The sequence below is a fragment of the Hyphococcus sp. genome (assembly GCF_965228385.1).
Classification (GTDB): domain Bacteria; phylum Pseudomonadota; class Alphaproteobacteria; order Caulobacterales; family Parvularculaceae; genus Hyphococcus.
Window position 1 is genome coordinate 1,885,001 of record NZ_OZ245810.1, and the last position, 110,829, is coordinate 1,995,829.

General features: G+C 56.7%; 121 protein-coding genes (2 of these 121 only partly in view). 51 read left to right on the forward strand and 70 right to left on the reverse strand.

Annotation, left to right across the window (positions count from 1 at the left end; all coding sequences use genetic code 11):
- A protein-coding gene (locus tag ACQK2Q_RS08815) for a patatin-like phospholipase family protein (protein ID WP_425409372.1) crosses the window boundary here: on the forward strand, positions 1-885 show its 3' portion. The gene continues 108 nt to the left of window position 1, outside the view; the window shows 885 of its 993 coding nt (coding positions 109-993); its start codon lies beyond the left edge, outside the window; the stop codon is at positions 883-885.
- A 3-nt stretch (positions 886-888) separates the two neighbouring features.
- Here the strand turns inward: ACQK2Q_RS08815 and ACQK2Q_RS08820 are convergent, their stop codons facing one another.
- The 3 genes from ACQK2Q_RS08820 to ACQK2Q_RS08830 form a co-directional block, all read right to left on the reverse strand.
- Entirely contained in the window at positions 889-1,413 is a 525-nt protein-coding gene (locus ACQK2Q_RS08820) for a hypothetical protein (RefSeq protein ID WP_425409373.1), read from the reverse strand.
- Between the two features lie 57 nt (positions 1,414-1,470).
- Positions 1,471-1,899: a CBS domain-containing protein gene (locus ACQK2Q_RS08825; RefSeq protein ID WP_425409374.1), complete on the reverse strand. Its 429-nt coding sequence runs from the start codon at positions 1,897-1,899 to the stop codon at positions 1,471-1,473.
- 82 nt (positions 1,900-1,981) lie between these two features.
- The gene (locus tag ACQK2Q_RS08830) at positions 1,982-2,713 is read right to left on the reverse strand and encodes a rhomboid family intramembrane serine protease (RefSeq protein ID WP_425409375.1); all 732 of its coding nucleotides are present in this window, start codon (positions 2,711-2,713) and stop codon (positions 1,982-1,984) included.
- Positions 2,714-2,909: 196 nt separating this feature from the next.
- Between ACQK2Q_RS08830 and ACQK2Q_RS08835 the strand changes: the two genes are divergently transcribed.
- From ACQK2Q_RS08835 to ACQK2Q_RS08850, 4 genes are all read left to right on the forward strand, one after another.
- A complete protein-coding gene (locus ACQK2Q_RS08835; RefSeq protein ID WP_425409376.1) occupies positions 2,910-3,617 on the forward strand; it encodes a PilZ domain-containing protein in 708 nt (235 codons plus the stop codon).
- A gap of 26 nt (positions 3,618-3,643) precedes the next feature.
- On the forward strand, positions 3,644-4,270 hold the full coding sequence (locus tag ACQK2Q_RS08840) for a hypothetical protein (RefSeq protein WP_425409377.1): 627 nt from the start codon (positions 3,644-3,646) through the stop codon (positions 4,268-4,270).
- A 260-nt stretch (positions 4,271-4,530) separates the two neighbouring features.
- Entirely contained in the window at positions 4,531-5,301 is a 771-nt protein-coding gene (locus tag ACQK2Q_RS08845; protein ID WP_425409378.1) for a PhoH family protein, read from the forward strand.
- Between the two features lie 120 nt (positions 5,302-5,421).
- Positions 5,422-6,180 (forward strand): hypothetical protein, encoded by a 759-nt coding sequence (locus ACQK2Q_RS08850; RefSeq protein WP_425409379.1) that lies wholly within the window; start codon positions 5,422-5,424, stop codon positions 6,178-6,180.
- Between the two features lie 10 nt (positions 6,181-6,190).
- On the opposite strand, the gene ACQK2Q_RS08855 is transcribed toward ACQK2Q_RS08850, so the two are convergent.
- Together ACQK2Q_RS08855 and ACQK2Q_RS08860 are read right to left on the reverse strand one after the other, a co-directional pair.
- The gene (locus tag ACQK2Q_RS08855; RefSeq protein WP_425409380.1) at positions 6,191-7,609 is read right to left on the reverse strand and encodes a hypothetical protein; all 1,419 of its coding nucleotides are present in this window, start codon (positions 7,607-7,609) and stop codon (positions 6,191-6,193) included.
- Between the two features lie 10 nt (positions 7,610-7,619).
- Positions 7,620-7,844 (reverse strand): DUF3126 family protein, encoded by a 225-nt coding sequence (locus tag ACQK2Q_RS08860; protein ID WP_425409381.1) that lies wholly within the window; start codon positions 7,842-7,844, stop codon positions 7,620-7,622.
- A 96-nt stretch (positions 7,845-7,940) separates the two neighbouring features.
- Between ACQK2Q_RS08860 and ACQK2Q_RS08865 the strand changes: the two genes are divergently transcribed.
- Positions 7,941-8,417, forward strand: coding sequence for a copper chaperone PCu(A)C (locus tag ACQK2Q_RS08865; protein WP_425409382.1), 477 nt, complete (start codon positions 7,941-7,943; stop codon positions 8,415-8,417).
- Positions 8,418-8,423: 6 nt separating this feature from the next.
- Here ACQK2Q_RS08865 and ACQK2Q_RS08870 read toward each other — a convergent pair whose 3' ends face one another.
- Complete coding sequence (locus ACQK2Q_RS08870) at positions 8,424-9,623, reverse strand: hypothetical protein (protein WP_425409383.1); 1,200 nt, start codon at positions 9,621-9,623, stop codon at positions 8,424-8,426.
- Between the two features lie 210 nt (positions 9,624-9,833).
- Here ACQK2Q_RS08870 and ACQK2Q_RS08875 point away from each other — a divergent pair, with 210 nt between their 5' ends.
- The 5 genes from ACQK2Q_RS08875 to ACQK2Q_RS08895 all read left to right on the forward strand — a co-directional run bounded on the left by ACQK2Q_RS08875 (position 9,834) and on the right by ACQK2Q_RS08895 (position 15,133).
- Positions 9,834-10,907: a hypothetical protein gene (locus ACQK2Q_RS08875; protein WP_425409384.1), complete on the forward strand. Its 1,074-nt coding sequence runs from the start codon at positions 9,834-9,836 to the stop codon at positions 10,905-10,907.
- 60 nt (positions 10,908-10,967) lie between these two features.
- Positions 10,968-12,854 carry an ABC-F family ATP-binding cassette domain-containing protein gene (locus ACQK2Q_RS08880; RefSeq protein ID WP_425409385.1) on the forward strand — a complete coding sequence of 629 codons (1,887 nt, stop codon included), beginning with the start codon at positions 10,968-10,970 and terminating at the stop codon, positions 12,852-12,854.
- A 100-nt stretch (positions 12,855-12,954) separates the two neighbouring features.
- Positions 12,955-13,248 carry a chorismate mutase gene (locus ACQK2Q_RS08885; RefSeq protein WP_425409386.1) on the forward strand — a complete coding sequence of 98 codons (294 nt, stop codon included), beginning with the start codon at positions 12,955-12,957 and terminating at the stop codon, positions 13,246-13,248.
- Between the two features lie 24 nt (positions 13,249-13,272).
- Entirely contained in the window at positions 13,273-14,106 is an 834-nt protein-coding gene (locus tag ACQK2Q_RS08890; RefSeq protein WP_425409387.1) for a methyltransferase domain-containing protein, read from the forward strand.
- Between the two features lie 73 nt (positions 14,107-14,179).
- Positions 14,180-15,133 (forward strand): calcium/sodium antiporter, encoded by a 954-nt coding sequence (locus ACQK2Q_RS08895; protein WP_425409388.1) that lies wholly within the window; start codon positions 14,180-14,182, stop codon positions 15,131-15,133.
- Here the strand turns inward: ACQK2Q_RS08895 and ACQK2Q_RS08900 are convergent.
- From ACQK2Q_RS08900 to ACQK2Q_RS08920, 5 genes are read right to left on the reverse strand one after another with little or no spacing between them, the layout of a single operon-like run.
- Positions 15,123-15,470, reverse strand: a complete 348-nt coding sequence (locus ACQK2Q_RS08900) for a TraR/DksA family transcriptional regulator (protein ID WP_425409389.1) — start codon at positions 15,468-15,470, stop codon at positions 15,123-15,125. The two genes, ACQK2Q_RS08895 and ACQK2Q_RS08900, sit on opposite strands and share 11 nt — an antisense overlap.
- A 17-nt stretch (positions 15,471-15,487) precedes the next feature.
- On the reverse strand, positions 15,488-15,937 hold the full coding sequence (locus ACQK2Q_RS08905) for a DNA polymerase III subunit chi (protein ID WP_425409390.1): 450 nt from the start codon (positions 15,935-15,937) through the stop codon (positions 15,488-15,490).
- Entirely contained in the window at positions 15,934-16,485 is a 552-nt protein-coding gene (locus tag ACQK2Q_RS08910) for a pyridoxamine 5'-phosphate oxidase family protein (protein ID WP_425409391.1), read from the reverse strand. Before ACQK2Q_RS08910 ends, ACQK2Q_RS08905 begins: the two co-directional genes overlap by 4 nt.
- A 4-nt stretch (positions 16,486-16,489) precedes the next feature.
- Entirely contained in the window at positions 16,490-16,924 is a 435-nt protein-coding gene (locus tag ACQK2Q_RS08915; RefSeq protein WP_425409392.1) for a DUF1499 domain-containing protein, read from the reverse strand.
- Between the two features lie 24 nt (positions 16,925-16,948).
- Entirely contained in the window at positions 16,949-18,439 is a 1,491-nt protein-coding gene (locus tag ACQK2Q_RS08920) for a leucyl aminopeptidase (protein WP_425409393.1), read from the reverse strand.
- Positions 18,440-18,643: 204 nt separating this feature from the next.
- On the opposite strand from ACQK2Q_RS08920, the gene ACQK2Q_RS08925 reads away from it, so the two are divergent.
- The 6 genes from ACQK2Q_RS08925 (at position 18,644) to rsmA (ending at position 26,482) form a co-directional block, all read left to right on the forward strand.
- The gene (locus tag ACQK2Q_RS08925) at positions 18,644-19,732 is read left to right on the forward strand and encodes an LptF/LptG family permease (protein WP_425409394.1); all 1,089 of its coding nucleotides are present in this window, start codon (positions 18,644-18,646) and stop codon (positions 19,730-19,732) included.
- Positions 19,732-20,826 carry an LPS export ABC transporter permease LptG gene (lptG, locus tag ACQK2Q_RS08930; RefSeq protein WP_425409395.1) on the forward strand — a complete coding sequence of 365 codons (1,095 nt, stop codon included), beginning with the start codon at positions 19,732-19,734 and terminating at the stop codon, positions 20,824-20,826. Before ACQK2Q_RS08925 ends, lptG begins: the two co-directional genes overlap by 1 nt.
- Positions 20,827-20,922: 96 nt before the next feature.
- Positions 20,923-23,253 (forward strand): LPS-assembly protein LptD, encoded by a 2,331-nt coding sequence (locus ACQK2Q_RS08935; protein ID WP_425409396.1) that lies wholly within the window; start codon positions 20,923-20,925, stop codon positions 23,251-23,253.
- 78 nt (positions 23,254-23,331) lie between these two features.
- Positions 23,332-24,651: a peptidylprolyl isomerase gene (locus ACQK2Q_RS08940; protein WP_425409397.1), complete on the forward strand. Its 1,320-nt coding sequence runs from the start codon at positions 23,332-23,334 to the stop codon at positions 24,649-24,651.
- 5 nt (positions 24,652-24,656) lie between these two features.
- On the forward strand, positions 24,657-25,658 hold the full coding sequence (pdxA, locus tag ACQK2Q_RS08945) for a 4-hydroxythreonine-4-phosphate dehydrogenase PdxA (RefSeq protein ID WP_425409398.1): 1,002 nt from the start codon (positions 24,657-24,659) through the stop codon (positions 25,656-25,658).
- Positions 25,655-26,482: a 16S rRNA (adenine(1518)-N(6)/adenine(1519)-N(6))-dimethyltransferase RsmA gene (rsmA, locus tag ACQK2Q_RS08950; RefSeq protein ID WP_425409399.1), complete on the forward strand. Its 828-nt coding sequence runs from the start codon at positions 25,655-25,657 to the stop codon at positions 26,480-26,482. Before pdxA ends, rsmA begins: the two co-directional genes overlap by 4 nt.
- A 3-nt stretch (positions 26,483-26,485) precedes the next feature.
- Here rsmA and ACQK2Q_RS08955 read toward each other — a convergent pair whose 3' ends face one another.
- The 5 genes from ACQK2Q_RS08955 to ACQK2Q_RS08975 all read right to left on the reverse strand — a co-directional run bounded on the left by ACQK2Q_RS08955 (position 26,486) and on the right by ACQK2Q_RS08975 (position 30,275).
- Positions 26,486-28,102, reverse strand: coding sequence for a class I adenylate-forming enzyme family protein (locus tag ACQK2Q_RS08955; protein WP_425409400.1), 1,617 nt, complete (start codon positions 28,100-28,102; stop codon positions 26,486-26,488).
- Between the two features lie 9 nt (positions 28,103-28,111).
- Positions 28,112-28,531, reverse strand: coding sequence for a PaaI family thioesterase (locus tag ACQK2Q_RS08960; protein WP_425409401.1), 420 nt, complete (start codon positions 28,529-28,531; stop codon positions 28,112-28,114).
- Positions 28,532-28,540: 9 nt separating this feature from the next.
- The gene (locus ACQK2Q_RS08965; RefSeq protein WP_425409402.1) at positions 28,541-29,128 is read right to left on the reverse strand and encodes a methyltransferase family protein; all 588 of its coding nucleotides are present in this window, start codon (positions 29,126-29,128) and stop codon (positions 28,541-28,543) included.
- A gap of 117 nt (positions 29,129-29,245) precedes the next feature.
- Positions 29,246-29,779, reverse strand: a complete 534-nt coding sequence (locus ACQK2Q_RS08970) for a cupin domain-containing protein (protein WP_425409403.1) — start codon at positions 29,777-29,779, stop codon at positions 29,246-29,248.
- A 4-nt stretch (positions 29,780-29,783) separates the two neighbouring features.
- Entirely contained in the window at positions 29,784-30,275 is a 492-nt protein-coding gene (locus tag ACQK2Q_RS08975) for a CC0125/CC1285 family lipoprotein (RefSeq protein ID WP_425409404.1), read from the reverse strand.
- Positions 30,276-30,420: 145 nt separating this feature from the next.
- Between ACQK2Q_RS08975 and ACQK2Q_RS08980 the strand changes: the two genes are divergently transcribed.
- The gene (locus tag ACQK2Q_RS08980; protein ID WP_425409405.1) at positions 30,421-31,566 is read left to right on the forward strand and encodes an NAD(P)/FAD-dependent oxidoreductase; all 1,146 of its coding nucleotides are present in this window, start codon (positions 30,421-30,423) and stop codon (positions 31,564-31,566) included.
- On the opposite strand, the gene ACQK2Q_RS08985 is transcribed toward ACQK2Q_RS08980, so the two are convergent.
- Positions 31,561-32,598, reverse strand: a complete 1,038-nt coding sequence (locus tag ACQK2Q_RS08985; protein WP_425409406.1) for an NADP-dependent oxidoreductase — start codon at positions 32,596-32,598, stop codon at positions 31,561-31,563. The genes ACQK2Q_RS08980 and ACQK2Q_RS08985 overlap by 6 nt on opposite strands.
- A 228-nt stretch (positions 32,599-32,826) precedes the next feature.
- Between ACQK2Q_RS08985 and ACQK2Q_RS08990 the strand changes: the two genes are divergently transcribed.
- From ACQK2Q_RS08990 to ACQK2Q_RS09000, 3 genes are all read left to right on the forward strand, one after another.
- Complete coding sequence (locus ACQK2Q_RS08990) at positions 32,827-33,195, forward strand: hypothetical protein (RefSeq protein WP_425409407.1); 369 nt, start codon at positions 32,827-32,829, stop codon at positions 33,193-33,195.
- 162 nt (positions 33,196-33,357) lie between these two features.
- Positions 33,358-33,720 carry a glycine zipper domain-containing protein gene (locus ACQK2Q_RS08995; protein WP_425409408.1) on the forward strand — a complete coding sequence of 121 codons (363 nt, stop codon included), beginning with the start codon at positions 33,358-33,360 and terminating at the stop codon, positions 33,718-33,720.
- 154 nt (positions 33,721-33,874) lie between these two features.
- Entirely contained in the window at positions 33,875-35,566 is a 1,692-nt protein-coding gene (locus ACQK2Q_RS09000; protein ID WP_425409409.1) for a serine hydrolase domain-containing protein, read from the forward strand.
- Here the strand turns inward: ACQK2Q_RS09000 and ACQK2Q_RS09005 are convergent.
- The 7 genes from ACQK2Q_RS09005 to ACQK2Q_RS09035 form a co-directional block, all read right to left on the reverse strand.
- Positions 35,563-35,838 carry a hypothetical protein gene (locus ACQK2Q_RS09005; RefSeq protein WP_425409410.1) on the reverse strand — a complete coding sequence of 92 codons (276 nt, stop codon included), beginning with the start codon at positions 35,836-35,838 and terminating at the stop codon, positions 35,563-35,565. The genes ACQK2Q_RS09000 and ACQK2Q_RS09005 overlap by 4 nt on opposite strands.
- A complete protein-coding gene (locus tag ACQK2Q_RS09010; RefSeq protein ID WP_425409411.1) occupies positions 35,835-36,743 on the reverse strand; it encodes an alpha/beta hydrolase in 909 nt (302 codons plus the stop codon). The genes ACQK2Q_RS09005 and ACQK2Q_RS09010 overlap by 4 nt, the downstream gene beginning before the upstream one ends.
- Before the next feature lie 68 nt (positions 36,744-36,811).
- Positions 36,812-38,818, reverse strand: coding sequence for a TonB-dependent receptor (locus ACQK2Q_RS09015; RefSeq protein ID WP_425409412.1), 2,007 nt, complete (start codon positions 38,816-38,818; stop codon positions 36,812-36,814).
- Between the two features lie 40 nt (positions 38,819-38,858).
- A complete protein-coding gene (locus tag ACQK2Q_RS09020; protein ID WP_425411137.1) occupies positions 38,859-39,872 on the reverse strand; it encodes a fumarylacetoacetate hydrolase family protein in 1,014 nt (337 codons plus the stop codon).
- Positions 39,873-40,093: 221 nt separating this feature from the next.
- Positions 40,094-40,444 (reverse strand): hypothetical protein, encoded by a 351-nt coding sequence (locus ACQK2Q_RS09025; protein ID WP_425409413.1) that lies wholly within the window; start codon positions 40,442-40,444, stop codon positions 40,094-40,096.
- 203 nt (positions 40,445-40,647) lie between these two features.
- Complete coding sequence (locus tag ACQK2Q_RS09030) at positions 40,648-40,872, reverse strand: DUF6980 family protein (RefSeq protein WP_425409414.1); 225 nt, start codon at positions 40,870-40,872, stop codon at positions 40,648-40,650.
- Complete coding sequence (locus ACQK2Q_RS09035) at positions 40,872-42,014, reverse strand: homogentisate 1,2-dioxygenase (RefSeq protein ID WP_425409415.1); 1,143 nt, start codon at positions 42,012-42,014, stop codon at positions 40,872-40,874. Before ACQK2Q_RS09035 ends, ACQK2Q_RS09030 begins: the two co-directional genes overlap by 1 nt.
- A gap of 241 nt (positions 42,015-42,255) precedes the next feature.
- On the opposite strand from ACQK2Q_RS09035, the gene trxB reads away from it, so the two are divergent.
- A complete protein-coding gene (gene trxB / locus ACQK2Q_RS09040) occupies positions 42,256-43,218 on the forward strand; it encodes a thioredoxin-disulfide reductase (RefSeq protein WP_425409416.1) in 963 nt (320 codons plus the stop codon).
- A gap of 18 nt (positions 43,219-43,236) precedes the next feature.
- Here the strand turns inward: trxB and ACQK2Q_RS09045 are convergent, their stop codons facing one another.
- From ACQK2Q_RS09045 to ACQK2Q_RS09065, 5 genes are all read right to left on the reverse strand, one after another.
- The gene (locus ACQK2Q_RS09045) at positions 43,237-43,662 is read right to left on the reverse strand and encodes a VOC family protein (RefSeq protein ID WP_425409417.1); all 426 of its coding nucleotides are present in this window, start codon (positions 43,660-43,662) and stop codon (positions 43,237-43,239) included.
- A 16-nt stretch (positions 43,663-43,678) separates the two neighbouring features.
- On the reverse strand, positions 43,679-44,545 hold the full coding sequence (locus tag ACQK2Q_RS09050) for a 3-keto-5-aminohexanoate cleavage protein (RefSeq protein WP_425409418.1): 867 nt from the start codon (positions 44,543-44,545) through the stop codon (positions 43,679-43,681).
- A 3-nt stretch (positions 44,546-44,548) separates the two neighbouring features.
- Complete coding sequence (locus tag ACQK2Q_RS09055; RefSeq protein WP_425409419.1) at positions 44,549-46,507, reverse strand: acetyl/propionyl/methylcrotonyl-CoA carboxylase subunit alpha; 1,959 nt, start codon at positions 46,505-46,507, stop codon at positions 44,549-44,551.
- Positions 46,504-47,685 (reverse strand): acyl-CoA dehydrogenase family protein, encoded by a 1,182-nt coding sequence (locus tag ACQK2Q_RS09060; protein ID WP_425409420.1) that lies wholly within the window; start codon positions 47,683-47,685, stop codon positions 46,504-46,506. Before ACQK2Q_RS09060 ends, ACQK2Q_RS09055 begins: the two co-directional genes overlap by 4 nt.
- Positions 47,686-48,119: 434 nt before the next feature.
- Entirely contained in the window at positions 48,120-49,730 is a 1,611-nt protein-coding gene (locus ACQK2Q_RS09065; RefSeq protein ID WP_425409421.1) for an acyl-CoA carboxylase subunit beta, read from the reverse strand.
- 48 nt (positions 49,731-49,778) lie between these two features.
- On the opposite strand from ACQK2Q_RS09065, the gene ACQK2Q_RS09070 reads away from it, so the two are divergent.
- From ACQK2Q_RS09070 to ACQK2Q_RS09080, 3 genes are read left to right on the forward strand one after another with little or no spacing between them, the layout of a single operon-like run.
- A complete protein-coding gene (locus tag ACQK2Q_RS09070) occupies positions 49,779-50,420 on the forward strand; it encodes a TetR/AcrR family transcriptional regulator (RefSeq protein ID WP_425409422.1) in 642 nt (213 codons plus the stop codon).
- Positions 50,421-50,437: 17 nt separating this feature from the next.
- Positions 50,438-50,857: a PaaI family thioesterase gene (locus ACQK2Q_RS09075; protein WP_425409423.1), complete on the forward strand. Its 420-nt coding sequence runs from the start codon at positions 50,438-50,440 to the stop codon at positions 50,855-50,857.
- A gap of 4 nt (positions 50,858-50,861) precedes the next feature.
- A complete protein-coding gene (locus ACQK2Q_RS09080; RefSeq protein ID WP_425409424.1) occupies positions 50,862-51,347 on the forward strand; it encodes a hypothetical protein in 486 nt (161 codons plus the stop codon).
- A 3-nt stretch (positions 51,348-51,350) separates the two neighbouring features.
- Here the strand turns inward: ACQK2Q_RS09080 and ACQK2Q_RS09085 are convergent, their stop codons facing one another.
- The gene (locus ACQK2Q_RS09085) at positions 51,351-51,956 is read right to left on the reverse strand and encodes a glutathione S-transferase family protein (RefSeq protein WP_425409425.1); all 606 of its coding nucleotides are present in this window, start codon (positions 51,954-51,956) and stop codon (positions 51,351-51,353) included.
- A gap of 151 nt (positions 51,957-52,107) precedes the next feature.
- Between ACQK2Q_RS09085 and ACQK2Q_RS09090 the strand changes: the two genes are divergently transcribed.
- Positions 52,108-53,283: an acyl-CoA dehydrogenase family protein gene (locus tag ACQK2Q_RS09090; protein ID WP_425409426.1), complete on the forward strand. Its 1,176-nt coding sequence runs from the start codon at positions 52,108-52,110 to the stop codon at positions 53,281-53,283.
- Between the two features lie 94 nt (positions 53,284-53,377).
- Here the strand turns inward: ACQK2Q_RS09090 and ACQK2Q_RS09095 are convergent, their stop codons facing one another.
- Complete coding sequence (locus ACQK2Q_RS09095) at positions 53,378-54,139, reverse strand: VPLPA-CTERM sorting domain-containing protein (RefSeq protein ID WP_425409427.1); 762 nt, start codon at positions 54,137-54,139, stop codon at positions 53,378-53,380.
- 215 nt (positions 54,140-54,354) lie between these two features.
- Positions 54,355-55,914, reverse strand: a complete 1,560-nt coding sequence (locus ACQK2Q_RS09100) for a long-chain-fatty-acid--CoA ligase (RefSeq protein ID WP_425409428.1) — start codon at positions 55,912-55,914, stop codon at positions 54,355-54,357.
- Between the two features lie 129 nt (positions 55,915-56,043).
- Between ACQK2Q_RS09100 and ACQK2Q_RS09105 the strand changes: the two genes are divergently transcribed.
- From ACQK2Q_RS09105 to ACQK2Q_RS09140, 8 genes are all read left to right on the forward strand, one after another.
- Positions 56,044-57,009: an NAD(P)H-dependent flavin oxidoreductase gene (locus ACQK2Q_RS09105; protein WP_425409429.1), complete on the forward strand. Its 966-nt coding sequence runs from the start codon at positions 56,044-56,046 to the stop codon at positions 57,007-57,009.
- An 80-nt stretch (positions 57,010-57,089) separates the two neighbouring features.
- Entirely contained in the window at positions 57,090-57,266 is a 177-nt protein-coding gene (locus ACQK2Q_RS09110) for a hypothetical protein (RefSeq protein WP_425409430.1), read from the forward strand.
- A 118-nt stretch (positions 57,267-57,384) separates the two neighbouring features.
- Entirely contained in the window at positions 57,385-57,870 is a 486-nt protein-coding gene (locus tag ACQK2Q_RS09115) for a CreA family protein (protein ID WP_425409431.1), read from the forward strand.
- A gap of 46 nt (positions 57,871-57,916) precedes the next feature.
- Positions 57,917-59,335, forward strand: a complete 1,419-nt coding sequence (gene pyk / locus ACQK2Q_RS09120) for a pyruvate kinase (protein ID WP_425409432.1) — start codon at positions 57,917-57,919, stop codon at positions 59,333-59,335.
- Between the two features lie 68 nt (positions 59,336-59,403).
- Entirely contained in the window at positions 59,404-59,589 is a 186-nt protein-coding gene (locus ACQK2Q_RS09125; protein WP_425409433.1) for a hypothetical protein, read from the forward strand.
- 34 nt (positions 59,590-59,623) lie between these two features.
- The gene (locus tag ACQK2Q_RS09130; protein ID WP_425409434.1) at positions 59,624-59,812 is read left to right on the forward strand and encodes a YqaE/Pmp3 family membrane protein; all 189 of its coding nucleotides are present in this window, start codon (positions 59,624-59,626) and stop codon (positions 59,810-59,812) included.
- 19 nt (positions 59,813-59,831) lie between these two features.
- Positions 59,832-60,005 (forward strand): hypothetical protein, encoded by a 174-nt coding sequence (locus ACQK2Q_RS09135; protein ID WP_425409435.1) that lies wholly within the window; start codon positions 59,832-59,834, stop codon positions 60,003-60,005.
- Positions 60,006-60,053: 48 nt separating this feature from the next.
- Positions 60,054-60,764, forward strand: coding sequence for a dienelactone hydrolase family protein (locus tag ACQK2Q_RS09140; protein WP_425409436.1), 711 nt, complete (start codon positions 60,054-60,056; stop codon positions 60,762-60,764).
- Positions 60,765-60,813: 49 nt separating this feature from the next.
- Here the strand turns inward: ACQK2Q_RS09140 and ACQK2Q_RS09145 are convergent, their stop codons facing one another.
- The 15 genes from ACQK2Q_RS09145 to ACQK2Q_RS09215 form a co-directional block, all read right to left on the reverse strand.
- Positions 60,814-61,194, reverse strand: coding sequence for a TfoX/Sxy family protein (locus ACQK2Q_RS09145; protein ID WP_425409437.1), 381 nt, complete (start codon positions 61,192-61,194; stop codon positions 60,814-60,816).
- 1 nt (position 61,195) lies between these two features.
- Positions 61,196-61,624: a DUF1801 domain-containing protein gene (locus tag ACQK2Q_RS09150; RefSeq protein WP_425409438.1), complete on the reverse strand. Its 429-nt coding sequence runs from the start codon at positions 61,622-61,624 to the stop codon at positions 61,196-61,198.
- A complete protein-coding gene (locus ACQK2Q_RS09155; protein ID WP_425409439.1) occupies positions 61,621-61,986 on the reverse strand; it encodes a HesB/IscA family protein in 366 nt (121 codons plus the stop codon). Before ACQK2Q_RS09155 ends, ACQK2Q_RS09150 begins: the two co-directional genes overlap by 4 nt.
- Entirely contained in the window at positions 61,987-62,391 is a 405-nt protein-coding gene (locus ACQK2Q_RS09160) for an SUF system Fe-S cluster assembly protein (RefSeq protein ID WP_425409440.1), read from the reverse strand.
- Positions 62,392-62,403: 12 nt separating this feature from the next.
- On the reverse strand, positions 62,404-63,657 hold the full coding sequence (locus ACQK2Q_RS09165) for an aminotransferase class V-fold PLP-dependent enzyme (protein WP_425409441.1): 1,254 nt from the start codon (positions 63,655-63,657) through the stop codon (positions 62,404-62,406).
- A complete protein-coding gene (gene sufD, locus ACQK2Q_RS09170) occupies positions 63,650-64,885 on the reverse strand; it encodes a Fe-S cluster assembly protein SufD (protein ID WP_425409442.1) in 1,236 nt (411 codons plus the stop codon). Before sufD ends, ACQK2Q_RS09165 begins: the two co-directional genes overlap by 8 nt.
- Before the next feature lie 7 nt (positions 64,886-64,892).
- Positions 64,893-65,654, reverse strand: coding sequence for a Fe-S cluster assembly ATPase SufC (gene sufC, locus ACQK2Q_RS09175; protein WP_425409443.1), 762 nt, complete (start codon positions 65,652-65,654; stop codon positions 64,893-64,895).
- A complete protein-coding gene (locus ACQK2Q_RS09180; protein ID WP_425409444.1) occupies positions 65,654-66,124 on the reverse strand; it encodes a YybH family protein in 471 nt (156 codons plus the stop codon). The genes sufC and ACQK2Q_RS09180 overlap by 1 nt, the downstream gene beginning before the upstream one ends.
- Before the next feature lie 47 nt (positions 66,125-66,171).
- Positions 66,172-66,405, reverse strand: a complete 234-nt coding sequence (locus tag ACQK2Q_RS09185) for a hypothetical protein (RefSeq protein WP_425409445.1) — start codon at positions 66,403-66,405, stop codon at positions 66,172-66,174.
- Positions 66,406-66,409: 4 nt separating this feature from the next.
- Positions 66,410-66,907 carry a Rid family hydrolase gene (locus ACQK2Q_RS09190; RefSeq protein WP_425409446.1) on the reverse strand — a complete coding sequence of 166 codons (498 nt, stop codon included), beginning with the start codon at positions 66,905-66,907 and terminating at the stop codon, positions 66,410-66,412.
- Complete coding sequence (locus tag ACQK2Q_RS09195) at positions 66,904-67,386, reverse strand: cupin domain-containing protein (RefSeq protein ID WP_425409447.1); 483 nt, start codon at positions 67,384-67,386, stop codon at positions 66,904-66,906. Before ACQK2Q_RS09195 ends, ACQK2Q_RS09190 begins: the two co-directional genes overlap by 4 nt.
- Positions 67,387-67,588: 202 nt before the next feature.
- Entirely contained in the window at positions 67,589-67,894 is a 306-nt protein-coding gene (locus ACQK2Q_RS09200; RefSeq protein ID WP_425409448.1) for a hypothetical protein, read from the reverse strand.
- Between the two features lie 107 nt (positions 67,895-68,001).
- Positions 68,002-69,540 (reverse strand): Fe-S cluster assembly protein SufB, encoded by a 1,539-nt coding sequence (gene sufB, locus ACQK2Q_RS09205; protein ID WP_425409449.1) that lies wholly within the window; start codon positions 69,538-69,540, stop codon positions 68,002-68,004.
- Positions 69,541-69,684: 144 nt separating this feature from the next.
- Positions 69,685-70,836 (reverse strand): cysteine desulfurase family protein, encoded by a 1,152-nt coding sequence (locus ACQK2Q_RS09210; RefSeq protein WP_425411138.1) that lies wholly within the window; start codon positions 70,834-70,836, stop codon positions 69,685-69,687.
- Positions 70,836-71,303: an Rrf2 family transcriptional regulator gene (locus ACQK2Q_RS09215; protein WP_425409450.1), complete on the reverse strand. Its 468-nt coding sequence runs from the start codon at positions 71,301-71,303 to the stop codon at positions 70,836-70,838. The genes ACQK2Q_RS09210 and ACQK2Q_RS09215 overlap by 1 nt, the downstream gene beginning before the upstream one ends.
- A 280-nt stretch (positions 71,304-71,583) precedes the next feature.
- Between ACQK2Q_RS09215 and ACQK2Q_RS09220 the strand changes: the two genes are divergently transcribed.
- The 3 genes from ACQK2Q_RS09220 (at position 71,584) to ACQK2Q_RS09230 (ending at position 72,932) form a co-directional block, all read left to right on the forward strand.
- A complete protein-coding gene (locus ACQK2Q_RS09220) occupies positions 71,584-72,267 on the forward strand; it encodes an alpha/beta hydrolase (RefSeq protein ID WP_425409451.1) in 684 nt (227 codons plus the stop codon).
- Positions 72,268-72,366: 99 nt separating this feature from the next.
- Positions 72,367-72,705, forward strand: coding sequence for a hypothetical protein (locus ACQK2Q_RS09225; RefSeq protein WP_425409452.1), 339 nt, complete (start codon positions 72,367-72,369; stop codon positions 72,703-72,705).
- Positions 72,706-72,791: 86 nt separating this feature from the next.
- On the forward strand, positions 72,792-72,932 hold the full coding sequence (locus ACQK2Q_RS09230) for a hypothetical protein (protein ID WP_425409453.1): 141 nt from the start codon (positions 72,792-72,794) through the stop codon (positions 72,930-72,932).
- 11 nt (positions 72,933-72,943) lie between these two features.
- Here ACQK2Q_RS09230 and ACQK2Q_RS09235 read toward each other — a convergent pair whose 3' ends face one another.
- The 3 genes from ACQK2Q_RS09235 to ACQK2Q_RS09245 form a co-directional block, all read right to left on the reverse strand.
- Positions 72,944-73,915, reverse strand: coding sequence for an acetyl-CoA carboxylase carboxyltransferase subunit alpha (locus tag ACQK2Q_RS09235; RefSeq protein ID WP_425409454.1), 972 nt, complete (start codon positions 73,913-73,915; stop codon positions 72,944-72,946).
- Between the two features lie 77 nt (positions 73,916-73,992).
- On the reverse strand, positions 73,993-74,913 hold the full coding sequence (gene xerD, locus ACQK2Q_RS09240; RefSeq protein WP_425409455.1) for a site-specific tyrosine recombinase XerD: 921 nt from the start codon (positions 74,911-74,913) through the stop codon (positions 73,993-73,995).
- A gap of 44 nt (positions 74,914-74,957) precedes the next feature.
- Complete coding sequence (locus ACQK2Q_RS09245; protein ID WP_425409456.1) at positions 74,958-76,712, reverse strand: hypothetical protein; 1,755 nt, start codon at positions 76,710-76,712, stop codon at positions 74,958-74,960.
- 163 nt (positions 76,713-76,875) lie between these two features.
- Between ACQK2Q_RS09245 and ACQK2Q_RS09250 the strand changes: the two genes are divergently transcribed.
- The 4 genes from ACQK2Q_RS09250 to ACQK2Q_RS09265 are packed head-to-tail and all read left to right on the forward strand — an operon-like array spanning position 76,876 to position 81,232.
- Entirely contained in the window at positions 76,876-77,499 is a 624-nt protein-coding gene (locus tag ACQK2Q_RS09250; RefSeq protein ID WP_425409457.1) for a shikimate kinase, read from the forward strand.
- Positions 77,496-78,605: a 3-dehydroquinate synthase gene (gene aroB / locus ACQK2Q_RS09255; protein WP_425409458.1), complete on the forward strand. Its 1,110-nt coding sequence runs from the start codon at positions 77,496-77,498 to the stop codon at positions 78,603-78,605. The genes ACQK2Q_RS09250 and aroB overlap by 4 nt, the downstream gene beginning before the upstream one ends.
- An 18-nt stretch (positions 78,606-78,623) precedes the next feature.
- Entirely contained in the window at positions 78,624-79,916 is a 1,293-nt protein-coding gene (locus ACQK2Q_RS09260) for an HlyC/CorC family transporter (protein WP_425409459.1), read from the forward strand.
- 14 nt (positions 79,917-79,930) lie between these two features.
- Positions 79,931-81,232 (forward strand): TCR/Tet family MFS transporter, encoded by a 1,302-nt coding sequence (locus tag ACQK2Q_RS09265; RefSeq protein WP_425409460.1) that lies wholly within the window; start codon positions 79,931-79,933, stop codon positions 81,230-81,232.
- Positions 81,233-81,241: 9 nt separating this feature from the next.
- Here the strand turns inward: ACQK2Q_RS09265 and ACQK2Q_RS09270 are convergent, their stop codons facing one another.
- The 5 genes from ACQK2Q_RS09270 to ACQK2Q_RS09290 form a co-directional block, all read right to left on the reverse strand.
- On the reverse strand, positions 81,242-81,691 hold the full coding sequence (locus tag ACQK2Q_RS09270) for an ion channel (protein ID WP_425409461.1): 450 nt from the start codon (positions 81,689-81,691) through the stop codon (positions 81,242-81,244).
- A gap of 75 nt (positions 81,692-81,766) precedes the next feature.
- Positions 81,767-82,063: a hypothetical protein gene (locus tag ACQK2Q_RS09275; RefSeq protein WP_425409462.1), complete on the reverse strand. Its 297-nt coding sequence runs from the start codon at positions 82,061-82,063 to the stop codon at positions 81,767-81,769.
- Positions 82,064-82,236: 173 nt separating this feature from the next.
- A complete protein-coding gene (infC, locus tag ACQK2Q_RS09280; RefSeq protein WP_425411139.1) occupies positions 82,237-82,776 on the reverse strand; it encodes a translation initiation factor IF-3 in 540 nt (179 codons plus the stop codon).
- A gap of 119 nt (positions 82,777-82,895) precedes the next feature.
- Positions 82,896-83,882, reverse strand: a complete 987-nt coding sequence (locus ACQK2Q_RS09285; RefSeq protein ID WP_425409463.1) for a glycosyltransferase family 9 protein — start codon at positions 83,880-83,882, stop codon at positions 82,896-82,898.
- 9 nt (positions 83,883-83,891) lie between these two features.
- Complete coding sequence (locus ACQK2Q_RS09290) at positions 83,892-85,223, reverse strand: glycosyltransferase family 4 protein (RefSeq protein WP_425409464.1); 1,332 nt, start codon at positions 85,221-85,223, stop codon at positions 83,892-83,894.
- Between the two features lie 20 nt (positions 85,224-85,243).
- On the opposite strand from ACQK2Q_RS09290, the gene ACQK2Q_RS09295 reads away from it, so the two are divergent.
- Complete coding sequence (locus ACQK2Q_RS09295) at positions 85,244-86,215, forward strand: NAD-dependent epimerase/dehydratase family protein (RefSeq protein ID WP_425409465.1); 972 nt, start codon at positions 85,244-85,246, stop codon at positions 86,213-86,215.
- 3 nt (positions 86,216-86,218) lie between these two features.
- Here ACQK2Q_RS09295 and ACQK2Q_RS09300 read toward each other — a convergent pair whose 3' ends face one another.
- Together ACQK2Q_RS09300 and ACQK2Q_RS09305 are read right to left on the reverse strand one after the other, a co-directional pair.
- Complete coding sequence (locus tag ACQK2Q_RS09300) at positions 86,219-87,838, reverse strand: phytoene desaturase family protein (protein ID WP_425409466.1); 1,620 nt, start codon at positions 87,836-87,838, stop codon at positions 86,219-86,221.
- A 21-nt stretch (positions 87,839-87,859) separates the two neighbouring features.
- On the reverse strand, positions 87,860-90,025 hold the full coding sequence (locus ACQK2Q_RS09305) for a malate synthase G (RefSeq protein WP_425409467.1): 2,166 nt from the start codon (positions 90,023-90,025) through the stop codon (positions 87,860-87,862).
- A 181-nt stretch (positions 90,026-90,206) separates the two neighbouring features.
- Between ACQK2Q_RS09305 and modA the strand changes: the two genes are divergently transcribed.
- The 4 genes from modA (at position 90,207) to ACQK2Q_RS09325 (ending at position 93,800) form a co-directional block, all read left to right on the forward strand.
- The gene (gene modA, locus ACQK2Q_RS09310; protein WP_425409468.1) at positions 90,207-90,983 is read left to right on the forward strand and encodes a molybdate ABC transporter substrate-binding protein; all 777 of its coding nucleotides are present in this window, start codon (positions 90,207-90,209) and stop codon (positions 90,981-90,983) included.
- Position 90,984: 1 nt separating this feature from the next.
- Positions 90,985-91,656 (forward strand): molybdate ABC transporter permease subunit, encoded by a 672-nt coding sequence (gene modB / locus ACQK2Q_RS09315; RefSeq protein ID WP_425409469.1) that lies wholly within the window; start codon positions 90,985-90,987, stop codon positions 91,654-91,656.
- A complete protein-coding gene (gene modC, locus ACQK2Q_RS09320; RefSeq protein WP_425409470.1) occupies positions 91,646-92,743 on the forward strand; it encodes a molybdenum ABC transporter ATP-binding protein in 1,098 nt (365 codons plus the stop codon). The genes modB and modC overlap by 11 nt, the downstream gene beginning before the upstream one ends.
- A gap of 283 nt (positions 92,744-93,026) precedes the next feature.
- The gene (locus tag ACQK2Q_RS09325; protein ID WP_425409471.1) at positions 93,027-93,800 is read left to right on the forward strand and encodes a response regulator; all 774 of its coding nucleotides are present in this window, start codon (positions 93,027-93,029) and stop codon (positions 93,798-93,800) included.
- A gap of 44 nt (positions 93,801-93,844) precedes the next feature.
- On the opposite strand, the gene ACQK2Q_RS09330 is transcribed toward ACQK2Q_RS09325, so the two are convergent.
- The 7 genes from ACQK2Q_RS09330 to ACQK2Q_RS09360 all read right to left on the reverse strand — a co-directional run bounded on the left by ACQK2Q_RS09330 (position 93,845) and on the right by ACQK2Q_RS09360 (position 99,190).
- The gene (locus tag ACQK2Q_RS09330; protein WP_425409472.1) at positions 93,845-94,603 is read right to left on the reverse strand and encodes a Phenylacetic acid catabolic protein; all 759 of its coding nucleotides are present in this window, start codon (positions 94,601-94,603) and stop codon (positions 93,845-93,847) included.
- 9 nt (positions 94,604-94,612) lie between these two features.
- Positions 94,613-95,689, reverse strand: coding sequence for a 1,2-phenylacetyl-CoA epoxidase subunit PaaE (paaE, locus tag ACQK2Q_RS09335; RefSeq protein WP_425409473.1), 1,077 nt, complete (start codon positions 95,687-95,689; stop codon positions 94,613-94,615).
- A complete protein-coding gene (gene paaD / locus ACQK2Q_RS09340; RefSeq protein ID WP_425409474.1) occupies positions 95,690-96,199 on the reverse strand; it encodes a 1,2-phenylacetyl-CoA epoxidase subunit PaaD in 510 nt (169 codons plus the stop codon). It abuts the gene before it with no gap.
- Positions 96,196-96,972 carry a 1,2-phenylacetyl-CoA epoxidase subunit PaaC gene (gene paaC / locus ACQK2Q_RS09345; RefSeq protein WP_425409475.1) on the reverse strand — a complete coding sequence of 259 codons (777 nt, stop codon included), beginning with the start codon at positions 96,970-96,972 and terminating at the stop codon, positions 96,196-96,198. Before paaC ends, paaD begins: the two co-directional genes overlap by 4 nt.
- Entirely contained in the window at positions 96,972-97,256 is a 285-nt protein-coding gene (paaB, locus tag ACQK2Q_RS09350; protein WP_425409476.1) for a 1,2-phenylacetyl-CoA epoxidase subunit PaaB, read from the reverse strand. Before paaB ends, paaC begins: the two co-directional genes overlap by 1 nt.
- 155 nt (positions 97,257-97,411) lie before the next feature.
- Complete coding sequence (gene paaA / locus ACQK2Q_RS09355) at positions 97,412-98,404, reverse strand: 1,2-phenylacetyl-CoA epoxidase subunit PaaA (protein WP_425409477.1); 993 nt, start codon at positions 98,402-98,404, stop codon at positions 97,412-97,414.
- A 204-nt stretch (positions 98,405-98,608) separates the two neighbouring features.
- Positions 98,609-99,190, reverse strand: coding sequence for a YdeI/OmpD-associated family protein (locus tag ACQK2Q_RS09360; RefSeq protein ID WP_425409478.1), 582 nt, complete (start codon positions 99,188-99,190; stop codon positions 98,609-98,611).
- A 340-nt stretch (positions 99,191-99,530) separates the two neighbouring features.
- Here ACQK2Q_RS09360 and katG point away from each other — a divergent pair, with 340 nt between their 5' ends.
- Positions 99,531-101,885, forward strand: coding sequence for a catalase/peroxidase HPI (katG, locus tag ACQK2Q_RS09365; RefSeq protein WP_425409479.1), 2,355 nt, complete (start codon positions 99,531-99,533; stop codon positions 101,883-101,885).
- 123 nt (positions 101,886-102,008) lie between these two features.
- On the opposite strand, the gene xrtE is transcribed toward katG, so the two are convergent.
- The 4 genes from xrtE to ACQK2Q_RS09385 all read right to left on the reverse strand — a co-directional run bounded on the left by xrtE (position 102,009) and on the right by ACQK2Q_RS09385 (position 104,317).
- Positions 102,009-103,661 (reverse strand): exosortase E/protease, VPEID-CTERM system, encoded by a 1,653-nt coding sequence (xrtE, locus tag ACQK2Q_RS09370; RefSeq protein ID WP_425409480.1) that lies wholly within the window; start codon positions 103,659-103,661, stop codon positions 102,009-102,011.
- Between the two features lie 128 nt (positions 103,662-103,789).
- The gene (locus ACQK2Q_RS09375; protein ID WP_425409481.1) at positions 103,790-103,957 is read right to left on the reverse strand and encodes a hypothetical protein; all 168 of its coding nucleotides are present in this window, start codon (positions 103,955-103,957) and stop codon (positions 103,790-103,792) included.
- Between the two features lie 10 nt (positions 103,958-103,967).
- Positions 103,968-104,129 (reverse strand): hypothetical protein, encoded by a 162-nt coding sequence (locus ACQK2Q_RS09380; protein WP_425409482.1) that lies wholly within the window; start codon positions 104,127-104,129, stop codon positions 103,968-103,970.
- A gap of 26 nt (positions 104,130-104,155) precedes the next feature.
- Positions 104,156-104,317: a hypothetical protein gene (locus ACQK2Q_RS09385; RefSeq protein ID WP_425409483.1), complete on the reverse strand. Its 162-nt coding sequence runs from the start codon at positions 104,315-104,317 to the stop codon at positions 104,156-104,158.
- Positions 104,318-104,567: 250 nt separating this feature from the next.
- Here ACQK2Q_RS09385 and ACQK2Q_RS09390 point away from each other — a divergent pair, with 250 nt between their 5' ends.
- A complete protein-coding gene (locus ACQK2Q_RS09390) occupies positions 104,568-105,431 on the forward strand; it encodes a sterol desaturase family protein (RefSeq protein WP_425409484.1) in 864 nt (287 codons plus the stop codon).
- Between the two features lie 14 nt (positions 105,432-105,445).
- On the opposite strand, the gene pcaF is transcribed toward ACQK2Q_RS09390, so the two are convergent.
- Both pcaF and paaI read right to left on the reverse strand, forming a co-directional pair.
- On the reverse strand, positions 105,446-106,648 hold the full coding sequence (pcaF, locus tag ACQK2Q_RS09395) for a 3-oxoadipyl-CoA thiolase (protein WP_425409485.1): 1,203 nt from the start codon (positions 106,646-106,648) through the stop codon (positions 105,446-105,448).
- On the reverse strand, positions 106,645-107,094 hold the full coding sequence (paaI, locus tag ACQK2Q_RS09400) for a hydroxyphenylacetyl-CoA thioesterase PaaI (RefSeq protein ID WP_425409486.1): 450 nt from the start codon (positions 107,092-107,094) through the stop codon (positions 106,645-106,647). Before paaI ends, pcaF begins: the two co-directional genes overlap by 4 nt.
- Before the next feature lie 120 nt (positions 107,095-107,214).
- On the opposite strand from paaI, the gene paaG reads away from it, so the two are divergent.
- From paaG to paaK, 3 genes are all read left to right on the forward strand, one after another.
- Complete coding sequence (gene paaG, locus ACQK2Q_RS09405) at positions 107,215-108,006, forward strand: 2-(1,2-epoxy-1,2-dihydrophenyl)acetyl-CoA isomerase PaaG (protein WP_425409487.1); 792 nt, start codon at positions 107,215-107,217, stop codon at positions 108,004-108,006.
- Between the two features lie 94 nt (positions 108,007-108,100).
- Positions 108,101-110,131 (forward strand): phenylacetic acid degradation bifunctional protein PaaZ, encoded by a 2,031-nt coding sequence (gene paaZ / locus ACQK2Q_RS09410; RefSeq protein WP_425409488.1) that lies wholly within the window; start codon positions 108,101-108,103, stop codon positions 110,129-110,131.
- Positions 110,132-110,135: 4 nt separating this feature from the next.
- Positions 110,136-110,829, forward strand: partial view of a phenylacetate--CoA ligase PaaK gene (gene paaK, locus ACQK2Q_RS09415; protein ID WP_425411140.1) — the 5' portion only. 605 nt of this gene lie beyond the right edge of the window; 694 of the gene's 1,299 nt are visible here — the first part of the coding sequence; the start codon lies at positions 110,136-110,138; the stop codon falls past the right edge of the window.

The window sequence follows — 110,829 nt, forward strand, 5'->3', positions numbered from 1 at the left end:
GGCGGCGGGGTCGCGCGCGGCTGGGCGCATATCGGCGCCGTGCGCCGTCTCGACGAGCTGGGCTTCCAGCCGGACATCATCGCCGGCACCTCCGTCGGCGCGCTCGTTGGCGCGTTCTGGCGCGCCGGCCATCTCGATGCGCTGGAGGCCTGGGCGCTCAGCCTCACCAAAACCCGTATGCTGAGTTATTTCGACGTCGTATTGAACGGTTCCGGCTTGATGGGCGGCAAGCGCCTTGAAAAAACCATGGATCGATATCTTCCGCGTACTGATATAAAAGATCTTCCCGGAAAATTTATCGCCGTAACGGCCGAGCTTGCGACCGGCCATGAAGTCTGGCTGACACAAGGCGATCTCGGTGAAGCCGTGCAGGCCGCCTATGCGCTGCCCGGAGTCTTTCCGCCAAAAGCGATCGGCGGGCGCTGGCTGATCGACGGCGCCCTCGTCAATCCCCTGCCCGTTTCCGCCTGCCGTGCGTTCGGCGCGCGCACCGTCATTGCAATTGGTCTGCATGCGGACGCATTCAATATGGGCGTGGCGCAACGCAAAGCCCGTTTCAGTCAGCTTGAAAAAGACGGCGGCGCCGAACTGGAAGAAGCGTCCAAAGGCAATTTGACTGAAAAGCTGATGCTGCGTCGTTTGTTTCATGCGGGCGATAACGCACCCGGCGTCGGCTCGGTAATGCTGGCGTCGTTCAATATACTGATGGACCGCATCACGCGGTCGCGGCTGGCGGGCGATCCGCCGGATGTGCTGATCACGCCGCAAGTCGGACATGTCCCGCTTCTCGATTTCGACCAGGCGGAAGAGCTGATCCGGCTTGGGCGCGAAGCAATTGACGGTGCGGCCGATCAGATCGAGGCGGCGGCGAAGTATCTCGCCTGAAGGCTATTCGGCGTTCAACGCATACAGCGGCTTTTCCGCCGCCGGATATATAACGCCGCCGCCGTCGTCCGCCATATGGAAATGAAAGCGTAGCATCCACTCGCCCCTGCCGAATCGATCCTTTGATAATTGATATTCCCGTGCTGTAATATCCATCCACTTTGTCTGGCGGCGCCCGTTGACCTCTTCCATGCCGTTCGGCCCCGGCGTATTCGCCCACCAGCCTTCAACACGCCACCACAAATCGCTTGAAGATGTTTTTGGTTGCGCGGCGGGTTCATCCAGCGGCCATTCCCCCAATTGCGCCGACGCGTGCAAGTTCAATCCGTTGGCGTAATTGGGCGAAAACAATTCGATATCGTCCCAGCTCATCCCGGCCGAGGGTGTGGTATGGCAAAGCCAGACGTAATGATCGTCCTGAAATATATAAAGATCGGTTTCAGAAGACACCTCTACCTGTTCTGCATTGAGGGCCTCGTATTCCTGACATCGCCCATCCATGAGCGGATAGGCTCCTGACGTCAGCATGGCGAAAACAGTTTCCAGCAATGAATTCCTCGCATAACGGCTTTAAAAAAACGCCCATCAAGTCGCGATGTATTCTTTCAGCGCCGCCGCTTCCTGTTCCGCCTCCTCGATTTTGCGCTTGACGACATCGCCGATGGAGACGACGCCGACAATTTTTCCGTCGTCGGTGACGGGCAAGTGCCGAATTCGCTGTTCAGTCATCTTCGTCATTAATTCGTCTACAGAAGCATCAAGCGAACAGGTGTGCATTTTACTGGTCATGCAGTCGCTGACGGTCATGGAAAGCGCATCCGCTCCCTTGTCGCCCAGCCGCCGCACAATATCGCGCTCAGACAAGATGCCGACGGCGTCGCCATTGTCCGAAAGAACGATCACGGCCCCGATATTTTTTTCGTTCAGGATAGTAATGGCTTCGCGAATACTGGCCCCGGGGCTAACGGAAAAAATATCCGCGCCTTTCGCTTGAAGGATTTTTTCGACTTTCATTGACAGCCTCCTTCCCTTCCACACTCTATTGTGCCTTTGAATGGGATGAGCGGCAAGTCTGCGCCGGCAATCGCTTTGCCGTTCAACGCATGGAAATCGCCAGTTTTTCAAAAAACGGGTAGGCCAGCAAGCCGAACAGGTAGCCGCCGACATGCGCTTCCCAGGCGATCATGGCGCCCCCGGTCAGCAAACCGCCAAAAAGGCCGATGCCAGCGTTCATGGCGATAATAAAAAACGACCACACAATTACGCTTTGAGACGTCAGCGGGCTGATAGCTGCGTATTCCGGTCCGAACAGGGTCGACCGGTTGAAAGCAAAACGGACAAGCCCGCCCAGTAATCCGGAAACGGCCCCGGATGCGCCGACCATGGGGATCAGATCCTTCGGATGCATGTAAATGAACAGCAAAGCGCCGGCGACGCCGCATAAAAGATAAAACGTCATAAAAAGACTGGCGCGGGAAAATGCTGAAAATGATTTCAGCGCGTCGCCCGCTCGCATCCGGCGCGCCACCGGCGCGCCAAACGCCAGCAGCCACAAAAGATTGAGCGCGATATGCATCAACCCCGCATGCAGAAACATGTGGGATATCAAAGGCGACAACATACTCAGCCAGCCGCCGTTCGCCTCCGCGCCTGCAAGAAACCAACGCGGCGTAACGGAAGCGATATTAACGAGCGTATTGGCCGCCCGGACAGGCAAGACGACGATGGTCGCGAAAACGAGCAGGTTCAATGCGGCGATGAGCAGAACGACGCCCGGTACGTTCAACAGCCTTTTTTGATCAATTTCGCCCCCCGGCCTGCGCAGCACAAAGGGAGCCTTCCCGGAAAAACCAACCATAAACGCGTATCGCCTTATGTGCCATTTTGGCTCGCTCAAGCCCGATTGCGGAAAAATTCCTTGCGGAATTGGCGAAATGTAAACATCGCGCCTCTCCGGCGCAAACCTTTGTTCACTAAACGCGATTAAAGTTCTCATAAGGTCTCAAAAAGCGACAGAGCCCCGCATGGTTGAAAACCCGACAAAAACCGGCGCGCAAACGCCAAAACGTGAACAGACGCCGGAAAACCATGAGGACCGGCGCCAGTTTCAGCGCGTCGATCTTCCGCTGAAAGCCCGGTTTCTGACCGACAGCGGCACGGAATGGTCAGGCGAGGTCACAAACATGTCCGCCGGCGGCGCTTTGATCAGGGCGAAATTTCCCCCGGCTTTCGGACAGAGCGTCGTTCTCTATATCGATCAGGTCGGGCGAATCGAGGGCAAGGTCGTACGGTCTGAAAAAGACAACTTCGCCGTCACTTACAGGAAAAAGCGCGCAAAGCACGCCAAACTGGCGGACCGGCTGACGACGGCGATGAATTCGAAACGCCGCGGCGGCGCGGACAGACGGGGCGATCCGCGCATCGCCCATGACGCCCCCGCGACCGTTTACCTTGAAGACGGGCGCGTCATCCAGTGCGCCATACTCGATATTTCGTTGACCGGCGCATCCATCGAGATCACGCCGCGACCGCCGCTCGGCATGCAACTCATATTGGGACGCATGACCGCGAAAGTGATACGCCGGCACGAAAAGGGCGTTGGCGTCGTCTTTACCGGGGCTGCGGACCGAATGGACAAAATTATTGAAGAAACTGTGGAAGAGCCTGAGCCGCCGGAAACGTCTGGTCCGGATTTTGCTCCTTCTTTCGGAAAAAAGGGCGTCCGCGATTAAGCGGACCGGTGCGAAAGAGGTCATAAATGCTCGCTGCCGAAAACTGGTGTTTAAAAGTTAAGAACAAGGTTTACGGGCCTTACACGACCGAACAGATGCGCAAGTTCGCGCATGAAGGCCGGCTTGCGGCATGGTCAATGGTGGCGCCGGCGGGCGGGCGCGCCTGGCGCGAAGCGCGTTCGGAACTCGTATTCGCCAATTTTTTCGGCGGCGAGAAGCCAGTAGCAAAAAAAGTTTACGGTAAAACTTTTGGCAAACGCTCCGATTGGGATGACGACCCCTCGCTCGAACCAAAGGCGAAGACATCGCCAAAAACCGTTCAGCAAAATGCAAAGCCTTCGGCTGTTGCCGACGACCCGTCGATACACACCGCGAATTTCATTATTATCTTTGACGTTGTCAGCGCCGCAGCGAGCCGCGTTGAAGCGGCTGTCATGAGCCTCGGCCATGCGTTCCGGATCGCAGACAACGTATGGAACGTCAATTGCGAATTGACAGCCGTCGGCGTGCGCAACGCCATTGCTCCGTATCTGCGCGGCAGCGAGTCAATTTTTGTCGTGGACGCAACGCGCGGTCGCACCTCATGGCGCAATTATGCTCCCGAAACGCAATCAAAAATTTCCGCCGCATATATGCGTTCTAAGGTCGCCTGAGCCGCACTTGCAGTCGTTAAGACTTGCGAATTTTTTCTGACAGTACTCGGCGCACGCCAGCAAACATAGTATAGTTGCTACGGTGATTGATTCGCGGATTGCCTCTTTGCGAGGAGCGTCTGAAGCCAGAATGAATTGTTGCGGCTCTGTTTCAAATCGAGTGAGCGTTTTCAGCGCCCTTGCCGCTTCATTCCTTAAATTCAATCTGCACCCTGCGTCATCAACGCCAGAAATCTTTATTTTTTGTTTTGGAGGCGTAGATGACCAAACGTTCAGCGCGTCGCGCGGCCCGGCGCATGCAGGAACATGCAAGTTACGGCGACGACTCAAATATACGGCAGCTCTTTGAAGAGTCTCAATGGTCGCCGTTCGACACCCCGAAACACAAAAGCGATAACTGCGAGCAGAAATATCGTAAAAATATCCGTGCACAGAATGCATCGCAGCAGCAAATGCTGGACGCCATAGATGAAGCGCCGCTGGTTTTTTCCATAGGCGCAGCTGGAACGGGCAAAACCTATCTTGCGATCGCCAAGGCGGTGGAAGCGCTGGATTCAGGGTCGGTCCGGCGCATTATCCTGTCCCGCCCCGCCGTTGAGGCGGGAGAAAGCCTTGGGTTTCTGCCCGGCGATATGGAGGAAAAACTTTCTCCTTATCTTCGCCCCCTCTATGACGCGCTGTGCGACCGGCTGTCTTCAAAACGTCTGAAAGCGCTGATGGCGGAAGGCGTTATTGAAATTGCGCCGATCGCATTCATGCGCGGGCGCACTTTAAACAATGCCTATGTGGTGATCGACGAAGCGCAAAACTGCACCTACGGACAGTTGAAAATGCTGTTGACGCGGCTTGGCTGGAATTCATCCATGGTGGTGACGGGCGATCCGGGACAAAGCGACCTCCTCCCCGGTTTATCGGGCTTGTCCGATGTGGTGGAAAAACTTGAAAATCTGGAAAATGTAAGGGCGATCAGCTTCTCCCGGCAGGATGTCGTGCGCCATCCGCTCGTCGCGGAGATGATTGAAGCGCTCTGATAATAACCGTCCCGGTTTCAGCCGCGAGCCACGCCAAAGGTTTGCGCCTTTTGGCGCTGGCGTGATAATGAGCTTTCGCGCATAGTAAAGATTGTGGGCGGGGCGACGCGAGGTTGGCGAATGAGTAACGGTTTCGGCGGCGAAGAAATAAAACAGGAATCGAGCTGGCGGTATCCACTCGGTATTTTCATGGCGACGCTCGTTCTGTGCGCCATATTCCTCTATTACTATGTGGGTCCGAGCGTCGATGATTTCAGCGGCAATACGCCGAGCCCCGCCATCACGGAAGAACCTGTGCGCGTTGAAATCGGCGGGATCACCTTCAGCCCGGCTGCAAATTATACAGTCTTTCCCCGCGCGCGGCGCGGCGGCGCCAGAGATGAAGTCGTGCTTTACGCCCTATGGCCAACCATGAACGGGTACACCCCGGCCCAGCGGCGGGAATTTATCGAAAATGAGCCGGATTCGCGGCGCATCGATATCGTAATCTCGAAAAGCTCTTCCATGTTCAGTGAAAGAGATCGCTTTGAACGCCTCTACCTGCCTGAAACACTGGACCAGAGCGGCGTCAGAACACCCTATCAACTGACAAAGTTCAATTTTCGCGAGCAACGCAGCAATGTACCGACAAACGGCTACTCCGATACGGAGCTTTTTGTCGGAACGGACGCCGATGAAAATCTCGCCGCGATTTTCTGTTTCAAGGAACTTGATGAGGTTAAAAGTCCGGAATGCTGGCGTGAATATGAATATGGCGAGACAATAGAAGTGAGCTACCGGTTTAAACGGCCCTACTTGCCGGAATGGCAAGCATTGGACGCCGCCGTTCGCAAATTCGTAGAAGGCTTGGACCAAACGTCGGTGACCGCCGGTCAATAGGACGCGATATCTAATAATCCTGCGTGCGTGCGCTTAACGCAATCATGAACGCGGGCGACAGCAACAGCCCGATACTGCAGATAATGATGAGATAGGCCGCCGTCACGCCGCCTTCGCTCCACATAAACGCTGCAGAAGACGCAACGAGCGCGGCAGAGCCGGCGCCCAGCGAAACAAGAAAGCGGCGCAATCCATCACACATGGCGTTCTGCGCGACGTCGCGCGCATTGCGCCAGATATCGCCGGCGTTTCGCCAGCTGACTGTAATCTGCGAAAACGCGATCGCGGCCAGCGCCAGCGCGGCGAAACGCGCCGGCGCGTCAGGTTTGGGAAGGCTGAATATCTCGTAGAGATAATGCGCAAACAGCGTACTCAACAACAGCAATACTGCGATCAGCAGGCTTGTGCGGATCGACACAAACGCAAGCCCCGAAACGCAAAGGACAACAACGATAAAAGCCAGCAAGCTGCCTGGCGTCTCAACGCCGACTTCAAATCCTGCAATGACAACCATGATCGCCGCGATGGCGCTGACCGCGAACGCAGTCGTCGACGGCAGCAATTTGCGAACCGGTTTCCAGCTTTCAACGAAACGCTGCCGGCGCCTGTTTTCGTCCACTGCTGTCTGTTCGCCCGCGCCCCTCAGTGCGAGCGCGCTCGTTGTGCCCACAAGCGCCATCAATGAAGCAAGCAAAACCACCGACCCGGCGCTGGCGACATCCATGATATTTATTCGGCCAAAATTCGCATGGAAGCTTGTCAACGCAGCGTACGCCGCCGCCACGAGCACGCAAAACGCCGCCGGCGCCACGCCGCCGTGACCGGCCGCCGCCGCCGCCTTGCGCGGCGTCATACCCTTGGCGAAATATTGCGCGAAATCAGCCCCGATACCCGCTCCGATCGTAACGCCGCCCGCCAGCGCGATGGCCACGGACGCCGCCGATAAGGGCGATGTTAAAATATCCTGTATCGCGAAGACGCCAAGTCCCCCGACAGCGCCGATCAACGCCGCAAACGGTGCCGCCACGCCCAGCCTGACCGCATTGCGTGTCAGCGGCGCCAGGACAATCAAAAACATAAAAAGCCCAAAACCGCTCAATGCAATCAGGGGGGCGAAGTAGACGCCGGGAATTTCGAATGCGCCGAGCGCAGCGGCGCTTAGCCCGGCGCCGGCGATGATCGTCACGCACAAAAACGCGAAACGCAGGATCGGGCGTTCCGGCGCAAAAGCGGCGAGCATGATTGGCGCACATAATACGAACAATCCGGCGAACACCAGATTGCTAAGGACGCTGTAGCTTTCCGCCGAATCCGCTTCGCGCAAGCCGACCAGACATAAAACCAGCGCGCCAAGCAATAGCACGCCGGTTACAAGAATCGGCCGTTCAGCCGACAGCTTTCCCAGTAGACCGGTTGGCGCGCCCGGCAATGCTCACCCCTTAGCTGGCCGGAGAGTCCGGCAGATCGATTTCAAGAATCGCCATGTTAAAGTCGTAGGAGACGTCGCCTTCTTCATCATCACGGAAAATGACGCCAATAAACTCATCACCGAGATAGACTTCCGCCGAATCATCCTTATTCGCCCGGCCGCGTATGGTCAGGTTCGGCACAGAGAATTTACCTTGCAGGTATTGTTGCAAACGGGCGATCTCGTTTGAATCCATAACGATTGTCCTTTACTTTTGCCCGTCTTAACCGTATCCGCCTCGGGCGCCAACCTTGTCCGGCTGTAGAAGGCGCCAAATCAGATGGATAATGCGATGCGATTTTTTATGCCATTCTCCGTTTTAGCTGTTTTAGGGGCCGCCGGCTGCGCCAATGAAGCGCAATCAGACTGCGCCGGCGACGGCGTTGTCGTCAGCGACGCGTGGACGCGCGCGACGACACCCGCTCAAAAAATGAGCGCCGCCTATGTACAACTCTGCAACGGCGCAGACGTGGCTGATAAGCTGGTTTCCGTTACTTTCGACGGCGCCGATGCAGCTGAATTGCACACGACCCGCATGAATGAAGCCGGTGTCGCCAGCATGGCGCCGTTGACGGACGGACTGCCGCTCCCTTCAGGCGAAGCTGTGTCTATGGCGCCTGGCGGCGCGCATATTATGCTCATCGGGTTGTCGAACGCATTTGAAGACGGCGACGACCCTTCGCTGACCCTGAATTTTGAAAATGCGCCGCCGCAAACTATCATATTCGAAGTGCGCGCCGACGCCGGCGAGGATCACAACGCACATTAATTTCGGTTATTCAAACCGGTTGCGATCCCTGAACGTCACGATCTGCAATTTGTCTTCGCCCACATGATCGCGAATAGCCGCGTCGAGATCGACGATATGAAACCGGCTCCATTCGTTGGATTCGAGGACGTCGAACATGACGGCGGTCGCCCGGCGCATGATCGCCCCCGCAAGCAACAAATACGCGGCGGACGCAGCCGAAAATGCAACCAGTACTGACCACGGCGCGTTTTGGTAAATCATCGCGGCCAGAAAGACCGAATAGCACACGCCCGTCGCCAGCAATCCGCCAACCCAGTACAATGCAGTATTGCGGCGAACCTGATAAAATTTATTTCTCAACGCCAGTTCGCACAACATAAGGCGCATCGCGAACCAATGATACGCAAGCGTCCAGGATCCCGCCTCTTCCTTTAATTCTTCGCGCTGTCCCATGCGTTTATCGCGTTCAACATTCAGCGCACGCCGTTTCGCCACCTGAAAGTTGTTGTTGATGCGCGCAAATTTGGAGGTGATATAATTATCGAGGTTCATGAGATTGCGCTGCTGTACAACCTTGTACGGCCAGCTGAATATAAAAAATGCGAGCACAAGGCTCGCAAACGCTGCGCCGCCATAAAATAGCGCGGGCGCACCGCCATATTTCGCCGCAAAGCCGTACATCGTATCGTATCTTCCGGACTGCACAGCCCAATAGGCCGCGCCAAGCGCGATCAGATAGAGCGCCGGCGCCCAGTAAAGCAGCATTTTGCGTGTGTTGGCGTTCAATGTTTTGCGAAACAGCGTTGTGACTTCCAGAAAGCGCCGGTCGATGCTGTTTCGTTCAAAGCCAAGCGACGCATTCAGATAATCCTGTTCAACCTCTTCATAGAAAAAATCGCCCCGCGTGAATAACGGAAACGCAAAGCGGTAAAAGCCGCTGGCGTTTCGCGCATATTCCTGAGCCTGCTCCAATGACAGATCCGAAGCGGCGCGTTCGGTGAGGCGCGGGCGCGGCAATTGCCGAAACAATAGCGTTTCCACGCCGGTTGGCGGCTCTTCTCTGTACTCTTCCTGCAAAATATCTGCATGCGCTGCGCGCCCTATTGCAGCCCCGCCGGCGCTCGCCGTTGTCTTTGATGATGTTTTTGCATCTCGCGCCAGCGACCGGAAAGCCCGGCTGAGCAATCGAAATGGCAATAAAAACATGCTGAAAAATTTCCCCAAGATCTCACCCTCCTCTCTCGATTTAAAGATGGTGACGATTGGGCAAGCGTTCAATGTCCGTACAAAAACTTTCACATTTCAATATACTGATAAACTGGAAAAATATCGTGTGAATATATCATATAATATTCATTGCCCGGCCGCCCCTTTCGCAATCGGGACACCTTTTTAGGTCTTGCGCGGCCTTGGACAAAATCGGATAGTCATATTATGATTATGCGCGTCAGACATGTATTTTTGGGCTTGGCCGTGACGGCGGCGGCCCCGTCTCTCGCATTTGCGAACAACGCCTGTACGGCGCCTGCGATCATAACGTCAGCGCAGGTGACGACGTCCGACGGTCAGCAATACGACGTAGACACTTTTTATCGTTCGCCGGAAGAACTGGGCGTACTTTTCTCAAGCGACGGCAAAACCGAATTTGTCATAGAAGGCGGCCTCGCCTGGACGCGCGCTGTCAGTGAGGAAGCAACGAGAGAAACGCTGGCGGGCGACAGGGAAAGGCGCTTCGCCATTGGCCATCAATTCCATGCACTCGCGCTGAACTTTGAAACGATCGCAACCAACATTGTAGAGGTCCGGGACACGCCTTTTGCCGGCGGTGTCTTTGGCGGCCTTGAAGGCGACTATCCTTTCGGTGGAAAAATCACATTGTTGCAGGAAAACGCCGGCAGGCCGCACGGATTGATTCTATCGCTACCGGAAGAAGCGGACATTCATGTTGAATTCGGCGCCTGGCGCGCCGGCTCAGGCGCGCCTGATGTGCCTTACGCCCTCACCATCACCCATGAGGAGCGCGTGTTTAATTATGAATATACGGAGGTCTCCGTACTGAACCGGGACCACGGCAAGGATTCAATCGATTTTCACGAATTATTTGCTGCGCCGTCTATTGACGAACTGCACATTCTTCGTCTGCACCGGGCGTTGCTTACCGCCCACTGCCGCGGCGACGCCGACATGATGGCGGCGCTGACCGCGCCGGAAACAATTGTCGCCAATCGGGGCGAGCTGACGCCAGTAACAAGCGATGAAACCCGATCCAGATTTCAATCGGTGTTTTCCCGCGTTGATTACACCGCCTATCACGATCTGAAAGATCCCGTCATTCAGGCTGCCCAATCCGGGGATATCGGCTGGATTGCGGTCAATCCCCTGGCGGAAGGACAAAGCATCGAAACCGGCGAGACATTCTCATCGCAATGGGCCTGGGTCATGATGGCGCGCAAAATTGACGGCGTTTGGCTTAACGCAGGCAACGCATCCAACATCAATGCCGAATGAATAAAAATCATCCCGGACGGCTTTCGCGATACCGATTGGCCCGTTAAAAGCGCGGCCGTCATGCTGCACATAAACGACCTCACTTACCGGATCGAGGGCCGTCTTCTGTTCGATCAGGCGACGGCGGCGATTGCCGATGGCTGGAAAGTCGGATTTGTCGGCGCGAATGGTTCCGGCAAATCGACGCTTCTGAAAATCATCAAGGGCGAGATTTATACAGGCGGCGATGAAATCTCAATTCGAAAAAACCGGCGCATGGGCTCCGTGGAACAGGAGGCTCCATCGTCGAACGCCAGCTTGATCGAGACCGTGATGGCGGAGGATAAGGAACGGGCTCGTCTGATTGCAGAAGCCGAAACAGCGACGGAACCAAATCGGATCGCCGAAATTCAAACGCGCCTCGCCGACATCGACGCCCATTCAGCCGAAGCGCGCGCCGGTTCCATACTCGCCGGGCTTGGTTTTTCAGCCGATGAACAAAAACGCCCCTGCTCGGAATTTTCAGGCGGCTGGCGAATGCGCGTCGCCCTGGCCGGCGTTCTTTTCGCCGCGCCGGACCTGCTGATCCTGGACGAGCCGACAAACTATCTCGATCTGGAAGGTACAATCTGGCTTGAGAATTATTTACGCCGTTATCCCTATACGACCCTGATTGTGAGCCATGATCGCGCGCTTCTGAACAACGCGGTGACGCACATCATGGCGCTGGAAGACGGCAAGCTGACAGTGCATGCGGGCGGTTACGATCTCTACGAAAAAAAGCGGGCCGAAATGCGCGCACAGGCGGAATCTTTTCGCGCCCGGCAAGACGCCCGGCGAAAACACATGCAGGCCTTTGTTGACCGGTTTCGCGCCAAGGCCTCAAAAGCGAAACAGGCGCAAAGCCGCATCAAAATGCTTGAAAAAATGGAAACCACCGCCGCGCCAATTTCAGCGAAAACGGCCCCGTTCCATTTTCCCAATCCCAGGCCGATGGCGCCGCCCATCATCCGTGTTGTGGAAGCAGACCTCGGCTATGAAGAAGGCCGTCCGGTTTTAAAAAAAGTCAATCTCAGGCTCGACAACGATGATCGCATAGCGATCCTGGGCCCGAACGGCGAAGGGAAATCAACGCTTGTCAAGTCGCTGTCAGGGCGTCTGCCAGCGCTTTCCGGCAAAGTCTACAAACACAAAAAACTTGCAATCGCATATTTTGCGCAGCACCAGCTTGATGAACTGAACCCCAAAAACTCCGCCTACGATCATGTTCGCGCGCTTGTGCCTGATGCGACTGAAGCACAAACCCGTTCCTTCACAGCACGGCTCGGCTTCGGACCGGAAAAGGCGGACACGAAAGTGGAGAAACTGTCCGGCGGCGAAAAAGCGCGCCTGCTTTTGGGACTGATCACCTTTCACGGCGCGCATTTGCTGATTCTCGATGAGCCGACAAACCATCTCGATATGGCGTCCAGAGAAGCGCTCGTTGAAGCGCTGAACGCGTTTGAGGGCGCCGTATTGCTGATCACACATGACGCCCACCTCGCCTCCTCAGTCGCCGACAGGCTCTGGCTGGTCAATCAGGGCGCGGCGACGCCGTATGACGGAGACCTTGCAGAGTATCGCGATCTGATTATCGCAGCGAATAAAACCGCCGCCCAGAACTCGGACGGCGCAAAGCCGTCAACCAATTTTAAAGAGACAGCCCGCAAGGCTGCGGCTGACGCGCGCATTTCTATTCAACCCTTGAAGAAATCGGCTGACGGGCTTGAGGCGAGGTTTGAAAAGCTGAACGAAACGCTGCAGCGGCTTGATGACGCTCTCGCAGAACCTGATCTTTATACAAAAGACCTTGCGCGTGCGACGAAACTACAAAAAGAACGCGCGGCGCTTGTCGCCGCGATCAATCAGACAGAAGCAGATTGGCTTGCAGCGCTCGAAGCCTACGAAACCGCAAAACACAGTCTTTAGAGGCGCATGGATGCTCGCGAAAACGCCATGCATCGTGCTAATCTTAAGAAGGGCTCGGTTCTTTGTACGCTGAACGGACGAAATAAATGGGAACAATGGCATGAAAAAAGCGGCTGATTGCGAAACCATGGCGGATGTGCGCGCGGAAATCGACCGCGTCGATAGCAAGTTGGTCGACATGCTTGCCGAGCGCTGGACCTATGTTGATCGCGCCTGGGTCTTTAAACGCACTGCGGCGGAAGCATCCGTGCCATGGCGCAATCGCGAGGTTATAGAAAAAGTTCGCGAACGCGCCAGCGTCGCCGGCATGCCCCCGGAAATGGCGGAGGCGCTCTGGCGGCTTATTATTGGATGGGGCATTCAGTACGAAGAGGAACGGTTGCGCGACCGTTGACGCAAACGGCAAAGGAAACAGGAAATGACAAAAATTCAAACGTTTCTGGCCGGCCGTACGCCCGCACAATTGTATGAAGAATATCTTGTGCCCGGTTTTTTCAAACCTTGGGCTGAGCGGTTGGCTGAACATGCTCAAGCCGGACACAAATGTCTGGATCTTGCCTGCGGCACCGGCATTGTCTCGCGAGCGCTCGCTGAACGCTTCGGCGACAATATCTCAGTCCAGGCGATTGACGTGGCGCCTCCCATGATCGAAGAAGCGGGCAAACGTACGTCGTCGAACGCCATTGAATTTCAGCTTGGCTCTGCAGTAAATTTACCGTTCGATAATGGTTGCTTCGATGACGCCTTTTGCCAGCAAGGCGTGCAGTTTTTTCCCGAAAAAGAAAAGGCCTTTGCGGAAGTTCATCGCGTGCTGAAACCGGGCGGCAAATTCTTTGTGTCTGTCTGGCCGTCCGCCGAAGAAGCGAACCCTGTGTTCAAAAGCTTTGAAAAGGCGGTCGAGCGGCATCTGGGCGCAGACCTTGTTCCTCTTGGTCCATTTTCTTTTGGCGGCGAAGACAGGCTTCGCGCACTGGCGGAGGAAAGCGGGTTTAAAGTTAGAACGCTTGAAAAACAGACTTTAAACTCGGTGCTTCCGTCAATTCGGCGCCTCGTGCTGTTCGATGTCCTGTTTCTCGGCCGGCCCGACAGTGATGGCGCTTTGCAGCCGGTGCTCGCGCCGGACGATCCTGCCGGCGACCAGATTGTGGAAGCGATGATCGCAGACATACAACACGACCTAACTGCTTTTATCGGCGAAGACGAAAAGCTGTATTCGCCAGCAACCGCCATGTTCCTTATAGCGGAAAAATAAATCTCACGCGCCTACTGGCGCAACGGCGCAGGGCCTTCAATCTATCTTCTTTGTTACTTTCTAGGATTTTCCGATGGCGTGGCTGTCAATTCTTTCTGGACTAGTTCTGCTGACTGTCGGCGCCGAAGCGCTCATTCGCGGCGCCACAGGCCTTGCCCGGCGGCTGGGCTTGTCAGAATTGTTGATAGGATTGACGCTGGTGGGGTTCGGCACGTCCACCCCTGAACTGGTTTCAAGTATCGAGGCGGCGCTGTCAGGCGCGCCGGGTATTGCCGTCGGCAATGTTGTGGGCTCCAACATTGCAAATATCCTGCTGATTTTGGGATTGTCGGCCTTCATCTCACCTATCGCTGTCGAACCGAAAAGTTTCCGCCGGGACATGCCTGCACTTGTTGCGGCGACATTGGTTGTGATTGTGGTGATCCTGACCGGTTCAGTCGGCCGTTACGCCGGGGCGGCGTTTCTGGCGGCAATCGGCGCATATATAATTTATGCTTACCGCACGGAACGCCGCGCGCCGTTGCAGCCTGAAGCGGTCCGGCATGAGGCGGAGGCGGCGCAAACGCCAAGCGCATCGGCTCCGGCGAAGGCGCTGTTGCTTACAGTCTTTGGATTGGCGCTTTTAATTGCCGGCGCTAAACTGCTGGTCACAGGGTCGATTGAGGTCGCACTGTCGCTCGGCGTTTCTGATGCGGTCATCGGGCTAACGATTGTCGCCATCGGCACGTCCCTGCCCGAACTCGTCACTTCGGTCGCAGCGGCGGCGCGCGGTAAAAGCGATCTGGCCCTTGGCAATGTCGTCGGGTCAAATCTCTATAATTTGCTCGGCATTCTTGGCGCGACAGCGCTCGTACAGCCAATCGCCGTTCCGTCCGAGATTATTCGGACCGATATCTGGATCCTGTTGCTCGCAACTGCCGCAATGGCGCTGTTCGCCTGGACCCGGGGCAAAGTGGAGCGCTGGGAAGGCGCGCTGTTTACCGCCGCCTATATCGCCTATCTCGGCTGGATTGGCGTTAGCGCTTAGCAGTACCGGCGCAAGGCGCGCAAAGCGCGGCGGTAAGATCAATATCCAGCCGTTTTGAGGCAATGGCTTCCCCGCATTCGGCGCACCATCCGTATTCGCCTGTTTCCAGCCTGTGTAGCGCCGCTGCAATTTTGCGCAGCTCGCCGGCCCTGCGCGCCTCTTGTGCTTTCGCCATGGCCTGCTGCTGCAATGCATCCTGCCGGGAAAGGCGGCCGACCGATTGCTGGTCCAGTTCAACCGGCTTTCGCGAGTCGCTGGCGCCTGATGACAAAGACTTCAGCTCTTCGCGTCTTGCTTCCAGACGCTTACGGTAATCGGCATGATGTAGATCGCTCACGATAATAGACTTTTCCGTCAGGCCTGTTTTTCCCACCTGCCCTGTGACGATTGCTTCCAATACGTCACAGCGTGGCCTTCGTCCTTCGCCTGTTTCCAGAACGTCCTGGCGTCGCTGACAGCCTCGTCGTCGCGCCCGTCAAAAATCGTGACGCAGCGGACGAAATCGCTCAGCGTATTCGCTTGCGCGGCGGCGCCGTCCACAAGAAAAAGCAGATCCGCGTTATTCGGCACATCAGTTTCCGACGTGATCCAGACCGGCTGTTCACCGCCTTCGCCCGCGCTGGCATGCGGGAGAAACGATTCATCCCTGTATGTCCAAAGATACTGGTCCAGCGTATTTACACGTTCCCTGGAACCGGCCCGGACAACGGCCTTCCATCCGCGTTCCAGCGTTTTTTCAAGAAGACCGGGAAGAACATCCTCCAATACGCCGCGCTCCAGATGATAGAATAACACTTCCGTCATTGCCCCTCCGGCGCCATCCCTGTCTCAAACCCGTCAATACTCTTCGCATTGCGTTCCGCCCAGTAGTCGCGCAAGCCCTCCTCTCCCTTGGCCAGCGACCATTTTGTCAATATGTCACGCTCGGAAACAAGCTGCATTTCCGGCACGGCGAATCCGCAACTCGTCTGAACAGATTGAATGTCGATCAAAATGATTTGTCGCGCGCCGGGCGTTTCAGGAAATTTGTCCGCATGCGCTTCAAATTCCGCCGATCCTTTGGCGGCGACCCGGCCGCGTCCGTAAAGACGCAAAATCAGCGGCTTTTTGTCGAAGCTGTTGAACATGAAGGTGATGCGCCCGTCGCGTTTAAGGTGCGCCGCCGTTTCGTTGCCGCTGCCCGTCAGATCCAGATACCCGCCGATAGCCGGGTCGATCACCCGGAACGTATCCCGCCCTTTTGGAGAAAGGTTGATCCGCCCGTCCGCCGCCGCCGTCGCCACAAAAAACATCGGCTGGCGATGGATAAAAGCGATGTGATCATCTTGCAGCCTGTCAAAAAAATCCGCCATATCCCTACCGCTCGATCGCTGTTCTAATTGCTTCAATCCGCTTTTTATTTGCGCCCATATCGCCGTGACCGACACGCGACGCTGAACGAACATGCACCGCATTCTCGCCTAGTCGAAATTCTACATCGTCGATGAATTTCAGCAATGGCGAGGCGAATTCCGCAGCCAGATACGTCTCGTCAATCATGACGATAACGCCTCCAAGCTCGCCGATGGCATTCGGAAGCGCCTCCCAAACGCCGAGTGGGAATGGCGCAATACTGTGGGAAGTATCAGCGCAGGTTTCGCTTGAGACGCAATTGGGCGTGGACGGGCACGCCGCCAGCTTTCCGTCAATCAATCCCGGCGCAGAGCCCGTATTCGATTTTCGTGCAAGAACATAAAGTCCGGCGAGCAATGCAACGGCGAGGGCCGCGATGATGGTCAGAACTATATTCATAACGGCCCTGTTTTCATTGCCGCCCTAGTTTTCCCAATTGACGCGAACATATTCATCAAGAAGGCGCACGCCAAATCCGGACGCCCCTTTTGGACAGGTCGCGTTGTCTTTTGGATTCCAGGCCATGCCGGCGATGTCGAGATGCGCCCACGAAACGCCGTCCTGAATGAACCGGCCCAGAAACGCCGCCGCTGATGATGATCCCCCGCCCTTGCCGCCGATATTCTGCATGTCGGCGATGTCCGATTTGATCATTTCGTCATGCGCTTTCGTTAACGGCATGCGCCAGATTTTGTCGCCGCTCGTCTCTCCCGCCGCATCGAGCTGTTTGGCCAGCTTGTCATCTGTTGTGAAACAACCCGCGAATTCGTGCGCCAGGGCGATGATGATCGCGCCTGTAAGCGTCGCCAGGTCAATAACAGCTTTGGGTTTGTAGGTTTCCTGCGCCCACCAGAGCGCATCGGCAAGCGCCAGGCGGCCCTCGGCGTCTGTGTTCAAAACCTCGATCGTCTGACCGGACATGGATGTGACGACATCGCCCGGCCGTTGCGCCGCACCGTCCGGCATGTTCTCCACCAGCGCGACGACGCCGATAACATTGGCTTTAGCTTTTCTGCCGGCAATCGCCGCCATGGCGCCCGTCACGGCGCCGGCGCCCCCCATATCCCATTTCATTTCATCCATGTTCGGCGCCGGCTTCAGCGAAATGCCGCCGGTATCGAATGTGACGCCTTTTCCGACAAATGCGACCGGCGCCTCGCCTTTTTTGCCGCCTGTCCATTCCATGGCGACGAGTTTGGTTTCACGAACAGATCCCTGACCGACGCCGAGCAGCGAGCCCATGCCGAGCTTTTTCATTTCAGCTTCGCCAAGGACTTTGACCTTGACGCCAAGTTTTGAAAGCTCCTGACACCGTTTGGCGAAAGACTCCGGATACAGAATATTGGCGGGCTCTGAAACAAGGTCGCGAGTAAGAAACACGCCATCGTTAACGGCGTCATAGACTGCAAACAGTTCTTTTGCTTTGCTCGCCGACGTCTGTACGGTGATTTTCGCGAGCACCGGCTTGTCGTCTTTATCTTCCTTGGTGCGATATTTATCGAAACGGTAGGATTTCATTTTGGCGCCGGTGGCGATGCGCGCCGCGAACTCGTCATTGGCAAGCTTTTTGACCGTCAGCCCGTTCAGCGCAAATGTTGCACTCTTGTCTCGCCCTTTGAGAAGGTGTCCTGCGGCCGCGCCGCCCAGCGCTTCAGCAGCCAACCGGTCAAACCCTTTCGACGGGCCCGCCCCGATCAACACGATGCGGCTGGCGCCAACCCCCGCCGGCGCGGCGATTTCGAGGATCTTTCCTTTTTTCGCTTTAAAGGCCGACGTCTTGACCGCGCGCTCAAGCGCGCCATCCGTCGCCTTGTCGAGTTCCTCATACGCCTTGGGTTTGCCGCCGTCCTCGAATATGGGAATGACGATGGCGCCGGTTTTCGGCAAGGCGGCGGCGGAGAAGGTAATCTGCATGAAAGTCCTCTTTTTCGATGTTTCTCATTATGACCGTTTCAACTTGCGCCCCGGCCAACATCATGAACCCTTGAGGCGGCGCTTCCTGACGGGGTGATGTTTGTGCTAGGCCGGAGCCGGTTTCAAGGGCGCCCGCGCCGGAAACTATCAGGGATAACAGGAAAGAGCCGCCAAATTTTCGCCAATAGCCTCGATAAGTACCTGTTGCGCCAATGCGCGACGCCGCTTGTCCTGATCCTTCTGGTCACGACAGCCATCGTCTGGATGACTCAGAGCCTGCAACGGGTCGAGATTATCGTGGAATACGGTCAGGGATTATGGGTGTTTCTCTATCTCAGCCTGATGATCATTCCGAGCCTTCTGGCGATCATCATCCCTTTCGCGCTTTTCGGGGCGATTATTTACGCGCTTTATCGCCTTCATTCCGACAGTGAAATCGCCGTCATGTTTGCGGCGGGCGTGAGCCGTTGGCGTATCTCACGGCCGCTGCTGATCATCACGCTGGCGGCAGGGATCGCGACTTTATACGTCAATATTGACCTGATGCCCCGGACATATCGGATTTTGAAAACGACGGTGGCGGAAATCCGGGCGGACTTCGCCAACTCGCTCATTCGCAGCGGCGAGTTCGTCAGCGTCTCCAACGGGCTTACAGTTTATGTCGAGGATACGCGCGGCGAAGGACAATATGTCGGCTTGCTGATTAATGATTATCGCGACAGGAAAAACCGCGAAACCTATATGGCGCAGCGCGCAATTTTAACGGACACCGACGCCGGCGTGATGCTGTTGTTAAAAAACGGCAACATCCAGCGAGAAGCAAGTTACTCGGGCAAAATCGACATCATCCGCTTTGAAGACTGGGCCGTGAATTTGTCCGCCTTCGGCGACGGTCCCGGCGAGTTGCAACTGGAAATGACCGAACGCTATCTTGGGGAACTGCTCAATCCGGATATGTCAAAGCCATATGACCGCGCCTATGCTGATAAACTGATTGCTGAAGGCCACGCGCGGCTGGCGGCGCCGCTATACGCATTGGCTTACGCACTCATCGCGCTTTATACTTTAATTGGCGGCGCCTATACGCGCCGCAGCTATTTTCTCAGGGTCGCCGCTGCAGCAGCGCTGGTTTTCGCCTTGCGCGTCGCAGGATTTCTTACGCAAGGCGCGGCGGGATCAAGCGGCGTCATGTGGATACAATACGCATTGCCGCTCGCCGCAATTCTCGTGGTTGGCTTTTTGCTGTACGGGCCGCGGCTTGCGCCGCGATCTGTACTGAAAGGGGCGGCCTGATGCCTCCGGCCACGCTTTTTAACTATATCGCCTCGCGCACATTGCTGGCCCTTGGCGGATTGTTCGCCGTATTTGCCTGTCTCATTCTGCTGGTGGACCTGATTGAAAATTTACGCTTCGCCGGCAAGTTCGCCGAAGGAAGTTTTGGACTTGCGGCCAGCCTGACGTTGTTGCGCACTCCTTCCCTGACGCAAATGCTGACGCCTTTTGTTTTTCTCTTCGGCTCCATCTGGATGTTTCATGAACTGAACAGACGCTCGGAAATTTCAGTGATGCGATCCGCCGGACTGTCCGTCTGGCGGTTAATCGGACCGGCGGCGCTCATCGCCGCCGTGGCCGGACTTGTGCTTATCACAATCATCGATCCGCTTTCCGCCAACTTGCGCGCGCAAGCGGAGTCCCTGAAAAATCGCGAGCAAGGGCTGGACCGAAATCTCGTACAGGTATTTGGCGACGGTATCTGGTTGCGACAGCAGGACGCCAACAAAAAACTTATCATCAATGCTGAAAATTTCGATGAACAACGTTCAGCGCTTGAGCGCGTTACGATCTGGCGGTTTGACACAAACAACGCTTTCGAAGAACGCATCGATGCGGACGAAGCGTTTTTGTCGGGAAAAACGCTAGAGCTTCATGATGCGCGGCTTCGCTCACCGGTTTCACAAGGCGCGCGCTACACGCCGATTTTCGCAGTGGAAACGCCGTTGAGCGCTGTTAATCTTCGAGAACGTGTGGCGCCGCCCGAAACCATGTCGATCTGGCGGCTGCCGGAATTTATCCTGCTGGCGGAAGCCGCCGGCCTGCCGACCATAAGGTATAATATCCGTTTTCACGATTTGTGCTCTACGCCGCTGAAACTTCTGGCGATGGTGCTGATCGCCGCGGCTTTTTCCATGCGCCCCGCCAGGGCCGGCGGCGCCATTCAACTGGTGCTGTTCTCGATCCTTGCCGGGTTTATTCTCTACATCGTCTCGGAAATATCCACCGCCCTTGGCGAATCCGGAATGGTTCCGCCAGCGCTTGCGGCGTGGACGCCGGCGATTCTCGCCAGTCTGGCGGCGGTTACGACATTGCTGCATCTTGAAGACGGCTAGACAAATACAAACGAGATCGCTGGACCTATTCCGGGCCCTCATATAACTCTAATGATTGACTGTTTTAGTGATTCGCGCCGCAGGGGCCCTCTTTCAGTGACGACCGGAAACCGCCAAATAGCGCGTCTTTTAGCGTCTACGATTCTGGCAGGCGCCAGCGCTGTGCTGGGTGCGCCGGCGGCGGCCTTTCAAGCTGAAGGCGAAAGCGTTCCGGACGAAGCCGGCCGCGTTCTTTTTGAAGCCGACAGCGTTTACAGAGACGAAGAAAACGGCCCGATCTTCGCTGAAGGCGACGTACGCGCCTATTTTGGCGATCGCTACCTGCGCGCCGACAAGCTGATCTATAATCCTGACACCGATATCGTCATCGCTGAAGGCAATGTTTCGATCACAGACGCCAATCTTGAAACCGCTTTTGCGGGCCGTGTTGAACTGTCCGGTGATTTGCGCGACGGCATCGCCGAAAACTTCAGCGCGCTCCTGGAAGACAACGCCCGCCTGGCCGCGGACAGCGTCATCCGCGAGCAAGGCGCCAGAACGCGACTAAGCCGGGCTGTCTACACATCATGCAATGTCTGCAACGATGAGGGCGAAGGAAAAACGCCGACATGGCGGATCAAATCCCTGCGCGTCACCCGTGATGAGGAACGCAAGGTTTTAAGGTTTCACCATGCCTTTCTGGAGATTAAGGGCGTACCGATATTATATGCGCCTTATCTCCAGACGCCTGACCCGTCGGTTGAACGCCAATCCGGTTTTCTGCCGCCGAATATCGGCGCCTCCAGCCGTCTGGGTTTCAACATCGAGCTGCCCTATTATCTTGCGATCTCAAATCATCAGGACGCGACATTTTTTCCAAAATATACGGCGGCTGACGGCGTTTTGTGGCAGGGCGAATGGAGACGGCGCGGAACGCAGGGCTACCACGTTCTTTCCGGCGGCGTGATAGATTCGCCAAATGAGCCCGAGCCCGCGCCGCAGCCCAATACAATAACGCCGGAAAGCACGCCGGGCGTGCGTTGGCATATATTCGGCCGCGGCTATCGCGATTTTGGCGTCAACTGGCGCGCCAGTTACGATTTTGAACGCGTCTCCGACAAGGAATATCTGCGGCAATATGATATTGAACGCCGCGGCGACCTTCGCCAGGAGCTTGATCGCGGTCAAACACGTCAATTGCGCAGTAATGCGCGCCTGGAATGGCAAAGAGCCCGCACACGCCTGGCGATAGACACATATTTATTTCAGGGGCTGCGAACGGAGCAATCAGCGGCGGAAATCGCCGCACAGGGTCTCGGGCGCATCGACGACTCGAATACGACGCCATACGTCTTGCCGTTGATTGATTTTAAACACGATTTCAGACCGAAATTCGCCGGCGGTTCGACGTCGGTAACGGCCAATCTCGCCTCACTTTATCGCGTGGAGGGAATTGATAGTCAGCGGTTGACAACTGCGGTTTCATGGAACCGTGACGCCATTACCAGGAGCGGTCACAGATTTAACGTTTTCGCAGAACTTCGGGGAGACTTGTTCGCCTATCAGGATCTCGACCTTGGCACGGAAACCTGTTTCGACGCGAGCGCTCCTTGCGCCGTCGATTTCGCCGGCTATTCCACCACAGACACCACCGATGTCGTCGCGCGTTTTGCGCCAAGCGTCGGCGTCGAATGGTCCTACCCATTAACCCGGGAACTGGGCGGCGCGCGCCTATTTCTGGAGCCGCGCGTGCAGCTTGTGGCCAGCCCGTCGAGCCGCAATTCCTCGGACATTATCAACGAAGATTCGCAAAGTATTGAATTCGATTACGCCGGCTTGTTCGACTACAACAAAGCGACAGGTTATGACGCATTCGAAGACGGGCAGCGCATTAACATCGGCGTTTCAGCGTCCGCCATTTTACCGATCGGGGTCACCGTTGAAGGCGCCGTCGGACAGCAGTTCCGGGCGCAGGACACAAATGCGTTCCAGGCGTCATCCGGCCTTGGTGAAGAATCTTCCGACATCGTCGGCACGTTGAACTTGCGTTATAAAAATGTCGTCGGCGTCGAAAATCGCTTTCGCATTGAAAATAAATCAGGCGATATCCAGCGCGCGGAATCCATGGCGTATTTCCGTTCCAAGCGTTTCCGGGCCAATTTGAGCTATGTTCGGCTGAACGAAGAAAACGTCGCGAACAATTTGCGCCGGCGGGAAGAATTAACCGCGCGCGGTACGGTTCAGGTTACAGACCACTGGACGGTCGGCGGCGCATGGCGGCTCGACCTTGAAAGCGACCGGACAATCCGTCAGGATTTTACCGTCGGGTATGAAGATGAATGCTCGACATTTGGCGTGACATACCGCCGGGACCGCACGCGCAGCGCCAATCTTGAGCCGGACAATGCGGTTTTGCTAACTTTCACTTTGAAATCACTGGTCGATTGAGCGCTTGCACCGGCGCTAATTCAGACTATTTTCGCCCCGTTGGCTGCGGGGCCCAAAATAAAGGACGAAGACAGCGAAATGCGATTTTTTTCTTTAACTACAGTAGCTTGTAGCATTTTTGCGATTCTGGGTCCGGCTTTCGCGCAATCACCTGATCAGGGTCAGCAACCGACGAGCGACGAAGTTATCGCAAGATCCGGCGTTCCGGCGAATGCGGTCGCCGCCGTTGTCAACGATAGCGTGGTGACAACTTTCGACGTGCGCCAGCGCATGCGCTTGATGCTCATTTCCAGCGGCGGCCAGGTTCCGCCCGACGCCCTGCCGCAATTGCAGGCGCAGGCTTTGCGCGACCTCGTCGAGGAAAAATTAAAACTGCAGGAAACGGCGAAATTTGAACTTGAGGTGACGGATAAGGAAATTTCCGAAGAACTGGCGATCATGGCCGGACAGTCGAATTTGACCGCGGAACAGTTACAGCAGTTCCTTGAGCAGGCGGGCGTTTCCATGAAGTCGCTGAGAGAGCAGGTCAGGTCGCAAATCGGATGGCCGCAACTGGTGCAGGGCCGATATCAGGATCGCGTGCGCGTCAGCGACGATGAAATCGAACGCACCCTCGACCGTATGCGTGAGGACGCCAGCAAAGAGCAATTCCTGCTGTCTGAGATATGTATTCCGGTAGGCAATCCTTCAGAAGCGCAACAATATTATGAAGGCTCGCTGCAACTCATCGATCAGATGCGAAGAGGCGTGCCTTTCGCGGTGGTGGCGCAGCAGTTTTCCGCCTGCACGACGGCCGCTGTCGGCGGCGATCTCGGTTGGGTGCGCGCAGGCGAATTGCCTGTAGAACTGGACAACGCCGTTCGCGAGTTGGCGGTCGGTTCGGTGACTAATCCCATACCCTCCGAGGGCGCATTTATGATCCTCGCCGTCAGAGACAAACGCGAGGCCGCGGAACCCGGCGAGCCAAGCTTTACACTCGCATACGCCGCCGCTTCCGAATCCCTTGGCGATGTGCCGGCGCGAGCCGCGCTCGAAAAAATTCAGACCGCAGAGATATGTTCCGGCGGCGCTTTGCGGATCGATCTCGGCAAAGGCGTTGGATACAGTTTTCTGGAAAATGTAACGCTCGATCAAATCGACGACCGTTTCAGGCCGTTCGTGGAAGATCTGAACCGCACCGATCAAAGCGCGGTCATCAAGGCCGACGGCGCCTATCATTCCGTCTATGTCTGCGACAAGGATGAGGGCCTGGGTCTGCCTTCACGCGACGCGATCGAAAACAGGATTTACGGGCGTCAACTCTCGCGCATAGGTCAACAATATCTGCGCGATCTTGAACGCGATTCCATGGTCGATATTCGTGAGGAAAACCTCGCACTTCAGCAACCAAATGGATAATTAAAATGGCGGCGCCGCTTGCGCTGACAATGGGCGAACCGGGAGGCGTTGGACCGGAGATTACCGTCAAGGCCTGGGCTGCGCTGCGCGACGCCCCATTGGCTTTTTTCGCCCTTGCGGACCCGTCCCTGTTCGCTGCGCTCGATTGCGAAATAGAAATTATTAGCGCCCCCCGGGAAGCCACGTCCGCTTTTCGCGACGCCATTCCCGTTTTACCACTTAAATCATCTGTCCGCGCCACGCCCGGTCTGGCGGATTCGCAAAACGCCGCGGCCGTTATTGAAAGTATTAAAACGGCCGTTTCTTATTGTCTCGATGGCGCAGCCGCAGGCGTCGTCACGAACCCTATTCAGAAGTCATCGCTGATCAAAAGCGGATTTGAATTTCCAGGTCATACTGAGTATCTCGCGGATCTGACGGGCGACAGAGCAATGCCGGCTAACCGCACTCGGGGTCCGGTCATGATGATCGCGGCCCCGCAACTGAAAACCGTTCCCGTCACCATTCACCAATCGGTCACAGACGCATCGGCCTCGCTCAACGCCGCCCTTGTTGAGAAAACCTGCACTATTGTTGCTGAAGCGCTGACCCACGATTTTGGGTTCAAGGAACCCCGCTTAGCGGTGTCCGGTTTTAATCCCCATGCAGGCGAAGACGGCGCGCTTGGCAAAGAGGACAAAGACATCATCGCGCCGGCGATTCAGGCCCTGAAAAATAGAGGATTTCATGTCGCCGGACCGTTGCCGGCCGACACCATGTTCCATCAGGAGGCGCGCGCGCGTTACGACGCCGCGATATGCATGCTGCATGACCAAGCGCTCATCCCCGCAAAGACGCTCGCCTTCCACGACGCCGTAAACGTAACGCTCGGTCTGCCGATTGTGCGCACGTCTCCGGATCACGGGACAGCGCTTGATATCGCCGGGAAAGGAACGGCGCGCGCGGATAGTCTCATCGCCGCAATACGTCTCGGCGCCCTTATGGCGTCAAAACGGACCGCCTTGTGAACGAACCGCTTCCGCCGCTGCGCGAAGTTATCGAGCGCTATGAATTAGGCGCAAGGAAATCGCTTGGGCAGCACTTCCTCTTGGATTTGAATATGACGCGAAAGATCGCGCGGGCCGCGGACGTTTGCGAGAGAGACTTTGTTCTTGAAATCGGTCCCGGCCCCGGCGGCCTCACACGCGCTCTGCTAGAAACCGGCGCGGCGGTATTCGCGATTGAGCGGGACGGGCGTTGCGTTGACGCGCTGTCGGAAGTGCAAACGGCGTTTGACGGCAAGCTTCACATTCATGAAGGCGACGCCTTGAGCGCAAATGAAAGAATACTCCTTGCGGAGAAGCTTCCGGTGAAAATCGTCGCCAACCTGCCCTACAATATTTCAACGGAACTTCTCTTGAAGTGGCTTAAAGCCGGACCAGCGCTTTGGTCGGTTATGGCGTTGATGTTTCAAAAAGAAGTCGCGGACCGGATACTCGCGGCGCCCGGCGGGAAAACATACGGGCGTCTTTCTGTTATCGCGCAAGCGCTTTCTATTCCTGCGCGCGCTTTCAACCTGCCCGCACGCGCATTTACACCGCCGCCGAAAGTCGCTTCAAGCGTTGTTATATTTCATCCCGCAAAAGAACCCTTCGCCCAAATCGAAGCCCTTGAGAAAGTAACCCAGGCCGCGTTCTCACAGCGCCGAAAAATGCTGCGTTCTTCCCTCAAATCGCTTTTCGGCGAGACGCTAAACGATCGGCTCGAAGCATCAGGCGTTTTGGAAACGCAGCGCGCCGAAGAACTCACTGTCGAACAGTTTAAAACGCTCGCGCGCACGCTGCAGCGCTGACATTCAAGCCGTCAGCACGTCAAATTCTCCGCGTGCGAACGCTTCGGCGAGTTTAAATTTGCGGATCTTGCCGGAGCCTGTCAGCGGCCATTCATCGACATAAATCCAGAAAACCGGCGTCTTCTGCGGCGACAATCGTTCACGTATAAACGTTTTTAGAGAAGCAGCATCGGGACGCGCATCGCCGCGGGCGCGCATAAAACACGCAACCTGCTCGCCCCATTTCTCGTCCGGCACGCCGACGACCGCGGCTTCCGCCAGTGCTGAGTGTTCAAGAATGGCGTTTTCGATTTCTGCAGGGAAAAGATTCTCACCGCCGCGAATGATCATCTCTTTCACCCGCCCTGTAATCGTCACATAGCCGCGCTCGTCCATCCGCCCGAGGTCGCCCGTATGCAGCCAACCCTCATCATCAATAGCGGCCCTGGTTGCCTCCGGATTGTCATTGTAGCCGGTCATGACAAGATAACCGCGCGTGCAAATCTCGCCTTGAGCGCCGCAAGGCGTCACCATATTCGTGGAAGGGTCGCGTATCGAAACTTCCACATGCGGCAGCGGCTGGCCAATGGTTTGCGTCAAATCTTTCAGACTGTCGTCCTTCCAGGCTTGCGTAATCACCGGCGACGATTCCGTCTGGCCATAGATGATCTGGATAACTGAACCGAAGACTTTTTCCGCCTTGCGAATCAACTCCGGCGCCACCATCGCGCCGCCTGACATCATTCGTTCAATCGACGAAACGTCGCCCCCGTTTTTTTGCACCTCATCGAGAAGCGCCACAATCATGGTCGGCACGCCCAGCAAGAATCGCGGCCGGTCGCGTTCGATAACGCGCGCAATCATCGGCGGATCGAAAATTGGCGCCAGCAGCATGGTTGCGCCGAGACCTATTCCTCCAACAGCAAGAATAGCGCAGCCTGTCGTATGAAACAGCGGCATGTGGTGAATGAAAGAATCGCCAGGTTTTACGCCGCCGCGCTCCATCGTATCCATCGCGTTCTGCACCAGTCCGTGATGGTGCAACAGGGCGCCTTTGGGAAACCCCGTCGTGCCTGACGTATATTGAATTTGCGTTTCATGATGGGGTTCAACCTGCGGCAGCGCCGCCGCCTCGCTTTCTCCCGCAAACAACGCCTTATGGTCTGTCAACAAAACCCGGTGTGCAATAGCGGATATGCCGTCACAGACTTCATCGGCGATTTTTTGCATGGGATTGCCGCGAAACTCGGCGACATAATAGATAGCTTCAGCCCGGGACTGTTCGAGCACGTACTTTAATTCACGCGCCTGATAGGAGGGATTGACGGTCACCAGCGTCAGCCCGGCCATGGCGCTTGCATATTCGAGCATAATCCATTCCGGACAGTTTGGCGCCCAGACTGCGATGCGCGCGCCTTGCGCGTGACGAAGCGCGAGCGCCCGTGCAAGTTTTTCGCAGACTGTATAGAATTCCCGGTAAGACCATTTTCGCGCATGCTCGCCTGCAAAGGTCAATTCTATAATCGCCGGAGCATCGCCATAGCGCTCCGCAGAACGACGCAATAAATCACCAAGCGTCATCGCAGGCGGCGCCACACCCTGCGCCGGAAAATATGATTCTTCGAGTGTAACTTTATACACGGGCTTCGCTCATTTTTCTGAAGTCAGTTTTATAATCTGGGTTTGGATGACAATGGCTGCAGGTTTACCGTCTTCGCGGAAGATTTCAGTTTTCCAGACCTGAAGCGTACGCCCGATATTGACCGAGGTCGTCACCGCTCGCGCCGTCTGGCCAAGAGGAATAGCGCGCAAAAAATTAGTTTTGCTTTCAATTGTTGCGGTTGAGGCGCCGGACGGCATGTTCAGGAACGCGCCGATCCCGCCCATATTATCCGCAAACGCCATAATTGCGCCGCCGTGCAGTATATCCGGAATTGTACAGTGATCTTTCGTGACGGCGAGTTCACCCTCAATTCTTTCCTTTGAAACAAAGGTCATGTTTACGCCCATCATTTTTGCAAATGGCGCGTTATTCTCATTGAACGCATCGGCAAGATTGTCGTCCGTCATCTTCCGCCCTTAAATCCAGCGCCGCACGCGCTTTTTGTATGTACGGTACTGCTCGGCAAACCGTTCTTCTAGATAATGTTCCTCCTGGCGAATGATGATTGTCAATCCGAGAAAGCTGATTAAGACGGCGAATAGCGTGAACGGCCCCGGCGCCGCCGCCAACGCGCCAGTCAGAAAAACCATAATACCCAGATAAACCGGATTTCGCGAAAATTGATGCAGGCCTTTCACGACAAGCTTATCCACATGATTTTTCTGATGAGGCACGCCGACACGCCAGGACTCGCCCATGCCGGACTGGCTGAAAATGATGATGGCGCCGCCAACGCCCAGTAACGCGAGCGCCAATAACGGCGCCGGCGAAGATTGCGCTGCAACAATTTTGTCCATCTGCGGGAAAGGCGCGCGCAAGATCAAATAGAAATCGAGTATGCCGGCCCCGAAGATCAACAATTTCTGCCGGTAGTTCGCCCCAGCTTCAGCAATGGCGTTGGCCTCTATGCCCCGCGCTTTCAAAAGCAGCCCAAAGCCAATCATCCAGAGCATCAACAGGATGACCACGCCCGCCACGGCGAACCGTAATGTTTCCTGATCCATCCCGCACCTGATAATACTGCCGGTGCACAATTATCAATAACAAGGCGGCAAAACAATAAATTTTCTGTATAAGGACTAATGTTATATCAGGTGAACGTTATAGGATCGCAACGTCACTCAATTCGTATGAATTAATACGGCGACCAGCAAGGCTGTTTCATTAGTTTTATTGACCCAGGCGTGATTGGTCGCACGCTGGATAACGACATCGCCCGGTTTTAGCGCTCTCTGATCATCATCAAGCAGCAAATCGACCTCGCCTTTGACGAGAATAATAACGTCAAGCGACGCGGTCTTGTGCATCATCGGGTGACGCGCCGTATCGACCCGGCAATGGCTCGCCCCGACGGCGCCGAAGGCGAAAGCCGCAGCACTTTCAAGTTCTTCCTTTGATTTGGACTTGTCATCCGGCGCAACGGTAAACCAGCGCACTTTGACCGAACCGGATTCCGGCTCCAATTTCAGATCCTTATCGGCGAGTTGATCGGTCGCATCGAGAAGACCGCCGCCGTCAATGTCCGCGGCCCAAATCTCCGCCAACCCGGCCTCTTCAACCGCAATCAGTTTTGCGGCTTCGCCATCGATCAGTATACGCGAGCGTCCCTCGGCGTCATTTTCCGTAACAATGCGCCTTAAGGATTGCCAATCCATTGACTTAGCCGCCCGCTCTGGCGCCGATGGTTCCTTGAATTTCGCGGGCGTCATAATACTGCCCGTCATCCGGCGGCGCCCCGCGGCCAAGAAGAACTTCCATCCGCACCGTGAAATAATTCCGTCCGCCGATGGTGCCAAGATCTCCGCCGACGCCGACGCCCACACTGCTGCGCCGTCCGTAAGAGCCGGTGCCGAACCCGGCGCCCACGCCGACGCCGCCGCGCTGCTCTCCCGCAACGTCGCGTCCGACAATGCGGAACCAGTCATAGCCGTTTGCCAGCGCTAATTCCGAAGCACGCAACAGCGCATAGTCTTCGACCAGTTCAGGCGGCATATCGCCAGAGCCTGCGTAAGTGATCCGATAACGATCGGATTCGATACGGGTCTCTTCATAACCGAAACCGTCTTTGTCAGCGGGACCATAAGCGGAAGGGCCAACCGTTGCACAGGCGCCAAGCGACATAGCAATAAAGATCATCAGTAACTTGTTCATGGGCGCGCCTCCAAAATTCACTGCTATCCTAGCACTTGCCGCCTGTCGGCGCAAAAACCGGCGCGTTCGCCAATTCTCCCTAATCTCGCCCGGCGACAGCCGTATTTTCCGGTCAATACGGTTTCAGTCACCGGAGAGAAACTGGATGGATCAACAACACGCAACTGCAGATTATGATCTCGCCATCATCGGCGCGAGCTTTGCCGGTCTGGTTGCGGCCAGAACCGCCGCCCATCGCGGGCTTAAAGTCGCCGTCATCGACGCAAAGAACGAGCCCGGCGCGCGCGTACGCACAACCGGCGTTCTGGTGAAAGAAGCAGTTGATGAGTGCGATGTTCCCGCCGCCCTCACCCGGAAAATACCCGGCGTCAGGCTTTATGCGCCCAATGGCAAGCACACGGATTTAACAGCGCCAGGTTATTATTTTCTGGCGACCGACACGGCCGCGATCATGCGATGGCTTGCGCATGAAGCGTCCCGCGCAGGCGCGCATATGCTTTTTGGCGCGCGTTTCACTGGTGCGACGCGGCATGAAACATACATCTCGCTGCACGGGCTTGGTATCTCCACGCGCTATATGCTGGGCGCCGACGGCGCGAAATCGAGCGTCGCGAAAGCATTCAACCTTGGGCGCAATACTGAATTCATGATCGGTCTTGAAACAGAATATGAAGAAACGCCGAGCGTCGACCCCGACTATCTCCACTGTTTTATCGACACGCAACTTGCGCCGGGTTATCTCGGCTGGGTCGTGCCCGGCGTCGGCATGACGCAAGTGGGGCTCGCCGTATCAAACGGATTATTCGGCGAGACGCGAAAGCCCGATTACCAGGCCTTTCTCAATCATATCGATACGCGTTTTGCTTTCTGGAATTGCGAGGTTCTCCGCAAACGGTCGGGCCCGATTCCGTGCGGCGGTCTCGTCTCGCCGCTTTCAGGATATCGCGTGCTGCTGACGGGGGATGCGGCGGGCCTCGTCTCGCCGCTGACAGCTGGCGGCATTCGCCTCGCCTTTCAGTATGGACGGCGCGCCGGCGGCGCCATTGCAAATTATCTGCTAGACGACGGGCCGGACCCCGGCCTTGTCATGGCACGCGACTATCCGCGCTTTGGCGTTAAAACATGGATGCGCCGGCTGTGGTCGGCGGCGCCGCCTAACGCGCTATTAAACGCGACGCTCTTCACGCCGCCAATGCGCGCGCTGGCCAAACGGATATATTTTGAAAAAAGGCGGACAGCGAGGGGACGTTTCCCACAAACGCCGTCAGAATGTAAAAACTATGCCCTATAACCGATCAGGCCCCACGCGGATAACCGCCTTGCCCTTGTTTTCACCTTTGAAAAGACCAATGAAAGCTTCCGGCGCCTTGTCGATCCCTTCGTATACGGACTCCTGAAATTTTATTTTTCCCTGCGACAGCAAAGGCGCCACTTCCATTGCGAATTCCATCGCCTTGTCCATATATTCTGAAACAATGAAACCCCGCGCCATCACGCCTCGTCCAACGAGATTGATCAGGTTTGGCGGGCCGGGCTCCGGTTCATTATTATTGTAAACCGAGATCATGCCGCACAGCGCGATGCGTCCGCCAAGCGCGATACAGTTCAAGGCGGCTTCCAGATGCATGCCGCCGACATTTTCAAAATAACAATTAACGCCTTTCGGCGCAGCCTCCGCGAGCGCTTTCGTCAGTTCGCCAGCGTTCTTGTAGTCCTTGTAATTCAGCGCAACGTCAACGCCCGCTTCCTTCTCGAGCCAATCGCATTTTTCCTTGGACCCGGCAGAGCCGATCACCCGGCAGCCTTTGATCTTTCCCAACTGGCAAACGACAGACCCGACAGCGCCGGCGGCGCCGGACACAAAAAGCGTTTCTCCTTCTTTTGGTTTCAGGATCTGGGTGACGCCAGCCCAGGCGGTAAGGCCAGGCATGCCCAGCACGCCAAGATAGGCTGACAATGGCGCAAGATTTGGGTCAACCTTTTGCGTGCGCTCTCCGTTTGAAACGTAGTAATTTTTCCAGCCCCCGGAGAAATCGACGACGTAATCGCCGGGCGAAAATCCGTCTATGTTGGACTCAACGACTTCAGAAACAGCCCCCCCTTCCAGCGGCGCGTCAAGCGAGAAAGGCGGGATATAGCTTTTCACATCGGGCCGCATGCGCCCGCGCATATAAGGATCAACCGACATCCAGACTGTGCGGCACAGCATTTCGCCTTTGCCAGGCGAAGGTATATCGGTTTGGCGCACATCAAAGTTTTCCGTCGCCGGCATGCCTTTCGGATATTCTTTCAGATAGACGGCCTTGGCTTGCTGGGCGCTCATGGCGATTCTCCTTTTTCCGGCGTTCACCGCGGCGCGGTTGCCGGTCCACCCTAGGGGATAACGTCTTACTCGCAAGAGCGTGATGCAGTCGGCGCAATTCAGCCTTCTGTCCGCCTCATTCTCGCCTTGGGACACCGGCAAGTTGGCTTCAACAAGGCGGCAGGGACCGCATGTGGTTGAGTACCGGACGAAATTTATCGCAAATCCCCCATGCGAAGGAGCTTGGATATGAAGAATTTGATTTTAGCGTCTGGCGCAATGCTGCTCGCCGCAACGGGTTGCCAGTCCACAGGCGAAGGCGCCTTCACCGGCGCCGCATTGGGCGCCGCCGGCGGCGCCGTCGCAGGCGAGATCTTCGCCGGACGCCCTGGACGCGGCGCAGCCTATGGCGCGCTAATCGGCGCAGCTGTCGGCGCTTATGAGGGCTGTTCGCGCGCCGGCACCTGCTGGGGCCGCGCCCGAGATCACGGACACAGGCGCTATGACCGCTATTCCGGACGATATTATTATGAAGATCCGCAATATGGCGACACCTACTGGGACGACGGCTCATTCCGTGATTATGGCCGCACGCCGCCCCGCCGACGCCGCTACTAGCCACAAATTCAATTGCAAAATCAGCCGCCTGTCCGAATATTCGGGCAGGCGGTTTCTTGTCGGAATGTCTGTTTCGTAACCTTGCGGAACAACCTTAATACGGCGGTGTTGATTAACACAGGGCCCTTTTAGGGGCGGTATTTACTATCAAAGGAGACGCCCATGAAATTTCTTGTTCCAACCGCAATCAGCAGTCTGATGTTAGTTGGCGCGTGCACGCAATCGGGCACGGCTGAACGCAACGCTCTGTATGGCTCCGCCGCAGGCGCCGCAGCCGGCGCCGTCGCAGGCGAAGTCATCGCCGGCAGGCCAGGCAGAGGCGCCGCATATGGCGCTGCAATCGGCGCCGTCGGCGGCGCGATTGTCGGATGCGAGCGCTCCAACGAATGTTGGGGCCGCGCACGCAACCATGACGATCGCCGCTATGACCGGCGCGCCAACCGTTACTATTATACGGACCCGCAATATGGCGACACTTGGTGGGAGAACGGAGAATTCCGTTCATACGGCCGCGGCCGTCCATAACGGCTCACGACAATAACGATGACTGATTCGCCCCGCTTCGGACACTGTCCGAGCGGGGCGCGTTTTTTCTGATTTACAACAGAGTCTGCACGCACTTGCCGGCCGGCGAAGCTTGGCTCACACTGGGCAGGGTTTCAATTCGACGGGGAGCGACATGCAGATCAATCGGCGGACAGTGCTGGGCGGCGGCGCTATATTTACGGGCGTTTCCGCTTCGGCGAGCGCGACAGTCACAGCCAAAGGCGGAGAAAAAAAGCACACAAAAGCGCTATCCGCGCTCGCCGGATATGTTGATCAACACCGCACCGATTGGGGACTGCCGGGCATGACGGTTAGCGTCGTCGATGATTCGGGATTTTCAGGTTTTGTAATGTCAGGCCTGGCCGATATCGATCGAAACATCGCAGTTGGACCTGACCACCTTTTTCAAGTCGGATCTATTACAAAGATGATGACGGCGCTCGCCGCATGGTCGCTGATTGATGAAGGGAAACTATCGCCTGACACGCGCCTGTCGGATCTGTTGCCTGAATTGTCCGTGCGCGGCGGCGAGACAATTACCGTCAAACACCTTCTCGATCATACTTCCGGTTTGCCGCGCGGCGCGCCGATTATTCTCGACGGCGGATTGTGGACCGGTTCTGAACCCGGCGCGCACTGGGCGTATTGCAATCTCGGCTATAAGCTCGCCGGCATGATCGTGGCGAAAGCCGATGGGCGTTTATTTCCCGAAGCGGTAGAAGCGCGCGTGTTGCGCCCGCTGGGCATGAATAATTCCATCGGTGCATTGCGCGCCGTCGACCGCAATCGTTACGCACAAGGATACCAGCCCGCCCTCCTCGACCGCCCGGCGATGCGGCCGGGTGAGCGGCGCGAAGCGCCCTGGGTGGATTATGACGGCGCGTCCGGTTGCGTCGGCGCGACAGCGTCGGACATGGCTTTGTTTCTGAAATTTCTGATCGGCGTGTCAAAAGGCAAAGGCGGCCCTGTATTTTCCGATGAGGCGGCTGCGCGCTTTCTGGCGGACCCGGCGGATGCGCCCGGCTGGGCGAGCGATGCAAAATACGGCAACGGCGTCGCCCAGATTACAGCCGATGACCGCGCCTATTTGCATCATACAGGCGGCATGGTTTCATTTTCATCGTCATTGCATCTTGATCGCGAGGCCGGCGTCGCCGCGTTCGCATCCGCAAATGTTCATTACGCCACAAATTACCGGCCGCGCGATGTAACGCTGCACGCCTGTCAGCTTTTGCAGGCCGCACAGGATAATGCGCCGGCCCCGGCGCCGGCACCGGCGCCAACGCGGCCAATCGTGAATCAGCCCGCCCGCTATAACAGCACATTCACGTCTCAACAGGGAGATAGATTCGACATTATTTCTGACGGCGATCAGTTAAAACTGCAGCGCCAGGAAACAACAACGAAAATGCAAATGATTGGCGACGAGCACTTCGCCTGTGAGGATGAAAAATTTCACATTACCGGATTACAGTTTGAGTTTGAAAACGACAAGCCGATCCGCGCCTGGGCCGGCGGTGTCGAATATCTTACCGATCCGGCAACAGGCTACATGCCGCCGCCTGAGCCTGAATTGCGCGCGCTAGAAGGGCGTTATGATCGCGACGACCGCTGGGCGCTGCCGATCCGGATTTTCGCGCGCGGCGACAAGCTCGTCATGAAGAATGCGAACTACGTCAGTACGCTGACGCAACTTGACAATGGCGACTGGCGCGCCAGCGAACATGAGTGGTGGCCTGACTGGGTGCGTTTCGACGGTCTCATTAACGGCAAAACGGAACGCTTGCTGATTTCCGGCGTGCCTTACTTGAGACGCTTCAGCTAAAGTTGACGCCCCTCGGGGTGATCGTTTGTCCACTTGCCCTTTCCCATCTGGCTCAGGGCGATCAACGTCATGGTCGGCGCAAAACCGTCGATCTGCCCCGTCGGGTCCGCAAGTTCCCAGAAGGCGAACAGTCCCGGCCAACCCCACATGGCGACAGCCGCAACGCCTAACGCAATATCCACGACAATTTCGAATCCCGGTATTCGCCCAAGCGTGAAATCAACAATATCAAGAATGACGGCGATAACGAGTTTCGCCATAGCGGCGTTCATATTGATTCTCCATGCGGCGTCAGTGTCCGGATAAATTCCGCCGTGCGCCGTATGTCCTCTAACGCTTCGGGAAAGCGTCCTGCGAAAATCGGCCATACATGAATCAAGCCGTCTTTCAGGATCAGGTCAACTGAAACGCCGGCTTCTTGCAACCGTTCGTATAGCCGGATGGAATCGTCCCGTAGAACTTCGGCGTTACTCGCAAATATCAATATTGGCGGCGACTCTGCAAAATTTCCGAACAGCGGCGATGCAAGCGGGCTGTTAGGGTCTGCGTCCCCGAGATAACGCCCGGCCCCGGCGGTAATATAAACAGACTTGAACATTGCATCGCTGGATTCGTTCTCCAGTATTGATGCGCCCGATCCTGTTAAATCGGTCCACGGAGAATAGAGAAAAGCGCCGGCCGGCATGGGGAGTCCGTGCTCCCTGATCGATAACAGCAGGGCGAGCGCAAGCCCCCCGCCCGCGGAATCACCGCCAATGACCAGTCGTCTTGGTTCAACGCCGTTTTCAAGCAGCCATTGATAACCCGCGACCGCGTCGTTGACGGCGGCGGGGAAAAGATGCTCCGGCGCCATGCGATAGTCCAGCGAGAATACACGCGCCGCCGCTTCTCGCGCCAGCGCAAACGTCGCCGCGCGGTGAGATTTCGGCGAACCGAATACGTAACCGCCGCCATGCAGATAATATATGGTCCTTTCCGGGGCGTGTTGTGCGGGGCTATGCCATTCGCCTTTTACAAACCCGGCGACTTTTTCCAGTTTTATATCTTTTGGCGGATCATCCGGCGCAACGGCCTCGGCGCCGTCGCGCAGCGTTTTTGGGTCCAGCAAATGAATTGGTTTCGATTTGAAAATTGATTTCATGTACCAGTTAAACATTCGCGCACGCAAACTGATCATAAGGCGGCCTCCGCTAAATTGTGGGAACGCTAGTGGTTTTATGATTTTGTGAAAAGCCAAAAAGGCGCCTATGGCCGATAGCGCAGCCCAAATCCGTATGTGCGTTCTTCACCCGGGAAGTAGCGGTCCTGCCCGAACGCAAAATCCGCACGTTCAGCGTAGAGCGTATTTGTGAGATTTCGAATCGACCCGAAGATCGAAAGATTTTCGGTCAAATCCGCTTCCGCACGCAAATGAAATAAGTCGTGACCGTTATATTCGTTATCATTGGCGGCGTCGGTAAAGTAAGAACCCATCGACACCCATTCCGCATTGAACTGTAACCGGTCAATCGGCCGCCAGGTTAGCCGGGTGTTCGCCATAATGCGCGGCGCCGTATCCACATCATCGCCGCGCGTAATGGTTTCCGCGGCGTTTCCTGTCACCCGGTTAAACCGATAGGTATGAACGGCGTAAGAAATGGCGCTGTCGAGCGTCAGCGTTTCATGCAGGCTGATCGTCAGATCGGCTTCCACGCCGATATGACGCGTTTTACCGTCCGGCACATTGAATCCGTCAGCGTCGCGAAAAAAGAAATTGTCTTTTTGCATCCAGAAACCCGCAAGGTCGACTGTGACGCGGTCATAGAATGATGCGCGGGCGCCAAGCTCGAACGCGTCAATCGTCTCGGGCTGCGCCGGGTTTGAAATCTGGTTGCTTTGCAGGCGATACAAGTCTGTCGTTTGCGGCGGCCGCGCCCCGCGCGCGTAGCTAGCAAAAATTGTCGTCTCCTCAGTCAAATCGTGACGTAGCGAGACTTTTGGCGACGCCGTAACAAACCGGTCCTGTTGATCCGCCGGGCGAAAAAATCGCCCATCAACGCCGCTGGCCGTATTGTTTTCATAGTCGTAAATCGTGCCGTCAATGCGCAACGCCGCTGTCGCGGTCGTGCGTTCTCCCAGTGCATATTCGCCTTGCACGAAACCGGAAGCGTTCAACGCCTTGACGTCATAGTCATAATGCAGCCCTTGCGTGAAAGAAAAGACTGTGGGTTCTTCCTGAAATTCCCGCAACGACCCTTCCGTATACTCAGCATCAATGCCCGTGATCAGTGAAAATCGCCCCGTTTCATAATAGTATGCGGACTGAGCGCCAATGCTCCAGTGGCTGTTTTCCTCAAGCGCGTTACCGGGCAAAAAATGCTGGACGAACGCCATCTGGTTCCAGCGGGCATAGGGCGTGATCCGGAACGTCCCGTTTTCACCCGCGCGTGTTGAAATCGTGGTCTGAAGCCTCGCCGCCTTGGCGTCGCGCCGCGCCTGCGGGAATTCATTCTTTCTGCGCAGCACGCGATCATTCAGGGCTGCCTCGCCAAAAATAAAACCGGCCGTTTCCTGTTCCAGATTATCAAACGAAAATATCGTATCTGTTGTAAAATTCTCGCCGGAATAAACATGCCGCAGGGTCGCTTTTTGCTGATCCAGTCCCGCGTCTTCCCGATAGCCGGCTTCCGAAACAACCGAGGCCGCTGCAAAGAAGCCGTTTTTTTCAAGCGTATCGGAAAGCGACGCTTTCCATTTATATCGATCCTGCGTGTCTCCAAACGCTTCTGCGAAAAGACTGAGCTCTTCCGCCGGCAAGGGCGTTATGACATTGACGACCCCGTGAATAGCGTTTGCGCCGTATAGGGCGCCGGAAGGACCGCGAATAACTTCAATGCGGTCGGCAATTTCGAAATGCGCGTCAAACAGGCCGTTAATGTTGGCGAAACCAGCAGAGCGGATCGGTGTTCCGTTCTCCAGAAAAAGGAAAGAGCCTGCCCCGGCGCCGCCGGTCAATACCGGTGAGCGTATGGCGGTTAAATGTTCTGCGCCTGAACCGCGGTGCAAGTTCACGCCGGGCGCCCGCGCCAGCGCTTCCGCTATGTGATCGGCATCGATAGAGATGAGCTCATCCCTGTTAATAACGCTTATGCTTTTCGGGACATCGTTCAGGTTTTGCGCACGCCGCTCAGCGCTAACGACAATCGAATCGGCGGCGTATGCCGACGGGCCTGAAATCAAGCCAATAACTGCTACAATGCAAACGCTTTTCAATGTAAAACTCACTTAGCGACGGCCAACCATCGCTCAATTTCTACCGGGTGTATTTTTCTACGCGCTGATCTATCGATCCGAAGATAGAGCGCCCATCCCGGTCTTTCATCTTGATTTCAACCGTATCGCCGAACTTCATGAAAGGCGTTTTGGCTTCTCCGTCCTGGATGGTTTCGATCATCCGGATTTCCGCGATGCACGAATAACCGTCCCCGCCATTTTCGATAGATTTCCCCGGTGCGCCATCCAGTTTGTTCGAAACAGTGCCGGAACCGATGATCGCGCCAGCGCATAAGGGACGCGATTTCGCGGCGTGGGCGATGAGTTGAGGGAAATTGAATGTGAGGTCGACGCCGGCGTTTGCCTGGCCGAACGGCTTGCCGTTGTAGCGCACCAGCAGCGGCAGATGCACGGCGCCGCCGTCCCATGCATCGCCAAGTTCATCCGGCGTAATCGCAACCGGACTGAACGCCGATGACGGTTTGGACTGGAAAAAGCCGAATCCTTTCGCCAGCTCGCCCGGTATGAGGCCTCGCAGTGAAACATCGTTCACGAGCATGATGAGTTTAATGTAGTCGCCCGCTTCTTCCGCCGTGACGCCCATGGGCACGTCGCCGGTGATAACCGCAACCTCGCCCTCCATATCGATGCCCCAGCCTTCATCAGTCGGCATCACAATCGCATCCCGAGGCCCCAGAAAACAATCCGAACCGCCCTGATACATTAACGGGTCTTCATAGAAGCTTTCAGGCACCTCGGCGCCGCGGGCTTTTCGAACCAGTTCTACGTGATTGATATAGGCGGAACCATCCGCCCACTGATAGGCGCGCGGCAGCGGCGACGCACATTCGCGCTCATGAAACCTTTCCGCCGGTACAGAACCCGACTCCAGCCCTTGCGCCAGCTCATCCAACGCCGGCGCCGCCGTCTCCCAATCGTCAAGCGCCGCCTGCAAAGTCGGCGCGACGCGCGCCGCATCCGTGTAACGCGTCAGATCTTTTGAAACAACGACAAGCCTGCCGTCGCGGCCGGATTTCAGGGAAGCAAGTTTCATTTTGTGATCCTCGATCAGTTCAGTCTTTGGCGCGGCGCGGGTCGCCTTTTGCATATCGCTTGAAACGATCCTGCGACTTCCCGCTATTCCTGACGCCTTTACGGGTATCGGTCAATGTCCCTGCGCAATCGCGCGCTGACAAATCGCCAAATAGCGCTTTGCGTAAAAAACCCGCCGGATTGCTCCAGCGGGTTTCTGACTCTTGTATGGTTTAAGGTCTGCTATCGCACGCGTACAACCGTGCGTGTGCGCTCGACCTCATAGCGGCGATCATTGTCGTCAAAACACCAATAGGCTTCATACCGGGCGCGATAATCATTTTCCCATGTATATTTGAACCCTTTGTGGCAATCATACCCGCCATATGAATCGTAGTAACGCCCACGGCGATCATAATCGTCGTAATACCACCGGCCGGAATTGTATCCACGATACGTATATGGGTCACCGACCCTTACATCGACGCCAAGATCGACGTCTGCGCCTACGCCAAGATTAACCTGTGCGCCAGCGGGCGCGCTCACCAACATTGCCCCTGATGCGAGCAGTGCGAACGAAACTTTCTTTAACATACTTCACTCTCCTGTGCCGTAATGCCTCACATACACTTGCGATTTCGACAGGTTCCATCGCCCCGCACAGGTATCGCTTTCATATGGTGAATTGATGCAAAAACCCCCGCTATAGCTGGCTTTCAGCGCGTTACAATGGCGTAAGGGATTTTCGAATTATCAAGAAAAACGCGCGAGTTTACACTTTATCCGCATCGAGAGTTTCACGGATTCAGCGTTGCGCCGCACCATGGACAATGGCGAATCAGCACGACGTTACGCCCGCCGTCATGCACAATCAGTCCGAACTGATTTAAGCCTTCATTATAGGCAATGAGACTATCCGGACATTCGAAAGGATCGTCATGCGTGTCACAATTCACTTCCAGCGCCGCTTGCATAGACTCGCAGCAAAGCGCTTCAGGATTTGGGTGCTGCGTACGGGCCATTAATCGATATCGCCCTGCGTTTGCCACGAATTTACGTAATCCCGGTTTTCCACTTCGCCCACGCCGTCGCCAACCTCCAGCGGGTCGCGCGTATCGATCATTACTGCGTATTCGTTAGTCGCAGGGCTTTTTTGTTCCAGCATGTTTTTCAGGGCCTTTGGATGCGGTCCATGGGTAAAGCCCGACGGATGAAACGTCATCATGCCGGCGTCGATATTGTCGCGGCTGAAGAAATCCCCGGCGTGGTAAAAAAGGACTTCGTCGTAATCATCATTATTGTGAAAAAACGGCACTTTCAGCGCGCCGGGATCTGTTTCAAACGGCCGCGGCGCAAACGTGCATACGACAAACCGGTCCGACAGAAACGTCGTATGCGCCGACGGCGGAATATGATAGCGGTGCGACATGACCGGGCGAATATCGCGCACGTTCAATCGCACCGGCGAAAGCTCTCCATGCCATCCCACAACATCCAGCGGATTATATGGGTATGTCGCGACGGAAATCTTTCCGCGCTTTTTGATGTCCACGCGCGTCTCGCCATCGTCTTGCTGATGCGTTTTAAACTGGTCGTTGATTTTCGGCGCGTCCAGCATCGCCGGATCGAAAATCGCATGGGGACCGAGTAGCCCTTTGTCAGGCAAGGTGTAATGGCTGTTCGTCGCCTCAATCATCAGTATGCAAAGCGGAGTTGACGGCGCCAGCCGCCACATGGTCCCGCGCGGCAGCATCAGATAGTCGCCCGCCTCGAAGGCCAGATGGCCATAGTCGCAAAACAAATCACCCTCACCTTTGTGAATAAACAGGATCTGATCGCCGTCTGCGTTGCGGGCTAGCGCCGGCATTGCCTGATCGAGTTTCCAGAAGCGGATTTCCGTCGCCTGGTTGTGCAGAATTCGCGTCGCATGCCACGGACAAGGATTGGCGCCGTCAAGCGCGGCAAGGTCAAAAGCGCGCGGCCGCAAGGGTCCCTCGAAATACACCCACCCGGTCGGCGGGCGCTTGTGATGCATAAAGGCGGCGGGCCCGAAAAAACCCTCTTTGGAAATCTCCCGCTCATAAGTGCCGGCCGGCATGTCCGCATGCGCCTGACGCGAGGCCTCGCCTTCCACTCGGGACGGAGTGATCCATTTTCGCGCCATCGGCTGTATCCTCTTAACGACTGAAATCGGCAAAATTAGTAACATTTGTTACCATTATGCGCATCTCAGGACAATAGCTGGAAACGCACACCGAAGCCGTCCCCCCGTGGAAAAGCCAGCCTTCCCCTTATTCCCCGGTTTTGGTAACGCCTTCGCGAGGGGCGGGCGACGCGCTTGCCATAAGAGGCGCGGCGAACCATCTCCGCATTTGTATTCGGTCCATGATGACGAGGATTAAGTTGTGAAGAAGACGAAACTGCTGATTTTGGGCTCCGGGCCCGCTGGCCTGACGGCGGCGATTTATGCTGCGCGCGCCGGGCTGAAACCCGTCCTCGTGCATGGCATTCAACCGGGCGGCCAGATGACCATTACCACGGACGTCGAAAATTATCCGGGCTTCGCCGACGTTATCCAGGGGCCCTGGCTGATGGAGCAGATGCAAAAACAGGCGGAACATATGGGCACGGAATTCATCAACGACATCATCACGGATGTTGATATCTCCAGGCGCCCCTTCATGCTGACCGGCGACAGCGGCGAGAGCTATGAGGCGCAGGCGCTGGTGATTGCAACAGGCGCACAGGCGAAATGGCTGGGCTTGCCGTCGGAAGAAAAATTCCAGGGCTTTGGCGTATCCGCTTGCGCCACCTGCGACGGTTTTTTCTATCGCAACAAGAATGTTCTCGTCGTGGGCGGCGGCAACACAGCGGTTGAAGAAGCGCTTTATTTATCAGGCCTCGCCGCCAAGGTTACGCTCGTTCATCGCCGCAATGAGTTACGCGCTGAAAAGATTCTGCAAACACGCCTTTTCAACAAGGAAAATGTCGAGATTATCTGGGATCACCAGCTCGATGAAATTTTAGGCGATGAAAATCCGCTGGGCGTGACGGGCGCCCGTCTGAAACATGCAAGCACCGGCGCAACGCACGACATTGCGGTCGACGGCGTGTTCATCGCCATCGGTCATAAACCGTCGACGGAACTGTTCGAGGGCAAGCTGACGATGAAAGATCACGGCTATCTCGTGACCGCGCCGGATTCGACGACCACGCAGATTCCCGGCGTATACGCCGCCGGGGATGTCACCGACGATATCTATCGCCAGGCGGTGACCGCGGCCGGCATGGGATGTATGGCCGCGCTGGAAGCAGAAAAGTTTCTCGCCGCTGAAGAAACGACGCATGCCGCCGAGGCGGCGGAGTAAGCGTTTCGCAACGACCGCTTAAGACGCGTTACCCGTATCGAGATTGAGCATCCAGCGGACGCCGAACCTGTCGACGCACATTCCGAAATAAGAGCCCCAGAAAACATCCTGCATGGGCATGATTTCCATGCCGCCGCCAGCAAGCTTGGCAAATTTCTCATCTGCGTCCGCTTTGGAGTCCGGCGCATGAGAAATTGAAATGTTCGTGCCTTGAACATATGGCCCGCTTGAGTCGCCGGCTGTGTCAGACCCCATCAAGACATTACCGCCGATTGGCAGCGATACGTGCATGATGCGGTCTTTGAACTCATCGCCGACGCCCATGTCGGGCGGGCCTTCGGCGAAAGTCGATCGCATCATGAAATCGCCGCCAAAGACTGATTTGTAAAAATCGAAAGCTTCACCGCAATTACCGTCAAATGTCAGATACGGATTCAGGGACATCGGTCTCTCCCGTTTTTCATGATAATGAAATTCCGAGCATAGCCCTCGTTTCGTGCGCTGTCGTCACATCTCGTCCCGTTTCACGGGCAAGTGACGAGAGCGCCTCAATCATCTGTCCATTTGACGACGCTTTTTCGCCATTCGGCAGGTAAAAACAGTCTTCAAGACCAGTGCGCAAATTGCCGCCAAGTTCCGCCGCGCGTTTGTGCACAGTCCAAACGTCCTGGCGGCCGATAACCGTCGCCTGCCACGGCATGCCTTCTTTCTTGTATCTGATAAGCAACGGCAACAGCTCAGGGTCCGCCGGCATGCCGCTCGCAACGCCCATAACGAAATTATAATCCGCATGATCGGTCATGCCGTTTTCCATATAGAGCCCGACAGAACGCACAATGCCGATATCGAAACATTCGAATTCGGGCAGAATCCCGCATTCGTTCATCACCTCGATATGGTCTTTGACTTTCGACGCCGGGTTGTCGAACACCATGGGCGGCCACGCCCATGAACCGTCTTTACGTGTTTTGAGATAATTCAGCGTACCGGCGTTGCACGCCGCCATTTCCGGCTTGCACGCACGCAGATATTCGAGAACGTAATCATAATCAGTTCCGACAACGCCGGTTGTCATGTTGATGACGACGTCAGGACAGGCGGCGCGGATCGCATCGTTAATCTCGTTGCAAATCGACGGGTCCCAGCTGGGAAGATGTCCCTTGCCTTTCTCCTGCTGACGGTAATGCACATGCATTATCGTTGCGCCGGCGTCATAAGCGCGTTTTGCTTCAGCCGCCATTTGTTCGGGCGTCACCGGCACGGGATGCTGTTCGGGGTTGGTGAGAACGCCTGTCAGCGCGCATGTGATGATGGCTTTGTCCGGCATGGCTTACTCCTCCGCCTCAAGAACAATCAGTTTTGATCGAATCGCGACCTGATCTCCCTCTTTCGCCAGCACCTCCGCGATGACGCCGTCGCGCGGGCTTTTGAGCTGATGTTCCATTTTCATCGCTTCAACAGTGGCGACGACTGTCCCTTTTGAAACCGGATCACCGCAGCCGACTTTGACGCTTGTAATGAGGCCCGCCATCGGCGCTTTTACAACATCATCGCCTGCGCCTTCCTCAATTGCCGGGGCCAGCGTAAAATCAAGATACCGCTCCCACGCGCCATCAGCGTCTATTTCGATGTGATAGCCGTGTCGGTGGAAATGCGCCGTGGAAATCCGGCCTTCATGACGATAGCGGATGCTCGTTTCCGACTTCTCGATCACCTCTATGCTGGTTTTCATTTCGCCGCACGCCGCCGTGACGCGTGGCCCTTCAAGCTCAATCGCGGCGCTGATAATTTCCTGTGCCGTATTCGCCAACTGGAGCGGAAAACCCGGCGCCCCGCGCGAGTCCCACCCGGTCAGATGATCATCGAATGACTGCTCCACCACAGCGGCGCCCACCAATGCAATCGCTGCTTCGCCGCCCGGCGCCTTGCGTTTCGATAGCAGCGCTAAATTCCGTTCAATATACCCGGTATCCGCCTCGCCTTTTGTAAAAGTTTCATCTTCCAGCAGGGAAACCAGAAAATCACGATTATGCGCGAAGCCCAGCAATCGCGTTTCGCGGAGCGCCGCGCTGAGTTTCTCACGGGCTTCATCACGATTTCCGCCGCAAGCGATGATCTTCGCTATCATGGGATCGTAAAACGTCGTGACGCGGCCGCCCTGCTCAACGCCGGTATCGACACGCACCCCTTCCATATCAGGCCATTCAAGAATGGCCGCGTCGCCGGAATGGGGCATGAAGTCTTGCGCTGGATCCTCGGCGTAGAGCCGCGCCTCAATCGCATGCCCGCTAAGCAACACATCACTTTGCAGGAAGGGCAACGGCGCGCCTGCGGCAATATCGAGTTGCAGCGAGACGAGATCCAGCCCGGTCACCATCTCCGTTACCGGGTGCTCCACCTGCAGCCTCGTATTCATCTCCAGAAAATAGAACTCATCGCGCGCGGGATCATAGAGAAACTCAACCGTGCCGGCGCCGACATAGCCAACGGCCGTTGCCGCCTTTACCGCCGCTGCGCCCATTTCCTCGCGCTTTTCCGGTGTGATTACCGGCGACGGCGCTTCTTCAATAACTTTCTGGTTGCGCCGCTGCAGGGAACAATCGCGTTCTCCCATATGAACGCAAGCCCCGCTGCTGTCTGCAAAGACCTGAATTTCGACATGACGCGCGCCGGCGACCGCGCGTTCGAGTAAAAGCGTTCCGTCGCCGAAAGCGTTTTCCGCTTCCTTGCGCGCGGATTTTATTGCATCCGCCAGCATTTCTTTATTCTCAACAATCCGCATGCCGCGCCCGCCGCCGCCGGCTGAGGCTTTCACCATCACGGGAAAACCGATTTTCTCCGCTTCTGCGACCAGCACAGCGTCAGACTGATCGTCTCCCTGATATCCGGGAATGCAGGGCACGCCTGCATCGATCATGCGGCGCTTGGCTTCGCGCTTGTCGCCCATGGCGGCGATAGCGCTCGCCGGCGGCCCGATGAAGATGACCCCCGCATCGGCGCACGCTTTTGCGAAATCGGCGCGCTCGGACAAAAATCCGTAGCCCGGATGAATGGCGTCTGCGCCGGACGCTTTCGCAGCGGCGATAATGGCGTCAATATTCAGATAGCTTTGCGCCGGTTCCGCGCGACCGATATGATACGCTTCATTGGCCATTCGAACGTGGAGCGCATTAGCGTCCGCATCGGAATAAACCGCAACGCACCTGATCCCGCGCATCTTCGCAGTGCGCATGATGCGGCAGGCGATTTCGCCGCGATTGGCGACGAGGAGTTTTCGGATGCGCATCATGCCTTGTTCGACTTGCCGGGCAGCGTGCCGAGATATTTGCAGATGATCGACAGCATCACCTCGTCGGCGCCGCCGCCGATGGAGGCGAGGCGCCCGTCGCGATAGGCGCGCGTGACATTGGTTTCTTCCATGAAGCCCATGCCGCCCCAATATTGCAGGCAGGAGTCGTTGACCTCGCGCGCCAGTCGGCCGACTTTCAGCTTCGCCATGGAGGCGAGCATGGTGGCGTCTTCGCCTTCCATCATTTTTTCGACCGCATCCCAGGTGAGCGAGCGCAGCGCCTGCACGTCGGTTTTCAGTTCCGCGAGCCGGAAATGCACAACCTGATTGTCAAGGATCGACTGGCCGAACGCCTTGCGCTGGCGGGCGTATTCCGTCGTCTCGTCAATGGTGGCGTCGAGACTGACTAGGCTCGACAGCGCCGCCCACAGGCGTTCTTCCTGAAACTGCAGCATTTGATACATGAACCCTGCGCCCTCCTCGCCGATCAGATATCGCTGCGGGACGCGCACATCCTCGAAATAAAACTCCGCCGTGTCGGATGAACGCATGCCGAGTTTTTTGAGCTTGCGTGCGACGGTGATGCCTTTGCGATGTTTGCCGTTGTCGTCTTTCAGCGGCAAGCAGATCAGCGACTTGTTTTCATGCGCGCGGCCGTCGCCTGTATTCGCCAGAAGGCACATCCAGTCAGCCTGTGTGCCGCTGGTGGTCCACATCTTACCGCCATTGATGATGTAATCGTCGCCGTCTTTTTTGGCCGTGGTCTTGATAGACGCGACGTCGGAGCCGGAGCCGACCTCCGACACCCCAAGACAGGATACATAATCGCCGGAAATCGACGGGCGCAGGAAGTCTTCCTTGGCGGCGTCGGAACCGAACCGCGCCAACGCGGGCGTCGCCATGTCGGTCTGGACGCCGATCGCCATGGGTACGCCGCCGCATTTAATATGGCCCAGCGTTTCCGCCACCACAGCGCCATAGGACCAGTCGAGCCCCATGCCGCCATATTGTTCCGTCTTGGTGACGCCCAACAGCCCCAGATCGCCCAATCCTTTGAACACCTGATGGGCGGGAAAAATCTCCGCCTCTTCCCATTCATCTACATACGGATTGACTTCCGTATCGATGAATTTCTTCAGAGTCGCGCGGATCTGTTCGTGTTCGGTTGTGAGTTTCACGTGTTTATTCCTTGCAGTCCCTCGAAGAAGCTTTGTTCAAAAAAATATTCATTAGACCTCCAGCGACACCAGATATAACAGCCGCACCACTTGATATTATAAAGAAAAAAATCGGATCGTTTTTACTGCCGAGCAACCATAGTAGCCAGAAAAATGGCACAAGAATGAAAACTACACCTAAGAATGTCTGGATAAAACCGGGATTCTTTTTGTGCTTGGGCATCATTTCATTCCGTAAATTGATGACTCATCAAACTAGGTCTTTCAATCGCAAACAAGTATCGTACCTCTCCCCTCTCCCGCTGGCGGGAGAGGGGTCAAAAGCATGCTTTTGACGGGTGAGGGTAGTCAATTTCGACATCAGTATTCCTTCCCCCTCACCCCAGCCCTTTCCCCCAAGGGGGAGAGGGAGTGAAGTGAGTGCGTTTGTCTCATCACATCCTGCCCACACCAAAAGCGTTTGGCCGTAATTCCCGCCGCGCCGCCTCCGCGAGCGTATCGAGGCAGAACGCCAGCATCTTTCGGCTGTCACGCGGGTCGATGAGACCATCGTCCCACATCCGCGCCGTCGCAAACAGCGCCGTCGACTCTGCGTCATAGGTATCAACAATGTGCTTCGCCATGCCGTCGAGGAATTGCGCGTTCGGCTCCTCGCCTTTCTTGCGCGCGCCTTCCTCGGCGACGATGCGCATGGTTTTCGCCGCCTGCTCGCCGCCCATCACGGCGATGCGATTATTCGGCCAGGCGAAAATAAAGCGCGGATCGAAGGCGCGCCCGCACATGCCGTAATTCCCGGCGCCGAAAGACGCGCCGATATGCAGGGTCAGTTTCGGCACGCGCATATTCGTCACCGCCTGGATCATCTTGGACCCATGCTTGACGATGCCGTTCTGCTCCGCGTCCGTGCCGACAAGATAGCCGGTAGTGTTCTGTAGAAAGATCACCGGCGTTCCCGCCTGATCCATCAGTTGGATGAATTGCGCGACCTTCGCGGCGCCGTTGGCGTCAATCGGGCCGTTGTTTGAAATGATCCCCACTTCGTGACCGGCGATGGCGGCGTGCGTGCAGACTGTCGCCGCGCCATAGCCGTCCTTGAAACCAAGGAGATCAGAACCATCGACAATACGCGCAACAACTTCGCGCGAGTCATAGGGCTGGCGATAATCGACGGGTACGACGCCAAGCAATTCCTCCGCGCCGTAAAGCGGTTCCTCAAACCGTTTTTGCCCGCTGGCTTTATTCCAGCCGAGTTTACAGACGATTTCCCGCGCGACCCGTACGCCGTCGCCGTCATTCTCCGCCATATATTCCGCCGTGCCCGAAACGTGATAATGCATTTCCGCGCCGCCAAGGTCTTCGTCCGTTGCAATCTCTCCCGTCGCCGCTTTCAGCAAGGGCGGACCTGCCAGAAACACTTTCGATTTACCGCGCACAGCCACCACATAATCGGACAAGCCCGTCTGATAGGCGCCGCCCGCCGTAGACGATCCGTGCACGACGGAAATCACCGGACAGCCGGCGGCGGAAAGCCGGGCGAGATTGGCGAAGGTGCGACCGCCGGGCACGAACATTTCCGACTGGCGCATGAGGTTGGCGCCGGCGCTTTCGATGAGTTGCACGAAAGGCAGTTTGTTTTCCAGCGCCAGCGCCTGCGCGCGCAGCGCCTTGTGGACGCCCATGGGCGTCGCGGCGCCGCCCTTGATGCCGCTGTCGGAGGCGGAAACAACGCAGCGCACGCCCGAGATAAACCCGACACCGGAAATCCCGCCGCCGCCGGAGATCGTCTTGTCGCCGTCGTCGTCATGCATCTTGTAGCCGCACAGCGTAGATAGCTGGATGAAGGGCGCGCCGCGATCGAGGATCAGCGCCAGGCGTTCGCGCGGAAGGAGTTGTCCCCGCTTTTCAAATTTCGGTTTCGCCCGCGCGGAATTATCCGCCACCTTTGCTTCAAGCGCGCGAAATTCCTCGATCAGTTTCAGATGATCGGCGCGGTTCTTCGCAAAAGTTTCTGTGCGCGGATCGATCTCGGATTCAAATACGGGCATCGCCAAACGGGTCTTGACAAAACAATATGATCGTATTGTTTTATTGCAATGACCGTCGCACGTCAAGATCAGGAAACAACCCCACCCAGCCGCAGGCCCACGCGCCGTCAGGAAGAAAAATCCGCCGTCATGCGCCAGCGGATCTGCGAAGGGGCTGTCTATTGTCTCTCTGCGCGCGGCTATCATGGAACGTCGATTAAACAGGTTGTCGACGCCGCCGGGGTCAGCCTCGGCGCGCTGCAGCATCACTTCCCGGCAAAGGATGATCTCGTCGAGGCGACAGCGGAATTTCTGCTGAGCCGCTCCATCAAATGGTTCCAGCGCGCCAAACTGAACATAGACAAGGACAAAAACGCGTTCAGCAATATGATCCACCGATCCTGGCGCGAACAGTTCACGACTGACGAATATGGCGCGCTTCTGGAAATTCTCGTCGCGGCGCGGACGAACGAGGCTTTACGCGAACGCATTGCGCCCCGGCTTGAAACCTGGCGCCGCGGCATCGAGATTGAGCTACGCGATCTGTTGCCTTCAAGTGATGAAAACGCCGATGAACTCGAAGCCATACTCACCATCGGCCGTTGCATGATGACCGGTTTGCTGGTGCATGACGGTCTCATCGGTGATGATAAACGCATGCATAACGTTATTGACGCATGGGTTAGTATAGCCACAGAATCATCGCGCTAATTATCGCGAGCGCACTTATGGCTGATCTGAACCAAAGCAACTTAAACAGTTACGGCGCGGATTATTTGCCAGGCCTGCTCGGCCTCCATTTCACCGGCATTGGCGAGGGATGGGCCGAAGCGGAGCTGGAAGTTCGACAGGCGGTGATGGCGCCCAACGGTTTCCTGCACGCCGGAACGATCGTGACGCTGGCGGACAGCGCCTGCGGATACGGTTGCGTTCGATCCCTGCCCGAAGGCGCCAGCGGCTTTACGACCATTGAACTCAAATCGAATTTCCTCGGCACGGCGCGCGAGGGCGTGATTGAATGCCGCGCGGAAGCCGCGCATCTCGGCCGCACCACGCAGTTATGGGACGCGACTGTCAAACATCGAGACACAGGAAAGTCGATTGCGCTGTTTAGATGTACGCAGATGGTGTTGTGGCCTCTAAGATAGACCTATGTATAATGAGATTATGCCTATTAGCTCGCGATCAACTATCGACGAAGTAACTCTTTCAAAATCGGTATGGATTGTTTTTGCGTCGTTTTTTGGAGCCTTACTTATTAGCGCCATCGCTATTTTTTACGACGGGAAGTTTTTTAATTGGCTGATACTCTTTAGCATGATCATTTCAGCGATTGCTTTTGGTTGTTGCTCATTTGTTTTTTACCTCGCAGTTACAAAAAAATATAAAATTTCGGTCGATAAGATTGGCATGCATAAGATATGTATATTCGAGGAAGGTTCAATTCAATGGGCTGAAATTGAGTTAGCGGAAAATACTGGCCACCACATTAGATTTTGGAAAAGAAGGCCTAGGGCTGTAAAATGGTGGATAGGAAATTCCGATTTCACAATTCCCTTAACCGCGGCATGGATAAAAGCTGATGATGTGATGGCTATAATCCACCGATACAGACCTGATATTAAAGTCAAAGAATAAACCTTAATGCATAATAGCGCATTTATACCCTTCCCTGGCGGTCAACCTCTCCCACCATTTCTCCACATTCGGCGTCATGGCCTCTTCGATGCCGAGCGTATTGGCGAAATTCAGCGCATAGCCGACGCAGATATCCGCCATGGTAAACCGGTCAGCACACAGATAGTCCCGGGTTTCAAGCGCCTCTTCGACAGCGCGCCATCGTCCCAAAAACCACTTTCTATAATCCTCGACAATTTGCGGCTGGCGACGCTCTTCAGGCTCCAGCGCCGAATAACGAAAGACCAGCGTCTGCGGAAAGGTCAGCGTAGCATCCGACCGGTGCAGCCAGTTGAGATAGGCGCCGTATTCCGGCTCGTCCGGCGTCACGGCAAGCGGCGTCGGCCCGTATTTGACGCCGAAATATTCGCAGATCCCGGCGCTTTCCGTCATTTTGACATCGCCGTCGATCAGGCACGGCACGGTGCCAAGCGGGTTCACCGTCTTGTAGCTCTTGTCGAATACGCGCGGCGGGAACTGAAGCGTCACCAGTTCGTAATCGAGGCCCATTTCCTCCAGCGCCCATACGCAACGCAAGGACCGGGCGCCCTGACAGTGATAGAGTTTCATAAAATTGAGTTATCCCATCATGCCTGTTTTTGGGCCGGGCCCCATTTTCCATATAGCAAAGATGGCCCCGGATCGCGGATCAAGTCCGGCAGGACCGATATCGCTGATATAATCTCTTGACGCAAACCAGCGGGCGCAGAACTCTGTTCTTATGACCAGCCCGCTCTCCTTTGACGCAACGCGCCTTCCCTCGCCGCATCTCACCGACAGTCATGAGGCGTGGCGAAAAACGGTGCGCGGTTTTGTCGAGCGGGAAATCATGCCCTACGTCAACGAATGGGACGAGACCGGCGCTTTCCCCCGGGAACTGCACAAAAAAGCAGCCGATATCGGTCTGATCGGTTTGGGCTTTCCGGAGCGCTATGGTGGTCACAGCGAAGACGTCGATATTTTTCATTCGCTGATCGCCAATGAAGAACTCGCGCGCGCCGGCGCTGGCGGGCTTTGCGCCGGGCTGATGACACACGGCATCGGCCTGCCGCCGATTATCACGCTTGGCTCGGACGCTTTGAAAACCCGCATCGCGCCCGGCGTGCTGTCGGGCGAAAAACTCATCGCGCTGTGCATTACCGAACCCTCCGGCGGCTCCGATGTCGCCAACCTGAAAGCGAAAGCGGTTCGCAAGAGCGGCGATTATATCGTCAATGGCGAGAAGACGTTTATCACAACCGGTTGCCGCGCCGACTATTTGACCGTGGCCGTACGCACAGGCGGCGAAGGGGCCGGCGGTCTTTCCTTCCTGCTGATCGAGGCCGACAGGCCGGGAGTCTCGCGTGCGCCTTTGAAAAAAATGGGATGGTGGATGTCTGACACCGCAAGCATTCATTTCGATAATGTCTCGGTTCCTGCGGATAATCTGATTGGTCAGGAAAACGCCGGGTTCGCCGGCATCGTCGCCAATTTCAACATGGAAAGGCTTGCCATGGCGGCGCAGGCGATCGCGTTCGCGCGCGTGTGCATCGAGGACGCCGCCGACTGGGCGCGTGACCGGCAAACTTTTGCAAAAGCGCTTTCGAAGCACCAGGTCATCCGCCACAAATTCGCTGAAATGCTGCGCATGACCAACGCTTCGCAAGCGTATCTCAATCATTGCGCATGGCTGGTAAAAACCGGCGAATCGCCAATTGCCGATTTATCGCTTCTAAAAGTCCAGGCGACGCGGACCATGGAGTTCTGCGCGCGCGAGGCGATGCAAATCCTCGGCGGCGCGGGCTTTATGCGCGGATGCCGCGTTGAGCGTATCTACCGGGAGGTGCGCGTCATGGCGATTGGCGGCGGCTCCGAGGAGATCATGAATGATCTCGCTGCACGCCAACTGGATTTGTAGCCCGCACTATCATGAATAGCATCACCAACAGCCAAAGCCCGCTGCGGGGGAACACAGCGGGCCCTGGTCGTTTCAGAATTGAACCGGCTTGAAATTAAGCGGCGTTTTTCTTCTTGCGGCGGCCGGCGAAACCAAGACCGGAAAGTCCCGCAATAAAGAGCCAGGCGGCAGCCGGAAGCGGCACTTCAGGCGTCGGCGTCATGCCGAAATTCGTACCAACGACAGCTGCAATATCCGGCGTGCCCTGATCCCTGCCGACAAAAAGCGGATTGTTGGCGGCTTCGCCAGCCAAGACGCCAAGCAGCGCAAGATCGAAACCCCAGATTGTGACATTCTCGTTGATACCGATATCGCCGTCGCCGTCGACGTCAAACTCACCTGAGAAAAGCAGAACGCCAAGAATTGTGTCTGGCGGCTGCGGCTGCGGGTCGAGTTGGGCGGCCATCAAGGTCAGCGCAGTCGTCGGGCTGTCCGACTGATTGAGCGCTTCGAAAATAAGCAGGTCGCAACCAGCGTAATCGGCGGCGGACGCGGGGCCGGTATCTTCGTCAGCAGATGCGATACAGCTGCCTGCGCCATTCACAATCGATTCCGCGAACAGCAGAGACAGTACGTCATCATCGCTCGTGCCGTTGTTTCGGAGCTGATAGGAAGTGTCGAGATCAAATCCTTCGACTTCATCAATGTCGTCGCCGACGCTGAAACCGGAAGCTGGCGATCCGCCGGCGGCCAGTTTTGCTTCCTGAACGCCATTGCTGTCGTCGAAATTAACGCCGCCAATGGTCATCGGCGCCGCGTGTGCGCTGGCGGCAAGACCGAAGCCCAACCCCAGCATGGAAATAGCTAATTTTTTCATGGTTCCCCCAATAAAGTACAAGTTTCCACGTCCCTTGTATCAATTTCGGCGCCGAACCGGAAGCGAATAAACAACAAATTCGATAAAAATCGAGGTTAATTTTCCAAATATGCCGGGTTGTCGCTACCGAAAGGCGAATTCTGCGAAATCCGTCGCTTTTTGAGGGTGAAAAATGACTGGGAAGAGTAGAAACATTCCTCCCGGACCGCCCGCGGTCATGCCGATTCGGCCGAGTCGGTGTCCCTGAGGGCCGTTTTGAGAATTTTCCCTGACGGGTTTCGGGGCAGCATGTCCAAAAACGTTACATATTTGGGCAATTTGAAATCTGCGATTTTATCGCGAAGGAAGTCCACAATACCGTCCGCGCTGATGTCCGCCCCGTCTTTTTTAACCGCGACGACTTTCACAACCTCGCCCCATTTTTCATCAGGGGCGCCGATAACGGCGACATCTTTTATGGCCGGATGCCCCAGGAGAACCGTTTCAATTTCCGCGGGATAGATGTTCTCGCCGCCGGAAATAATCATGTCTTTGATACGGTCCACCACATACAAAAAACCGTTCTCATCGAAATAACCCGCGTCGCCCGAGTAGTACCAGCCATCCTTGATCGTTTCAGAAGTCGCCTCAAGATTATTCCAGTAGCCGTCCATCAGGAATTTCGATTTAACAAGCACCTCGCCGGTTTCGCCTTGCTGCAGATCGGCGCCGCTCGCCGGATCACAAATCCTGACCTCGCAATCCGGAAGCGCTTTTCCAGCCGAGACGCGCTGTCTTTTGCCGTGGGCGTGGTCTTCATGCTGCAGGACGGTCACGCCGCCAGTCGTTTCCGTCATGCCGTAAAATTGCGTAAAACGTGCGTTCGGCATTGCGGCCATGGCCGCGTTGAGCAGCGGTTCGGGCATAGGCGCAGCGCCATAGCTGACATGAACAAAATTATCCAGCGGCGCGTTCATGGTCTTCGCCGCTTCCAAAATCATCATAATCATGGCCGGCACAAAAAACGAATTCAGCGGCTTGCCGTTTTGCGCCTCTTTGACGATCGCACAGGGGTCGAATTGGCGGTGCTGAATGATGGGCATGCTTCTCGCAATGGCCATCAATCCAAAATTTACACCCGCAACATGAAAATGCGGCAGCGCATGCAAGGCAGTTTCATCCTCAGACTGCGGAACAACCAGACTGGCCTTTCGTCCCGCTTCGCCGACTTCATAATAACATCTGTTCGGTAAAACGACGCCTTTGGGCAGTCCTGTCGTACCGCTTGTGTATAACTGAACAAGAACATCGCCGCTTGTCGGCGCGTAGTCGGGCTCTATCGCGTCATGCTTATCGATGAGCGTGTCAAAACAGCCGTCGCCGCCTTCATGGAGCACCATTGTCGTCGCTTCAGGCCGGCCTTCAATGCCGTCCAGCGCATCCAGAAAGGCCCGTTCGGAAACAAAAAGTGCGGGATCGGCGTCGTCAAGAATCCGTTCGACTTCCACGGGCGCCAGACGCCAGTTTATGGGCGTTATCACGGCGCCGATTTTCGCAGCGCCAAAAAGCGTATCCCAGAATGTGGCGACGTTTCGCGCCAGCCAGCAAATGCGGTCGCCCGGCTTGACCCCGATATCCAAAAGCGCTTGCGCCGCTCTGTTGGCGCGCTCATTCATCTGGGCGTAAGTGTATTGCGCGCCTTCAAAAATAAGTCCGGTCTGCTGGGGACGGGCCTTGGCCTGCTCCCAGATGAGGTCCGCTGTAAGGGCCGGATTTAAAATATCTGTTTGCTTCATATGAACTGGCGCGTTTCCCTATTGCGGAAAGTATGCCCTGCGCCGGGCTTTGTGCAAAGCGCTGCGCTCAAGTGTTGCAGGCGCAAGCGGCTTGCTTATAGCTGTTTCCGGAACAATTTGGAGAAGTTTATGCCTTCGGTCAGCGAGATAAAGTCAAAATTGCGTCTTCCCGTGATCGGGGCCCCGATGTTTATCGTTTCGACCCCAGAGCTTGTCCTCGCCCAGTGCCGGGCGGGCGTTGTCGGGTCGTTCCCGGCGCTGAACGCGCGCCCCGCCGAAAAGCTTGACGAATGGCTGTCGGAAATAAACGAGACGATCGCCGAGCATGATGCGGCCCATCCCGAAAGCCCAATGGCGCCTTACGCCGTCAACCAGATCGTGCACCGGTCCAATGACCGGCTGATGCACGATGTTGAAGCGTGCGTGAAACACAAAGCGCCGATTGTCATCACCTCGCTTGGCGCGCGGGAGGAAGTTTACGAAGCGATCCATTCCTATGGCGGCATTGTTCTTCACGACGTCATCAACAACACATTTGCGCGCAAGGCGATTGAAAAAGGCGCTGACGGTCTGATCTGCGTCGCCGCAGGCGCAGGCGGGCACGCCGGCGTACAGTCTCCGTTTGCGCTGGTGCAGGAAATACGCGAGTGGTTCGACGGTCCGCTCGCGCTTTCGGGATGCATTGCGCGCGGTCAATCGGTGCTGGCGGCGGAAGCCATGGGCGCGGATTTTGCGTATATCGGCTCGGCGTTTATCGCGACCGAGGAAGCAAACGCAGACGAGGCCTACAAAAACGGTGTTGTCGAAGGCGCCGCCGATGACATTGTCTATACGAACTATTTTTCCGGCGTTCATGGCAACTATCTCAAACCATCGATCAGCAAGGCAGGGCTCGATCCCGACAATTTGCCGGAAAGCGATCCTTCCAAGATGAACTTCAAATCCAGCGGTGAAAACGCAAAAAAGGTCTGGAAGGATATATGGGGGTGCGGGCAAGGCATCGGCGCGGTCAAGGAGATCGCCAGCACAGCTGCGCTGGTCAGGCGACTGGCGGATGAATATGACGGGGCAAAGGCGCAGGTTTGCGGCGCCTGAGCGTCGCTGCACGGCCCCGGGAACAAAACCATAATACGCCCTGTTTCCTTCCCTGAACCGTCCGGTGAAGGAGGAAACTCATGTCTGCTTTTACAGCGTATCTGCTTGGCGCGATCGTGCTGGCCATTGGCCTTGGCGTTGCTGCGCACCTGCTGGGCGTTCCGCCAATATGGATTGGCGTCGGCGCTTTGGTCATCCTGGGCGCAGGCATCATGAGCGCCGCAGCCAAAACGAAACGGAAAGACGCGCCCGAGTAATCCCGCGAATAAACCACCCCTCCCCGCATAAACCATTGCAATTGCGCTTAACATTGCCGCGGTCAGTTGCTATTGAGCCGGAAATATTGTCTCCGGCTCAATTTTTATCTGGATTGTGATGAACAAGATATTTGCTCTTCTGGCGGGGGTGCTGCTTTTGTCCGGTTGCGGCCGCGGTGAAAACGAGGTCGGCGAGTTCAAAAACGATTTTATCGGCAATGAAATAAAGGTGCAGGCGCTGAAAGACCCGGACGTCGATGGCGTCACCTGTCATCTCAGCCATTTCGACCGGGGCTTCTGGGACCGGGCGACCAAGGGAAACTGGTTTGAAGACCCATCCAACGCTTCCATCGCCTGCCGTCAGACCGGCCCCATCAATATCGGCGAGATCGACATGGGCAAAGACGGCGAGGAAGTTTTTTCGCAGCGCATGAGCCTGGTGTTTAAATCCATCGCAGTCAGGCGAATTTTCGACGCCGAAAACAACACGTTGATTTATGTCGTCTATTCGCGAAGACCCGTCGAGGGGTCGGCGAAAATGGCCTTGTCCACCATCTCGCTCTACGATCAGAAGACAAATCCGCCATCCGCGACCGCTGAGTGAGTTTTTCCGGTTCTCAGCGTGTCCGAAACAGCCTAGCCTGACGTCCATGCGAAACCGTTTATGCAAGATTGTGGCGACCATCGGACCGGCGAGCGCCTCGCCGTCCATGCTTCAGCTTATTCACAACGCCGGCGTTGACGTATTCCGGCTGAATATGAGCCACGGCGAACACGACAAGCTGGAGAAAGTCGCGAGCGCCATCCGTGAAATTGAAAAGACGTCAAACACGCCTTTAGCAATTTTCGCCGATTTGCAGGGGCCGAAAATCCGGACCGGCGCCTTTGCCGGCGGCTCGATCACGCTGCGCTACGGCGCTGAGTATAAACTGGTGCATTCGGCGGAATCGAACGATGAAAATATTATTCCTATTCCGCACGCAGAATTGCTCGATATTTTAGAGCCAGGCGATGTATTAAAACTGGACGACGGCAAACTTCAGGTCACCGTCTCTGAACGCAATTCGCGTCATATCATCGCCAAGGCTGATACGCCCGGCGAACTTAAAAACCGGAAGGGCATTAATGTGCCGGGCCGGCGGCTGCCCATCTCCGCGCTGACAGAAAAAGACCGCGCTGATCTGAAATTCGCGCTCGATCTCGGCGTTGATTATATCGCACTTTCATTTGTTCAGCAGCCGGACGATGTCCGCGAGGCGCTGGCGCTTATTGACGGGCGTGCGGGCGTTATCTCAAAGATTGAAAAGCCTTCCGCCGTGGATCAGCTCGACGAAATCATCGAACTTTCCGACGCGATCATGGTCGCCCGCGGCGATCTGGGTGTTGAATGCGCCGCAGAGGAAGTGCCGATCCTGCAACGCCAGATCATCCGCAATTGCCGGCGCGCGGGCAAGCCGGTGATCGTCGCGACGCATATGCTGGAATCCATGGTAGAATCAATTTCTCCGACGCGCGCAGAGGCCTCTGATGTTTCAACAGCCGTTTATCAGGGCGCCGACGCCGTCATGCTCTCCGCTGAAACCGCCGTCGGGCGCCATCCGCCGACAGCCGTTGCGATTATGGACCGCATCATCGCGGCAACGGAAAAGGATGAAGATTCTGAAAGTTTCAATAATGTTTCGCGGGAAGAGGAAGGCTACAAGACTGCGGACGCTATAACGCTCTCCGCGCGCCGTATCGCCGAAGTGCTCGATTGCAAATTCGCCGTCGCCTATACAAAAACCGGCTCCACGGCCAGGCGTCTTTCGCGCGATCGGCCTCATTGTCCGGTCATTGCCTCCACGCCCGATGTAGACGTCGCAAGGCAACTGGCGCTGTATTGGGGCGTTCGTCCCGTTGTCACGGAAGACATTTCGCATTTCCACGAAATGATCGAAAACGCCGACGCTATCGCCAAGGCGAACGGCGGCGCAGACGGCGACCGAATCATTATTATCGCCGGTTATCCCTTTGGACGTCCGGGAAAGACAAATACGCTGAAAATCAGCCGTATAGGCGCCCTCGATTAATTCATCGACGCACAGGAACCATTTTTTCGCCTTGATGTTTCCCGTTCGTGGTTTCAGTCGAGGGTAAGATGGATAAATTCTACACCAAGAGCGGACTTTTCTACGTGATCATGTCCGACAACCAGGCGCAAAAGCCTGAAGATTCGATGAAGCCTGAACCGGCGGCAGCGCCGGCGGCGTCAATAACACAGGCGGCGCAGCCGTTTATGCAGTCTGTCGCCACGACAGTCACAAAATTACTGGCGCGTTCATAACACGAACATAACGATTTAGAGAAAGGAACACCTCATGGCGTCTCCTACACAAGATTCAGCAGGCGGAGATCTTCTCCGCGTCATTCTCTCCGTCATCCTGCCGCCGGTAGGCGTTGCCATGGAAGTCGGCTTTTCAGCCCAGTTCTGGATCAACGTAATACTGACGTTGCTCGGTTATATTCCTGGCGTCATTCACGCTCTGTGGATCATCTTGCGCCGATAAAGGAAGGTTTGCTGACAAGATGAAACTTGAAGAATCCCGATACCCGAATGACTCTTCGCTTTCCCGGTTACGCAAGTTCGTAACGCGAACCCTCTTCGGGAAAAAATCGCATGACGACCCTGACACGCAATCTTACGGCCCTGCGCAATCAGATGCGGAGAAACAAAAAGACGGGACTGACAGCGTCAATTAAAAATGGCAGACTCCTCTTAGCAGCAACGCATCAGGAGGACCGGCTTTTATGTCTGTAGAAACGCGCACATTCACCTATTCCATCGACGGCAAAGAGTTTGAAGCGTTTCTCGCCGCGCCGGGTAAATCGCCCGCGCCGGCTGTTCTGATCGCGCATGCCTGGGCGGGCCGTTCCGATTTTGAAAATAATAAAGCGAAAGCCCTCGCCGAACTTGGCTATACCGGGGTCGCCATTGATCTTTTCGGCAAGGGCGTGCTCGGTCAGAGCAAGGAAGAAAATCAAAAGCTGATTGAACCCTTTGTCGAAGACAGACCGTTTTTGCAAAAGCGGCTGACCGAAAATATCGATATCGTCAAAGAACAGCCGGAAACCGACGCTTCCAAACTGGCGGCGATCGGTTTTTGCTTCGGCGGCCTTTGTGTTCTCGATATTGCCCGTATGGGCGCGGATGTCGCGGGCGTCGTCAGTTTTCACGGCCTGTTGGGCGCGCCCGGCAATACCTCTGATAAAGTAAAGGCGAAAGTGCTGGCCCTGCATGGCTGGGACGACCCGATGGCGCCGCCGTCAGATGTAGTCGCGCTGGGCGAAGAGCTGACCAAAGCCAAAGCGGATTGGCAGTTGCATGGCTATGGCGGGACTATGCACGCTTTCACAAATCCGCAAGCCAACGATCCCGATTTCGGCACCGTTTATGACAAGGACGCCGACCGCCGCTCATGGGAAGCCATGAAAAATTTTCTGGCTGAACTTTTCGGCTAAAATAGAGCCCGCCCTTGCGGGCGATGAATGCATTGAAGGTTTCGGCGGATTATTTGCCGGCCGATTTCTTTCGCGGCGCTTTTTTCTTTTTGGGTTTTGGCTTTTTGCCGCGCGCTGACGCTTCCAGGGCGAGCGCCGCCCAGCGGCGAAGCGCATCATTGTCGTCGTAAATTTCTTCCGGCGCGCAATAATAGGACATGGTCCCTTTCTTGCCCTTCATTTCCACTTCGAAGGGATAGAGCCCGGCGCCCTCAAACTCGGCGCGCGTCACATCGTCAACCTTCAGCCAGAGATCGTCGTCGCCGATAATGGCGAAGAATGCGCCGTCGCAATAAACCCCTGCCCCGCCGAACATCTTGCGGATGGAAATGACGCCAAAAGGCGAAAAGAGATCTTTGATGTATTCGGAATATGACGCAGAGACAGGCATGTTATCTTCGCCGCTTGTTCAAGTGATAAGTCAGCGCTTCAGCGAAACATGCCGACAATTCCTTTTCCGGAACTTCGCTAATCACAGACAGCAGGATCGCGCGATTGTTCTCGAACGAAAGCGTTTCGCCGAACATCTCGCGAAAACTATCGACGAGTGTCGTATTGCAGTTGAAGTAAACACCTAACATATCAGGTTTAGCGGATTTCCACGCCAGCCTTATCGTGCTGCCGCTTTTGGTCTGAGATGTAAGATAAGACGGCTCGCCCCATTTCAGGGTTTCATCAATTTCCCCGATATTCTCATCCTCATCCGCTGCACGAAATATCATGTCACGGATATGCAGCAGCTTTTTTCGTACAACGTCAGGGTACGTATTCAATACGCCCGCGACTTCCGGAGCAATCGTAAACTTGCGCTGCGCGCTCACGCATCCGCCTTTTGCGGGATGATGGTCACGCTTTCGCCGCAGCCGCAGGCGTCGGTCTGGTTCGGGTTTTTGAACACGAACCGCTGGGACAGTTTTTCAGTGACGAAGTCGATCTCGGTGCCGATCAGAAAGAGAATTGCTTTCGGATCGATCAATACCTTGATCCCGTTTTCCTCAACGACTTCATCGAGCGCGCCCGCCTCTGTCGCATAGTCCATCGTGTATTCCATGCCGGCGCAGCCGCCGTTTTTCACGCCGATCTTGACGCCAATGAAATTCTCATCGGCGCCCGACATGATCTCCGTCATGCGCGCGGCGGCTTCATCGGTCAGTGTGACAACTTTGGGTCTTGGTCTAGCCATTTAAAGCCATCCTAATTCCAGCTTCGCCTCGTCGGACATTTTCTCCGGCGTCCAGGGCGGATCGAACGTCATGTTCACCTTCACATCGTCAACGCCGTCGGTGCCGCGCACTGCGCCTTCGACCCAACCCGGCATTTCGCCAGCCACCGGACATCCCGGCGCGGTCAGCGTCATATCAATCGTCAAAAGCCTGTCGTCATCAAGATCGACTTTATAAATGAGGCCCAATTCATAAATATCAACCGGGATTTCCGGATCATAGACCGTTTTGAGGCTGCGGATCACATCGCCTGTGATACGGGTCAGCTCATCCTCAGGGATTGAAGACGCGCCAGATGTCTCAGCTTGCGGCGGCGTTTCCGGCTCGGGCGGATTGATATCGATAATATCGCGTTGATCTTCCATAATCGTTTCTTTTTAACCCAACATGTCATGTGTTTTGTGCAGGCCTTTTATCAAGGCCTCCACGTCATCGTGCGTATTATAAACCCCGAAAGACGCGCGCGCCGTCGCGGATACGTCCAGCCGTTTCATCAGCGGCTGCGCGCAGTGGTGACCCGCCCGCACCGCAACGCCTGTACGATCGAGGATCGCCGAAATGTCGTGCGGGTGCGCGCCCTCGACGGTAAAGGCGATAATCGGCGCCTTCCCGGCCGCGCGGCCAAAAACCCGGACGAAATTCAGTTTCGCCAATTCTTCCAGCACATGATCGCGCAATCGCGCCTCATGCGCGGCGATGGCGGCGACGCCTTTTTCCTGCATCCATTTCAGCGCGGCGCCAAGACCGATCGCCTCGAGGATCGGGGGCGTGCCAGCCTCAAAACGATGGGGCGGTTCGTTGTAGGTGACGTTATCCGTCGTCACCATATCGATCATCTCGCCGCCGCCCTTGAACGGCGGTAAATCGCGCAGCGCCTCCATCTTTCCGTAAAGCACGCCGACGCCGGACGGCCCGTAAAGCTTGTGGCCCGTCATCACATAAAAATCGCAATCAATGGCGCGAACATCAACGGGCCCGTGCACACCCGCCTGACAGCCGTCGAACAGAATTTTCACGCCATGTTCGTGTGCGATGCGCGTCATTTCCTTCGCTGGCGTCAACGCTCCCAATACGTTCGACATATGCGAGACGGCGACAAATTTTGTCCTGTCCGTAAAAAGCGCGCGGAAGGCTTCAAGATCAATCTCGCCGTCATCGGAAATATCGAGCCACTTAAGCACGGCGCCTTTACGCTCCCGCAGGAAATGCCAGGGCACGATATTTGAATGATGCTCCGCAAGCGAAAGGATGATTTCATCGCCCTCGCGAATTTCCGAACCGCCTCCAGACGCGCTAAGGGCATAAGATACGAGATTGAACGCGTCCGTGCCGCCGGAAGTAAACACAATCTCATCCGGCGAACCCGCATTCAGGAATTGCGCAACGGTTTGGCGCGCCTCCTCATAAGCGGCCGTCGTTTCGTTGGACAGCAAATGCAGTCCGCGATGAACATTTGCGTAGGAATATTCCATCGCATTTTTCATTGTATCGATGACAGCTTGCGGTTTTTGCGCAGACGCTGCGCTGTCCAGATAGACAAGCTGCTTGCCATAGGCGTCGCGAGACAGGATCGGGAATTCCGATTTCACCGCATCGACATCAAGCGTATTGATCGGCGCTCCGTCACTCATCGAGCCAGTCCTTTACGCTCAGCGCGAAAGCATCGCGAATGCCGTCTTCCTCAATGCGTTCGACGATTTCCCCGATGAAGGCCTCGACCAGCAGCGCTTTCGCCGCCGCCTCATCCAGTCCCCGCTGGCGGAGATAAAAAAGCGCGTCATCGTCGAGCGCGCCAACCGTGCTGCCGTGCGCGCATTCCACATCGTCGGCGTATATTTCAAGCTCCGGCTTGTGATTCGCTTCAGCCTGGCCGGAAAGCAACAGCGCATTCGCCGTCATTTTTGCATCGGTTTTCTGCGCATTGCGCTGTACAAAGAATTTGCCCTGAAAAACGTTCCGGCCGGAGTCGCTGGCGACGCCTTTATGCAACTGCCGGGCCTGGCAAGATTCCGCCAGATGACGCACGTCGCTTGTAAAATCCGCGTGGCGTTCGCCGGATAAAAAGCTGGCGCTGTTGAGAACCGCCGAAGAGCTCGGAGACCAGAAATGCAGATGCGTTTCATGACGCGCGAGCCGCCCGCCGGTGGAAAAAGCGGTTTGTTCAAATCGGGCTTTTTCGTCCATTTTCACAGCACAGATGGAATGCGTGAGCGCATCGCCGGCGTCGTCATGCAGGACAAAGCGCTTCACCGCGGCGCCGTCACGCACAACCGTGTGGAAAAGATGCGAATAAAATCCTGCGCCCTCGCCCTCGTAAGTTTCAATCAATGTTGCGCGGGCATTCTCGGAGAACCGCATCATGGTTTGCGCGAAACAAAAACCAGCGCCGGTATTGATATGCCGAACCAGAATAGGCCGCTCCAGCGTCACGCCTTCGCGCACTTCCAGACCGAGCGCTTTTCGCGACAGCGAAACGTTGAGCGCCGCAATCGCGTGGTTTTCAAGCTCCGGGATCGTCGCCACGGTGTCCATCACGCCAAAACGCAGCCCCTCAGGCATGTCTTCGTCGGGAAGTTCGATGCGCCCGTCGATAATGCGAAATTCCAACGGATCGACACCCGCAAAGGCGGACGGCGCAATCGTTTTCGCCGAAGGCTCGGCGCGCGATGGTTCGAATTTGCGCAGCGCCATATTGAAATCGGACCATTTCCAGCCCTCGACCTTGCGGTTGGGCAGGCGCAGCTTTTCATAACGATCGAACGCAGCCAGCTGCGTCTCGTTCGTTTTCGACCGGCTCTTGAATGCGTCGTTCACAGCCGTTTCAAAAGCGGTTGGGATATGACGTTGGGGTTCACTCATACGCTGTTCAGGCCGCCTCGATAAATTGATCGTATCCGGATTTTTCAAGCTCCTGCGCCAGTTCAGCGCCGCCCGATTTCACGATTCGCCCGCCCGCAAGCACATGCACCGCATCCGGCTTGATGTAATCGAGCAGCCGCTGATAGTGCGTGATGACGAGAAAGCCGCGCTCCTCTTTGCTGTTTTTTGGCGCGCGCAAAGAATTCACTACATCGCCGACCATTTTGAGCGCATCGATATCCAGCCCGGAATCGGTTTCATCCATGATCGCAAAGCGCGGTTCGAACATCGCCAGTTGCAGCATTTCCATGCGCTTTTTCTCGCCGCCGGAAAAACCGACATTGAATTGCCGTTTCAGTTTCGCATCATCAAGACCGACGATCTTCGCTTTTTCGCGGATCTGCTTGATAAAATCCGCCGCCGAAATTTCATCTTCGCCGCGCGCCTTGCGCTGGGCGTTCAGCGCGGTGCGGATGAAATTCATGGTCTGTACGCCGGGAATTTCCATCGGGTGCTGAAAGGACAAAAACAGTCCCTTCGCCGCGCGTTGGTCCGGGTCGAGCTCGAGAATATTCTCGCCGTCAAGCGTGACGTCGCCGGCGGTTGGCGCATAGTCATCCCGGCCCGCGAGCGCATATGAAAGCGTCGACTTGCCTGAACCGTTCGGCCCCATGATGGCGTGCACCTCGCCCGCCGGAACCTCGAGGTTCAACCCTTTCAGAATTTCGTTGCCGCCAACGGCGACGTGAAGGTCATTAATTTTCAACATTATCCGTTTTCTGTGTTCTGCGTGATTCGCGTGTTTTGATCGTGAATGAGGCGCCATTCCCCCTTTTCCAACTGAAACAGGAGCAGGAGCCAGGAAGAACGCGGCGCGCCGTCCGGCGCATCGCGATAGTCATATTTCATCAACGCGGCGGCCATGTCCTCGCCCTCCATGAGCTTTACAATGTCGCCGTCCCAGCGCCATTCAGAATCCTGAAACCATTGCTCATGAAACCCGATGACGCCGTCCGTCGTTTCTATAATCTCGCCGCCCGGGAAAATAAGGGTAAGGTCGTCCCGCGTGGTGACGGTCGGTCTGTACGCCTCCAGATCCTTAGCCTCGATGGCCGCAAGATGGGCTTCCAGCGCGGCGCGAAAATCAGGGCGCGCAGAAGCGGCGTCGCCGCCCGCGCCGCATCCGGCGATAATGAGCCCGCAGGCGAACGCAAGCGCAATTTTCAATCGTCGTTCCATATCTTTCCCGCGCTCCTTCAGCAAAGCGCACCAGGTTGGATGTTGTTTCAATTCACATTGTTTTCAATGAAGGCGTGCACTCTTTCACGCGCCTTCAGGAAACGTTCATGGGCGCGCTGTTCTTTTACGAAGCCGTTCTGATCGAGCGTGCCGCGATCATAATGCCGCGAAAGCTCCGAGAACGTTCCGCGCAGATTGTCGTGCGCGGCTTCATATTCCTGACGCGCTTTTTCATACTCTTCGTGGAGCTTTTCCCATTCGTCCCAATCCTGTTTTTTCATTGTGTTACTCGCTTTCTGTTTGGCCCCGAGAACCGGTCACCGCCAGACATTCGATTTCGAGCGCAGCCCCGAGCGCCAGCCCGTCTACGCCGAATGTGGACCGCGCCGGCTTCGGTCCCGGAAAGGCTTCCGCATAGGCCGTATTCATCTCGGCGAACGCCGCCATGTCGTCGAGAAAAACGGTGCATTTCACGATATCGCCGAGGCCGGAGCCGAGGCTTTCGAGGGTCGCCTGATAGTTTTTGAATATCTGGCGCGTTTCCGGCCCGACGCCGCCTTGGACCAGTTCGAAAGATTCATAATCAACACCGATTTCACCGGAAAGATAGATCGTATCGCCAACGACGACCGCCGCAGAGAACGGAAAGGTTTCCGGCAGGTCGGGGTTGCGGTGAAACGTGCGCTCGCCCGCCTGCGCCGCCGCCGCAAGACAAAGATATGTCGCGAGCGCGGCTGCGCCGCTCAATTGACGGGCGCTATGTGTTAATCGTTCCGTCTTCATTCGCCTGGCGCTCCTTTCGGCTCGACGATGATGTAAACCGTCGTCGTATCGCCGATGTTCAGCGCTTCATGCCAGTCAACGCCATCCGAAACCCAGGTCGCGCCGGCGGGCGTTTCCTGTTCGCGGGTTCCGCTGACGTCGGTGATCTGCATGGTCCCGCCCTCGAGGATGTAACCGAAATGCGGCGCATGAAAGTGACGTTCATGCCCGACGCCCGGCGCAAACGTGCAGCGCAGCGCGCGCACATCGTCCGTCTCCTGAAGAAGCGCGCAGACCTGCTCGTCTTGCCATCCGGCTTTCAGGGGATCGGGCAATTCGTCGCTCGCCGCCGCCACTTCTGCTGAAGCCTGTGGGGCCGCGAGGCGGAACATGACCGCGATCACCGCCGCAACCACAACGACAGCGATGATGCGCTGCAGCCACGCCATGGGGCTGTTGGTCTTGAAATCGAGCGGACCGCCTTCACGACGCCAGAACATTAGCTGAGCCTTTCGTTGAACAGGGGCGAAACGTTGTTTTTGTCATCCCGGACGCGCTGCAACATGTAGTGTTGCTGCGCAGATCCGAGACCTATATTGAGGTTGGCGCCATGGGTCCCGTGTCTGCAAAGCAGGGTTACACGCTGCATTCCGCACGGGATGACAGCGGAGATATCTACAGACTTCGTCTTTTGAAACATAATCAAAATGACCATAATCCAGGAAAATAGCCGCCTATTGCCGAACGCAAATTATCATTTTGATCGTAATGAATTCTAATAGCCAATAGCGGCGTACCGGATTCCAATAACGATCTGGCCTCACGTACGTAGTATTCATCCGCGTCGCCCCACCCCTCCAACGCTGTTCTCAATCCAGATTTTTCATCCGGCCAACGATCAAATCCCGCTTTGCGCAATTTAGAAGCGACCGAATGCCTGCTTTCAGCTGACGCAAAACTCCGACCAAGCAGGTCAACATCTCGTAGTTCATTCTGCCTATCGCTCATTACAGCCCCGGAAATCGGATCCGCCAGCAGGTCAAATCGCCAATGATACTGCGCAAGACCAGCAGCGCTCGAGACGAGCAGAACGACTAGTAGAAGAATTGCGACCCTCACCCCACGCTCCCCTCTAGACTCACGCTGACGAGCTTCTGCGCTTCGACGGCGAATTCCATAGGCAGTTCCTGCAACACTTCCTTGCAGAAGCCGTTGACGAGAAGCGCCACGGATTCTTCTTCCGACAGGCCGCGCTGCTGGCAATAAAAGAGTTGATCTTCCGAAAGCCGCGAGGTCGTCGCCTCGTGCTCGAGGATCGCTTTCGGATTTTTCGATTCTACATAGGGCACCGTATGCGCGCCGCAGTCATTGCCGATCAGCAGCGAGTCGCATTGCGTGAAGTTGCGCGCGCCCTCGGCCTTGCGGTGAATGCTGACGAGCCCGCGATAGGTGGAGTCGGACTTGCCGGCGGAAATACCCTTGGCGATGATCCGCGACTTCGTATTCTTGCCGAGATGAATCATCTTGGTGCCGGTGTCCGCCTGCTGGTGATTGTTGGTGATGGCGATGGAGTAAAACTCGCCCTGACTGTTGTCGCCTTTCAGTATGCAGGAAGGATATTTCCACGTCACGGCGGAGCCGGTCTCGACCTGCGTCCACGAAACTTTTGAATTCACGCCCCGGCAGTCGGCACGCTTGGTGACGAAATTATAGATGCCGCCTTTCCCGTCCTTGTCGCCGGGATACCAGTTCTGCACCGTTGAATATTTGATTTCAGCATCGTCTTCCGCGACGAGTTCAACAACGGCGGCGTGCAACTGGTTTTCATCGCGCATGGGCGCGGTGCAGCCTTCGAGATAGGAAACGTAGCTGCCCGGCGCAGCGACGATCAGCGTACGCTCGAACTGGCCCGTGTTCGCCTCATTGATCCGGAAATAGGTGGATAGCTCCATAGGGCATCTGACGCCCTCCGGCACGTAAACGAAGGTGCCGTCCGAAAAGACCGCGGAATTCAGCGTCGCGAAAAAATTGTCCGAGGTCGGCACGACGGTGCCCAGATATTTGCGCACCAGATCGGGGTGCTTGGCGACAGCCTCGGAAATCGACATGAAGATGACGCCGGCTTTTTCCAGCTCTTTTTTAAACGTCGTCGCGACGGATACGGAATCGAATACCGCATCCACGGCGACCTTATTGCCGCCGGCGCCGTTCGCGCCGTCCGGATGCGTGCGCGCCTCGCCCGGCGTTGCATCCGCGCCCTCGACGCCGAGCAGGACTTCCGCCTCTTTCAAGGGGATGCCGAGCTTTTCGAAATCTTCGAGGATTTCCTTCGGCACGTCGTCGATGGATTCGTATTTCGCGCCCGTCGTCGGCTCGGAATAATAATAGGCGTCCTGATAATCGATGGGCGGGTACTTCACCATCGCCCAGTCAGGCTCTTCCATGGTCAGCCACCGGCGAAACGCTTCAAGGCGCCATTCAAGCAGCCATTCCGGCTCTTCTTTCTTGGCGGAGATAAAACGCACCGTGTCCTCGTTGAGACCCTTCGGCGCTTTCACGGACTCAATGTCGGTCGTGAAGCCGTATTTATAGGTCTCCAGCGATTTCGCTGTCTCAACGGTTTGTTTACTGATCGATTCTTTAACTTCGGACACTTATATCGCTCCTGTCCTCACCCTGAAGTGAACGGCGCGATTGCGCCGGGCCTCGCTGGATGTGACCATATTTTGATGTCAGCCGCACATCCTTTAAGGCCGCTTCGCGGCGCCTCTGGATGAGGGTATGATTCTTCTGGACCATTACGCCGCCCCTTCCAGCTGCGAACGCGCCTTTATGCGGTCGTAAGCCTTCGGCCATTCACGGATGAAGGCGTCTGCGTCTTTAGTCGTTGAATTCCACCCCAACGACACGCGGATCGCGGAGGTCGCGTCATCTCCGCTGGCGCCCATGGCGGTCAAGACATGGCTCGGTTTCGTTTTGCCGGAGGAACACGCGCTGCCCGCAGAAATCGCTATCCCAGCGAGGTCCATGGTCATCAACTGCGTCTCGCCGGAAAATCCGGGCGCGGAAAGGCATAAGGTCCCCGGCAGTCGCTCCTGATCGCCGCCCCAGATCTTCGCGCCGGCGCTGATCGCCGCGTCCTGCATGCGGTCGCGCAGCGCGGCGATTTCTCCCGCCCGCGCAAGACTTTGTTTCGCCATTTCGCTGGCGAGGCCCAATCCTGCGATTGCGGGAACATTATGCGTGCCGGCCCGGCGATTGCTCTCATGCCCGCCGCCGCGCATGACGGGCTCGAGCGGCAGATTGGGCCCGGCGATGAGCGCGCCGACGCCCGCCGGCCCGCCATATTTGTGTCCCGTCAGGCTCATCATGTCGGCGCCGGACATAACAAAATTCACCGGAACCTTGCCCGCAGCCTGCGCTGCATCGCAGAACAACAGTCCGCCCGCGTCATGCGCGATATCCGCCGCTTCGTGCACCGGCTGCAGGACGCCCGTTTCGTTATTAGCGAACATGAGACAGACGAGGAAACCGCCTTCGCGCGTCACGTCGTACTCTTTTAAGCGATCCTTCAACCAGTCGAGATCAACAACGCCGGACGCCCGCGCCGGAATGATTTCCACTTCCGTGCCCGTCGATGCCGCATTGGCGCTAACCGCAGAATGCTCAATCGCGCTCACAAGAATTCGTTTGATATTGTGGGGGCGCAAGCACCCATGCAGCGCGTAATGGATCGACTCCGTGCCGCCGCTGGTGAAGATGACGCTGTTCACCGGCGCATTGACGAGCGCGCGCACCTGCTCGCGCGCATCCTCTACAATCTTGTGCGCATGACGGCCTTCTTCGTGTACGGATAATGAATTGCCGTCATGGCGCATCGTTTCCGCAATGATGTCGATCACTTCCGGACGCAGGGGCGCGGTGGCGTTATGGTCGAGATAATGACGCATCACTCAGCCGCCTCTATCCGTTCCATCTTTGGCGCGTTCACCGCCGCCATGCCCGCAATGCGCTTTTCGAGAATGTCATCCAAGGTCACCGCGTTCAGAAAAATTTCGATTTGCCGGCCAAGTTCATCCCAAAGATCGTGCGTCAGGCATCGCGCGCTTGTGCCCTGACAGCCGGTAAGCGAGCCTGGCGCGCACGCCGTTGTTCTGATTTCCTCGTCGACAGCGGCGACAATATCGGCGACGCGAATATCCGACGCCGGCGCCGTCAGCTGATAACCGCCGGAAACGCCGCGCGCGCTGGAAACGAGTCCCGCTTTTCTCAGTTTCGCAAACAACTGCTCAAGGTAAGACAGCGAAATGCCCTGACGCAGCGCCACATCGGAAAGCGCAACCGGACCCGCGCCGCCAGACGCCGCAATATCGGCGAGCGCAGAAACCGCATATCGGCCCTTTGTCGTCAGCTTCACAATATCAGTCCTGTACGTTACATCCCGGCGTAATCAGGCCGGCAAATCAGGCTCGGTGAGACAGTCTGGCTGGCGCCGCCGCGCAAACGTGCTATACGCGCCTGCTGACCTGCCCTTTCACAACGTTGAGATAAGAATTCCGACTAATTCAGTCAACATTGGTGCCGCGCAAAAACCGGTGAAAGCCCTTGTTTTGAAGGAAATCGAAGCGATTTAGGGTGAATTAAACAGTAAAATGCTGGGATTTTCGATTCCGGCGACAGAATTCGAGAAGGTGACGATGCCAGAAGTGATTTTCGCCGGTCCGGAAGGACGCCTTGAGGGCCGCTATCAAAAAGGAAAAGGCGACAATCCGCCGGTCGCGCTGGTGCTGCATCCCCATCCCCTGTTCGGCGGGACCATGAACAACCGGGCGACGTATGAACTCTACCAGATGTTCGTGCGCCGCGGCTTTTCGACCATGCGGTTCAATTTTCGCGGCGTTGGGCGCAGTCAGGGCGAATACGATCAGGGCCAGGGCGAACTGGCCGACGCCGCCACCGCGCTCGACTATATGCAGCAGATGAACCCCAATGCGCCTTTTTCATGGGTTGGCGGCTTTTCCTTCGGGTCATGGATCGCGATGCAACTGTTGATGCGCCGCCCCGAGATTGTGGGTTTCATCGCGGGATCGACGCCGGCGAATCTGTATGATTTTTCGTTTCTGGCGCCCTGCCCCTCATCCGGCATCGTTATACACGGCGAAAACGACAAAATTTGCGCGCCTGAGGAAACCAACGGCATGGTCGAACGCACACGCACGCAAAAAGGCCGCAAGATCAAGTTTCAGGTCGTGCCCGGCGCCGATCATTTCTTCGAGACGCACATTGACGATTTCATCGCGGCTTCCGAGGCGTATCTCGACATGCGCCTCGAACACGAAAGCCCCGAAGGCGAATATCACGGCGAGAAACCGGCAAATTAACCATAGCGCTTTGTTTTTTCGGACATTTCCTCTAGATTAACAATTCTCCATCACAATCTGCTATTGTCGATGTGATTGAGGAGGGTTTCGGGGGAAGTCGTGCTCCAGTCCGTTATCAACCCGGTATTGGGCCGGCGCCGCGGCCTTAAAGCGGCGCTCAGCGGCGTCAACGGTTACACCGGCGCCGGCGAGATCTTTTACGCTGTTTCTTTATTGGGCGCAGAATCAATCGCCATACGTCTGCGCGGGATCGCAGGACGCAAGGCGGAAATATTTTCCGACGAAAAAGTCATTGTCACCGTACCCGTCGAAAACGGGCGCGCCGGCAAGCGCTTCACTGTCAAAGGCGGCGCGCTGCCGGACTTTGAGGCGGGGGCGAATGTCGAAGTCCGCCAGAACGGCCATGTCATTCTCAGCGGCGTTTTTTCGCGCGGATAAAGTTTCGCAGGTTGATGCTGAAACTTTCGTAGAATTTTTTTCCAGCTTTGGTAGTGTCGGCCGCAAGTCGGTATGGAGTTTACGGCATGGCGTTTGAAGAAATAGATGAAATCCCCAATGAGCTTACCGCCGCGCCTCTGAGCAAGCCCGCAAAACGCCCTGTTATGATTTACGCTCTTGCCGCGGGACTGGGCTTTCTAATCGTGCTCTTGTTTCTCGCATATTAGCTGAGGCCGATTTAGCTGAGGCCGATGCGGCCAATATTGAGAAACTTTTCACGGCGTTGCTTTTTCAACTCTGTCGGCGAAAGCACTTCCAGCTCGCCAATCGCCGATTCAACGGCGTCGCCCAGGCGCTCTATCGCCAGACCGATATCCCTGTGGGCGCCGCCGACGGGCTCGGGAATAATCCCGTCAATGACGCCCAGTTCCAGGAGGTCCTGAGCTGATACTTTCATTGCTTCGGCGGCGTCCGGCGCCTTGTTATCGCCCTTGCCGGCGGCGTCTTTCCACAAAATGGAGGCGCAGCCTTCCGGTGAAATGACAGAATAAACGGAATGCTCCAGCATCAGCACCTTGTTGGCGGCGGCGAGCGCCACCGCCCCGCCGGAACCGCCCTCGCCGACAATGACCGATACGAGCGGCGCCGACAGGCTGAGACATTTCTCTGTACACGACGCAATCGCCTCCGCCTGCCCGCGCTCTTCCGCGCCGCGGCCCGGATACGCGCCCGGCGTATCCACCAGCGTCACCACAGGCAGGTTGAAACGCTCGGCCATATCCATGAGCCGCATGGCCTTTCGATAGCCTTCGGGACGCGCCATGCCGAAATTGTGTTTAACCCGTCCAGCCGTGTCAGAGCCTTTTTCATGACCGATCAAAATGATCGAGCGCCCGCGCAAGCGCGCAGGGCCGCCCAGCACCGCCGCATCTTCGCCGAATGCGCGGTCGCCGGCGAGCGGCGTAAAATCGTCCACGAGCTGGCCGACATAGTCTGAAAAATGCGGGCGTCCCGCATGGCGGGCGACCTGCGCTTTTTGCCAGCGCGTCAGCTTTCCGTAAGCGTCAGCCAGCAACGTGTCGGCCTTGCCTTGCAGCTTTTCTATTTCCTCTGCGACATTGACGCCTGTCTCGCCGTCCATATGACGCAGATCCGCTATTTTGCCCTCAAGCTCAGCAATCGGTTTTTCAAAGTCGAGATAGGTGCGCATGGACATCTTTCTATGGCTCGGCGCAGGACACTAACGGGCCGGCATGACAAATTCAAATTGCAATCCAGTTGTATTTTTTATGATTTTTCCTGCTTTTTTGCTAATGGATGTTTCGAAAAAACAAGCTCTTTCAGCCGGTCCTGCGCTACATGCGTATAAATCTGGGTCGTCGTGATGTCCGCATGGCCGAGCATCTGCTGCACACTGCGCAAATCGGCGCCGCCTTCCAGCAGGTGCGTTGCAAAGGCGTGCCGCAATACGTGGGGTGAAACCTTTGACGGCGGCACGCCCGCCTCCACCGCCAGATCTTTCAGCATCTGCGCAAAACGCGCCGCCGTTATATGTCCGGACTTGCCGCGCGATGGAAAAAGCCAGGGCGACGCCTCTTTGCGCCCCGCCGTCGTTTCCAGAAATTCATTCCGGCGGCTCAAATAGGATTCGCTGGCGTCGAGGGCGCGCTGCGTCAGCGGCGCCATTCGCTCCTTTTCGCCTTTGCCGCGCACGACAAGCATACGCTCGCCCTTGCGCAAAGCCGTCAGCGGCAGGCTGACAAGTTCTGAAACGCGCAGTCCCGCTGCGTAAAGGATCTCCAGCATCGCCGTCAGGCGCAGGCCTTTCGGTCCCTCGATGCTTTCCGCAGCGCTGAACAGCGCTGAAATTTCGTCGCTCGTTAGAATTTTCGGCAGGGGACGGCGGGTTTTAGGGCGATCGATAGCGGCCGAAGGATTATCGGCGCGATAGCCTTCCGAATACAAGAATTGATAAAACTGCCGTAACGCCGAAATTTTAAGCGCCGCGGTCGAGGCGGCGATCCCCTGCTTTTCCATCGCCGCAAGCCACGCCGCGATATCGTCCGCACCGGCAGTTTCGAGATTTTCGTTTCTGGCGATGGTGAACGCCGCAAAACGCTCCAGGTCGCGGCCATAATTTTTAAGCGTATTGGCGGCGGCGGCGCGCTCAACCGCCATCATCTCAAGAAAGGCTTCGATCAAACGCATATTTATCGCCCCTGCAGAATTTGCAGATGCGTTGTTCGCGGCCATTACTCTTCCATGTCAGGTTTCAGACGCGGCGTCAGGCCGCCTTCGGCGGTTTGCGTCTCAATGTCTGAACCGTCATTTGCAGCCGAGTTATTATTGTCCATACCGGCAGGCGTTTGCGGGTTTGCCGAAGAGGCGAATTGCGACGCCCAGGCGCGTTCGAATAAATGCCGGCGCGTCAATTCGGGCATGCCGGCGGCGCTCAATCCTTCACTAACAATCACCGATTCGATTTCTCCGCCTGTCACTACAGGACCTGAGGACGCCGCAAGCGCGGCAAGCCCTGCCTGTCCGGTTTTGTCCTGCGCAATCGCATCGAACGCAGCCCTTAAAACGCGAGAGGTCACCGCCGGATCCTGATGCGCCGGCTGGGATATTTGAAACGCGGTATTTTCATTCAATGTTGAAACCCCGGCGCGGCGCGCAATTTGCGCGGCGGTCTGCGGGTCGAGCGTCGCAAGCAAATTCACCTGGTCGATAAATTCCAGTCCCAGATCTTCCGGCAGCGCCGCCACGGAACTGTTGGCGCCGATCATGACCGAAAGCCATCCGGCCGCGCCGACGCTATCGCCGACCGCCATGCGCGCTGCAGCAAAGCGCGAGGCCTCTTCCGGCGCGACAATGACGCCTTCGAGATTCTCAATTTCGTTTGCGTAAAGAACATTCAGCGCATAGGCGCGATGAAAACTGTCGCCGAGCGATAAGGCTTCCGATATGCGCGCCGCCTTGTCGCGAATGAACTCCGGCGCCGTCATCGCTTCGACGGACTGAAAAAGCAGCGCATCGCTGAGCGGCGAACCCGGTTCCGCAGCCGCCATGTCGCCTGCGTTCGCGATATCGGTGACGTCAAACTCAACGCCGTTCAACAACCGCACAAGGTCGCCTCTGTTCATGACGCCCATGGCGACGGCGCTCATCGCCGCTTCCAGACGCAAAGCCGTATCAGTTTCGTCATCATTGGCGATACTGGCGATCACGCCGCCATCCCCGACACTCAGCGTCCCAGGATTAATCGATACGCCGGCAATGTGCGCGGCGGCGTAATGCAGGGCTGTTTCGGCCGCCGGCAACATATCGTCGGGCGCGCGCCCGTTGGCGCCGGACAAGGCCGCCATGATATAGGCTTCGTCAACCGATGAAAAAGCGCCGCGCTCGCGCAGCAAATTGACTGTGAGATCAAACGCATCCAACTCGCCCGCCCGCGCATAGCAAAGCGCGCGCAACTTGACCCAGAAAAGCGCTTCGCGACCTGTGGCCAGATTGGCGCCGCGCCGGCATGCGGCGTCATAATTGCCGCTCAAAAGCGCGCCGACGGCGTCCGCTTCCGCATGATAAACATTGTTTCGCCCGCTGGTGGCGAGGCTGGAAATCGTTTGCGCTTCATCGATGAAACCGGCGCGGGTCAGCGCCAGTAATTTCTTGCCGCCGAGAGACGCGTCCGCCCCTGCCGGCTTGTCGCCGGGCGACAACAAGATCCGCCGCATCGCTGCGCCGAGGCTTGGCGTCGCCGGACGAGTTGGCGCGTAAGACAGAAGAAAGTCCAGCGTCTGCGGTTCGCTACCCGCCCACAATTCACGCGGCAGCGGCTGTTCGCCCGGTCGCAACGCGCCGATGGCGAAAGCGTCGCTCGCCAGTTGCGCCGTTTCTACCGTTTCAGGAGGCGCGATCTGTGCGAGCGACAAGGGCGCGAAAGCAGCAGCGCCAATGAGCGCTCCCACAGCGGTTTTTCCCCGGCTGATTTTACTGAACAGCTTCATTGGCTTCCACTTCTATTGTCCGTGTCTCCGGTTCCAGCATTTGGCCGTATATAAACAGCCCCACAAGCCCGGCCAGCGCCGCCAGGATGATAATCGCCACAAAACGCACTTTATTGCCGCTCCTGAGATGGTTTCGCCCCTCACGACCGGGAGTTAAGCCGATTTGGCGGCTAGCATCGCCGGGCGCGCTCCCCTACATCTAGCCGCCATGAGCCGGACGCGCAAATATCCATTGTTTCGCAGCACCCGATCAATCGTTTTGGTCGGCATGATGGGCGCCGGCAAGACAACGGTTGGGCGCCGCCTGGCGCCGCTGCTCGATTTGCCTTTTTTCGACGCCGACGCTGAAATCGAAAAAGCCGCCGGCATGAGCGTTTCTGATCTGTTCCAGTTGCATGGCGAGGAAAGTTTTCGCGACGGCGAGGTCAAAGTCATAAAACGCCTGCTTGAAGGGCCGTCCCACGTCCTGGCGACCGGCGGCGGCGCGGTGATCAGGCCTGAAACTCGTAAACTGATCGAGGAAAATGCAGTTTCCATCTGGATTAAGGCGGATATAGACACGGTCTTGCGCCGGGCGTCGCGCCGCGGCGCAAGGCCGCTGTTGAAAACTGACGATCCGCGCCGCACGATCGAGCGTTTGCTGGAAGAGCGCAACAATTTATACGCCAAAGCGGATATCCATGTGGAAAGTCAGCCGGGACCTCATGCCAATACCGTTTCGCTTATTGTCGAGAAGCTTGAAGGCGTCTCTGGCCTGCTGCTGCCGCCTGAGGACCCGATAAGATGAAAAACGAGACGATCCGCGTCCCGTTAGGCCAGCGCGCTTACGAAATTCATATTGGCGACGGATTGCTGGCTGAGGCCGGCTCCCTGCTGGCGCCCGTATTGCGCCGCCCGCGCATAATTATAGTCACAGATGAGAACGTATTGAAGGCTCAAGGGGAGCGATTGAAATCGGGCCTGAACGCGCGAAACATATCTTCGGAATTTATTGCTCTTGCGCCCGGCGAGAACGCAAAGTCTTTCGCAGAGTTGGAAAGGCTCACATCCAGACTGCTCGACCTGGGTGTCGAGCGTGACGATACGGTGGCGGCGTTTGGCGGCGGCGTTGTGGGCGATCTGACGGGTTTTGCATGTTCGATGCTGCGGCGCGGTTGTGGATTTGTTCAAATTCCAACGAGCTTACTCGCCCAGGTCGACAGCGCGGTCGGCGGAAAGACCGCTATCAACATGCCGCAAGGCAAGAATCTTATCGGCGCATTCTACCAGCCAGAAATTGTCATCGCCGATGTGGGAGCGCTAGAGACGCTGCCTATTCGCGAGCTGCGCGCCGGATACGCAGAAATCGTTAAATACGGCCTGATTTCGAATGCTGATTTTTTTGAATGGCTCGAAGATCATGGAAGCGCGCTGATCGGGGGCGACGCAAAAGCGCGTATACATGCAGTGAAAACTTCCTGCGCCGCAAAAGCAGCCATCGTCGCCGATGACGAGCGGGAAAAGGGAAAACGCGCCCTTCTCAACCTCGGCCATACTTTCGGTCATGCCTTCGAAGCGGCGTTCGGATATTCCGACAAACTGCTGCACGGCGAGGCGGTGGCGCTCGGCATGACGCTGGCGTTTGATTATTCAGCGCGTCTTGGACGATGCCGGCCTGAAGACGCTGAGCGTGTTAAACGCCATCTCAAAACGGCTGGTCTGCCTTGCGCCATTCGCGATCTTCCTCAAGATCTGAAAGCGGCGAGCATTCTCGATTATATGATGCAGGACAAGAAAATCGAACAAGGCGCCCTGACTTTGGTGCTGGCGGAAAAAATTGGCTCAGCCATGATTGTCAAAAACGCCGACAGCGCCGATATCCTCGAATTTTTAAAAGAAAAGACCGGCGCCTGAGCCGGGCAGAGAACTGTTATGGAAATCACCGATCCAGCTATCTTCCTCTCTATAGGGATTATTTTCCTGTTATTGTTGTTGTCTGCGTTTTTTTCAGGATCTGAAACAGCGCTCACCGCGACGTCGAACGCGCGCATTCACAAGCTGGAAGCGGACGGCAATATGAATGCGCGGCGGGTGAATATTCTCATACGCGACCGGGAGCGCCTGATCGGCGCTATTCTTCTCGGTAACAACCTTGTGAATATTCTTGCAACCTCGATAGCGACATCCCTGCTAATCTCGATTTTCGGCGAGGCTGGCGTCGCCAACATTATTGCGACGGTGGTCATGACGGCTCTTGTGCTTGTTTGTTCTGAAGTCACGCCGAAAACGCTCGCGATTTCGCGACCGGATTCGTTCGCCATGGCGGTGGCGCCGATCATGCGGTGGGTGGTTTTTATCTTCGCACCCATCACGCGCATTGTGCAGCTCATCGTGAGAGGCTTTCTGCACCTGTTCGGCGTTGACGTTTCCAAAGACAGCGCCGTGTTTTCAGCCGCTGAGGAAATCCGCGGCGCCATCGACCTGCATCATTCTGAAGGCCGCGTGGATAAAGAAGCGCGCGATCTCATTCGCGGCGCGCTTGATCTGAACGAGATCCGCACCGAAGAGATCATGATCCACCGCAAATCCATTGAAATGCTGGATATTGATCGCCCCAAAGACGCGATTATCCGGCAGGCCCTGAAAAGCGCGCATACCCGCCTGCCGCTTTATCGCGAATATCCGGACAATATAATCGGAGTGCTGCACGCCAAGGACTTATTGCGCGCCCTGTGGGACGCCGAAGGCAACGCCGACGCCATCGATTTTGAGGCTCTGGCGCGAGAGCCCTACTTTGCGCCCGAAACTACAACGCTTCAGGAACAGCTCGACGCGTTCAAGCTGAAGCAGGAACATTTCGCCCTGATTGTTGATGAATACGGCGCGCTGATGGGCCTCGTCACGCTGGAGGACATTCTTGAAGAAATTGTCGGCGAAATCGAAGACGAGCACGACAGCCCGGTCCAGGGTGTCAGACCGCAAGGCGACGGTTCCTTGAATGTCGATGGCGACGTGACGATCCGCGACGTCAATCGCGCCATGGACTGGAACCTGCCCGACGAGGAAGCCGTAACGCTTGCCGGTCTCGTGATTCACGAAGCACAGTCCATTCCCGATGTAGGCCAGACATTTTCATTCCACGGCTTTCGCTTCAAAATCCTCCGCCGCCGCCGAAACCAGATCACGGCGCTAAAAATAACCCCAATTGCAGAGACCGCCTTTTAACCGGAAGAGCATTCATGGCGAAATCGCCAGGCCGCAGCGCCTTTTTCTTCATTTTCATAACAGTTCTTCTGAACATGATCGGCTTTGGCGTGATCATGCCGGTCATGCCGCAGCTTATCATGGAAGTGACAGGCGAAGATGTTTCTCATGCGGCGAAATGGGGCGGCTACCTCACGGTGGTTTATGCGTTGATGCAATTCATCATGATGCCGATTATCGGCGGCTTGTCTGATCGTTTCGGACGGCGGCCCGTATTGCTGACGTCTCTGGCCGCTTATTCGTTTGACTTTCTCATCATGGCGCTGGCGCCGGTGATCGGCGTCATTCTGGTCGCGCGCGTTTTGGCGGGCGCTTTCGCCGCCACTTTTTCTACGGCGAACGCCTACATCGCCGATATTTCTCCTCCTGAAAAACGCGCCGCCAATTTTGGTCTTATCGGCGCCGCTTTCGGCCTCGGCTTTATCATCGGACCGGCGATCGGCGGGTTTCTTGGCGATCAATATGGTCCCCGCGCGCCGTTCTTTTTTGTCGCCGCCATGGGGGCCTTGAATTTTATGTTCGGCCTCTTTGTGTTGCCGGAAACGCTAAAGCCGGAAAATAAACGCAAGTTCGAATGGAAACGGGCGAACGCGCTTGGAAGCTTCAAACAGTTCGCGCAGTACCCCATCATGCTGCCGGTCGCCGGCGTTCTCTTCCTGTCGCAAATCGCGCACTGGACCTATCCATCCGTATGGGCTTATTACGCCACTGAAAAATATGCATGGTCGGAAATCGCCATCGCCGCGTCGCTCAGTTATGTGGGATTGACCGCGGCCATCGTTCAGGGCGGTTTGACGCGCATTATCATTCCAAAAATCGGCGAACGCGCTTCTGCGTTGTTTGCAATGTCGGTGACGGCTGTTGCGTATTGCCTCTTTGCCTTCGCTTCGAGCGGCTGGATGATTTACGCCATTATTACTTTTTCTGCGCTCGGCGGTCTCGCACAACCGGCGCTGCAAGGCATTATGTCCCGTACAATTCCCGCCAATGCGCAGGGCGAACTGCAAGGCGCAATCGCCGCCGTCATGAGCATATCCATGGTGATCGGCCCGTTCGTCATGACCCAGCTTTTCTCGGCGTTCTCCGCCCCGGGCGAAGCTTTCGAACTGTTCGGCGCCACGTTATTGCCGGACGGCGCGCCCTTCTATTTTCCGGGAACGCCGTTCATATTCGCAATGGTTCTGGAAATCTTTGCAATCGCGATGCTGTTTCTCGCATTCCGTCAAATTCAGCGTCCGCGCGACGACACAGACACCGTGGCGGCCCCTGCGGAATAACGCTCGCGATCACTCTTCTCTTTTTCCCCCGCCGAGGTGCAAACGCCCGGCGACGTCAAAGAGAAACGCGGCGGACAGACCAAACAAGAGCAACCCGTTCGCCGCCGTTGCGCCCGACAGGAGGCGCCACGCATCCGGCAACAGAACATCGCCGAACCCAAGCGTCGTATAACTGGCGCCGGCAAAGTAAAGCGCCGGCTCCAGCGTTTCGAACAGATCGAAATACAGATAGGTCTGCGCCCAGATGGCGATCTCAATTGCATGCGCGATAATCAGCCAGAGGCCGATCAGCACAAGCACCGCGCTGTCCCGCAAAAAGCGCAATACGCCCGATGCGTTACTTTTCGAGGCGCGGAAAACAGCCGCGGCCGCCGCTACAAAAACACCGTGCACGAAAGTCGTCATAGCGATGACAATCGCCGAAACAACAAGCTGCATCTGAATGTCGGGTTGTTCCATATCGCGCGCCTCTCAGGGCGAAACATTTCATCGCAGGAAAGTGCGCAATGCAATCCACGCGACATGCGCGTTTAGTTATTTTCCGCGCTTGATCGCTTTCGTAATCAGCTTCAGGCGCCCGTTTGCGCGTTTGACTGCTTCATCGAGATTTTTCAGCGCCTCTTCGTTTGCGGCGTCCTCTTCGTGTTCAGCCTCAAGCATTTCCTTTGCGGCGCGGATCTCGGACTGCAGCGCCGAAAGCACGTCTTCGCCGGGTTTCAGCTTTAACCTGGGCGCTGAACCCTTGCGCGCGCGCGCAAAAATTTCATTGGCCAATACGCCGATAAAAAACCCCGCAAGCGCAAGCGGCCAGCCATTTGCGAGCATAGTCATGACGTCGTCCATAACCGTTCAGACCCTAAATACCCCGCGCGCCCTCAAGCGCTGCACATGGCAAGGTTAAAGCAAAGGCCGGGCCAGTCGATAGAAATACGTCCTGAAACGGGAAAGCCGCCGGCAATTTTTATTGCAGGCGGCTTCGCGTTCACTGGTTAACGCCAGCCGGTCTAGCGCGGCGCCATCACCATCATGATCTGGCGGCCTTCCATTTTGGGAAATTGCTCAACCTTGGCAATTTCTTCGAAATCATCCTGCACGCGCTTTAACAGATCGGCGCCGCGATCCTGGTGCGCCATTTCACGGCCTCGAAACCTCAGTGTCACCTTGACCTTGTCGCCTTCTTCAAAAAAGCGCTTCATCGCCTTGACCTTCACTTCATAGTCATGGTCGTCGATGTTCGGCCGCATCTTGATCTCTTTGATCTCAACGACTTTCTGCTTCTTTTTCGCTTCGGCTTTCTTCTTCTGCTGTTGATATTTGTATTTGCCGTAATCAAGGATCTTGCAAACGGGCGGTTTCGTATTCGGGGACACCTCGACAAGATCAAGGCCCGCCTCAACGGCGATCGCAATCGCGTCGTCTATGGACACGACCCCGCGTTTCTCGCCCTTATCGTCAATCAACAGGACTTGCGCGACATTGATGTCTTCATTGACGCGCGGTCCGTCGTTCTTTGGCTGCGGGGCTGCAAATGGTCTGCGTGCTATGGACTTCTCTCCATTGGTTGCTATCGGACAGGTTTCTGCATGCGTTTTGGTGAAAAACGATTAACGGCTTTCCCAAAATGCGACAGAGGCGTGGATATATAAGGCTTTCGGCCCATCAATCAACGGGCATGAGCGGTCAAAGGCGAAGGAACCGGCGCGCCGTCGCGATCAGGGATAAGTCCCATATTCGCCAGCGTGCGCCAGACGAAAACCGGGTCGACCGATCCGGCGCCGGCGGGGGCCGTCATCGTGACAATATGCCGTCCGGGCGCAGAAAACGGCGCCGTTGCAGGCGATATGACAACGCCTTCGCAGCCGACGCTGAGCGCAAGCTGCATCTCATCAGCGTGATCGCTGACAAAAAACGCCGCCTCCTGAGCCAGCGCGGCCAGTTGAAGATGATCGGTCTTGCCGCTCAAATCGACAAGCTGCGGCGCATCTTGCGCAATTTCATCGCCGAAACTGTGAAGCGATTTCGAGCCCGCCAGCACCGGCATGATGTTCTCGCGCGCCATTTGTTCGGCAAGACCCGCATACCCTTCCGCGGTCCAGCGCCGCTCAGGGCTCGCCGCCGGAAGCAGCAGACCGAAGGCGCCGGATATACCGTACCAGGAGGGCTGCATATTCGCGCTGTCCTTGCGCGCCGTGATCGCCCAGCGCAGATCCGGCAGGCGCGGATGCACATCGAGGCTGGCCGTATCGGCGAGTTTTTCAAGGCCGGGCAGCGTCGCCTCCCCGCCCTTGCCGGTTCGTTTCGGCGCCGCTTCTGCGGAAAACCATTTCGGTCCGAACGGGCCCATTGCGCCGCGCAGGCGCCGCGCCTCGTCATCATTGGAAAGATCGTAAACCTGTTCGAATTTCGACGATTTGACCTGACGTACAAACTCCCGGCGCGCGTCCCGGTCGCGCAAATTCGGCATCGCGGCAACTTGATCAAAATAGGGAGAAGCGCGCGCAATGCGCTGCAGACCCTGCGTCGTCAACAAACTGATTTTGGCCTTGCGATGCGCCTTCCGGATTGCCTCAAAAACCGGGTCCGCCGCGACGAAACCGGAAAGGCTGTCTGTCTTTATAACAAGAATATTACTCTGTTTACGCCCTAACATGCCGCCCCGTTACGCCAGAAGTTCGCGATAGACATTTAGCGTCGCATCGCACATAGCGGCGGACGAATATACGCTCGCCGCCCGCGCGCGCGCAATTTCGCCCATCATCATGCGCGCTTCATGTGTCTGGTTTTGTATCCGGATGATCGCATCGCACAGATCGCGGCCGTCGCCGGGCTGCACCAGAAAGCCTGTTTCGCCGTCAATCACGGTTTCTCTGGCGCCGCCATGGTCTGAGGCGATCACAGGCTTGCCCATGGCGCCGGCCTCCACGACGACGCGCCCGAAAGCTTCCGGCCTCGTCGATGGCGCCAGGACGGCGTCCGCCCAGGCATACGCCGCCGGCATGTCAGCGCATTCGCCAACAATATGAACCATACTGCGAACCCCACGTTCGTCGGTCATCGCGCGCAATCGCCGCTCGTAATCCTGCTTCCCTTGCACGCCCCCGCAAAAAACTAGCGTTAAAGGGGGAGTTTGGCCAGTGGCCCTGTCCGCCGCAAAGCGATCTTTTAGCATTGAAATCGCGTCTATAGCCGTCGGATGGCCTTTCCATTCTGTGAGCCTTGCAGGCAGGAGAAGCTTTAACCCTGATTTTTCCCCAACGCCCCACACCTCCTGAATTCGTCCAACCCTGTCGGCGGAAACCTTTTGCGGATCAAAGAGATCGATATCCACACCGCGCGGGATGACCCGCAAACGGCCGGCGGTTTCCGCGGCTTCCGCCAGGATACGGTCTGCAGTGAATTGCGAATTCGCGATAACCCTGTCGGCGCGCAACATGGACGAATTGTAAAGACGCTTGAAGGCGCCCGCCGCAGAATACGCGCCATGATAGGTTGTAACGAAGGGTATGCCTGCCCGTCTCGCCGCTATGAGAGCGCTCCAGGCGGGCGCTCGGGAACGCGCGTGCACGAGATCGACTTTTTTCTCCGTGATTAGGTTCGCCAGTTTGAAGCTGTTCGCCGCCATGACGGCAGGGTTTTTTGAATGCACGGGCGCGATAATGACCTCTCCGCCAGCGTTTTCTATATCGCGGGCAAGGCGACCGCCTGCGGACACCACGATTGCGCGCCCGCCCGCCCGGGCGAGCGCTGCGGCGATCTCCAGCGATGTCCGCTCCGCCCCGCCTGAATCAAGGCGCGGCACAATTTGCAATACGGTATGTTCAAGGCGAATCATGCGCGGGATATCATAGGCCTGTTCACCGGCCCGCAAAGTATAAAACAGGTCATGATTAGCGAGTGCCGACGGCGGAAGGTTGGCCGCCGCCTCGGATTGCGCCATATGCTCTTCGCGGCCTGATTCTTGAAGGCGGTGCAGCACTGTGTTTTTGACCATACAGAAAGACGTTTCGCAGGATGAAAGCGCTCATCACGGGAATTGCCGGCTTTATCGGCTTTCACACAGCCGCACGCCTGTCGAAAGCCGGCTGGACCGTCGCCGGCGTCGATAATCTGAATGATTATTACGATCCCGGCCTGAAGCGGGCGCGGTTGGCGGCGCTGGGCGATGCGGTTTCATTCCATGAACTCGATATTGCCGCGGCGGTGGCCTTTGCAAAGCTGATCGACGATGAGCAGCCGGACGTGATCATCCACCTGGCGGCGCAGGCGGGCGTCAGATATTCCATTGAAAATCCGTTCGCCTATGCGCGCTCCAACCTGCTTGGCCATTTGTCCGTACTTGAAGCGTGTCGCCATGCGAAAAATTTCTCGCACCTCATCTACGCCTCTTCCAGTTCGGTTTACGGCGGCAACAAGAAAACGCCGTTCAGCGAAACCGATCCTGTTGACGCGCCAGTATCGCTCTACGCCGCAACAAAAAAAAGCGACGAACTGATGAGCGCGACATACGCGCATCTTTATGGCGTGCAACAGATAGGTCTGCGGTTTTTCACCGTCTACGGCCCCTGGGGCAGGCCCGACATGGCCTATTGGACGTTTACGGATAAAATGCTCAGGGGCGACCCGATCCCCGTTTTCAATCACGGCAGGATGCGCCGGGATTTTACCTATATCGACGATGTCGTCGACTGCATCGCGGCGATCGCCGACAAGCCGCCGTCATTCGCCGGCGAGGACCGGCCGCACCGTATCTATAATATCGGCAATCACACGCCTGTCCCCCTGCTTGACATGATCGGCGCGCTGGAAAACGCCACGGGCCGTAAAGCGCAGATGGACATGAAAGACATGCAGCCCGGCGATGTGTGCGAGACATACGCCGATGTCGACCGGCTCGCCGCGGATTACGGGTTCAATCCGGCAACGCCCATCGACAAGGGACTGAAGCAGTTTGTCGACTGGTATCGCGCCTATTTTAACGTCTGATCCTTATCCGGAGCCTGAAAATTTCATGCCCGCATCGCGCAATATTTCGCGTGCGGCGTTGCGTCCGGGCAATCCGGTAACGCCTCCGCCCGGATGCGCCCCTGCGCCGCAATGATAAAGGCGCTTCAATGCGCCGCGATAATCGCCATAGCCGAGCGCGGGACGCGCCGCCCATAGCTGATCAAGGCCCATGGCGCCGTGAAAAATATCGCCGCCCACAAGCCCGAACTTATCTTCGAGATCCTTTGGCGACAGCGCCGTCCGGCCGAGTACGGATTTTTTGAAATTCGGCGCATACTGGTCAACCGTATCGATGATAAGGTCTGCGGCTTTTTCCCGCTCCTGGTCCCACGACCGTCCTTCCGGCAAATCCGGCGCGAAATGCTGGCAAAACAAACTGGCCACATGCGCGCCTTCCGGCGCAAGGCTATCATCCACCGTGGAGGGAATCAGCATTTCAACAACGGGTTTAGATGACCAGCCGTCGCGTTTTGCGTCTGTGAAGGCTCGGTCCATATAATCCAGGCTGGGCGCGATAATTATTCCCGCCTGATGGTGCTCTGCTATTTCTTTTCCGGGCAGACAGGTAAAATCCGGCAGCTCTGACAAGGCGACATTCATCCGGAACGTACCCGATTGACAGCGCCAGTTTTGCATTTTCCGGCGGAAATCCGGATCAAGCGCATCGGCGGGAGTCATCTTTCCGTATAGCAATTTTGGATTCACATTCGAAATCACGCGCGCGGCGGCGATGTCTTCACCGCTTTCAAGAACGACGCCCCTCGCCTCGCCGTTTTCAAGATCGAGCGTGTGCACAGGCGCATCAAGAGAAATCTCGACGCCGGCGGCTTCACAAGCCTGGCGCATTGTCTCTGTAATGGCGCCCATCCCGCCGACCGCATGCGCCCAGGCGCCCTTTACCCCGTCCACTTCGCCGAAGACATGATGCAATAGAACATATGCGGAGCCCGGCGTATCCGGACTAGCGTAATTGCCGACAATCGCATCGAAACCAAACAGCGCCTTGACAGGCTCCGACGCGAACCATTCATCGAGAAAACCGCGCGCGCTTTTGGTGAAAAGATCGAGCAAGTCCTGATGCAACTCAGCGCCGCCCTTCACGGCGGGCCAGAGCTGAGACGCAGCGGAGAACGCCGCTTTCACGCCCTTGCGGGGATTGGGCGGCGTCTTGAGAGAAAGGCCACGCAAGATATCGGCGACTTTTTCAAGACGATCATAATAAGCCGGCAGGCGCGCTGCATCCGCGTCCGAGAATTTGCGGAACTCTTCTTGCGTACGCGCGAGGCCGCCCTCGGCTTTCAGATATCGGCCGTCGCTTGTGGGCAGGAAGTTTGCAATCGGACGGTGAAGAAAGCGAAGGCCAAAGTCTTTCAATTTCATATCCGCAATGACGCGCGGATTTAACAGACTGACCGTATAACTCGCGGCCGAATTGCGAAAACCGGGATGAAACTCTTCCGTCACCGCCGCGCCGCCGACAACCGAACGGCGCTCGCAGATACGCACGGACATGCCGGCGCGCGCCAGGTAAAAAGCGCATACCAAGCCATTATGCCCGCCGCCGATGATAACGGCGTCGTATTTTTTACCAGATGTTGTCAACGCCAGCACGTCATCTCGGGCTCAGGCGTCCGCTGCGGCGTTTTTCGCCTGCCGTCGGCGATCATGCAGAATAAATTCCGTATACCCATTAGGTTGCGACGCACCCTCAAAAACCAGATCGCATGCGGCTTTGAATGCGACGCCGTCAAAATCCGGCGCCATCGGCGTATAGGCGGGATCGCCTGCGTTCTGGCGATCGACGACTTCCGCCATCTGTTTCAGTATTGCGAGCACATCCTCGCGCGTCGTAACGCCGTGACGCAGCCAGTTGGCGATATGCTGGGATGAAATGCGCAACGTCGCGCGATCTTCCATAAGCCCGACATCGTGAATATCCGGCACTTTGGAACAACCCACGCCATGATCGATCCACCGCACGACATAACCGAGGATGCCTTGTGCGTTGTTCTCAAGTTCCTGCCTGATCTCTTCGGGACTGAAATTTTTTCCGCTGGCGAGGGGCGGCGTCAGGAGACGCTCAAGGTCGCCTGTGTTTTCGCCTTCCAGCTCTTTCTGGCGCGCAAAGACATCAACTTCATGATAATGCATGGCGTGCAACGTCGCCGCTGTGGGTGACGGCGTCCATGCGGTCGTGGCCCCCGATTTCGGATGGCCGATTTTCTGTTCAAGCATCTCCGCCATACGATCCGGCGCCGCCCACATGCCTTTGCCGATCTGCGCCTTGCCGGAAAGACCGCAGGCAAGCCCGATCCCAACATTGCGGGCTTCATAGGCGGCGATCCAGCCTTCGTTTTTGATATCATTCTTGCGGAGCATCGGTCCGCCTTCCATCGCCGTATGAATTTCATCGCCGGTGCGGTCGAGAAAGCCGGTATTGATAAAGACGACACGTTCGCGCGCGGCGTGAATACAGGCGGCGAGGTTCGCCGACGTGCGCCGCTCTTCGTCCATGATGCCGACTTTCAGCGTATTTTTATCGAGCCCGAGCATCTGTTCGACGCGCTCAAACAGTTCAACCGTGAAGGCGACTTCTTCCGGTCCGTGCATTTTCGGCTTGACGATATAGACAGAGCCGGCGCGGCTGTTTTTGAGCGTTCCGCCGCCTTTTAGATCGTGCATTGCGATCAGCGATGTCACGGCCGCGTCGAGAAACCCTTCGGGAATTTCATCACCGCTGGAATCAAGCACAGCGTCCGTATACATATGATGCCCGACATTGCGCACCAGCATCAGCGATCGCCCCGGCAGCGTTAATGCGCCGCCGTCGGGCGCCGTGTATCTTCTGTCCTGCGCAAGGGTGCGATCCAGCGTTTCCCCGTTTTTCTGGAAACTTGTTTTCAGATCGCCTTTCATCAGGCCCAGCCAGTTCCTGTAGACTAGCGTTTTGTCTTCAGCGTCCACTGCCGCGACCGAATCTTCGCAATCGATGATTGTGCTGACCGCCGCCTCGACGATAACGTCAGCCACGCCAGCAGCGTCAGTTTTGCCGATGGGGTTTTGCGGATCGATCAGGATTTCCAGATGAAGGCCGTTATTTTTCAGTAGCACTGCTTCAGGCGAATCGGCTGCGCCGCGAAACCCGGCAAATTTTTGCGGCTGCGCCAATGTGGTTTCGCCATCATTTACCGTAACGATCAGCGCTCCGTCTTTCACGCCATAGGCTGTTGCATCGGCGTGCGAGCCTTTCTGCAGCGGCGCGGCGAGATCGAGAAACGCTCTGGCCCGGGCGATCACTTTCTCGCCGCGTTTTGGATTATAACCGCCGCCGCGTTCAGCGCCCTCGTCTTCGGAAATCGCATCCGTGCCGTAGAGTGCGTCGTATAAACTTCCCCAGCGCGCATTGGCCGCGTTCAGCGCATAGCGTGCGTTGGACGCAGGCACCACAAGCTGCGCCCCGGCGGTTTCAGAAAATTCCGGATCGACATTTGACGTCGTTATCGAAAACGGCGCGGGTTCATCGACGAGATAGCCAATTTCGCGCAAGAATTTCTCATGCGCCGCAACATCGAACTGTTTGTCGGCATGTTCGCGGTGCCAGGCGTCAAGCTGCAACTGTAATTCATCGCGCCGTTTCAGGAGCGCGTCATTTTTCGGGCCGAGGTCGGAAACGATCGACGAAAGCCCTTGCCAGAAGCTGTCAACGCTGACGCCCGCGCCGGGAGCGGCTTCGTTTTCAATACAGTGCGCCAGTTTTTCGGAAATTTTGAGACCAGAATGCTCGATCATTAAATTCTATCCGCTCCTTCAGCGATGAAAAAAGTCAACCGGGCCGTTTATGCACGCAATCGCCAGTTCAACAACAGTTTACGCTGCATCTGCGAATTATCCAGAGACTTTGACAAGAGGAGCCGCCACGCTATCTAATCTCATGGGGTCATCTTTGATTAGTTTTTTGTATCAAAATCAAATGTTTAAAAATTCCAGGCGCTGGCTGCGCCGCTTTCTGGAAGCCATTTCAGCGGTTCTGGTATTCATGTCGCCGGCGCGCGCCGCCGACGCGCTTGTCGCCGTCGCAGCGAATTTTAAAGAAGCCGCCGATGTTCTCGCAGCCGATTTTGAAATGCGGACAGACCATACGATCACGCTCGCTTCCGGCTCGACCGGAAAACTTTACGCCCAGAGCATTAACGGCGCGCCGTTTCATGTGTTTCTCGCCGCGGACCAGGAACGCCCGGCGCTTCTGGTGGAAAATGGCTCGGCGGTTGCGGGATCACAGTTCACATACGCCGCTGGCCGGCTGGCGCTGTGGAGCGCTGAGCCGGCGCGGCTTGCCAATGGCGACGGCGAAGACGCCTTGCGCGCCGGCCGATTTCGCCGGCTTGCAATCGCAAATCCAGACCTTGCCCCTTATGGCGCGGCGGCGAAACAGGTGCTGCAGAAATTAGAGATATGGGACGATGTGCAATCCAAAATCATCATGGGTGAAAACGTCGTGCATAGTTTTACTTACGCCGCCACCGGCAATGCGGAATTCGGTTTTGTCGCGCTTTCCAGCATTATCAGCCTCAACGCGACATCGGCGATATATTGGGAACCGCCGTCCGATCTTTACACAGCGATTAAACAGGATGCGGTTTTACTGAAAGCCGGCGCAGCAAACGAGGCCGCTGCAGCGTTCATCGATTATCTGAAAGGCGATGACGCGCGCGCGATCATCGCACGCCTCGGCTACGGGACCGACTGAGATGCCCGACCTTGCGCCATTGTGGCTGTCCCTAGCGCTGGCTTTTGTCACGACAATCATTTTGCTGATCATCGGGACGCCTTTCGCCTGGTGGCTGTCCAGAACCCGCTCGCCGTTAAAACCCTGGCTGGAAGCGGTTACCGCCCTGCCGCTGGTGCTCCCGCCGACTGTCATCGGATTTTATCTTCTGATAGCGCTCAACCCCGAGGCGCCGATCGGCGCTTTCTGGGTGTCGCTTACCGGCGATACGCTGACATTTTCTTTCGCCGGACTGGTCATTGCGTCAATATTCTATTCCCTGCCCTTCATGGTGCAGCCATTGCAAAGCGCGTTTGAATCGCTTGGGCGCGAACCGATGGAGACCGCCGCCAGTCTGCGGGCGCGGCCCCTCGACGCGTTTTTTTCGGTTGCCGCGCCGCTCTCGGCGCGCGGTTTTCTGACGGCCTGCGTTCTCACCTTCGCGCATACTATCGGCGAGTTCGGTGTCGTTCTTATGGTCGGGGGCAATATTCCGGGCCGGACGAAAGTTGTTTCCATCGCGATCTACGAACATGTTGAAACATTGCGCTACGCGGAAGCGCACATTTTCTCCGCGTTGCTGCTCGGTTTTTCGTTTGCAGTTCTGTTGGTCGTTTACACAGCTAACAAACGGCGTCCCGTCAATGTCGGCTGAAGAATTAACCCTTCAAATCGAGACCAGAGATCGCGAATTCGCGGTGAATATCTCTCAGACAATGCCGCTCGCCGGCGTCACCGCCGTGTTCGGGCCGAGCGGCGCCGGCAAGACCACATTGATGCGTATGATCGCCGGGTTCGATACGCCGGATGCAGGACGCATAGCGCTGGACGGCGACGTCTGGTTTGACGCCGATAAAAACATCAAGCGCGCCGCCTGGTCGCGCCCGGTTGGCTATATGTTTCAGGATGGACGGCTTTTTCCGCACCTCACGGTTCGCGGAAACCTACAATATGCGGACAAACGCAGCGCAGCCGGAAACACAAACTACACATTTGAGGAAATCGTCAACGGATTTGATTTGTCGCCTTTGCTGGACCGGCGGATACAGTCGCTTTCCGGCGGCGAACGTCAGCGCGCCGCGCTCGCGCGCACGCTGCTGGTCCGGCCGCAATTACTCTTGCTGGATGAACCGCTCGCCGCCCTCGACCGTAAACGAAAGACAGAGATACTTCCCTACATAAAGCGCCTGTCATCCGATTTCGGCGCGCCCACGATATTTATCAGCCATGACATAGAAGAGGTCAGTCATCTTGCGGACAGGGTGATGGTGCTGGCGAATGGCGGCGTACAACAATACGGAACCGCACCCGATATCGTCAGCGGTCTCGACCTGGAACCGCTCACCGGACGCCATGAAAACGTGACGCTGCTGGAAGCGACAATCGCCGCCCACGATACGCGTTTGCGTCTGACGCGTGTAAGCGTCGGCGAAGCCTTGGTTTCACTTCCCATGACGAGCGCGTTGGCGGTGGGCTCAAACATCCGCCTGCGCATTCGCGCACAGGACGTGGCCATCGCCACCGCCGAACCCCAACATGTCAGCATCCGAAATGTTATCCCCGGAAAAATCACGGAGATCAGCACAACCGGCGCATCTCCATATGCAGATGTGCTGATCGACATAAAATCCGCGCAACTGCGCGCGCAAATCACGCGCTCTGCGATGGAGGCATTAATGCTGGAAGTCGGAAAGCCCGTGTTCGCGCTTGTGAAAAGCGTCAGTATTGACGGCGGCCTGTAATCTTGCGCTGGCGCGGGCCTGATTCGCTGCCGTTGCTCCTCCGCCGCTGGTCCTCTACCGCTGGCGCCGTTGACTGCAATGGCTTAAAATTGGCCTCTCACGAGAAGGTTAATGCGTGAATTTTCCGGCGATTCCTTAGCACCCGCCGCCCGGCCAGAAATATCCAGAACGCCTGAAAAATGAAGAGATTTGCGGAACCAAACGGCAATCTATACGTTCTCGTAATGCATACGTTAGATTTAGTTGGGTCTCGAGAATGTAAATGTTACTGTCTAATGGAGCGATGCTGCGTCAGTTCACGCGTGCGGTCACAACCGACCATATCCTCGGAGATGAGTTGTGCCGCGCCATCATTAACCATATTGGCGGGCGCTTTACCGAAAAAATTGATCGCGCACTCGCCTTCAAGAATTTTCTGAATTGCTGGAACGACATTACCAGAAGCGCCAAACGCCCGGCGCTTTTTACCGATGATTCGCTGATTTACGGTTTTGGCCCCCCGCCGGAAACCAATCATTTGCTGCTCATGCTGAAAGATATTGTCGAATTGGAAGAGCGCGAAATTTGCGACATTCTGGATCTGCCTTTGGACGAATTGCGCCAGCGTCTGGAGGCCATTCGGGGCGCCATGTATGTCGCCGGCGTCAAAAAGGTTCTGATTATTGAAGACCAGCCTATTGTCACGCGGGACTTGCAGGAAAATTTGAATTCGATCGGCGACATCCGGGTTCGCTCCGCATCGACGGCGCAGTCCGCAGCCGACATCGCCGCTGAAATGCGTCCCGATCTGATCCTTGCCGATTACATGCTCGAAGAAGAGTCAACCGGAATGGACGCCGTCACTGAAATCAGACATCATCTGGATTGTCCGGTCATTTTCATCACGGCCTATCCTGAAGCTGTATTGAAGGGCGGGGAATTCGAACCGGATTTTGTGATCGCCAAACCATTCACACGGCACGCGATCCGCGCTGCTTCCTGGCAGTGTCTTTCAACGCCGAAAAGCGACGTTGAACACGAAGTTTCCAACGTCATTTCCTTCCGGCCGATGATCTGATCAAACCGGCGCATACTGCATCCGGCAAGAATTTAACGGCTACGCTAATTCGGCAGGTTTTCGATGAGCGTGTCCGCTCTCTCCCGCCATGCGCTCAGCAACGTTTCGTTCGGCGTATGACGCAAGCCCATGCGCTGTAACATTTGCGTTCTTTGCGAACCGGCGCCGCCAAAACTGTCGGCGACCCTCGGGCGCCAGAAATCAATAGAGGCGTTGATATGCCGCCTGGCGCCGGAATTGACATTCACAAGACGCACAAGGCCTTCATACCCCAGCTCGGCGTGCCGGCGCTCGCGCGGCAATATGTCTGCGAAGGTTTCCGCAAGCGGCTGATAAGACGACCCCGCCAGCTCGCCGATCTGGATGACGGTCGCTTCGCCCATCAGCACGTTCATCACGACTGCGTCGCTCCAGCCCTGCAACGGATAATGGAAAACATTGAGCCGCATGTCCCCGTCGTGACGCCGTTCGCCGCGCAGGTCGTCTTCACGGGAAACTCTGGAGGTCCACGGATGAACATTCATGTATTTGTCAGTGTTGACGCCGAACTCGCCCATCAATTTTAAGACGCGTTCTGCATGATCGAGCTTTTCGGCGACAATACGCGCAGCAGTGATTTTCTCTTTTATACCCGGCCCGGCGTTGATGAGATCAGCAAAACCCGCCGCCCCGGCCAGTTCTGAATCGACGAAACTCGCCATGATGCGCAGCAATTCGGCGCGATAACGCGGCGGCGCATTATCCGGCGCCGACAGTTTGCCGCCCTTGGCGAGATAGTCCTGGATGTCGGTCTCGTCGTTCATCGAAAAACCTTACTGGTCGTAATCCACGACGATTTTATCCGTACGTGGATAACTTTGACACGTCAAAATATAGCCGCGTTCGACCTCGTAATCCTCAAGGGCGTAATTCGCCTCCATATCGACTTCGCCGTCGATGAGTTTCGCCCGGCAGGTGGAACACACGCCCGCCTTGCAGGCGAAAGGCGCGTCGATATTTTGCGCAATCGCAGCGTCGAGCACGGATTGCTCGTCTTTATCCATGTCGAATTCGCGCGACGCGCCGTCAATAATGATTGTCGCGGTGCACTTTGCGCCGCCGGCGGCGGTATCCTTCGAGACTTTACGTTTGCGCGCCTTGCCGGGCTGCGCGCTTGAGAACAATTCGAACTTTATGGCGCTATCCGCCATGCCGTGCGCTTTTAACGCCTCCGAAACGGCAAGCATCATGGGTTCGGGACCGCAGATAAAAGCCAGATCAGCGCCATTCACGTCGATCCACCGGGAAAAAAGCTGGTCGCATTTTTTACGGTCAAGGCGGCCTGAAAACAGATCGATTTCAGCCGCCTCGCTTTCAAGTATATGCACGATATTGAGCCGGCCCATATAAATGTTTTTAAGGTCTTCCAGCTCCTCGCGAAACATGATCGCCGTCGTCGAACGATTGCCGTAAGCAAGGGTGAAGGTCGAACCCGGCTCGGTCTCAAGCACGGTTTTGATCAGGCTGATCATCGGCGTGACGCCGGACCCGCCGGCAAAGCCGAGATAACGCCGCGACTCAGCCGGTTTCAGGGCGCTGTGAAAATTGCCCATGGGCGTCATGGCGTCGAGCGTGTCCCCGACTTTCAATTCCTCATTGGCGAAAGTTGAAAACCAGCCGCCGTCAACGCGCTTGATTCCCACACGCAACACGCCGTCATTGACCCCGGCGCAGATGGAATAGGATCGGCGCATTTCCTCCCCGTCAAAAACGCGGCGGAAAGTGAGATATTGTCCCTGAATAAATTTAAACTCGTCGCGCGCGTCAGCAGGCGGCGCCAGCGTCAGGATCACAGAGTCCTTGGTGTCGCGTTTGATGTCAGTGACGCGCAGCGGGTGAAAACGGGCCATTCAAAAGCTCTTGAAATAATCGAAGGGTTCAAGACAGTCACAGCAGCGCCAGCTCGCCTTGCAGGGGGTCGAGCCGAAACGGCTGACTTCCGATGTGTTTTCCGAACCGCAGCGGGGGCAAACGACAGGACCGGCGGCCTTCAGCGCTCCGGCGCATGAGACGCCGTCAACCGGCGGCGCTATGCCGTAGCGCCGAAGTTTTTCGCGCGCCGCATCGGTAATCCAATCCGTCGTCCAGGCGGGCGACAATTGCGTTTCGATCCGGATGGCGTCAACGCCGTTTCGGAGCAACTGTTTTTCAATCTCAATTGAAATCACTGCGGTCGCAGGACAACCGGAATAGGTCGGCGTGACCGTGACGACAAGTTCGTCGCCATCCCAGCCCACATGACGCACGATGCCAAGCTCGACAACCGATACTACCGGGATTTCGGGGTCCGGCACATCCGCAAGCCAGCGCCAGACATCCTCCAGCGATGGTTTTTCCAACGTCTTAACTGAGCTATTCACCACTGGGCTCCCGGATAGGCCCGCTGCAGCCACTGCATATCCGCCAGAATATACCCAAGCCCCTCGGAATGCATGCCGCTCTTGCCGCCGGCGCGAACCGCTGCGTCGGGCGGAGTCAGGGTCGCCTCGCGCAAGACGGGACCAACACGGTCTGTGTACTGTTTTTCTATCTCGGCGAGATCCGGCGCCAGACCGCGGTCCGCCAGCGCCTTGTCGGTCTCGTCCGCCTGCGTCAGCTCGCCTGCGAAGGGCCATAGAACATCGAGCGCGTTCTGCATGCGCAAGTGACTCTCGTCGCTACCGTCGCCAAGACGCACAACCAGGTCAGCTGAACGTTCAACATGATACGCCGCTTCCTTGGCGGATTTTTCGGCGATATCCGCCACGCGTTTGTCCGCAGAGGCTTTCAGCGCCGTCAGCATTGGAGAATGCCAGGCGTCGAACAAAAACTGGCGCATAAGCGTCTGCCCGAAATCGCCGTTCGGCTGTTCCACAAGCAAGGCGTTCTTGAAACCGCGCGCATCGCGCAGGAACGCCAGTTCATCGGCGCCGCGCCCCTTGCCTTCCACTTCGCCCGCCAGCTCCAGCCAGAGCTTTGTCTGGCCGATAAGATCGAGCGCCGTATTGGCGAGCGCGATATCTTCTTCAAGAATAGGCGCATGCCCGCACCAGGCCGAAATCTGCTGGCCGAGAATAAGCGTATTGTCACCCATGCGCAGCGCCAGTTCAAAGAGCGCGTCATCCGATTGAGCGACTGCATCAACGCCGACCATTACATCTTCCCCGCTTCATCGGGAATGTCAAAAAATGTCGGGTGCCGATAGACTTTGGAATTCGAGGGCTCGTAAAGCGGTTCTTTATCGCCCGGCGCGGACGCCGTAATCTGCTTCGACGGCACGACCCAGATGGAGACGCCCTCATTGCGTCGCGTATAAACGTCGCGTGCATTGTTAATCGCCATTTCCGCATCCGGCGCATGCAGGGAGCCCACATGGCGGTGAGACAGCCCGTGCTGTCCGCGGATAAAAACTTCCCAAAGCGGCCATTCATTGCCCATACGTCTTCTCCACAATCCTCCGAAGCGCGCCCTCCGTCCTTCGAGGCCCGGACGCTTGTCCGGACGCTTCAGGATGAGGACTTAGTCTTTTCCAACCTTCATGCCGAGGCGCCCGCCTGAACGGCATTCGGGCGAGCCTCGAAGCATGTGCGGCGTCACTCCGCCGCCATTTTCCGGGCTTCACGCTTCTTCGCGTGCGCCATCAACCCATCACGAAACCATGCGCCGTCTTCCCAGGCTTTTTGACGCGCCCTAAGCCGTTCGGCGTTACAGGGACCGTTGCCTTTCAGGACCTCGTAAAATTCGTCCCAGTCAAGATCGCCGAAGTCGTAATGGCCCGTTTCCTCGTTCCATTTAAGGTCCGGGTCCGGCACCTTCAGACCAAGATAGTCAGCCTGCGGCACAGTTTCATCGACGAATTTCTGGCGCAATTCGTCATTTGTGTTCATTTTGATTTTCCACGCCATGGATTGCGCCGAATGAACCGACTCCGCATCCGGCGGACCGAACATCATCAGCGACGGGTGCCACCAGCGATTAAGCGCATCCTGCGCCATCTCTTTTTGTTCCGGCGTGCCTGCGCATAGTTTCATCATGATGTCGTAGCCCTGCCGCTGGTGGAAACTCTCCTCCTTGCAGACGCGTATCATGGCGCGCGAATACGGCCCGAACGAACAGCGCTGGATCGGCACCTGGTTCATGATCGCGGCGCCGTCAACCAGCCAGCCAATGGCGCCGATATCGGCCCATGTCAGCGTCGGGTAATTGAAAATGGAGGAATATTTCGCCTTGCCTGAAAGCAATTGCTCAGTCATCTGATCGCGCGATATGCCGAGCGTTTCCGCCGCGCAATAAAGATAAAGACCGTGTCCGGCCTCGTCCTGCACTTTCGCCAGCAAAATCGCCTTGCGATCAAGCGTCGGCGCGCGCGTAATCCAGTTGCCCTCAGGCAGCTGCCCGACAATTTCAGAATGTGCGTGCTGGGAGATTTGCCGGATCAGCGTTTTGCGATATCCCTCCGGCATCCACTCCTTCGGCTCAATCTTGATGTCGGCGTCGATGCGCTCCTGAAAAGCGCGCTCTTGCGGATCCATTTCATCGAGTGAACTGACGCCTTTTCCAGTGGATTTTACTTCCTGCGCGTACATGAAATCACCTCAAATCAGGGGAACAAAGCCAACATTGGGGAAATCCTATCAGATTTCCCGCGTTAAACGTCCAATAGATTGGTCTCGGGCAAGCTTATCGCCTATATAGGATAAACCGACCGGTCAGTCAATGAATAGATCGGGCGGAATTTTTGTCGGTTTCAGGCGGTTGGAGACCCGTAGCGCTGGCGTCTCGAAATGCGCTTACCGGTCGTGCAAGCCCTTCCCGGCAAGTATTTGCGGTTTGTGTTTCGCGATCCGCGAGCCCCGTGTTTTCGATTGCTTGGCGTTTGAAAAATGCAGCACGTAACCGCGTTGCCGCCCCGGCGTCAGTCTTTCAAACGCCGTCTTGAACGCGGGATCTTCCTTGAACGCGGTAAGCAGTTCATCCGGCCGGGCGGGCGGCGCGGCCTTTTCGACGCGCAGCCCCGCTTTCTCTACTTTTATGGCTTCGCGCACACATGCCCGGATGGTTTTTTCCCGGCGCATGACGTCGTTTTCATTCGTGAACCGCATGCGAAATCCGGACCGAGAGTTCGGCCCCTGTCTTTCCAGCATGCCGTCCGGATCCGGCAAAAGCGCGCCTTTGAAAAACAGAAGCGCCAGAAAATCGTTCATGCGCTGGACGATGCAGATATTTGCGCCGTTCTCTGAATAGCACGGCTTGCCCCATTTCAATTCTTCATTCAGGCCGCAATCAAGAAGAATACGGCGCAGGCGCAACGCTTCTTTGCGCCATTTTTTCGCTGACTTAAATGCCTCCTCAACTTCGGGTTTGCGCGTCATGGACCATCTCCCGCCGTGAATTTTACCATGCTCATAAGGTTTTTATAACAACGAGATCAGTATCAGGAATTCTATCAGCTTTATCCGCGCCACCCAGGCGCCGTTGCAGTCTCAAGCGCTTCACCGATTAATAGCTATCTATTTTTTCAATATTCATTATCTAACTTATCTGTTTTACGCATAAGTCGAGCGCCGCTATCGTTGACAAACGAACAGGATGCGGCGACTCGATCGAATGGAAAAATTCAAAATGCATGATCGTCAGTAACCGGATTGCCTCTCAGACGGCGACCCGCCGCGAACAAAGAATTCATCGGCCGAAATTTAAAGGAGGGAAACTATGATCCGCAACCGAAAACCCGCCCTGCTCGCCACCTGCGGTTTATTCGCGCTTGGCCTGTCTGCATGCTCTCAAGAAGATGATTCCGCCAAAACCGTTACAGCCGAACCCCCTGAAACCGAAGCGGCGGAACGTCAAGACGCGAAGGAACCAAACGCGGAGACTGCACCTACGCGGGAAAAATCAGCCGCCGCGTTGAGGCCCGGTGAAGCAAGACCCAATGAATTCTGGTGGCCCGAGCAGCTTGATCTCAGCCAGCTTCGTCAGAACGAAACGATGTCAAACCCATTTGGCGAAGACTTCAACTATGCAGAGGAGTTCGCAAGCCTTGATCTTGAAGCGGTTAAGGCCGACATCGAAGCGCTGATGACGGACTCGCAGGACTGGTGGCCTGCAGATTACGGGCACTACGGACCATTTTTTATTCGCATGGCCTGGCATAGCGCCGGCACGTACCGGACCATAGACGGGCGCGGCGGCGCCGGCGGCGGCCAACAGCGGTTCGAGCCGCTCAACAGCTGGCCTGATAACGTCAATCTCGACAAGGCCCGCCGCCTTCTATGGCCGGTCAAAAAGAAATACGGCGCCAAGATTTCCTGGGCGGACTTGATGGTGCTCACCGGCAATGTCGCGCTTGAATCCATGGGATTTGAAACCTTCGGTTTCGCCGGCGGCCGCGAGGACGACTGGCAGGCGGAACTGGTCTACTGGGGCCCGGAAGCGGAAATGCTCGGCCGCGATCGCCATGGCGGTAATAACGGACCGCTCGAAAAACCGCTTGGCGCCTCGCAAATGGGCCTCATTTACGTGAACCCTGAAGGCCCGAACGGCAATCCGGATCCGCTCGCCGCCGCCGAACGGATTCGCGAAACGTTCGGCCGCATGGCCATGAATGATGAAGAAACTGTCGCGTTGATCGCCGGGGGGCATACTTTCGGCAAGGCGCACGGCGCCGCCGATCCTTCAGACTGCATGGGGCTGGAACCGGCGGCCGAAGGCGTTGAACAACAGGGTGAAGGCTGGAACAACACATGCGGCAAAGGCAACGCAGAAGATACGATTACCAGCGGACTTGAAGGCGCGTGGACGTCAAGCCCCGCTCAATTCACACATCAATATCTGTCAAACCTTTATGCGTTCGAATGGGAGCAGACAAAAAGTCCGGCTGGCGCAACTCAGTGGATACCAACAGACGAAGCCGCGGCGAATCTGGTGCCGGATGCGCACCGTCCGGACATCCGGCATGCGCCGATCATGTTTACGACGGACCTTTCGCTGAAAGAGGATCCGAAATACCGGGAAATTACGGAGCGATGGCTTGAAAATCCTGAAGAGTTTGAAGATGCGTTCGCACGCGCATGGTTCAAGCTGACGCATCGCGATATGGGGCCAAGCGCCAGATATATCGGCTCAGAAACGCCGGAAGAAGCATTGATCTGGCAGGACCCTGTGCCGCAAGCCGATCATCCGCCGATCAACGATGCTGATATTGCGTCACTGAAAACACAGATCCTCGATTCTGAACTGTCAGTATCTGAACTTGTGCGCACGGCATGGGCCTCGGCGTCAAGCTTCCGCGATACGGACATGCGCGGCGGCGCCAATGGCGCGCGGCTTCGCCTCGCGCCGCAAAAGGACTGGGCGGTGAACAACCCTGCTGAACTTGCCGGAACGCTTGCAACGCTGGAGCGTATACAGACCGGGTTCAATGATGCGCAAACTGGCGGCAAGCGGGTTTCCCTCGCAGATATTATCGTTCTGGGCGGCGCAGCGGCCATTGAAAAGGCCGCGCAGGATGCAGGCCATAACATCACCGTGCCGTTCACGCCGGGCCGCACCGACGCATCGCAGGAAATGACGGATGCGGAAGCGTTCGAGGTGCTGGAGCCGGCGGCCGACGGTTTCCGCAACTATTACAGCGATAATGCGGACAAGTCCCCGTCCGAAGCCTTTGTGGACCGGGCGGATCTCCTGGGACTGACCGTGCCTGAAATGACGGCGCTTTTGGGCGGCATGCGCACGCTCGGCGCAAACGCTGACGGCGCAAGTCACGGCGTTTTTACCGACGCGCCGGGTACGCTTAGCAACGATTTTTTCGTCAACCTGCTTGATATGTCGACAAAATGGGCGCCCTCATCCAGCGACGAATATGTTTATGAAGGCCGCAGCCGTCAGTCCAACGATCTCAAATGGACGGCGACGGAAGTTGATCTCGTTTTCGGCTCCAATGCGGAGCTTCGCGCCGTGGCGGAAGTCTACGCATTCGACGATGGCGAACAGAAATTCGTGAACGACTTCGTTGACGCATGGAGCAAAGTCATGAATCTCGACCGTTTCGATATGGAGAAATCATAACGGCGGTAGATGTGCGGTTGTAGCGCAGCAGACTGCGCCGGCATGCAACGCTTTGGCGGCCTCTGAGCTGAAAAGTTCAGGGGCCGCAATGTCATGGCGCGCAGGAGAATTTTCCTGCGCGCTCTACAACAAGCTCCACTGGCTGAAAGCGACGGCCCAAAAGGCGATTGCGGCGTTGGCCGTCACATGAGCGGCGACGGCGCCGGCGAGCTTTCCAGAGCGATACATGGCAAGCGCAAAAACTGCGCCGGCCAGCATGCCGGAAAGCCAGCGCTCATGCAGGACGCCGAACAGAACCGACGTAACGGCGAACGCTTTCCATGAAAATGTGCTTTCGGCAACAGTTTCAAATCGCTCGGCGATAAGTTTGCGATGCAGATAGCCGCGAAAGGCGAGTTCCTCCGCCAGAGGAACGAGAATGATCGTCCCCATAAGCCGGAGCGACAACCAGAGGCCGATGGCCGCCGGGGAAAGCGACGCAATCCAGTCGCCGAGCGCCGATGGCGATGCGCTTTTCGTATCTGTTGCGATCCACGCGGCGGCGACGATAAAACCAAGCAAAACAGGCTCCGCGCCAATGCGCCAGTTCATGGCTTTATAAAAGCGCCAGAACCCGAAAATCGCCACGCCCACAGCAGCAACCCGCAAGCTATAGGTCCAGTACCCTTCTCCCGCGAACGCCGAGGAAACTATGGACGCGGCGGTGAGCGCGAGAAACGGCGCCAGTAACGCCGTCGCTTCGCGCGCGGCGGGATGGGCCCGCGCGCTTCTAACCTTCGCGCCCTGCTGGTGGAAAAAGTCAATGCGATGGGTCGCCGACATAATGCCGATGGTCACCAGCAAAAACATGATCCATCCGGCCTGACTGTGAAACCCGGAAATCGCGATCTCAGGCGAGACATGCGCGCCAAGGCTGACCAGCGCCGCGATCCGTACGCTGTTCAAAATCCAGATTGTTGCGACGCCGACCGGCAAGATAAGAAAGACATTCGGGAATTTCAGAACCGACCGGAAAATCCAGAAATAAATCGCAAGAAAGACAAGTACCAGGCCGATGCCTTCATAGCCGGAGCAGGCCGCGGCGATATTCACCTCAAACCCGTCAACGCCGATCACGCGTTTTTCCGGTATGGTCGTCACGTTTTGTTCGTAGAGAGACAAAATCGCAGTCGAAAAGACGAATGTGGCTTCAGAAAGAGCGTTCCATGATTGGCGCGAAAGGACAGCCGCCGTCTCAATGAGAATTGCTGCGCCAAGGCCGAGCGCGATCAGGGCGCGCTCGCTGTCAAAAAAGTTCCGCCAGAACGCCAGCGGCGCCAGCGCCAGAAACAGGGCGACGTATACGGCGCCGGCGCCGGCGCACCAAAGCGCAAACGCTTCCCATGGCGGCGCCGCCAGGCCGCTCGCCGCATTAAAGCGAAGCGTAGCAACACACAGGACGAGAAATAACAGAAGGTTTACAACAAGCGGCGTGCGCCAGGCGTGCGGCGCCGCAGCGTCGCGCCATCGCTGCAGGATTTCCTTCCGCCGCGGCGCCATGATGAGGGCCAGCGCGGCGAAAAAAAACAGCGTGAACGGCACCGCCTCGCGCATTATGGAATGCGCCGAGACCCAGCCAGGCGCTGTGTGTATCGCGGTCGGGTCGTAAAGAAACGCAAGAAACGGCAATTCTGCGCAAGCGCAAAAAACCAGCAATATACCCCGCAAGGACAAGGCTGAAGCGGCTCCGGTTTCGCAGCCGGCGCGCCCGTTACCTGAAATCTGCGACTGGCTCATCCTGTTACCATTGATTTTCCTGTTCAGCCTATGCGAATTCGGCGCCCCTGGCATCTGATATGTCTATAATAGAAAAAACCGGCCGCTCAGGGCCGGTTCATTCACTCGAGAAATTATAAAAGCGCCGATTACTTTTTCATTTTCTCGCGCACAATGGCGGCAATCCCCGCAAGCAATGCAACTGCAGCAATACCTGCGCCTGCATCCATCTCCGGGACGGCCGCCGGCGCAGGCGTACCTGCAAACGCGGACGTCGAAATCAGCATCGCCGACATCGCTAAAAATATATGTCTCATCGATTTCTCCCTATTTGCGTTTAGCGCGTTCACGGACAATCGCCGCAGCGCCAGCCAATAAGGCAATCGCCGCAATGCCTGCGCCCGCGTCCATTTCCGGAACCGGCGCGCCATTGGCCAGCGCCGGCGCCGCCGTCAGAGACAAAAGAGCCGCCAAAATAATTTTCGTCATAAAAACCCCCGTTAATAAGCGTGAAATTACTTTTTACGCGACTTTTCCCGGATAATCGCCGCTGCGCCCGCGAGTAATGCAATAGCGGCAATACCCGCGCCGACGTCCATTTCGGGAACAGAATTCGGCGATGTCGCCATGGCCGGTGCTGATAAAATCAGCGCTCCAATGAATACAAAATACCGCATTTCCCAAACTCCCCCTTGAAAGCCTGAAACTTCAGCTTATCCCCGCCCTGCTATTTGCGCAAGACAGCGCAGCCGGAACTGGCGTCCAGCCTTTGGCATACACGTTTTTGATGTGCTTTGCGGGGTATTTTTGCTGTAAGCCCGTTACTTGCATGGCGCCCTTTAACTCGCAAATTGCCGCGATCACAGCTAAAATGCAGAAAATCCGGACAAGCCTCTCGGCTTAAACCTATCCGGAACCGGTGCGCATATGGATTTCATCAAGGGCTCTGGCGGGCTTTATTATCTGGCGGCGCTGATATCGCTTGCGGTGCTGATCGAATTGTTCATTCCGTGGCGCAAAGGCGTGAAGCCGGATTATGCGCGCTGGCTGCGCAACGCATCCATGGCGCTTTACGGTACGATTCTGCTCAGCCTGCTCCCTGCCATAGCGGCGTTTGCCGGCGCTGTTTCAGCGCAGTCCAATGGCATCGGACTGATGAACTATTTCACGATGCCGCTCTGGGCCAAGCTCGTCATTTCCATTTTCATTCTTGACTTAATGTCCTACGGGCAACACCGCATGCTGCATAAATGGTATTTTTTCTGGCGTGCTCATCGCACGCATCACACAGACATGCATATTGATGCGACCACGTCGCTTCGTTTTCATCCGCTGGAGTCCCTCTTTCGCGCCGTCATAGAACTCGGCGTCGTATTCACATTCGGTATCCCGCCGGAAGGCATTTTACTGTCGTTTCTGGTGCATGTTTTCGCCAATACATTCAGCCATACGAATATCAGTTTGCCGCCGGCGGCGGATAGAATTGTCTCCAGACTGATTACGACGCCGCATATTCACCGGTTGCATCATTCCACGAAAACGGAACATCAGTTCAGTAATTTCGGAACCGCTTTCACCATATGGGATCAGATGTTCGGCACTTATATCGGGCCTGAACATTTACATGAAAACGAGACTTTTGGCGTAGCCGGCGCTGAAAACCTGGAAAAGGAAACCTTCGGCAATCTCGCGCTCGACCCTTTTCGGACGCCGCACCAGCCCGCCATTCCAAAACCGGCGCCCGCGCAAAGCAGCGCCGCGGCGCCGGGCGTCAATCCTGAAACGTTGTAAAGACAGGTGCCTGTTCAAACGCGCTCAATGATGCTGGCGATCCCCTGCCCGACGCCGATGCACATGGCGCAGAGCGCATATTTGCCGCCGCGTTCATGAAGTTCTTGCGTCGCCGTCAGTAACAGCCGTGCGCCGGACATGCCGAGCGGATGACCGAGCGCGATGGCCCCGCCATTGGGGTTTACGTGTTCTGCGTCATCGGGCAACCCAAGCTCGCGCAGCGTCGCCAGCGATTGCGAGGCAAAAGCTTCGTTGATTTCGATTACGCTCATATCGCGTGCAGACATGGCGGCTTTGGCCAGCACCGCCTTAGAGGCCGGGGCCGGCCCGATGCCCATGATGCGGGGGCTGACGCCGACCACCGCGCCGGCGACAAACCGAGCGCGCGGCCTCAGGCCGTATTTCTTGACCGCGTCTTCGGACGCCACGATGACCGCCGCAGCGCCGTCATTCACGCCGGACGCATTGCCGGCCGTAATCACGCCCTCTTTCTTCACGAACGGCTTTAAGGCGCTGAGCTTTTCCAGCGATGTTTCACGCGGATGCTCGTCGCGGTCGACAATTTTCGGATCGCCCTTGCGCTGGGGAATTTTCACCGCGACGATTTCTTTCGCCAGCCGGCCGTTTTCCTGCGCCTTTGCGGCGCGCTGTTGTGAACGCAGCGCAAAGGCGTCCTGATCCTCGCGCGAAACGCCAAAGTCCTCGGCGACATTCTCCGCCGTCTCCGGCATGGAGTCGATTCCGTATTGCGCTTTCAGGACGGGATTGACGAAACGCCAGCCGATCGTCGTGTCAAAAACTTCCGCATTGCGCGAGAACGCGGTCTCGGCCTTGCCCATGACAAAGGGCGCGCGCGACATGGATTCAACGCCGCCGGCGATCATGAAATCCGCCTCTCCCGCCTTGATCGCCCGCGCGGCGATCGTGATGGCGTCCATGCCGGAACCGCAAAGACGGTTTACCGTGGCGCCGGGCGCAGTTTCGCCGAGCCCTGCCAGCAGCGCCGCCATGCGCGCCACATTGCGGTTATCTTCGCCCGCCTGATTGGCGCAGCCGAGAATAACGTCGTCAATGGCGCTCCAGTCGACATTTTCATTGCGTTCCATCAGTGTACGAAGCGGTATCGCCGCCAGATCGTCCGCGCGCACAGAAGCCAGCGCGCCGCCATACCGGCCGATGGGCGTTCTCACGCCGTCACAGATATACGCTTCAGTCATGCCTCATTCTCCTCGTTAATGACAGGACCGCCTGTCGCGCGGGACAAGCCCTGAAAAATCGCAATATCGCGGCCGTCTTCGCCTGTGACCTTCACGGTGTAAATCCCCGTACGGCCTTGCATGGCGTCTTCACGCGCTTCGGCGGTCAGCGTTTCGCCGAGCTCGCCCGGCGACAAAAACGATATGGACGCATGTTGCGCAAATGTTGTCACATTCCGGGAATTACAAGCCCAGGCGAACGCCGTATCCGCCAGCGCGAAGATCAAACCGCCGTGGGCCGTGCCATGTCCGTTCAGCATATCCTCGCGCAATCGCATGGAACAGCGCGCCCAGCCGGCGCCGGCGCCGTCCAGCCTGACGTCCCACGCTTTTGAGGTGCCCTCTTTCGCATGCAACCGTTCCGCGACAGCGCGAGCGAGCGCATCGCCTTGCGAATTTACCGTCATAGCGCCGCTTTCCGATCCTCATAATTGACCGACCGCTCATTCAATTATATTGTCAGCGACGCGCACGCAATCCTCAGCGGCGAAAAACCCGGTCAAGGAGCGCCCACAAGGCGAAAACGCATGGCATTTGAAACAATCCTTCTCGATATCTCCAGCGGCGCCGCGCGGTTGACCCTCAACCGTCCCGACCGGCTCAACAGTTTCAATATTCAGATGCATGAAGAGGTTCAGGCGGCGCTGGACCAGATTGAAAACGACAAATCCGTTCGCACGCTGCTTCTCACAGGGGCCGGACGCGGCTTTTGCGCGGGACAGGATTTATCGGACCGCGCCGTGGCGCCGGGAAGCGACGCCGTCGATCTCGGCGAGTCTGTCGAAAAACGTTATAATCCATTGATCCGCCGGCTGACGTCTTTGCCCATGCCGGTCGTCTGCGCCGTTAACGGCGTCGCCGCCGGCGCCGGCGCCAGCATCGCCTTCGCTTGCGATATCGTGCTGGCGGCGAAATCGGCGAAGTTCGTCATGTCGTTCGCCAATATCGGTCTTGTCCCTGACTCAGGAAGTTCGTGGTCGCTGCCAAGGCTTGCGGGACAGGCGCGCGCGCTCGGCCTTGCGCTCACCGGCGAGCCCCTGCCCGCTGAAAAAGCTGAGGCGTGGGGTCTCATCTGGAAATGCGTTGAAGACGACGCGCTGGCCGGCGAGACCGACGCCATGGTCGGCAAATTCGCCGCGGCGCCGACGCGGGGTCTTGCTGAAACCAAGAAACTCATCCGCACGGCCTTCACCCGGCCGCTTGACGAGCAGCTTGACCTCGAACGCGATAAAATGCGCGAGCTTGGCCGGTCAGACGATTACCGCGAAGGCGTCGACGCCTTCATAAACAAGCGCAAGCCGGCGTTCAAAGGCCAGTAGTGATATTGCACATGCATAAAACAATCTGTCATTCCGGACGCGCTGCGTTGCACGCCGCGCAGCGCACGGGATGACAATTACGAAAGGTAATTCTATGTCCGTCATCACATTAAAAAACTACGCGCTTGGAGAGTGGAAAGAAGGCGAAGGAAATCTCGTTTCCATACCTTCCGCCGTGACGGGCGAGCCTGTCGCGAAAACAGGCTCCGGCGGGCTCGATTTCAAGGCCATGGCGGAATATGCGCGCAGCGTCGGCGGGCCCGCTTTACGTAAGATGACATTCATGGAGCGCGCCGGCATGGTCAAGGCGCTCGGCCTTGCGGTGATGGAGCGCAAGGAAGAACTCTACGCGCTCAACCATCACACCGGCGCGACGCGCAAGGACGGCTGGGTCGATATTGACGGCGGCGGCGGCACATTTCTGGGCGTCGCCTCGAAATCAAAACGCGAGCTTCCAGACGATACGATCATTCTCGACGGCCCCGTCGAGCAGATTTCCAAAACCGGCACGTTCATGGCGCAGCATGTTTATACATCGCGCCGGGGCGTCGCGATCCATATCAACGCCTTTAACTTTCCCGTCTGGGGCATGATGGAAAAACTCGCCCCGACGCTCATCGCCGGCATGCCCGCGATCGTGAAGCCCGCAACGGCGACCGCTTACCTGACAGAAGCCGCTTTCCGCATACTGATCGAAACCGGCCTGTTGCCGGACGGCGCCGTGCAGCTCATTGCCGGTTCGACCGGCGATCTCCTCGACCACCTGAACGGTCAGGATGTTGTCTCATTCACAGGTTCCGCCGCCACGGCATCGAAACTCAAAACACATCCGACCATCATCAACGAAAGCGTTCGGTTCGTGGCGGAACAGGACTCGCTGAACGCCTCCATGCTGGGACCCGACGCGACCGAAGACAGCCCGGAATTTGAATTGTTCGTCAAGGAAGTCGTGCGCGAAATGACGGTAAAGGCCGGCCAGAAATGCACGGCGATCCGGCGCGCGCTGGTTCCCGCGGCGTTGATGGACGCGGCGGAAAAAGCAATTTCGGAAAAGCTCTCCAAAATGACGCTTGGCGATCCAACGCTGGAAAACGTCCGCATGGGCGCGCTCGTCTCGCAATCGCAGCGCGACGATGTGCGCGAAAAAGTATCGGCGCTTTCCGGTGAAGCGACGATCGTTTTCGGCGACCCTGCGACGGCTTCCATCATCGGCGACGAGGCGCAGGCGGGCGCCTTCGTGTCGCCCATTCTCCTGCGCTGCGACAATCCGCGAGACGCAAAAGCCGTGCACGAAGTCGAAGCCTTCGGGCCGGTGTCGACACTGATGCCCTATAACGACTTTGACGACGCCGTAGACCTCTGCAATCGCGGGGGCGGATCGCTGGTGATGTCGCTCTTTACGTTCGACCCGTTGATCGCGCGCGAAGTCGTTGCGAACAGCGGCGCCTTTCACGGGCGCATCTGCATTATCAACCGCGACAGCGCCAAGGAATCCACTGGCCACGGCTCTCCCCTGCCGATGCTGGTGCATGGCGGACCGGGGCGCGCCGGCGGCGGCGAGGAACTCGGCGGCGTGCGCGGCGTCAAACATTATATGCAACGCACGGCCATACAAGGCTCGCCCGACATTCTCGCAGGCGTGACGAACGCATGGGTCAAAGACGCCAGCGTGGAGGACAAGGCGCCGCATCCTTTCCGCTATAAATTCGGCGAGCTGGAGATCGGCAAGACGATCGTCACCGAACCGCGCACGATTTCGCTTGAAGACATTGAGCATTTCGCCGAGTTCACCGGCGACAATTTTTACGCCCACATGGATGACGAAGCTGCGGAAGCGAACCCGTTCTTTCCGGGACGCGTAGCGCATGGCTATCTTATCCTCTCATTCGCCGCGGGGCTTTTCGTCGATCCCGCGCCGGGTCCCGTTCTCGCCAATTACGGTCTTGATGAGTTGCGTTTCCTGACCCCCGCCTCTCCCGGCGATACGATAAAAGTACGCCTCACCGCCAAGTCGAAGAAAAAGCGCAATGACGAATATGGCGAAGTGCGGTGGGACGTCGAGGTTACGAATCAGAATGACGAACCTGTCGCCACGTATACGCTACTGACCATGAATGCGATTTGAGGCGATGGCGGCGCCGGATTACAAGCCCCAGCTTGATGACGGTGAAAAACTGTCGCGCGATGCGCTGACGGCGCTGCAACTGCAGCGTCTTAAAGCCACGCTTGAGCATGCTTATAATAATACGCCGCATTACAAACGCGCTTTCGATGACGCCGGTGTCAGCCCCGGCGACCTGAAATCGCTTGACGATCTCGCCGCGTTTCCTTTCACCACGAAAGATCACTTGCGCGAGAACTATCCTTTCGGCTTTTTTGCGGTCCCGAGAGAAAAGATCGCTCGCGTCCATGCGTCGTCAGGTACGACCGGCAAACCCACAGTCGTCGGCTATACCAAGCGCGACATCGAGATCTGGAGCGCCGTTGTCGCCCGCTCCATTCGCGCGGCCGGCGGCAGGCCGGGCATGAAGGTGCATGTATCCTACGGATACGGACTGTTCACCGGCGGGCTCGGCGCGCATTACGGGGCGGAAGCGCTCGGCTGCACCGTCATCCCCATGAGCGGCGGCCAGACCGAAAAACAGGTGCAACTGATCTGCGATTTCGAGCCCGACATCATCATGGTGACGCCGAGCTATATGCTCGCGATCCTTGATGAGTTCCGGCGCCAGGGCGTCGATCCGCGCGAGAGCTCGATCAACATCGGCATTTTCGGCGCGGAGCCGTGGACCGAGCTCATGCGGCGCGAAATCGAACAGGCCT

Coding starts and splice junctions, on each gene's coding strand:
- ACQK2Q_RS08820 (WP_425409373.1), bottom strand. CDS start 1,413: ATGCTGACGTCAGGAGCCTATCCGCTCATGGATGGGCGATGTCAGGAA.
- ACQK2Q_RS08825 (WP_425409374.1), bottom strand. CDS start 1,899: ATGAAAGTCGAAAAAATCCTTCAAGCGAAAGGCGCGGATATTTTTTCC.
- ACQK2Q_RS08835 (WP_425409376.1), top strand. CDS start 2,910: ATGGTTGAAAACCCGACAAAAACCGGCGCGCAAACGCCAAAACGTGAA.
- ACQK2Q_RS08840 (WP_425409377.1), top strand. CDS start 3,644: ATGCTCGCTGCCGAAAACTGGTGTTTAAAAGTTAAGAACAAGGTTTAC.
- ACQK2Q_RS08845 (WP_425409378.1), top strand. CDS start 4,531: ATGACCAAACGTTCAGCGCGTCGCGCGGCCCGGCGCATGCAGGAACAT.
- ACQK2Q_RS08850 (WP_425409379.1), top strand. CDS start 5,422: ATGAGTAACGGTTTCGGCGGCGAAGAAATAAAACAGGAATCGAGCTGG.
- ACQK2Q_RS08860 (WP_425409381.1), bottom strand. CDS start 7,844: ATGGATTCAAACGAGATCGCCCGTTTGCAACAATACCTGCAAGGTAAA.
- ACQK2Q_RS08865 (WP_425409382.1), top strand. CDS start 7,941: ATGCGATTTTTTATGCCATTCTCCGTTTTAGCTGTTTTAGGGGCCGCC.
- ACQK2Q_RS08875 (WP_425409384.1), top strand. CDS start 9,834: ATGATTATGCGCGTCAGACATGTATTTTTGGGCTTGGCCGTGACGGCG.
- ACQK2Q_RS08880 (WP_425409385.1), top strand. CDS start 10,968: ATGCTGCACATAAACGACCTCACTTACCGGATCGAGGGCCGTCTTCTG.
- ACQK2Q_RS08885 (WP_425409386.1), top strand. CDS start 12,955: ATGAAAAAAGCGGCTGATTGCGAAACCATGGCGGATGTGCGCGCGGAA.
- ACQK2Q_RS08890 (WP_425409387.1), top strand. CDS start 13,273: ATGACAAAAATTCAAACGTTTCTGGCCGGCCGTACGCCCGCACAATTG.
- ACQK2Q_RS08895 (WP_425409388.1), top strand. CDS start 14,180: ATGGCGTGGCTGTCAATTCTTTCTGGACTAGTTCTGCTGACTGTCGGC.
- ACQK2Q_RS08905 (WP_425409390.1), bottom strand. CDS start 15,937: ATGACGGAAGTGTTATTCTATCATCTGGAGCGCGGCGTATTGGAGGAT.
- ACQK2Q_RS08910 (WP_425409391.1), bottom strand. CDS start 16,485: ATGGCGGATTTTTTTGACAGGCTGCAAGATGATCACATCGCTTTTATC.
- ACQK2Q_RS08915 (WP_425409392.1), bottom strand. CDS start 16,924: ATGAATATAGTTCTGACCATCATCGCGGCCCTCGCCGTTGCATTGCTC.
- ACQK2Q_RS08920 (WP_425409393.1), bottom strand. CDS start 18,439: ATGCAGATTACCTTCTCCGCCGCCGCCTTGCCGAAAACCGGCGCCATC.
- lptG (WP_425409395.1), top strand. CDS start 19,732: ATGCCTCCGGCCACGCTTTTTAACTATATCGCCTCGCGCACATTGCTG.
- ACQK2Q_RS08940 (WP_425409397.1), top strand. CDS start 23,332: ATGCGATTTTTTTCTTTAACTACAGTAGCTTGTAGCATTTTTGCGATT.
- pdxA (WP_425409398.1), top strand. CDS start 24,657: ATGGCGGCGCCGCTTGCGCTGACAATGGGCGAACCGGGAGGCGTTGGA.
- ACQK2Q_RS08960 (WP_425409401.1), bottom strand. CDS start 28,531: ATGACGGACGACAATCTTGCCGATGCGTTCAATGAGAATAACGCGCCA.
- ACQK2Q_RS08965 (WP_425409402.1), bottom strand. CDS start 29,128: ATGGATCAGGAAACATTACGGTTCGCCGTGGCGGGCGTGGTCATCCTG.
- ACQK2Q_RS08970 (WP_425409403.1), bottom strand. CDS start 29,779: ATGGATTGGCAATCCTTAAGGCGCATTGTTACGGAAAATGACGCCGAG.
- ACQK2Q_RS08975 (WP_425409404.1), bottom strand. CDS start 30,275: ATGAACAAGTTACTGATGATCTTTATTGCTATGTCGCTTGGCGCCTGT.
- ACQK2Q_RS08980 (WP_425409405.1), top strand. CDS start 30,421: ATGGATCAACAACACGCAACTGCAGATTATGATCTCGCCATCATCGGC.
- ACQK2Q_RS08985 (WP_425409406.1), bottom strand. CDS start 32,598: ATGAGCGCCCAGCAAGCCAAGGCCGTCTATCTGAAAGAATATCCGAAA.
- ACQK2Q_RS08990 (WP_425409407.1), top strand. CDS start 32,827: ATGAAGAATTTGATTTTAGCGTCTGGCGCAATGCTGCTCGCCGCAACG.
- ACQK2Q_RS08995 (WP_425409408.1), top strand. CDS start 33,358: ATGAAATTTCTTGTTCCAACCGCAATCAGCAGTCTGATGTTAGTTGGC.
- ACQK2Q_RS09000 (WP_425409409.1), top strand. CDS start 33,875: ATGCAGATCAATCGGCGGACAGTGCTGGGCGGCGGCGCTATATTTACG.
- ACQK2Q_RS09005 (WP_425409410.1), bottom strand. CDS start 35,838: ATGAACGCCGCTATGGCGAAACTCGTTATCGCCGTCATTCTTGATATT.
- ACQK2Q_RS09010 (WP_425409411.1), bottom strand. CDS start 36,743: ATGATCAGTTTGCGTGCGCGAATGTTTAACTGGTACATGAAATCAATT.
- ACQK2Q_RS09020 (WP_425411137.1), bottom strand. CDS start 39,872: ATGAAACTTGCTTCCCTGAAATCCGGCCGCGACGGCAGGCTTGTCGTT.
- ACQK2Q_RS09025 (WP_425409413.1), bottom strand. CDS start 40,444: ATGTTAAAGAAAGTTTCGTTCGCACTGCTCGCATCAGGGGCAATGTTG.
- ACQK2Q_RS09030 (WP_425409414.1), bottom strand. CDS start 40,872: ATGGCCCGTACGCAGCACCCAAATCCTGAAGCGCTTTGCTGCGAGTCT.
- ACQK2Q_RS09035 (WP_425409415.1), bottom strand. CDS start 42,014: ATGGCGCGAAAATGGATCACTCCGTCCCGAGTGGAAGGCGAGGCCTCG.
- ACQK2Q_RS09045 (WP_425409417.1), bottom strand. CDS start 43,662: ATGTCCCTGAATCCGTATCTGACATTTGACGGTAATTGCGGTGAAGCT.
- ACQK2Q_RS09050 (WP_425409418.1), bottom strand. CDS start 44,545: ATGCCGGACAAAGCCATCATCACATGCGCGCTGACAGGCGTTCTCACC.
- ACQK2Q_RS09055 (WP_425409419.1), bottom strand. CDS start 46,507: ATGATGCGCATCCGAAAACTCCTCGTCGCCAATCGCGGCGAAATCGCC.
- ACQK2Q_RS09065 (WP_425409421.1), bottom strand. CDS start 49,730: ATGCCCGTATTTGAATCCGAGATCGATCCGCGCACAGAAACTTTTGCG.
- ACQK2Q_RS09070 (WP_425409422.1), top strand. CDS start 49,779: ATGACCGTCGCACGTCAAGATCAGGAAACAACCCCACCCAGCCGCAGG.
- ACQK2Q_RS09075 (WP_425409423.1), top strand. CDS start 50,438: ATGGCTGATCTGAACCAAAGCAACTTAAACAGTTACGGCGCGGATTAT.
- ACQK2Q_RS09080 (WP_425409424.1), top strand. CDS start 50,862: ATGTATAATGAGATTATGCCTATTAGCTCGCGATCAACTATCGACGAA.
- ACQK2Q_RS09085 (WP_425409425.1), bottom strand. CDS start 51,956: ATGAAACTCTATCACTGTCAGGGCGCCCGGTCCTTGCGTTGCGTATGG.
- ACQK2Q_RS09090 (WP_425409426.1), top strand. CDS start 52,108: ATGACCAGCCCGCTCTCCTTTGACGCAACGCGCCTTCCCTCGCCGCAT.
- ACQK2Q_RS09095 (WP_425409427.1), bottom strand. CDS start 54,139: ATGAAAAAATTAGCTATTTCCATGCTGGGGTTGGGCTTCGGTCTTGCC.
- ACQK2Q_RS09100 (WP_425409428.1), bottom strand. CDS start 55,914: ATGAAGCAAACAGATATTTTAAATCCGGCCCTTACAGCGGACCTCATC.
- ACQK2Q_RS09105 (WP_425409429.1), top strand. CDS start 56,044: ATGCCTTCGGTCAGCGAGATAAAGTCAAAATTGCGTCTTCCCGTGATC.
- ACQK2Q_RS09110 (WP_425409430.1), top strand. CDS start 57,090: ATGTCTGCTTTTACAGCGTATCTGCTTGGCGCGATCGTGCTGGCCATT.
- ACQK2Q_RS09115 (WP_425409431.1), top strand. CDS start 57,385: ATGAACAAGATATTTGCTCTTCTGGCGGGGGTGCTGCTTTTGTCCGGT.
- pyk (WP_425409432.1), top strand. CDS start 57,917: ATGCGAAACCGTTTATGCAAGATTGTGGCGACCATCGGACCGGCGAGC.
- ACQK2Q_RS09125 (WP_425409433.1), top strand. CDS start 59,404: ATGGATAAATTCTACACCAAGAGCGGACTTTTCTACGTGATCATGTCC.
- ACQK2Q_RS09130 (WP_425409434.1), top strand. CDS start 59,624: ATGGCGTCTCCTACACAAGATTCAGCAGGCGGAGATCTTCTCCGCGTC.
- ACQK2Q_RS09135 (WP_425409435.1), top strand. CDS start 59,832: ATGAAACTTGAAGAATCCCGATACCCGAATGACTCTTCGCTTTCCCGG.
- ACQK2Q_RS09140 (WP_425409436.1), top strand. CDS start 60,054: ATGTCTGTAGAAACGCGCACATTCACCTATTCCATCGACGGCAAAGAG.
- ACQK2Q_RS09145 (WP_425409437.1), bottom strand. CDS start 61,194: ATGCCTGTCTCTGCGTCATATTCCGAATACATCAAAGATCTCTTTTCG.
- ACQK2Q_RS09155 (WP_425409439.1), bottom strand. CDS start 61,986: ATGGCTAGACCAAGACCCAAAGTTGTCACACTGACCGATGAAGCCGCC.
- ACQK2Q_RS09160 (WP_425409440.1), bottom strand. CDS start 62,391: ATGGAAGATCAACGCGATATTATCGATATCAATCCGCCCGAGCCGGAA.
- ACQK2Q_RS09165 (WP_425409441.1), bottom strand. CDS start 63,657: ATGAGTGACGGAGCGCCGATCAATACGCTTGATGTCGATGCGGTGAAA.
- sufD (WP_425409442.1), bottom strand. CDS start 64,885: ATGAGTGAACCCCAACGTCATATCCCAACCGCTTTTGAAACGGCTGTG.
- sufC (WP_425409443.1), bottom strand. CDS start 65,654: ATGTTGAAAATTAATGACCTTCACGTCGCCGTTGGCGGCAACGAAATT.
- ACQK2Q_RS09180 (WP_425409444.1), bottom strand. CDS start 66,124: ATGGAACGACGATTGAAAATTGCGCTTGCGTTCGCCTGCGGGCTCATT.
- ACQK2Q_RS09185 (WP_425409445.1), bottom strand. CDS start 66,405: ATGAAAAAACAGGATTGGGACGAATGGGAAAAGCTCCACGAAGAGTAT.
- ACQK2Q_RS09190 (WP_425409446.1), bottom strand. CDS start 66,907: ATGAAGACGGAACGATTAACACATAGCGCCCGTCAATTGAGCGGCGCA.
- ACQK2Q_RS09195 (WP_425409447.1), bottom strand. CDS start 67,386: ATGTTCTGGCGTCGTGAAGGCGGTCCGCTCGATTTCAAGACCAACAGC.
- ACQK2Q_RS09200 (WP_425409448.1), bottom strand. CDS start 67,894: ATGAGCGATAGGCAGAATGAACTACGAGATGTTGACCTGCTTGGTCGG.
- ACQK2Q_RS09210 (WP_425411138.1), bottom strand. CDS start 70,836: ATGCGTCATTATCTCGACCATAACGCCACCGCGCCCCTGCGTCCGGAA.
- ACQK2Q_RS09220 (WP_425409451.1), top strand. CDS start 71,584: ATGCCAGAAGTGATTTTCGCCGGTCCGGAAGGACGCCTTGAGGGCCGC.
- ACQK2Q_RS09230 (WP_425409453.1), top strand. CDS start 72,792: ATGGCGTTTGAAGAAATAGATGAAATCCCCAATGAGCTTACCGCCGCG.
- ACQK2Q_RS09235 (WP_425409454.1), bottom strand. CDS start 73,915: ATGCGCACCTATCTCGACTTTGAAAAACCGATTGCTGAGCTTGAGGGC.
- xerD (WP_425409455.1), bottom strand. CDS start 74,913: ATGCGTTTGATCGAAGCCTTTCTTGAGATGATGGCGGTTGAGCGCGCC.
- ACQK2Q_RS09245 (WP_425409456.1), bottom strand. CDS start 76,712: ATGAAGCTGTTCAGTAAAATCAGCCGGGGAAAAACCGCTGTGGGAGCG.
- aroB (WP_425409458.1), top strand. CDS start 77,496: ATGAAAAACGAGACGATCCGCGTCCCGTTAGGCCAGCGCGCTTACGAA.
- ACQK2Q_RS09260 (WP_425409459.1), top strand. CDS start 78,624: ATGGAAATCACCGATCCAGCTATCTTCCTCTCTATAGGGATTATTTTC.
- ACQK2Q_RS09265 (WP_425409460.1), top strand. CDS start 79,931: ATGGCGAAATCGCCAGGCCGCAGCGCCTTTTTCTTCATTTTCATAACA.
- ACQK2Q_RS09270 (WP_425409461.1), bottom strand. CDS start 81,691: ATGGAACAACCCGACATTCAGATGCAGCTTGTTGTTTCGGCGATTGTC.
- ACQK2Q_RS09275 (WP_425409462.1), bottom strand. CDS start 82,063: ATGACTATGCTCGCAAATGGCTGGCCGCTTGCGCTTGCGGGGTTTTTT.
- ACQK2Q_RS09285 (WP_425409463.1), bottom strand. CDS start 83,882: ATGTTAGGGCGTAAACAGAGTAATATTCTTGTTATAAAGACAGACAGC.
- ACQK2Q_RS09290 (WP_425409464.1), bottom strand. CDS start 85,223: ATGGTCAAAAACACAGTGCTGCACCGCCTTCAAGAATCAGGCCGCGAA.
- ACQK2Q_RS09295 (WP_425409465.1), top strand. CDS start 85,244: ATGAAAGCGCTCATCACGGGAATTGCCGGCTTTATCGGCTTTCACACA.
- ACQK2Q_RS09305 (WP_425409467.1), bottom strand. CDS start 90,025: ATGATCGAGCATTCTGGTCTCAAAATTTCCGAAAAACTGGCGCACTGT.
- modA (WP_425409468.1), top strand. CDS start 90,207: ATGTTTAAAAATTCCAGGCGCTGGCTGCGCCGCTTTCTGGAAGCCATT.
- modB (WP_425409469.1), top strand. CDS start 90,985: ATGCCCGACCTTGCGCCATTGTGGCTGTCCCTAGCGCTGGCTTTTGTC.
- modC (WP_425409470.1), top strand. CDS start 91,646: ATGTCGGCTGAAGAATTAACCCTTCAAATCGAGACCAGAGATCGCGAA.
- ACQK2Q_RS09325 (WP_425409471.1), top strand. CDS start 93,027: ATGCTGCGTCAGTTCACGCGTGCGGTCACAACCGACCATATCCTCGGA.
- ACQK2Q_RS09330 (WP_425409472.1), bottom strand. CDS start 94,603: ATGAACGACGAGACCGACATCCAGGACTATCTCGCCAAGGGCGGCAAA.
- paaE (WP_425409473.1), bottom strand. CDS start 95,689: ATGGCCCGTTTTCACCCGCTGCGCGTCACTGACATCAAACGCGACACC.
- paaC (WP_425409475.1), bottom strand. CDS start 96,972: ATGGTCGGCGTTGATGCAGTCGCTCAATCGGATGACGCGCTCTTTGAA.
- paaB (WP_425409476.1), bottom strand. CDS start 97,256: ATGGGCAATGAATGGCCGCTTTGGGAAGTTTTTATCCGCGGACAGCAC.
- paaA (WP_425409477.1), bottom strand. CDS start 98,404: ATGTACGCGCAGGAAGTAAAATCCACTGGAAAAGGCGTCAGTTCACTC.
- ACQK2Q_RS09360 (WP_425409478.1), bottom strand. CDS start 99,190: ATGACGCGCAAACCCGAAGTTGAGGAGGCATTTAAGTCAGCGAAAAAA.
- katG (WP_425409479.1), top strand. CDS start 99,531: ATGATCCGCAACCGAAAACCCGCCCTGCTCGCCACCTGCGGTTTATTC.
- xrtE (WP_425409480.1), bottom strand. CDS start 103,661: ATGAGCCAGTCGCAGATTTCAGGTAACGGGCGCGCCGGCTGCGAAACC.
- ACQK2Q_RS09375 (WP_425409481.1), bottom strand. CDS start 103,957: ATGAGACATATATTTTTAGCGATGTCGGCGATGCTGATTTCGACGTCC.
- ACQK2Q_RS09380 (WP_425409482.1), bottom strand. CDS start 104,129: ATGACGAAAATTATTTTGGCGGCTCTTTTGTCTCTGACGGCGGCGCCG.
- ACQK2Q_RS09385 (WP_425409483.1), bottom strand. CDS start 104,317: ATGCGGTATTTTGTATTCATTGGAGCGCTGATTTTATCAGCACCGGCC.
- ACQK2Q_RS09390 (WP_425409484.1), top strand. CDS start 104,568: ATGGATTTCATCAAGGGCTCTGGCGGGCTTTATTATCTGGCGGCGCTG.
- pcaF (WP_425409485.1), bottom strand. CDS start 106,648: ATGACTGAAGCGTATATCTGTGACGGCGTGAGAACGCCCATCGGCCGG.
- paaI (WP_425409486.1), bottom strand. CDS start 107,094: ATGACGGTAAATTCGCAAGGCGATGCGCTCGCTCGCGCTGTCGCGGAA.
- paaG (WP_425409487.1), top strand. CDS start 107,215: ATGGCATTTGAAACAATCCTTCTCGATATCTCCAGCGGCGCCGCGCGG.
- paaZ (WP_425409488.1), top strand. CDS start 108,101: ATGTCCGTCATCACATTAAAAAACTACGCGCTTGGAGAGTGGAAAGAA.